Annotated in this window: 92 protein-coding genes, 1 pseudogene and 1 riboswitch; of the genes and pseudogenes, 54 read left to right on the top strand and 39 right to left on the bottom strand. The window is 62.8% G+C overall.

The annotated features are described in order from the left end of the window. The coding region (locus ACH2CW_RS18225; protein WP_395060758.1) for an NAD(P)-dependent oxidoreductase at positions 1-559 on the top strand (559 nt) is incomplete at its 5' end. A 166-nt stretch (positions 560-725) separates the two neighbouring features. Continuing rightward, complete coding sequence (locus ACH2CW_RS18220; RefSeq protein WP_395060756.1) at positions 726-1,382, top strand: DUF1345 domain-containing protein; 657 nt, start codon at positions 726-728, stop codon at positions 1,380-1,382. A gap of 192 nt (positions 1,383-1,574) precedes the next feature. Here ACH2CW_RS18220 and ACH2CW_RS18215 read toward each other — a convergent pair whose 3' ends face one another. The 9 genes from ACH2CW_RS18215 to ACH2CW_RS18175 form a co-directional block, all read right to left on the bottom strand. Then, positions 1,575-2,459, bottom strand: coding sequence for a LysR family transcriptional regulator (locus ACH2CW_RS18215; protein ID WP_395060754.1), 885 nt, complete (start codon positions 2,457-2,459; stop codon positions 1,575-1,577). 48 nt (positions 2,460-2,507) lie between these two features. Beyond that, positions 2,508-3,671, bottom strand: a complete 1,164-nt coding sequence (locus ACH2CW_RS18210; RefSeq protein ID WP_395060752.1) for an acyl-CoA dehydrogenase family protein — start codon at positions 3,669-3,671, stop codon at positions 2,508-2,510. Further along, complete coding sequence (locus ACH2CW_RS18205) at positions 3,668-4,066, bottom strand: cupin domain-containing protein (protein WP_395060750.1); 399 nt, start codon at positions 4,064-4,066, stop codon at positions 3,668-3,670. The genes ACH2CW_RS18210 and ACH2CW_RS18205 overlap by 4 nt, the downstream gene beginning before the upstream one ends. Continuing rightward, positions 4,063-5,319 (bottom strand): CaiB/BaiF CoA transferase family protein, encoded by a 1,257-nt coding sequence (locus ACH2CW_RS18200; RefSeq protein ID WP_395060748.1) that lies wholly within the window; start codon positions 5,317-5,319, stop codon positions 4,063-4,065. The genes ACH2CW_RS18205 and ACH2CW_RS18200 overlap by 4 nt, the downstream gene beginning before the upstream one ends. Before the next feature lie 4 nt (positions 5,320-5,323). After that, the gene (locus ACH2CW_RS18195; RefSeq protein WP_395060746.1) at positions 5,324-6,283 is read right to left on the bottom strand and encodes a Bug family tripartite tricarboxylate transporter substrate binding protein; all 960 of its coding nucleotides are present in this window, start codon (positions 6,281-6,283) and stop codon (positions 5,324-5,326) included. A gap of 220 nt (positions 6,284-6,503) precedes the next feature. After that, positions 6,504-6,668, bottom strand: a complete 165-nt coding sequence (locus ACH2CW_RS18190) for a hypothetical protein (protein ID WP_395060744.1) — start codon at positions 6,666-6,668, stop codon at positions 6,504-6,506. Then, entirely contained in the window at positions 6,665-7,567 is a 903-nt protein-coding gene (locus tag ACH2CW_RS18185; protein WP_395060742.1) for a DMT family transporter, read from the bottom strand. Before ACH2CW_RS18185 ends, ACH2CW_RS18190 begins: the two co-directional genes overlap by 4 nt. Further along, entirely contained in the window at positions 7,564-8,070 is a 507-nt protein-coding gene (locus ACH2CW_RS18180) for a methylated-DNA--[protein]-cysteine S-methyltransferase (RefSeq protein ID WP_395060740.1), read from the bottom strand. The genes ACH2CW_RS18185 and ACH2CW_RS18180 overlap by 4 nt, the downstream gene beginning before the upstream one ends. A gap of 62 nt (positions 8,071-8,132) precedes the next feature. Next, a complete protein-coding gene (locus ACH2CW_RS18175; protein ID WP_395060738.1) occupies positions 8,133-9,713 on the bottom strand; it encodes a DNA-3-methyladenine glycosylase 2 family protein in 1,581 nt (526 codons plus the stop codon). Positions 9,714-9,824: 111 nt separating this feature from the next. Here ACH2CW_RS18175 and ACH2CW_RS18170 point away from each other — a divergent pair, with 111 nt between their 5' ends. The 4 genes from ACH2CW_RS18170 to ACH2CW_RS18155 all read left to right on the top strand — a co-directional run bounded on the left by ACH2CW_RS18170 (position 9,825) and on the right by ACH2CW_RS18155 (position 14,766). Next, entirely contained in the window at positions 9,825-11,219 is a 1,395-nt protein-coding gene (locus ACH2CW_RS18170; RefSeq protein ID WP_395060736.1) for a phosphomannomutase/phosphoglucomutase, read from the top strand. 97 nt (positions 11,220-11,316) lie between these two features. Continuing rightward, the gene (gene waaC, locus ACH2CW_RS18165) at positions 11,317-12,345 is read left to right on the top strand and encodes a lipopolysaccharide heptosyltransferase I (RefSeq protein WP_395060734.1); all 1,029 of its coding nucleotides are present in this window, start codon (positions 11,317-11,319) and stop codon (positions 12,343-12,345) included. Continuing rightward, positions 12,345-13,649, top strand: coding sequence for a 3-deoxy-D-manno-octulosonic acid transferase (locus tag ACH2CW_RS18160; RefSeq protein ID WP_395060765.1), 1,305 nt, complete (start codon positions 12,345-12,347; stop codon positions 13,647-13,649). The genes waaC and ACH2CW_RS18160 overlap by 1 nt, the downstream gene beginning before the upstream one ends. Beyond that, positions 13,642-14,766, top strand: coding sequence for a DNA alkylation repair protein (locus ACH2CW_RS18155; RefSeq protein WP_395060732.1), 1,125 nt, complete (start codon positions 13,642-13,644; stop codon positions 14,764-14,766). The genes ACH2CW_RS18160 and ACH2CW_RS18155 overlap by 8 nt, the downstream gene beginning before the upstream one ends. A 204-nt stretch (positions 14,767-14,970) precedes the next feature. Here the strand turns inward: ACH2CW_RS18155 and ACH2CW_RS18150 are convergent, their stop codons facing one another. Continuing rightward, positions 14,971-15,870: a LysR family transcriptional regulator gene (locus ACH2CW_RS18150; protein WP_395060730.1), complete on the bottom strand. Its 900-nt coding sequence runs from the start codon at positions 15,868-15,870 to the stop codon at positions 14,971-14,973. 150 nt (positions 15,871-16,020) lie between these two features. Between ACH2CW_RS18150 and ACH2CW_RS18145 the strand changes: the two genes are divergently transcribed. From ACH2CW_RS18145 to ACH2CW_RS18130, 4 genes are all read left to right on the top strand, one after another. Continuing rightward, positions 16,021-17,010: a tripartite tricarboxylate transporter substrate binding protein gene (locus tag ACH2CW_RS18145; protein ID WP_395060729.1), complete on the top strand. Its 990-nt coding sequence runs from the start codon at positions 16,021-16,023 to the stop codon at positions 17,008-17,010. A gap of 65 nt (positions 17,011-17,075) precedes the next feature. Further along, positions 17,076-18,257 (top strand): M20 aminoacylase family protein, encoded by a 1,182-nt coding sequence (locus ACH2CW_RS18140; RefSeq protein ID WP_395060727.1) that lies wholly within the window; start codon positions 17,076-17,078, stop codon positions 18,255-18,257. 12 nt (positions 18,258-18,269) lie between these two features. Next, positions 18,270-18,359, top strand: a riboswitch (glycine riboswitch). A gap of 181 nt (positions 18,360-18,540) precedes the next feature. Then, positions 18,541-19,833, top strand: a complete 1,293-nt coding sequence (locus ACH2CW_RS18135) for a D-amino acid dehydrogenase (RefSeq protein WP_395060725.1) — start codon at positions 18,541-18,543, stop codon at positions 19,831-19,833. A 163-nt stretch (positions 19,834-19,996) separates the two neighbouring features. Further along, positions 19,997-20,188, top strand: coding sequence for a hypothetical protein (locus ACH2CW_RS18130; protein ID WP_395060723.1), 192 nt, complete (start codon positions 19,997-19,999; stop codon positions 20,186-20,188). Positions 20,189-20,314: 126 nt separating this feature from the next. Here the strand turns inward: ACH2CW_RS18130 and ACH2CW_RS18125 are convergent, their stop codons facing one another. Further along, positions 20,315-21,241 (bottom strand): LysR substrate-binding domain-containing protein, encoded by a 927-nt coding sequence (locus ACH2CW_RS18125; RefSeq protein WP_395060721.1) that lies wholly within the window; start codon positions 21,239-21,241, stop codon positions 20,315-20,317. A 137-nt stretch (positions 21,242-21,378) separates the two neighbouring features. Between ACH2CW_RS18125 and ACH2CW_RS18120 the strand changes: the two genes are divergently transcribed. Then, positions 21,379-21,783, top strand: coding sequence for a RidA family protein (locus ACH2CW_RS18120; protein WP_395060719.1), 405 nt, complete (start codon positions 21,379-21,381; stop codon positions 21,781-21,783). Between the two features lie 38 nt (positions 21,784-21,821). On the opposite strand, the gene ACH2CW_RS18115 is transcribed toward ACH2CW_RS18120, so the two are convergent. The 5 genes from ACH2CW_RS18115 to ppc all read right to left on the bottom strand — a co-directional run bounded on the left by ACH2CW_RS18115 (position 21,822) and on the right by ppc (position 42,569). Next, positions 21,822-23,531, bottom strand: a complete 1,710-nt coding sequence (locus ACH2CW_RS18115) for a response regulator (RefSeq protein ID WP_395060717.1) — start codon at positions 23,529-23,531, stop codon at positions 21,822-21,824. Positions 23,532-23,559: 28 nt separating this feature from the next. Next, positions 23,560-30,618, bottom strand: a complete 7,059-nt coding sequence (locus ACH2CW_RS18110; RefSeq protein WP_395060715.1) for a HAMP domain-containing protein — start codon at positions 30,616-30,618, stop codon at positions 23,560-23,562. A gap of 408 nt (positions 30,619-31,026) precedes the next feature. Next, entirely contained in the window at positions 31,027-39,186 is an 8,160-nt protein-coding gene (locus ACH2CW_RS18105) for a GH36-type glycosyl hydrolase domain-containing protein (RefSeq protein ID WP_395060713.1), read from the bottom strand. A 4-nt stretch (positions 39,187-39,190) separates the two neighbouring features. After that, on the bottom strand, positions 39,191-39,421 hold the full coding sequence (locus ACH2CW_RS18100) for a hypothetical protein (protein WP_395060711.1): 231 nt from the start codon (positions 39,419-39,421) through the stop codon (positions 39,191-39,193). 196 nt (positions 39,422-39,617) lie between these two features. After that, a complete protein-coding gene (gene ppc / locus ACH2CW_RS18095; protein ID WP_395060709.1) occupies positions 39,618-42,569 on the bottom strand; it encodes a phosphoenolpyruvate carboxylase in 2,952 nt (983 codons plus the stop codon). Between the two features lie 81 nt (positions 42,570-42,650). Here ppc and hemC point away from each other — a divergent pair, with 81 nt between their 5' ends. From hemC to ACH2CW_RS18075, 4 genes are read left to right on the top strand one after another with little or no spacing between them, the layout of a single operon-like run. Continuing rightward, positions 42,651-43,613 carry a hydroxymethylbilane synthase gene (gene hemC / locus ACH2CW_RS18090; protein ID WP_395060707.1) on the top strand — a complete coding sequence of 321 codons (963 nt, stop codon included), beginning with the start codon at positions 42,651-42,653 and terminating at the stop codon, positions 43,611-43,613. A gap of 7 nt (positions 43,614-43,620) precedes the next feature. Continuing rightward, positions 43,621-44,430: a uroporphyrinogen-III synthase gene (locus tag ACH2CW_RS18085; protein ID WP_395060705.1), complete on the top strand. Its 810-nt coding sequence runs from the start codon at positions 43,621-43,623 to the stop codon at positions 44,428-44,430. After that, entirely contained in the window at positions 44,427-45,542 is a 1,116-nt protein-coding gene (locus ACH2CW_RS18080) for a uroporphyrinogen-III C-methyltransferase (RefSeq protein ID WP_395060703.1), read from the top strand. Before ACH2CW_RS18085 ends, ACH2CW_RS18080 begins: the two co-directional genes overlap by 4 nt. A 14-nt stretch (positions 45,543-45,556) precedes the next feature. Then, positions 45,557-46,846 (top strand): heme biosynthesis HemY N-terminal domain-containing protein, encoded by a 1,290-nt coding sequence (locus ACH2CW_RS18075; protein ID WP_395060701.1) that lies wholly within the window; start codon positions 45,557-45,559, stop codon positions 46,844-46,846. A gap of 350 nt (positions 46,847-47,196) precedes the next feature. Here ACH2CW_RS18075 and ACH2CW_RS18070 read toward each other — a convergent pair whose 3' ends face one another. Continuing rightward, entirely contained in the window at positions 47,197-50,436 is a 3,240-nt protein-coding gene (locus tag ACH2CW_RS18070) for a ribonuclease E/G (RefSeq protein WP_395060699.1), read from the bottom strand. A gap of 575 nt (positions 50,437-51,011) precedes the next feature. On the opposite strand from ACH2CW_RS18070, the gene ACH2CW_RS18065 reads away from it, so the two are divergent. Genes ACH2CW_RS18065 through ACH2CW_RS18050 form a run of 4 tightly spaced genes read left to right on the top strand, consistent with a single transcriptional unit; the run spans position 51,012 to position 54,239 of the window. Beyond that, positions 51,012-52,163: an RluA family pseudouridine synthase gene (locus tag ACH2CW_RS18065; protein WP_395060697.1), complete on the top strand. Its 1,152-nt coding sequence runs from the start codon at positions 51,012-51,014 to the stop codon at positions 52,161-52,163. Continuing rightward, complete coding sequence (locus ACH2CW_RS18060; RefSeq protein WP_395060695.1) at positions 52,132-52,803, top strand: HAD family hydrolase; 672 nt, start codon at positions 52,132-52,134, stop codon at positions 52,801-52,803. Before ACH2CW_RS18065 ends, ACH2CW_RS18060 begins: the two co-directional genes overlap by 32 nt. Further along, entirely contained in the window at positions 52,796-53,173 is a 378-nt protein-coding gene (locus tag ACH2CW_RS18055; RefSeq protein WP_395060694.1) for a Rieske (2Fe-2S) protein, read from the top strand. Before ACH2CW_RS18060 ends, ACH2CW_RS18055 begins: the two co-directional genes overlap by 8 nt. Positions 53,174-53,183: 10 nt before the next feature. Next, positions 53,184-54,239, top strand: coding sequence for a S49 family peptidase (locus tag ACH2CW_RS18050; RefSeq protein WP_395060692.1), 1,056 nt, complete (start codon positions 53,184-53,186; stop codon positions 54,237-54,239). A 79-nt stretch (positions 54,240-54,318) separates the two neighbouring features. Here the strand turns inward: ACH2CW_RS18050 and ACH2CW_RS18045 are convergent, their stop codons facing one another. From ACH2CW_RS18045 to ACH2CW_RS18035, 3 genes are all read right to left on the bottom strand, one after another. Next, positions 54,319-55,476, bottom strand: coding sequence for an AAA family ATPase (locus tag ACH2CW_RS18045; RefSeq protein WP_395060690.1), 1,158 nt, complete (start codon positions 55,474-55,476; stop codon positions 54,319-54,321). 156 nt (positions 55,477-55,632) lie between these two features. Beyond that, the gene (locus ACH2CW_RS18040) at positions 55,633-56,400 is read right to left on the bottom strand and encodes an SAM-dependent methyltransferase (RefSeq protein WP_395060688.1); all 768 of its coding nucleotides are present in this window, start codon (positions 56,398-56,400) and stop codon (positions 55,633-55,635) included. Further along, complete coding sequence (locus tag ACH2CW_RS18035) at positions 56,397-57,047, bottom strand: Maf family nucleotide pyrophosphatase (RefSeq protein ID WP_395060686.1); 651 nt, start codon at positions 57,045-57,047, stop codon at positions 56,397-56,399. The genes ACH2CW_RS18040 and ACH2CW_RS18035 overlap by 4 nt, the downstream gene beginning before the upstream one ends. A 26-nt stretch (positions 57,048-57,073) precedes the next feature. Here ACH2CW_RS18035 and ACH2CW_RS18030 point away from each other — a divergent pair, with 26 nt between their 5' ends. The 22 genes from ACH2CW_RS18030 to nagZ all read left to right on the top strand — a co-directional run bounded on the left by ACH2CW_RS18030 (position 57,074) and on the right by nagZ (position 77,015). Then, positions 57,074-57,625, top strand: a complete 552-nt coding sequence (locus ACH2CW_RS18030; RefSeq protein WP_395060684.1) for a YceD family protein — start codon at positions 57,074-57,076, stop codon at positions 57,623-57,625. Between the two features lie 159 nt (positions 57,626-57,784). Beyond that, entirely contained in the window at positions 57,785-57,967 is a 183-nt protein-coding gene (gene rpmF, locus ACH2CW_RS18025; RefSeq protein ID WP_188705822.1) for a 50S ribosomal protein L32, read from the top strand. A gap of 85 nt (positions 57,968-58,052) precedes the next feature. Further along, complete coding sequence (gene plsX / locus ACH2CW_RS18020) at positions 58,053-59,156, top strand: phosphate acyltransferase PlsX (protein ID WP_395060681.1); 1,104 nt, start codon at positions 58,053-58,055, stop codon at positions 59,154-59,156. 4 nt (positions 59,157-59,160) lie between these two features. Beyond that, the gene (locus ACH2CW_RS18015; protein WP_395060679.1) at positions 59,161-60,138 is read left to right on the top strand and encodes a beta-ketoacyl-ACP synthase III; all 978 of its coding nucleotides are present in this window, start codon (positions 59,161-59,163) and stop codon (positions 60,136-60,138) included. Between the two features lie 52 nt (positions 60,139-60,190). Further along, a complete protein-coding gene (fabD, locus tag ACH2CW_RS18010) occupies positions 60,191-61,141 on the top strand; it encodes an ACP S-malonyltransferase (protein WP_395060677.1) in 951 nt (316 codons plus the stop codon). 78 nt (positions 61,142-61,219) lie between these two features. Beyond that, the gene (gene fabG, locus ACH2CW_RS18005) at positions 61,220-61,966 is read left to right on the top strand and encodes a 3-oxoacyl-ACP reductase FabG (protein WP_395060675.1); all 747 of its coding nucleotides are present in this window, start codon (positions 61,220-61,222) and stop codon (positions 61,964-61,966) included. A 178-nt stretch (positions 61,967-62,144) separates the two neighbouring features. Further along, positions 62,145-62,384: an acyl carrier protein gene (acpP, locus tag ACH2CW_RS18000; RefSeq protein WP_188705832.1), complete on the top strand. Its 240-nt coding sequence runs from the start codon at positions 62,145-62,147 to the stop codon at positions 62,382-62,384. Positions 62,385-62,468: 84 nt separating this feature from the next. Then, positions 62,469-63,713 (top strand): beta-ketoacyl-ACP synthase II, encoded by a 1,245-nt coding sequence (gene fabF / locus ACH2CW_RS17995; RefSeq protein ID WP_395060673.1) that lies wholly within the window; start codon positions 62,469-62,471, stop codon positions 63,711-63,713. Positions 63,714-63,767: 54 nt separating this feature from the next. Beyond that, entirely contained in the window at positions 63,768-64,286 is a 519-nt protein-coding gene (locus tag ACH2CW_RS17990; protein ID WP_395060671.1) for a hypothetical protein, read from the top strand. Beyond that, the gene (gene rpoE, locus ACH2CW_RS17985; RefSeq protein ID WP_395060669.1) at positions 64,283-64,918 is read left to right on the top strand and encodes an RNA polymerase sigma factor RpoE; all 636 of its coding nucleotides are present in this window, start codon (positions 64,283-64,285) and stop codon (positions 64,916-64,918) included. The genes ACH2CW_RS17990 and rpoE overlap by 4 nt, the downstream gene beginning before the upstream one ends. Positions 64,919-65,016: 98 nt before the next feature. Continuing rightward, a complete protein-coding gene (locus ACH2CW_RS17980) occupies positions 65,017-65,625 on the top strand; it encodes a sigma-E factor negative regulatory protein (RefSeq protein WP_395060667.1) in 609 nt (202 codons plus the stop codon). 51 nt (positions 65,626-65,676) lie between these two features. Further along, positions 65,677-66,693 carry a MucB/RseB C-terminal domain-containing protein gene (locus tag ACH2CW_RS17975; RefSeq protein ID WP_395060665.1) on the top strand — a complete coding sequence of 339 codons (1,017 nt, stop codon included), beginning with the start codon at positions 65,677-65,679 and terminating at the stop codon, positions 66,691-66,693. A gap of 87 nt (positions 66,694-66,780) precedes the next feature. Next, a complete protein-coding gene (locus tag ACH2CW_RS17970; protein ID WP_395060663.1) occupies positions 66,781-68,238 on the top strand; it encodes a DegQ family serine endoprotease in 1,458 nt (485 codons plus the stop codon). A gap of 540 nt (positions 68,239-68,778) precedes the next feature. After that, a complete protein-coding gene (gene lepA / locus ACH2CW_RS17965; RefSeq protein WP_395060661.1) occupies positions 68,779-70,590 on the top strand; it encodes a translation elongation factor 4 in 1,812 nt (603 codons plus the stop codon). A gap of 11 nt (positions 70,591-70,601) precedes the next feature. After that, entirely contained in the window at positions 70,602-71,567 is a 966-nt protein-coding gene (gene lepB, locus ACH2CW_RS17960; RefSeq protein ID WP_395060659.1) for a signal peptidase I, read from the top strand. Positions 71,568-71,649: 82 nt separating this feature from the next. Then, positions 71,650-71,991, top strand: coding sequence for a DUF4845 domain-containing protein (locus ACH2CW_RS17955; protein ID WP_395060657.1), 342 nt, complete (start codon positions 71,650-71,652; stop codon positions 71,989-71,991). A gap of 18 nt (positions 71,992-72,009) precedes the next feature. Beyond that, on the top strand, positions 72,010-72,690 hold the full coding sequence (gene rnc, locus ACH2CW_RS17950; protein ID WP_395060655.1) for a ribonuclease III: 681 nt from the start codon (positions 72,010-72,012) through the stop codon (positions 72,688-72,690). A 161-nt stretch (positions 72,691-72,851) separates the two neighbouring features. Continuing rightward, the gene (gene era / locus ACH2CW_RS17945; RefSeq protein ID WP_395060764.1) at positions 72,852-73,781 is read left to right on the top strand and encodes a GTPase Era; all 930 of its coding nucleotides are present in this window, start codon (positions 72,852-72,854) and stop codon (positions 73,779-73,781) included. 20 nt (positions 73,782-73,801) lie between these two features. Then, entirely contained in the window at positions 73,802-74,551 is a 750-nt protein-coding gene (gene recO / locus ACH2CW_RS17940; protein WP_395060653.1) for a DNA repair protein RecO, read from the top strand. Between the two features lie 24 nt (positions 74,552-74,575). Further along, a complete protein-coding gene (locus tag ACH2CW_RS17935) occupies positions 74,576-75,370 on the top strand; it encodes a pyridoxine 5'-phosphate synthase (RefSeq protein WP_395060651.1) in 795 nt (264 codons plus the stop codon). After that, entirely contained in the window at positions 75,367-75,768 is a 402-nt protein-coding gene (gene acpS / locus ACH2CW_RS17930; RefSeq protein ID WP_395060649.1) for a holo-ACP synthase, read from the top strand. Before ACH2CW_RS17935 ends, acpS begins: the two co-directional genes overlap by 4 nt. A gap of 188 nt (positions 75,769-75,956) precedes the next feature. Beyond that, positions 75,957-77,015, top strand: coding sequence for a beta-N-acetylhexosaminidase (nagZ, locus tag ACH2CW_RS17925; RefSeq protein ID WP_395060647.1), 1,059 nt, complete (start codon positions 75,957-75,959; stop codon positions 77,013-77,015). 67 nt (positions 77,016-77,082) lie between these two features. Here the strand turns inward: nagZ and ACH2CW_RS17920 are convergent, their stop codons facing one another. Beyond that, a complete protein-coding gene (locus ACH2CW_RS17920; protein WP_395060645.1) occupies positions 77,083-77,601 on the bottom strand; it encodes a YgjP-like metallopeptidase domain-containing protein in 519 nt (172 codons plus the stop codon). A 67-nt stretch (positions 77,602-77,668) separates the two neighbouring features. Between ACH2CW_RS17920 and ACH2CW_RS17915 the strand changes: the two genes are divergently transcribed. From ACH2CW_RS17915 to ACH2CW_RS17900, 4 genes are all read left to right on the top strand, one after another. Next, the gene (locus tag ACH2CW_RS17915; protein ID WP_395060643.1) at positions 77,669-78,898 is read left to right on the top strand and encodes a patatin-like phospholipase family protein; all 1,230 of its coding nucleotides are present in this window, start codon (positions 77,669-77,671) and stop codon (positions 78,896-78,898) included. 350 nt (positions 78,899-79,248) lie between these two features. After that, positions 79,249-79,503, top strand: coding sequence for a type II toxin-antitoxin system HicA family toxin (locus ACH2CW_RS17910; protein WP_395060641.1), 255 nt, complete (start codon positions 79,249-79,251; stop codon positions 79,501-79,503). Beyond that, complete coding sequence (locus ACH2CW_RS17905; RefSeq protein ID WP_395060639.1) at positions 79,500-79,829, top strand: type II toxin-antitoxin system HicB family antitoxin; 330 nt, start codon at positions 79,500-79,502, stop codon at positions 79,827-79,829. Before ACH2CW_RS17910 ends, ACH2CW_RS17905 begins: the two co-directional genes overlap by 4 nt. Positions 79,830-79,871: 42 nt before the next feature. Continuing rightward, entirely contained in the window at positions 79,872-80,240 is a 369-nt protein-coding gene (locus tag ACH2CW_RS17900) for a hypothetical protein (RefSeq protein ID WP_395060637.1), read from the top strand. 69 nt (positions 80,241-80,309) lie between these two features. On the opposite strand, the gene lysS is transcribed toward ACH2CW_RS17900, so the two are convergent. The 9 genes from lysS to ACH2CW_RS17855 all read right to left on the bottom strand — a co-directional run bounded on the left by lysS (position 80,310) and on the right by ACH2CW_RS17855 (position 91,362). Beyond that, positions 80,310-81,863, bottom strand: coding sequence for a lysine--tRNA ligase (gene lysS, locus ACH2CW_RS17895; RefSeq protein ID WP_395060635.1), 1,554 nt, complete (start codon positions 81,861-81,863; stop codon positions 80,310-80,312). Positions 81,864-81,965: 102 nt separating this feature from the next. Further along, complete coding sequence (locus ACH2CW_RS17890) at positions 81,966-82,622, bottom strand: LON peptidase substrate-binding domain-containing protein (RefSeq protein WP_395060633.1); 657 nt, start codon at positions 82,620-82,622, stop codon at positions 81,966-81,968. A gap of 275 nt (positions 82,623-82,897) precedes the next feature. Next, complete coding sequence (locus tag ACH2CW_RS17885; RefSeq protein WP_395060631.1) at positions 82,898-84,247, bottom strand: TolC family outer membrane protein; 1,350 nt, start codon at positions 84,245-84,247, stop codon at positions 82,898-82,900. Positions 84,248-84,292: 45 nt separating this feature from the next. Further along, entirely contained in the window at positions 84,293-84,649 is a 357-nt protein-coding gene (locus ACH2CW_RS17880) for a rhodanese-like domain-containing protein (RefSeq protein ID WP_395060629.1), read from the bottom strand. A gap of 17 nt (positions 84,650-84,666) precedes the next feature. After that, positions 84,667-85,350, bottom strand: a complete 684-nt coding sequence (locus tag ACH2CW_RS17875; RefSeq protein WP_395060627.1) for a protein-L-isoaspartate O-methyltransferase — start codon at positions 85,348-85,350, stop codon at positions 84,667-84,669. Positions 85,351-85,401: 51 nt separating this feature from the next. Next, on the bottom strand, positions 85,402-88,602 hold the full coding sequence (locus ACH2CW_RS17870) for an efflux RND transporter permease subunit (RefSeq protein ID WP_395060762.1): 3,201 nt from the start codon (positions 88,600-88,602) through the stop codon (positions 85,402-85,404). Positions 88,603-88,604: 2 nt separating this feature from the next. Beyond that, positions 88,605-89,795, bottom strand: a complete 1,191-nt coding sequence (locus tag ACH2CW_RS17865) for an efflux RND transporter periplasmic adaptor subunit (protein ID WP_395060625.1) — start codon at positions 89,793-89,795, stop codon at positions 88,605-88,607. Next, the gene (locus tag ACH2CW_RS17860; protein ID WP_395060623.1) at positions 89,792-90,484 is read right to left on the bottom strand and encodes a TetR/AcrR family transcriptional regulator; all 693 of its coding nucleotides are present in this window, start codon (positions 90,482-90,484) and stop codon (positions 89,792-89,794) included. Before ACH2CW_RS17860 ends, ACH2CW_RS17865 begins: the two co-directional genes overlap by 4 nt. Positions 90,485-90,588: 104 nt before the next feature. Beyond that, positions 90,589-91,362 carry a YdcF family protein gene (locus ACH2CW_RS17855; protein WP_395060621.1) on the bottom strand — a complete coding sequence of 258 codons (774 nt, stop codon included), beginning with the start codon at positions 91,360-91,362 and terminating at the stop codon, positions 90,589-90,591. Positions 91,363-91,538: 176 nt separating this feature from the next. Between ACH2CW_RS17855 and msrA the strand changes: the two genes are divergently transcribed. Next, the gene (gene msrA, locus ACH2CW_RS17850; RefSeq protein WP_395060619.1) at positions 91,539-92,108 is read left to right on the top strand and encodes a peptide-methionine (S)-S-oxide reductase MsrA; all 570 of its coding nucleotides are present in this window, start codon (positions 91,539-91,541) and stop codon (positions 92,106-92,108) included. Positions 92,109-92,162: 54 nt separating this feature from the next. Here the strand turns inward: msrA and ACH2CW_RS17845 are convergent, their stop codons facing one another. The 3 genes from ACH2CW_RS17845 to ACH2CW_RS17835 all read right to left on the bottom strand — a co-directional run bounded on the left by ACH2CW_RS17845 (position 92,163) and on the right by ACH2CW_RS17835 (position 95,408). Beyond that, positions 92,163-93,167 (bottom strand): succinylglutamate desuccinylase/aspartoacylase family protein, encoded by a 1,005-nt coding sequence (locus ACH2CW_RS17845; RefSeq protein ID WP_395060617.1) that lies wholly within the window; start codon positions 93,165-93,167, stop codon positions 92,163-92,165. Between the two features lie 88 nt (positions 93,168-93,255). After that, positions 93,256-94,188, bottom strand: coding sequence for an ornithine carbamoyltransferase (argF, locus tag ACH2CW_RS17840; RefSeq protein WP_395060615.1), 933 nt, complete (start codon positions 94,186-94,188; stop codon positions 93,256-93,258). Continuing rightward, on the bottom strand, positions 94,185-95,408 hold the full coding sequence (locus tag ACH2CW_RS17835) for an aspartate aminotransferase family protein (protein ID WP_395060613.1): 1,224 nt from the start codon (positions 95,406-95,408) through the stop codon (positions 94,185-94,187). The genes argF and ACH2CW_RS17835 overlap by 4 nt, the downstream gene beginning before the upstream one ends. 228 nt (positions 95,409-95,636) lie before the next feature. Between ACH2CW_RS17835 and ACH2CW_RS17830 the strand changes: the two genes are divergently transcribed. Beyond that, the gene (locus ACH2CW_RS17830) at positions 95,637-95,954 is read left to right on the top strand and encodes a DUF3579 domain-containing protein (protein WP_188705967.1); all 318 of its coding nucleotides are present in this window, start codon (positions 95,637-95,639) and stop codon (positions 95,952-95,954) included. Between the two features lie 120 nt (positions 95,955-96,074). Here ACH2CW_RS17830 and rpsT read toward each other — a convergent pair whose 3' ends face one another. Further along, complete coding sequence (gene rpsT, locus ACH2CW_RS17825) at positions 96,075-96,386, bottom strand: 30S ribosomal protein S20 (RefSeq protein WP_395060611.1); 312 nt, start codon at positions 96,384-96,386, stop codon at positions 96,075-96,077. Between the two features lie 312 nt (positions 96,387-96,698). Here rpsT and murJ point away from each other — a divergent pair, with 312 nt between their 5' ends. Both murJ and ACH2CW_RS17815 read left to right on the top strand, forming a co-directional pair. Beyond that, positions 96,699-98,264 carry a murein biosynthesis integral membrane protein MurJ gene (gene murJ, locus ACH2CW_RS17820; protein ID WP_395060609.1) on the top strand — a complete coding sequence of 522 codons (1,566 nt, stop codon included), beginning with the start codon at positions 96,699-96,701 and terminating at the stop codon, positions 98,262-98,264. Between the two features lie 67 nt (positions 98,265-98,331). Further along, positions 98,332-99,183, top strand: a complete 852-nt coding sequence (locus ACH2CW_RS17815) for a SirB1 family protein (RefSeq protein WP_395060607.1) — start codon at positions 98,332-98,334, stop codon at positions 99,181-99,183. Positions 99,184-99,248: 65 nt separating this feature from the next. Here ACH2CW_RS17815 and ACH2CW_RS17810 read toward each other — a convergent pair whose 3' ends face one another. Together ACH2CW_RS17810 and purM are read right to left on the bottom strand one after the other, a co-directional pair. Next, positions 99,249-100,178: a division plane positioning ATPase MipZ gene (locus ACH2CW_RS17810; RefSeq protein ID WP_395060605.1), complete on the bottom strand. Its 930-nt coding sequence runs from the start codon at positions 100,176-100,178 to the stop codon at positions 99,249-99,251. Between the two features lie 143 nt (positions 100,179-100,321). Further along, positions 100,322-101,362, bottom strand: a complete 1,041-nt coding sequence (gene purM / locus ACH2CW_RS17805) for a phosphoribosylformylglycinamidine cyclo-ligase (RefSeq protein WP_395060603.1) — start codon at positions 101,360-101,362, stop codon at positions 100,322-100,324. 165 nt (positions 101,363-101,527) lie between these two features. On the opposite strand from purM, the gene hda reads away from it, so the two are divergent. The 4 genes from hda to folK all read left to right on the top strand — a co-directional run bounded on the left by hda (position 101,528) and on the right by folK (position 105,167). After that, positions 101,528-102,214 (top strand): DnaA regulatory inactivator Hda, encoded by a 687-nt coding sequence (hda, locus tag ACH2CW_RS17800; RefSeq protein WP_395060601.1) that lies wholly within the window; start codon positions 101,528-101,530, stop codon positions 102,212-102,214. A 104-nt stretch (positions 102,215-102,318) separates the two neighbouring features. After that, positions 102,319-102,990 (top strand): HAD family hydrolase, encoded by a 672-nt coding sequence (locus ACH2CW_RS17795; RefSeq protein WP_395060760.1) that lies wholly within the window; start codon positions 102,319-102,321, stop codon positions 102,988-102,990. Positions 102,991-103,048: 58 nt separating this feature from the next. After that, a complete protein-coding gene (pcnB, locus tag ACH2CW_RS17790) occupies positions 103,049-104,650 on the top strand; it encodes a polynucleotide adenylyltransferase PcnB (RefSeq protein ID WP_395060599.1) in 1,602 nt (533 codons plus the stop codon). Between the two features lies 1 nt (position 104,651). Beyond that, positions 104,652-105,167 (top strand): 2-amino-4-hydroxy-6-hydroxymethyldihydropteridine diphosphokinase, encoded by a 516-nt coding sequence (gene folK, locus ACH2CW_RS17785; protein ID WP_395060597.1) that lies wholly within the window; start codon positions 104,652-104,654, stop codon positions 105,165-105,167. 19 nt (positions 105,168-105,186) lie between these two features. On the opposite strand, the gene pdxH is transcribed toward folK, so the two are convergent. Beyond that, a complete protein-coding gene (pdxH, locus tag ACH2CW_RS17780) occupies positions 105,187-105,837 on the bottom strand; it encodes a pyridoxamine 5'-phosphate oxidase (RefSeq protein ID WP_395060595.1) in 651 nt (216 codons plus the stop codon). A 29-nt stretch (positions 105,838-105,866) separates the two neighbouring features. Here pdxH and ACH2CW_RS17775 point away from each other — a divergent pair, with 29 nt between their 5' ends. Further along, positions 105,867-106,436, top strand: a complete 570-nt coding sequence (locus ACH2CW_RS17775; RefSeq protein ID WP_395060593.1) for an NTP transferase domain-containing protein — start codon at positions 105,867-105,869, stop codon at positions 106,434-106,436. Positions 106,437-106,442: 6 nt separating this feature from the next. Here the strand turns inward: ACH2CW_RS17775 and ACH2CW_RS17770 are convergent, their stop codons facing one another. Beyond that, positions 106,443-106,958: a superoxide dismutase family protein gene (locus ACH2CW_RS17770; protein WP_395060591.1), complete on the bottom strand. Its 516-nt coding sequence runs from the start codon at positions 106,956-106,958 to the stop codon at positions 106,443-106,445. Between the two features lie 40 nt (positions 106,959-106,998). After that, positions 106,999-107,230 (bottom strand): annotated as a pseudogene (locus ACH2CW_RS17765) (calcium transporter ChaC); the annotation flags it as partial.

Raw genomic sequence — 107,230 nt, 5'->3', positions numbered from 1 at the left:
CATGCACGCCGGCTACTGGGACAAAGCCACGCACAAAAGTGTGGAGTTGCATGGTCGAACCATTGGCCTTGTCGGCCTCGGCGCCATTGGCCAGCGTTTCGCGTGCATGTGCGGCGCCATGGGTATGCGGATACTGGGGTACGACCCATACGCCAGCAATCTGCCGCCTCACATCGAGATCGCTGATCTCGAGACGATCTGGCGCGAATCAGACGCCATCTCGCTGCATTGCCCGCTGACCCCGGAAAACCGCAATCTGCTGAACGCGCGTACGTTCTCCGCCTGCAAGCGCGGCGTGATGCTGGTGAACACGGCGCGCGGCGGTCTGATTGACGAGTTAGCGTTACTTGATGCTGTGCATTCCGGCCAGGTAGCTGCAGCAGGGCTCGACAGCTTCGCGGTCGAACCCATGGTGACACCGCACCCTTTCCATAACGAGCCCAACATTGTCCTCAGTCCACACATCGGAGGGGTGACGGGAGATGCGTACATCAACATGGGTGTCGGTGCCGCGAGCAACGTGCTCGACGTGCTGATGCCCGCGCAAGCCCTCGCCTGAGGCGCAGGCCATGCCGACGATGCCGTCAAATCTGGACTGCCTTCGCGCACGCCTCGTACAGTGTTCCTAACGAAGGTGGGCGTAAAAAATTGTACAGGCACGCCAAGACCCGGCCTGCGCCATGCAAGGCTTCGCAAGCCTCGTGGCTTTGCCCCACAATCGCCTCATGCGCAAACACTTGTCCGAAACCACCGGCCCGCAGCGCCTGATCTACGGCCTGGCCGCCGGCGTGGGTGTGGCGTTGTTGCCGGTGCCGACCACCTTGCCGTTTCGCGCCCTGCTGGGTTGGTGTGTGGGCGCGGCGGTGTACCTCGTGCTGGCCTGGTGGCTGGCTGAGGTGTTTGACGCCAACAACACACGCAAGCGCGCCCAGGCGCAGGACGAGCCCAGTGTGGTGATCTTTGGGGTGATGGTGCTTGCGGTACTGGCTTGTGTGGCCAGCATCACGCTGATGTTGCAGCAGGTCAAGGAAATGGACGGCGCCGGGCGGGTGCTGCACATGGCGCTCGCGATGCTGGCGCTCGCGTTGTCGTGGCTGTTTATCCAGACGATTTTTGCGTTTCGTTATGCCCACCGCTATTACCAGGAAGAAAAACGCAGGGAGCCCGATGGCGCGGGACTGGTGTTTCCGAACCAGCCCGACCCCGACTATTTTGACTTTCTGTACTACGCGTTTGTCATCGGCATGACCTCGCAGGTGTCGGACGTAAAGGTCAGCTCGCGCGAGATGCGCAGGCTGACCCTGGGCCACAGCATCTTGTCGTTTGCTTTCAACGTGTTGATTGTGGCGCTGACGATCAACGTCATCGCCGGTTCAGTCTAGCCAGGACACAGTTGGTTCAGTACAAGCTTTACGACGGCGGCGGCCATAAAGCAATCGTTTGAAGACCGCGACGGCATCTACGGCAGTCCTGGTATCGGCCTCACTCCATCCAGCGTCAAATGCCGACGCCTGGGGGTGTAGAACCGCTCGAGATCGTCAAGGATATCTGCACGGGCTTCGTCTGATCAAGAATTACAGCTTCAGCGTTGTCGCCACCGTCTTGATAAATATGTCAAGTCCCGGTGCGATGCGTTCAGGGTTCCACAGGAAAAACGCACTGGAACGCGCATTCTTGTCGCCAATCGGGACGAACCGCGCACCCGCTATTTGCGTGCGTGCAATCGATGCGGGTACGAGCGAAACGCCCAGTCCATTGGCCACCAGCGCGGCAACCGTCAGCCACTGGCGCGCGGCAAAACGCGTTTTCGGATGAAAGCCTGCGTGGGCGCAAATCGCGATGACGTTGTCGTAATTGGCCGGCGCCACCTCGCGTGTAAACATGACGAAGGGCTCATCGGCAAGGCGCTTCAGGTCAATCACTTTGCGCTTTGCCAGCGGGTGACTGGCCGGCAGACAGCAGACAAAATCGTCTTCGGGCAGCGCCTGCCCGCCCAGGTCTTCCGGCACGTCGCGCGCATTGACAAATGCGGCATGCAGCTGACCGTTCTTCAGGGCATTGACCTGTTCGGTGGACGACATTTCGCGCAGGCTCACCTCAATGCCTGGATGCTGCAGCGAAAAAGCTGACACGATTTGCGGCACACCGCGGTAAATCATGGAGCCGGTGAAGCCGACCGCCAGGTGGCCCCGCAGGCCCGCGCCGACAGCCCGCGTGACATCGCAGGCCAGCCGGACCTGGTCCAGCATGGGGCGTACCTCACCAAGAAACGCATCGCCGGCCGGTGTCAGCGTGACCTGCTTGCTGTTGCGGTCAAACAGCCGCACGCCGAGCTCGTCTTCCAGGCTGCGAATCGTGAAACTCAGCGGCGGCTGGGTGATGGACAGGCGCCCGGCTGCCCGCCCGAAGTGCAACTCTTCAGCCAGCACAAGGAAGTACCGAAGATGTCGCAGCTCCATGATGGCGTTCAGGATAGCACGTGGTTTTCAGGGTGATGGAAGAAAGGCTCAATAGGATTTGGGCAGGCCCAGTACTTTTTCCGCGATGAAACACAGGATCAGTTGCGGGCTCACCGGTGCCAGGCGTGGAATCCACGCCTCGCGCAGGTAGCGCTCCACGTGGTATTCCTTCGCGTAGCCCATGCCGCCGTGCGTCAGGATGGCGTTTTCGCAGGTGCTGAAGCAGGCTTCGGCCGCCAGGTATTTCGCGGCGTTCGCTTCGGCGGCGCAGGGCTGGCCGGCGTCATACAGACTGGCGGCCTTGAAAACCATCAGGCTGGCGGCTTCCAGCTCCATCCATGACTTGGCCAGGGGGTGCTGAATGCCCTGGTTCTGGCCGATGGGGCGGTCAAAGACAATGCGTTCTTTTGCATACTGGGCGCCGCGTTTCAGGGCTGCCTGACCCAGGCCGACGGCCTCTGCGGCGATCAAAATTCGCTCCGGGTTCAGGCCATGAAGAATGTATTTGAACCCTTTGCCTTCTTCGCCAATGCGGTCTTCCACCGGGATGCGCAAGCCGTCAATAAACACCTGGTTGGAGTCCACAGCCTTGCGCCCCATTTTTTCTATTTCACGCACTTCGATGTGCGCGCGGTCCAGGTCGGTGTAGAACAGCGACAGGCCGTCGGTGCCGCTGGCCTCTTCAATCGGCGTGGTGCGTGCCAGTAGCAGGATTTTGGTGGCCACCTGCGCGGTGGAAATCCACACCTTTTGTCCGGACACCACGTAGTGGTCGCCGTCGCGGACTGCTTTGGTCTTGAGCTTGAGGGTATTCAGGCCGGTGTTCGGTTCGGTCACGCCGAAGCAGGCTTTGTCCCGGCCTTCAATCAGCGGCGGCAGCCAGCGTTTTTTTTGCGCGTCAGTGCCAAATACCACGACCGGGTGCAGGCCGAAAATATTCATGTGAACGGCAGAGGCGCCAGACAGCCCGGCGCCGGTGGCTGCAATGGTCTGCATCATGACGGCCGCTTCGGTAATGCCGAGTCCCGCGCCGCCATAGGCTTCGGGCATGGCGATGCCGAGCCAGCCGGCGTCGGCTAGGGCCCGGTGAAAATCTTCCGGGAAACCGCCTTCGCGGTCCTTGCGCAGCCAATAGTCGGCATCAAAAGGAACGCACAGGCGGTTGATGGCTTCGCGGATCTGTTCCTGCTCTTGTGTCAAAAGGAAGTTCACCGGGCCGCTCCTGCGGTGGCGCGCACCACGTTTTCAGGCCGTTCGCCGTAGGGCGGGGTGTAAATCACCAGAACGCGCGCCGGGGTGTCGCTGGTCACGGTAAAAACATGCATGGAATCGGGCGGAAAATAGCAGGCATCGCCCGGCAGCAAATCGCAGCTTTCTCCGTTGACTTCAGCCCTCGCCGCGCCCTCCAGCAAATAGCAGACCTGCTCAATCCCTGGGTGGGCATGGGGAAGGGCGCCGCCATTTTTTTCAATCACGCCGAGCAGCACCTCCACGCCGCGCGCACCCACGGTGTCCGCGCTGATCAGTCGCTGGTTGCGGGTGCCCAGATGGTTGGCGGGATGGTAGCCGGGCACGTCTGCGCCGCGTACAAAAAAAGGTTTCTTCATGGTTTATGGCCCTGTGATGGTGTTGCTTTGCGGCTGGCCATGCCTTGTGCCAGCAGCGCCTGGATCGCGCTTTCGGAATAGCCGGCCTCACGCAGGACCTGCGCCGTGTGCTGCCCCAGTTGCGGTGCCGGTGCCGGTTCGGTGCACGGGGTGTGCGACCAGCGGGACGGGTTGCCTGGTGTGCGCAGCCTGCCTTCGGTGGGGTGCTCGGTGTCCCGGATAAAACCGGTTGCCTGCAAATGCGGATCGTCCAGCAGGTCTTGCGGTGAGTTCATTGGCATGTTTGGAATGTCTGCCGCATCCAGCAGGGCCTGCCAATCGGCCGTGCTGCGGGTGCGCATGATGTCGGCGACATGCGAATACACCGCATCAATGTGCGTGGCACGCTGGGTGTGCGTGGAAAAGCGTTCGTCCTGGGTGAAGCGCTGCAGGTCGCCAATGGCGGTGAAGAAGCTTTTCCAGTGCTTGTCGTTGTAGATCAGCACGCACAGGTAGCCGTCGAGCGTCTGGTAGGGACGGCGGTGCGATGTCAGCAGCCTGGCGTAGCCCGGCTCGCCCCGGGGCGGCACGAAGCTCAGGCCCGCCAGATGGTCGCCCAGCACGAATTGCGTCATGGCCTCGAACATCGGCACTTCCACCGCCTGGCCCACGCCGCTTTTTTCGCGGGCGTACAGGGCGGCGGTCACCGCATACACCGCATGCAGCCCGGTGACACGATCGGCCAGCGTGACCGGCGCATAGCAGGGCGCCTCGGCGCCATAACGTTGCATCAACCACGGCAGGCCGGTGGCGCCCTGGATCAAGTCGTCATAAGCCGGCTTGTCGGCATAAGGCCCGTCCTGGCCAAAACCGCAGCAGGTGACATGAATGATGCGTGCGTTACGCTCGCGCACCGACGCGTAGTCAAGCCTCAGTCGCGCCAGGGCCTGTGGTCGCACATTGGAAATCAACACGTCCGACTGCTCTGCCAGGCATAGCAGCGCTTCGCGGGCATCGGGCTGCTTGAGGTCCAGCACCACACTGCGCTTGCCCTGGTTGGCATGCAGAAAAATATGGCCCATGCCGGGGTTGCGCATGGGCCCCACGTGGCGCATGTTGTCGCCTTCAGGAGCCTCCACCTTGACGACCGCGGCACCCAATGAAGCGAGAATTTGCGTGGCAAACGGCCCCATCACCACAGAGGTCAGATCGAGAATTTTGATGCCCGCCAGGGGACCGCCGGCAGCCTCTGCCGGGCTTGGGGTGGTGCTCACGCGCTTACTCGGGCTTGATGCCGGCCTGCTTGATCAGGCGGGTCCACAGGGTCAGTTGATCGGCGACATATTTTTCGAACACTTCCGGTGACGCCGAGGGCATCACCTCAAAACCGACCACGGCCAGCCTGTCCTGGACTTCTTTTTCCGCGAGGATGGCGATGACTTCCGTGCTGATGCGATCGACGATGGGCTTGGGCAAACCTGCCGGGCCGAAGATGCCGTTCCAGGAGGTCAGGTCAAAGCCGGGCAGCGTTTGCGCCACTGCTGGTATGTTCGGAAGAATTTTCGAACCATTGGCGGGCGTGACCGCGAGCGCGCGCACCTTGTCAGCCTTGATCATGGCCAAACCCGAGCCGAAGTCGGTCACGTACAGCTCAATTTGTCCCCCGACCACGTCCGTCATCGCCTGCGGGCTTGACTTGTAAGGCACACCAACCATATTGACTGCGGCCATGCGCTTGAGGGTTTCAGAAGCGACCAGCGAGGTGCTGTTGGGCGTGGCATAAGACAGCTTGCCCGGGTTGGCTTTGGCGTAGTCGATCAGCTCCTTCATCGACTTGATAGGCAGGTGATTGGCCACCACCAGCGCAAAAGGCAATTCGCCGGTTCGCACAATCGGTGTGAAATCCTTGATCGGGTCGTACTTCAGATTCTGAAAAAGGCTGGGATTGGCCGAGTGCGAGGTATTGGTCGTCATGAACAGGGTGTAGCCATCGGGCTTGGCACGCGCTACAAACACGGCGCCAATCTGCGCACTGGCGCCCGGTTTGTTGTCAACCACGACTTGCTGGCGCAGGCGGTCCGACAGCTTTTGGGCAATGACCCGGGCGACGGCATCCGTGCCGCTGCCGGCCGCGAACGGCACCACCAGGGTGATGGGGCTGGACGGGTAAGTCTGCGCCAGCGTCTGGCTGCCGATGGCCAGGCCCAGCAGGGCGAGGACGGTCGTCAAAAGTTTCATGGTGTCTCCTTTGGAATGGGTGGTCCGGCGCAAAACTGCACCTGTTCTGGCGACCTCATTTTTGGGTAGGGCCGGTGACAAGTCCAATTGCAAATTCGATTACCACGATTCGTTTTTTGTATTGATGAATTATTTGAAGTCTGTTGCCCGTATCAATTACCGGTCAACCAGCACCCGCATGTGTATGCGGTGGCGCTGCACGCAGCCGTGGGTCGGCCGCTCAGTCTTCGCGCAGTTGCTTATCGATGGTTCTTTTGTCCGCGCGCCGTGTGGCTGCCCGCGATTTGCGGTGCGACCCCGCCTTGCGCTGCAGGGCTGCCGCCACCAGCGGGTTGCGCGGCTTGGGCGCCGGCAGCTTGAGTTTGATCTTGCGGACAGAGGTCATCGCCCGAGCTTGAGCAATCCGGTGGACAGTGCCGTGCCGCAGATGATCACCACCGCGCACAACAGCATCCACAGCGTGACCATCTCGCCAAGAAAAACCATGCCGTAGAACACCGCGAACACCGGCACCACAAAGGTCACGGCCAGCGCACGTGCCGGGCCGGCGGTTTCGATCAACCTGAAATACAGGACGTAGGCAATGCCGGTGCACAACACGCCGACGGCGGCCACCGCCAGCCAGGCGCCGCCGCGCGGCATCTGCGCTGGCCACAGCCAGGCAGCCGGCAGGGCCAGGCCCACGGTCGCACCGATCTGGCTGCCCGCAGCGGTGACCAGCGGCGGCAATCCGGTCAGGTAACGCTTGGCGTAACTCGCCGACAGCGCATAACAAACGCAGGCGAACAGGCAGGCCAGCACGGCCCAACCGGGGGCGATGCCCGAGGCATCGGGCTTGAAAGTCGCTTTGTCCCAGGCCAGCATGGCCACACCGGCAAAACCGATCAGCAGGCCCAGCACGCGCGAGCCGGTGGGCCTGTCCTTGAGCCAGAACCAGGCGACCACGGCACCGAACATCGGCACGGTGGCGTTGAGGATGGCCGACAGCCCGGTGGTGATGGACAGCAGCGCAAATGCAAAACACGCAAAGGGAATACCGGAGTTGAACAGGCCGACCAGGAACACGCGGCGCCAGTTTTTTATCAGCGCCTCGCCGTGACCGCGAAGCAGCACCAGCGGCAGCAAGAAAGTCGCTGCAATGCCTACGCGCACGGCGGCCGTCGGCAGTGCGCCAAAGTCCACAACAGCAATCCGCATGAACAGGAAGGACGATCCCCAGATCGCCGCCAGCAAAACAAAATCAGTCAGCCAGGCCTTGCTTTTCAGCGCAGGTGCAAGCGTCACAGGGCGCCCTCCAGCTTGAGCAGCGCGCTTTTGCGTTCCAGACCTCCCGCATAACCGGTCAGTGCGCCGCCGGCGCCCATCACGCGGTGGCAGGGCACGATGATGCTGACCGGGTTGCGGCCGACTGCCGCGCCCACCGCGCGCACCGCAGCCGGCTTGCCGATGCGGGCGCTGACCTCGCTGTAGCTGGCGGTGCCGCCCTGGGGAATTTTCAGCAGCGCCTGCCAGACCGACTGCTGGAAAGCCGTGCCGCAGGCCAGGTCCAGCGGTACCTCAAATTCGGTGCGCTGGCCGGCGAAGTATTCACCGAGTTGACGGATGACTTCTTTCAGCACCGGGTGATCGGGCGCGCTGGGCCAGACCGCCGGTCCCACCAGTTCCGGGGGGAGGTGGCGTTGGCCGTCGAACCAGAGCCCGGCCAGGCCCTTGGCGGTGGCCGCGATGATGATGCTGCCCAGCGGGCTCGCGTAGCGGGTCTGGACGATGGGGTTGGCGAATTTCATGGTGCGCTCCTGGGAGTGTCTCTCATTGAGAGCTAGCGGGTTGTCGGCTGTGTGGGCAGTTGTCATGGTTTTACCGAAAGCTTTTGGGCTCTAGCCCTTTCCGGAAAAGCGCTGGCAGCTATCAATTCAGTAGCATTTGATGGCGCTGTCGCAGCCTCCATCGCACCGCTCCAGGCGCGGATCACGGCATAACTGCGCCAGGGTTTCCAGGCCAGCGAGGCTTGCTCGGCTTCTTTGGCCGGATTTTTTATGCCCTGTACACCGAGCGCTTTGTGCAGCGCCACGTCACCGGCCGGAAAGGCGTCAGGCCAGCGAAGCGCGCGCATGGCGATGTATTGCGCGGTCCAGTCGCCGATGCCTGGCAATTCTTTCAGCGCCGCAATGGTGGCGTTGACATCGGCGCCGCCGTGCAGTTGCACACGTTTTTCTGCGACGGCTTTGGCAATGCCGACAATCGCCGTCTGACGCTGCCGCACGATGCCGAGCTGCCCGAGCGTATCGCCGCTGGCCTGCGCCAGCACGGCGGCTGGGGGGAAGAGGCGCGTCAGGCCCGGCCACGGTGTCTCAATCGGCTCGCCGAGTTTGTCGACCAAACGCTGCGCCAGCGTGCGTGCCGCCGCCACCGTGATCTGCTGACCCAGCACGGCGCGCACCGCCAGCTCGTAGCCGTCCATGGCGCCGGGCACACGCAGGCCGTCGCCACCCGGAAAGCTGGCATGCAGCACGGCGTTGATGGCTTGCGGGTCGGCGTCCAGGTCCAGCATGGCGCGTACCCGGCGTATCACCAGCGGCAGCACCTCGCGCAGCGAGTCGCTGATACGCAGCGCCACATGGCTGCGGCTTTCGTCAAAGCTCGCCAGCAGCCAGCCGGCGTGGACCTTGCCGCCGGTTTCGATGCGAAAAGTGCGTCCAAGCCTTGTCCCGTATGGCTCGTCAGCTACAAATTCAATAGCGTTGATCCGGCGCTTGCGAAAAAACGCCGTCATCGCCGCAACGTCATAAGGCGGCCGGTAACCCAGCTTCACCGTGATGCCTTGTTCGGTCGGTACGCCGCCCTGGCGCCGCAACTGCGTCGGGTTCAGGCCGTAGTGCCCGACAAACGCGGCGTTGAAGCGGCGCACGCTCGCATACCCGCTGATCAGCGCAATCTGCGTGATCGGCAGGGCGGTGTCGGCCAGCAATTGTTTGGCGGTCAGCAGCCGGCGCGTCTGCAGGTACTGCATCGGCGACACGCCGAACTGCGTCTCGAAAATGCGCCGGACGTGGCGGTCGCTGACCCCGAGTTTTGCCGACAGCAATTCCACCGAAGGCGTTGCATCTCCCCACGCCTCGGGTTCGTCGAGCAGGCGCGCGGCTTGATGCGCCAGAATGTAGGAGGCATCCTGAATCGACCAGACCACCGAATGTGGCGCCAGCTCGGGGCGGCAGCGCAGACAGGGCCGAAAGCCGGCACCCTCTGCCTGCGCCGCATGGCCGAAGAAGCGGCAGTTTTCACGCTTCGGTGTTTTCACGCTGCAGACCGGCCGGCAGTAGATGCCGGTGGACGTCACACCGGTGAAAAAGCTGCCGTCAAAACGTGCGTCCCGCGTCTTCAGCGCGAGGTAGCAGGCGTCGTCAGCGAGCAGGATACTGTCTGTGGTCATGGCTGAATCATACGGCGCAGGCCGGTTCAGACTGGCCGTTTTCGGACATCTTCCCCGCCCACCCCGCGCCTACAATAAGCGCGCTACAGCAACCCAGGAAAGCCAGTACCCATGCAGGTGAACCCCTCGATTTTCAAGGCTTACGACATCCGCGGTGTCGTGCCTTCCACCATCAACGAAGCCGTGGCCGAAGCACTGGGCCGCGCTTTCGGCGCCAGTGCGCTGCTGCAGGGCGAGTTCGTGGTGGCTGTGGGCCGCGATGGCCGTGTCAGCGGGCCCGCACTGAGCGCGGCGCTGATCCGTGGCTTGGTCGCCAGCGGCGTCGATGTGATTGACGTCGGCATGGTCACCACACCCATGCTGTATTTCGCCGCCTGCACGCTCGCCAACTCCGGTATCCAGATCACCGGCAGCCACAACCCCAAGGACTACAACGGTTTCAAGATGGTGCTGGCCGGCCGCGCGATTTACGGCGACGAGATCCAGGGCCTGCGTACCCGCATGGAAGCCGACGATTCCGGCCATGCCACCGCGCCGGCTCGCAGCGGAAACATCACCCACATCAACGTGCTCGCGCCGTATCGCGACCGCATCGTGTCGGACATCAAGCTGGCACGGCCGATGAAAATCGTGATCGACTCCGGCAACGGCATCGCCGGTGCCTCGGCGCCCGGCATCTTCCGCGCGCTCGGTTGCGAGGTCACCGAGCTGTTCAGTGAGGTCGACGGCGACTTTCCCAACCACCATCCGGACCCGAGCAAACCGGAGAACCTCAAAGACCTGATCACTGCGTTGCAGGCCGGTGACGCCGAGCTGGGCCTGGCCTTTGACGGCGACGGTGACCGACTGGGCATCGTCACGCGTGACGGCCAGAACATTTACCCCGACCGCCAGATGATGCTGTTTGCGCGCGATGTGCTCTCACGCGTGCCGGGCGGCACCATCGTCTACGACGTGAAATGTTCGCAGCGACTGGCGCCCGAGATCACGGCAGCCGGCGGCGTGCCCCTGATGTACAAGACCGGCCACTCGCTGATCAAGGCGAAAATGAAGGAAGTCAACTCCCCGCTGGGCGGCGAGATGAGCGGTCACATCTTTTTCAAGGAGCGCTGGTTCGGCTTCGACGACGGCACCTATGCCGGCGCGCGCCTGCTGGAGATCCTGAGCAAGGTGGCCGACGTGGGCGCGTTGCTCAACGGCCTGCCGACCAGCTTCAGCACGCCGGAGCTCAATGTCGCCTGCCAGGAAGGCGAGCCGCACACGGTGGTGGCGCAACTGATCAAGAACGCATCGTTTCCCGCACCCGCCCAGATCAACACCATTGATGGCGTGCGTGTCGACTGGCCGGATGGCTTCGGCCTGATCCGCGCGTCCAACACCACGCCGGTGCTGGTGCTGCGCTTCGAAGGCCACACCGAGGCCGCGCTCAAACGCATCGAGGCCGACATGCTCAAGCTGTTACGCAGTGTCAAGCCGGATGCGAATTTTTCCGCTCCCGCACATTGAATCCGCTTGCTGTCATCCCGGGCTCGACCCGGGATCCTTATTTCGAACTCGCGGCTGCGCGACGATGGATTGCGGGTCAAGCCCGCAATGACATTCAGTGAAGATTCTTCTGGTCAAACTCTCGTCACTCGGCGACGTGGTGCACACGCTGCCCGTGGTGCAAGACATCCTGGCCGCACATCCCGGTGCGCAGATCGACTGGGTGGTGGAAAAAGCCTTTGCGCCGCTGCTGACCCCGCTGCTGGGCAGCGGCCTGCAGCGCGTCATCCCTTGCGAACTGCGGCGCTGGCGCACGGCACCTTTCAGTGCTGCCACGCGCAGCGCGTGGCACGCCTTCCGGCGTGAACTGCAGCGCAGCGAATACGACGCGGTGATCGACCTGCAGGGCCTTACCAAGTCAGCGCTGGTCGCCTGGCTGGCGCGGCTGGCGCCCGGCGGCAAGCGTTACGCCATGGCCAACCAGACGGAAGGCTCAGGCTACGAGGGGCCGACGCGCTGGGTGGCGGATGTGGCGATTGCGCTGGCGCCGCACAGCCACGCCGTGTTGCGCGGGCGCGCGTTGTGCGGGCGGGCGCTGGGCTACACCCCGGCCGTTCGCCCAAATTATGGGTTAAATCGGCCCCCAGCCCATGCCAGTCGTGCGCAGGCTGCTCCTGAAAAAGTAGCGTTTGTGCATGGCAGCTCACGCGCCGACAAGTTGTGGCCCGTCGAGCATTGGGTGGCGCTGGGCCGGCAGTTGGTTGCGCAGGGCTACCTGATTGCACTGCCGCACGGCAGCGACGCCGAGCTGGCAACGAGCCACGCGATTGCCGGCGGTTTGAACACCGGTGAAGAAAAAGCGATCGTCTTGCCGAGGCTTGCGTTGGACGAACTCACGCAGCAACTCGCGCAGTGCGCCGGCGTCATTGGCGTGGACAGCGGGCTGAGCCACATCGCGGTGGCGCTCGACCTGCCGCATGTGCAGATCTACAACTTCGACACCGCTTGGCGTACCGGGCCGCTGCCCGATTTCAGCGAGGCAGAGGGCGCTCGTCAGCGCAGTGTGTTTGCACTGCCGTGCCCGACGGTGGCGCATGTGTGGCAAGCCTGGCTGGCTTGCCGGCCCGCCCCTGGGGAGGCGCCGTGATGGAGGCCATCATCCGCAAGCTGTATTCGCTGCTGATGTGGGGTGCCCAGCCTTTTCTGCGGCGCAAGCTGTTGCGCCGGGGCCAGGCCGAGGCGGGGTACCTGGAAGCGGTGGACGAGCGCTTCGGCTGTTACACGCAGCCCGCTGAAGTTGCTTCGGAGCTGGTCTGGGTGCATGCGGTGTCACTCGGTGAAACGCGCACTGCCGGCATATTGATTGACGCGCTGCGCGGCCAGTGGCCAGGCCTGCGCGTGCTGCTGACCCATGGCACAGCCACTGGCCGCGCCGAGGGTACGGGGCTGCTGCGGGATGGCGATGTGCAGGTCTGGCAGCCGTGGGACAGCGAAGCGGCCGTGGCGCGTTTTTTCACGCATTTCAAACCGCGCCTCGGCCTGCTGCTGGAAACGGAAGTCTGGCCCAACACGGTGGCCTGCGCCCAGGCGCGCGGCGTGCCGATGGCGCTGGTCAACGCGCGCCTGTCTGACAAATCTTTTCAGCAGGCAATACGCATGGCGCCGCTGTCGCGCCCGGCCTATGCCGGCCTGGCGGCGGTCTACGCCCAGAGCGACAGCGACGCCCAGCGCCTGCGTGCGCTCGGTGCCACCGTACAGGACGTGTTCGGCAACCTCAAATTTGACGCCACGCCCGACCAGGCGCAGCAGGCGCAGGGCCGCGCCTGGCGCCAGGCGCTGGGCCAGCCGGTGCTGACGCTGGCCAGCTCGCGCGACGGCGAAGAAGACGAATTTCTCAAGCAAATTGTGGCGCTGGCCCTTTCCACACGTGCGCAACCAGCTATCAATACAGTAGCAGGTGCACATGTGCAGGTGCTCATCGTGCCGCGCCATCCACAGCGTTTTGCCGAGGTGCAGGCGCTGGTTGAAAAACACGGGCTCTCGGTTTCGCGCCGCTCCACCTGGAATGGCACGCCGCAGCCGGCCGATGTCTGGCTCGGTGATTCACTCGGCGAGATGGCGCTGTACTACGCCATGAGCGACGTGGCCCTGCTGGGCGGCAGCTTCGCTCCGCTGGGTGGGCAGAACCTGATCGAGGCCGCTGCCTGCGGCTGCCCTGTGATCATGGGTCCGCACACCTTCAACTTCGCCGAGGTGTCCGAACTCGCAGAAGCGGCCGGCGCCGCGCGCCGTGTGGTGGACATGGACGAAGCGGTGCGCAGCGCCCGCGCCCTGCTGGCCCGGCCTTCCGAGCAGCAGGCTGCGGCGCAAGCCGGTCTTGGCTTTGCCGCGCAGCACCGCGGCGCGGCTGCCAACACGGTGCAGGCGCTGGCGCATTTCCTCGATGGCTGAACCGCTGGTCAATCAGTACGGCGCCGATGTGCCCCAAGCCATCGCCCGCATGATCACAGCGGTGCATCCGAAGTTCGACGCCTGCAAGTTTGTCGCCGATGCACTCAACGGTTATGAAGCCCTGGCGCTGATGCCACGCGGCAAACACATCGCGCAGGCGCTGCAGCGCCACCTGCCGCCCGACTACCCGAAGGCCATCAACATCCTGCTCGCCTCGCTGGACCAGCCGCATGGCCGGGCTGAAGGCCTCAGCATGGCGTCGTTTCTCTACCTGCCGCACACCCTGTTCGTCGCGCAGTTCGGACTCGGTCATTTTGAAGGCTCGATGCGGGCCCAGCATGCGCTGACGCAGCGCTTCACGGCCGAATTCAGCATTCGCGCCTTTTTGCAAAAACACGAGGCCGCTACCCTGGCGCAATTCAGGCAATGGGCCAGCGACCCGAGTGAACATGTGCGTCGCCTGGTGTCCGAAGGCAGTCGCCCCCGCCTGCCCTGGGCCAGCCGACTGCCGGCGTTTCAAAAGAACCCCGCGCCCGTGCTCGCGCTGCTGGAACTGCTCAAGGACGACCCGGCCCTGTACGTGCGCCGCTCGGTTGCCAACAACCTCAACGACATAGGCAAAGACCACCCGGAGGTGCTGGCCGCCACGGCAAAGAAGTGGCTGAAGGGCGCGAGCGACGAGCGCCGCTGGATCGTCCGGCACGCGCTGCGCTCAGCTGTCAAGCGCGGCGAAGCTAGCGCGCTCGAGGTGCTGGGCTTCAGTAAAAGCGCAGAGGTCGAAGTGTCGAATGCACGCATCACACCCAAGCGGGTCGTGATGGGAGACAAAGTGAACAGCGCTTTTGATGTTTCCAGCACCAGTAGCAAAGCGCAGCAGGTGCTGGTGGACTTCTGCATCCACTACGTCAAGGCCAGCGGCAAGACAAGTGCGAAGGTGTTCAAGCTGAAGGTGCTAGACCTTGCTCCGAAAGAAACGGTGCAGTTGAGCAAGACGGTGTCCACTGCGGAGATGACCACGCGCAAGCACTATGCGGGGAAACATCGGGTGGATGTGCTGCTTAATGGACAGGCCAGTGCGCTGGGGGTGTTTGAGTTGGTGACTATCGCGTCGAAGTAAATGCTATCGAGGCATGCCATCACGTCTCCACCTCATGCGCGCTGAAGTGAATGACGTCTATAGCGATTGACATGACTATCGGCAATGTTCGATTATGGATAGGCAGCTGCTACGACTGCTTTGGGCCTTCAAGAGCCAACTGCGCAACGATGCAGTGCCATCTCCCGACGGCGATGACCACATCCAGACTGCTTAAGCCAGCGCTCAATCGTGCAAATGCTCGCGCACAAAACCACGAAACCAGCCCATCACCGGGGCTTCGGTTCGCCCTGCCAGCGTGACGTACGCAAATCGGGCTGCGGCCTTAAGCGTGGGCTTGATTGGCAATTCAACCAGTGCCCCGTCTTGCAAGCCGGCCCGGGCCGCGGCCACCACGCCCAAATAAATAGCCTGGGTCTGAGCAACCGTCGCCAGCATACTGGCGACGTCTTCACACATCAGCGTGACCATGGCCGACGGGTTGGCCCTCACACCGTATTGATCCACCAGCTGGCGTACCACTTCATCGGATAAGGGTGTCGATGCCACCGGGTACTGCGTGATGTCCTGAAAGCTGACAGAGCGTCTGGCTGCCAGTGGGTGGGTGGCATTGACAATAAAACCCGCGCGGATTTTCCCCAGTGATTCAATGTTTAAGTCAGTGGCGGGTGTGACGCGGCGTATGTCCACCACCATGGCATCAAGGTGGCGGCTTCTCAGTTGCTGGAGCTGAAGTTCGGTGGGCCCGCGTGTGATGGAAACCTTCATGCCAGGGTAGTGCCCGGCTGCGACGCACATCAGCGGTGTCATCAGCAGCGCGCCCGGTCCCGAACCCATGCCAACACTGACAGAGCCCTGGCCTTCTTGCTGCAGCAATTGCGCACTGTGGCGCAGCTCGGCAGCATCCCGCACGATATGGCGAGCACGGGTCACCACGTCCAGGCCCAGCGGAGTGAGCTCGTTGCGCTTGCCGATGCGGTCCAACACCTTTGCGCCCAAATCGCTTTCCAGGCTCTGGATGCTGCGGCTCAACGCCGATTGGGTGATGAACAGTTTCTCGGCCGCGCGGCTGAAGGAGCCGGTGTCGGCTAGGGCCAGCAGGTGCTCCAGATGTTTGATGTTCATGGCGGGCAGCCCTTCGAGTGAATGAAAAAATCAATCGAAAGCTACTTATGTTGAATGAGAAAAATGAATGTTAACAAGATAAATAAGTCATTGGACGCATTGTTTTCGACCGCCTAGCATTCGCCTCATCCTCATTTTTTGGAGTCTGCCATGCATCCCACCGCCCGCGCTTTGATTCGTCATTGCAGTTCACTGTTTGTCGGCCTTGCGTTGGCCGCTTCAGTGACCGCGCAGACTTACCCGTCCAAACCCGTGAGCATGATCGTGGCCTTCCCACCGGGTGGGGGCTCCGATGTGCTGGGCCGCGCAGTCGGCAAAGGCATGGCTGAAGTGTTTGGTCAGCCCGTCATCATCGAGAACGTGGTGGGCGTGGGTGGCTCTCTGGGGGTACTCAAAGCCGCCAATGCCCAACCGGATGGCTATACCCTGTTGGCGGGTTCCCCACTGGAGCTGATCTACACACCGCTGGGTGTGGCGGCCGCCAAAAACAGGCCGGAGGACATGCGCCTTGCCGCCTTGGTCGGGCACACCCCGATTGCCATTGCTGTGCGCAAAGATTTGCCTGTGAACACGCTGGAAGAGTTCGTCGCACTGGCAAAAAAGTCTGACAAGCCTCTCAGCTTTGGCTCTACGGGCATCGGTTCCCTGTATCACCTGATGGCCGAAAAAGCCTTGCAAACAGCGGGGGCCCGTGGCCTGCACGCGCCGTACAACGGCATGGCGCCTTACCTCAAGGATTTGATGGGTGGTGTGATTGACTTTGCGGTGGTCCCCTTGGTCGGCCCGGTGATGGGCGCCATTGAGAGTGGCCAAATCAAAGCGCTGGCCCTGGCGTCAAGCCAACCATTGGCAAGGCTGCCTAAGTTGTCCCTGGCCGTTGCCACTAAAGGTTTTGAAGACTACCAGTTCAGCATCTGGATTGGTGTTCAAGCCAGCGCCAAGACGCCTGCTGCCCAAGTGGCCGCCGTGCACAAAGCCGCCTACATCGCGCTGGCCAACCCTGACATTCGCAAAGTCATTGAGACCGCCGGCAGCACCGTGGCTGAACCTATGACCTTGGCACAGCTTGACACCTTCTACAAAGCGGAAGTGGTTAAGGCTGCGGCAATTGCCAAATCCATCAAGCTGGAACCGCAGTAAGCGGCGTGGCTGACAGTGGCAGTGGTATCCAAAGAAATAGCCTCAGTGGACGCGGTGAACTGACCATGCAGGACGGCAGCTACCTGGGTCACGCTATGGCCGAGCGGGTCGGCGAATTCATTCAGCTACGCCGTGACATTCATGCTCACCCTGAGTTGGCTTTTGAGGAGCACCGCACGGCCGCTCTGGTTTCGGCGAAGTTACGCGAGTGGGGTTATGAAGTCACCACGGGTCTTGGCCAAACCGGTGTGGTGGGGACATTGCGCCGTGGCAAAAGCACCCGTTCTCTGGGGTTGCGTGCTGACATGGATGCATTGCCGATTCTCGAAGCAGGCGCGCGCCCCTGGATCAGCACAACGCCGGGCAGGATGCATGGCTGCGGCCACGACGGACATACCGCTACGCTACTGGCTGCTGCCAAGTTGGTGGCGCAGCAGCCAAACTTCGACGGCACGCTGCACCTGATCTTCCAGCCTGCCGAAGAGGGCGCGGGGGGCGCGGTGCAAATGATGGCCGATGGCCTGTTTGAATGGTTCCCCTGCGACGCAGTGTTTGCCATGCACAACATGCCGGGTATCGAAGCCGGGCGCTTTGTGTTCCGAAGTGGCCCCACGATGGCATCCAGCGACAACGTGACCATCCACTTGAAGGGGCGTGGCGGCCATGGCGCTTTTCCGCACCAGTCGGTAGATACCGTGGTGGCCGCAGCTTCCATCGTGATGGCGTTGCAAACTGTCGTGTCGCGCAACGTTGATCCGCTTAAGACGGCTGTGATCACGGTGGGTTCCTTGCACGCGGGCGAGGCCAATAACGTGATCCCTGAAGATGCCCGGCTGGAGTTGAGCGTACGGGCCTTGGACACCGATGTGCGGGTCTTGCTGAAAGAGCGCATTCTGGCACTGGTTGAACAGCAAGCGGCGAGCTTCGGTGTGCAAGCGTCGATCGATTGGCGCGCTGGTTATGCCGTGCTCGTCAATACGCCGGAGGAAACAGCTTTGGCTGCGGATGTGGCGCTGAGACTGTTTGGCACTGAGCGCGTTGACCCCAGTGGCCCCATGTTCACCGCCAGCGAGGATTTTTCTTTCATGTTGCAGCGGGTGCCAGGCTGTTACTTTTTTGTGGGCAATGGCGGGCCTGGCACGCCGGGCGCTTGCAATGTGCACAATCCGGGCTACGACTTTAATGACGAGATCATCGCGCCGGGTGCTGCCTTCTGGGTGGCGTTGACGGCGCGCTTTCTGGCATAGTTCGTGTTTTTGAAATTCAGATCGGGAGAGATCGCGTTAAACCGCGACGCCGAAGGAGCAACCACCCCGGAAACTCTCAGGCAAAAGGACCGATCTGAATCGTTGATATCTCTGAAGAGTTGTTGGGCTTGGTCACCTGGCACACCGCAGGAGCAAGTGGCCACGTCACAAAGACAAGGCCATGAATCTCTCAGGTTCCAAACAGAGGGGGTGTATGCCGCGCATGGTGCGTGGTGTGCTTTTCGTCATCTTGACACCCCTGACTTGTTTGGAGATCTGAACCATGACATCGAGCTCAACATCCATCGCAGTGATAGGCGGCGGCATCACCGGCGTCACCACGGCGTATGCCTTGGCAAAGCGCGGCTTTGTCGTCACCCTGTTTGAGAAGAACCGTTACGCGGCGATGGAGACATCGTTTGCCAATGGCGGACAGTTGTCCGCGTCGAATGCCGAGGTGTGGAACCACTGGTCTACCATCGTCAAAGGCATGAAGTGGATGCTCAAAAGCGACGCACCCCTGCTGGTCAACCCCAAGCCTAGCTGGCACAAGCTGAGCTGGTTTGTGGAGTTCATCAGCAACATCCCGCACTATGAGCGCAACACGATCGAATCCACACGCCTGGCCATCGCGGCACGTGAACATTTGTTTACCTGGTCGCAAGCCGAAGGCGTGAATTTCGATTTGAAAAAAGAAGGCATCCTGCACATCTACCGCGATAAAAAAGGTTTTGACCACGCCGGGCAGGTCAGCAGGCTACTTGCCCAAGGCGGCTTGCCGCGCCGTGCAGTGACACCAGCCGAGATGAAAGCCATCGAGCCCACGCTGGCCGGTAATTACTACGGGGGTTACTTCACCGAGAGCGACTCAACTGGCGACATTCACAAGTTTACGAACGGCATGGCGCGAGCCGCTGAGCGCCTGGGTGTGCAGTGCCTGTACGGTCAAGACGTGTTGTCTCTGCACAGTGATGGCACCAAGGCCGAAGTGACCGTGGCTAATAGTGCGGCTGAAGGTGGCTGTCATGCCACGCACCAGTTTGATGGGCTGGTGGTGTGCGCTGGGGTCGAAAGCCGCACCTTTGCCGCTCAACTGGGGGACAGGGTCAACATCTATCCGGTGAAGGGCTATTCCATCACCGTTAACCTGCCCGATGCGCCAAGCCAGGCCGCAGCGCCGACCGTGAGCCTGCTGGACGACGAGACCAAGCTGGTCACCAGCCGTCTAGGCATTGACCGCTTCCGTGTCGCAGGCACGGCTGAATTCAACGGCTACAACAAAGACATTCGCGCTGACCGTATTCGGCCCCTGATCGCCTGGGTAAACCAGTGCTTCCCCGGCATCAACACCCGCCAGGTCGTGCCCTGGGCCGGCTTGCGCCCCATGATGCCCAGCATGATGCCGCGCGTGGGCCGGGGTAAATTAGCCAACGTGTTCTACAACACCGGGCATGGTCATTTGGGCTGGACGCTGTCTGCGGTGACGGCGGACATGGTGGGGGGTGTGGTTCATGGCGCCTTGAAGCCCGGCGTACTCGTGGCCGCAGGCAAGCCCCGACCGGGTTTGCAGGCCTGAGTCTGCGCGCTGCCGGCCCTGTAAGCACTATGCGGCCGCCGGTCTGAACTAAACGATTTCCCTGTACGGTTCGGGCTTCCTCACCGACGGCACGCTGGACGCACAAGGGGCCGATGCCGAGAGCATTTAAAGCCTAGACCTCCATCACAGACGATCAGGTCGCATGATTGAATTGGTCATACGCGCGGGTTCGATTGAACGAAATATTTACAACATAGGTGAACGTCGATACCGGCTCGTCAACGACAGCTTTGGAGCGGTCAGATCACAAATTTTCAAGACCGTAATCGCGGAGATCCGCACCGCCGCCCAGTTGGCAGCGCAGTTCAATCGGATGACTGCTTCGTGGCGATGAGTTCAAGAGTCTGAAATTCCGCTTTGTCGTCGAAAGCAGTCAGAAACTGACTAACGGCAATATTGCAGTGACAATAGCAACCCGAGAAGCGCTGGCAATTTTTCACCGGGAGCCCCACGAGCTTAACTAAGCAGCGTCGCGTGACCCGCGAGGCGCATGCTCCACCATCAACCCAGCCACCCACTCAATAAACACCCGCAGCTTCGCACTGACATGCCGATTCGGCGAAAACGCGATGTACAGCGGCATCGGGTCCAGGCGCCAGCTCTCAAACAACGGCACCAGCTCACCGCTGGCCAGGTGTGCCCTGGCCATGTAGGCCGGTAGCCAGAGAATGCCCAGGCCGGCCAGCCCGGCCGCAAGGTAGGCATTGCCGTCATCAACCGACAGTGCGTAACGCCCTTGTACTTTGATACTTTCGTCACCCAGGTGCATGGCGTACGGCGCTGCCTTGCCGGTGCGGGCCCATAAAAAGCCCACGATGCGGTGGTGCGTGTCCTCCAGCTCTCTGGGGTGCAAGGGTGTGCCGGCCAGCTTCAGGTAGCCAGGCGCAGCGTAGACCCCCAGCTGCAGATCGCCCACGTGGCGGGCCATCAGCGACAGGTCGGTAAGCGCCCCGCCGCGCACAACGCAATCCACCTTGTCGCTGATGATGTCCACCATGCGGTCGCTGACACCCATGTCGAGCTGGATGTCGGGGTACTGCGCAAAAAACGCCGGCAGGGCCGGCACCAGAATCATGCGGGCCAGGGGGCTGGGGACATCCACTCGCAAGCGGCCCCTGGGGGAAGTCGAGGCGCTGGACAGGCTGGTCTCGGCGTCATCCACGTCGGCCAGCATGCGCACCACGCGCTCGTAGTAAGCAGCGCCATCGGCCGTCACATTGACCTTGCGTGTGGTGCGGTTGAGCAGCCTGACGCGCAGCCTTGCTTCCAGTTGTTGCACCAGTTGGGTCACGCTGGTCTTGCTCATGTGGAGTGTTGCGGCCGCTTTGGTAAAGCTGCCGGTTTCCACCACGCGGGCGAAGGCCTGCATTGCATCAAAACGGTCCATCTGCGCTCCAAATACTTCAATGATTGTTTAGATTTTACAAACAGTGATGGACAAGGTTGCCTGTTTATCTGCTGAGTCAGGCGACCTAAAGTGCTTTCTTTATTAACCACGGGTCACATGGACCTTGAAAGCAAACTATGAACCAGCGTAACGCCGTTTTCCCCGCAGGTCGGCATGACCTCTACACGTCCCATGCCTACTCTGCAGCGATCAAATCAGATGATCTCTTGTTCGTGTCCGGTCATGTCGGCAGTCGCAGCGATGGCTCGCCCGAGCCCGACTTTGAAGCGCAGGTTCGTCTGGCATTCACCAATCTGGAGGCGACCCTGCAAGCGGGTGGATGCAAGCTTGACGATATCGTCGACGTAACGACCTTTCATACCGATCCCGAAAAACAGTTCGGCACAGTCATGACGGTTAAAAGCGAAGTCTTCCCCATAGCGCCTTATCCAAATTGGACGGCGGTTGGTGTCAATTGGCTCGCCGGGTTTGATTTCGAGATCAAAGTGATTGCGAGGCTACCCCAGGCAATCGAACGTTGAACTGGCAGCGGAGCGAACGTGAAGGCTTTATTGCGCTGCTAGGCGCTGGCACGGGCTGCGACCGTTGCCAACAGCTCGAAAAGTACGTCCGGATCCACCGGCTTCACCAGATGCTGGTCAAACCCGGCCTCGTCTGATCTGCGCCTGTCATCGGCCTGGCCCCAGCCGGTGCAGGCCACAATCGTTCTCGCGGCGCCGCCGGGCTGGTCGCGGATGTGCCGGCAGGCCTCGTAGCCGTTGAGTTTAGGCATGCCGATGTCAAGCAGCACCACTTGCGGATCGAAGTCGGCGGCCGCATCCACGGCAGCCTGGCCGTCATGCGCCTGTCGCACAAGGTAGCCCATCAGTTCGAGCAGGCTGGCCAGGGTAGCGCATGCGTCCTGGTTGTCGTCGGCGATCAGCACACGCAACTCCTGCGAAGGCATGAAGCGCTCGACCCCCAGGTCTTGAGAAGGCGGTGACGAAACTTCGGGAGACAGTTCCGGCGTCAGTGGCAGGCGCACCTCGAATTCGCTCCCGAGCCCGGAGCCCTCGCTGCGCGCCAGCACCGTACCGCCATGCATCTCGATCAGCCGCTGGGTCAGCGACAGGCCGATGCCCAGGCCGCCGCGCGACCGCGTGAGTGTGGTTTCCACCTGGGAAAACATCTCAAAAACACTTTGCAGCCTGTCACCAGGGATTCCTATGCCTTTGTCTTTCACCGTCACGACCACGTCATTTCCGGCATGTTGCGCAGTCACCTCGATACGCCCGCCGCGGTCCATGTATTTGGCAGCGTTGTTGAGCAGGTTCATGAATGCCTGTGTCAGGCGGGTGCGGTCTGCATACAAGGACAGCCGCTGATCGGGCAATGTCAGCACCAGTTCATGGCCACACTCGTCGATCAGGGGACGGCTGGACTCGACCGCATCGCGCAGAACATCTTCTGTGGTGACCCAGTCGTGACGCAGATCAATCTTGCCCTGGTTGATGCGGCTCACATCCATCAAGTCGTCAATGAGGCGGCTCATGGCCTTGATCTGACGGTCAATCACATCGGTGCCCCATTGCAGTTCCGGCATGGCCTGACCCTTCAGGCGCAGCAGCTGGACTGCATTGCGGACCGGTGCCAGCGGGTTCCGGAGTTCGTGGGCCAGCGTGGCCAAAAATTCGTCCTTGCGGCGATTGGCATCCCGAAGTTCAGCTTCACGCAGCTCCAGGGTGTTGGTGCGCTCGGTGACGCGCCGGTCCAGTGTTTCGTTCAGTTCACGCAGCCGCTCTTCGGCCTTGCGGCGTTCGCCAACTTCCGTCATCAGCGTGCGGTTCGCCGCTTCAAGAGCCCGACCCTTTGAAAAGAGTTCGGCAAACACCGCGACCTTGGACCGCAGCACCGCGGTGTTGACCGGTTTGTGCAGGTAGTCCACCGCACCGGTTCCGTAACCTTCGAGGATGTGCTGGTCTTCGTTGTAATAAGCGGTCAGGAAGATGATGGGCACGCGCGATGTTTTCTTGCGTTCCTTGATGATTTGCGCCAGCTCAAACCCGGTCATGCCCGGCATGCGTACATCCAGCACCAGCACCGCAAATTCTTCGGCCATCAGCGCCAGCAGGGCCTCCTGGCCTGAGTTGGCCCGCACCAGCCGGTAGCCTGGGTCGTCAAGGATGGATTCCAGCACGGTCAGGTTTTTCGGCTCGTCGTCGACGATCAGGATATTGACCTGATCGATCAGCGCCGGGGCCGGTGCAGGCGGGAAGGTAAGGCTTTTCACATCAGACCTGGGCAGGTTAAGGGGTAGATCAACGGAACAGCCAGACCCGCATCAGGGACAGCAATTGGTTGGTATTGACGGGCTTGGCAATGTAGTCGCTGGCACCCGCGTCCAGGCACTTCTCGCGGTCACCCTTCATGGCTTTTGCGGTCAGCGCCAGGATGGGCAAGGTGCGGAACTGCGGGTCCTTGCGGATCTCGCGCATGGTTTCATAGCCGTCCATCTCCGGCATCATGATATCCATCAGCACCATGACGATGTCGGGCGTGCTCTTGATGATGTCGATGGCTTGCCGGCCATTGGTGGCGCTGACCACGTCCACTTCGTGGTTTTCCAGCACCGAGGTCAGCGCAAAGATGTTGCGCGCATCGTCGTCGACCACCAGCACCTTGCGGCCGCGCAGGACCTCGGCCGAGTTGTGCAGCCGCTCCAGCATTTCCTGCTTTTGTTCCGGCAGGCCCGTCACCACACGGTGCAGGAACAGCGCGGTTTCGTCCAGCAGCCGTTCCGGCGAGCGCACATCCTTGAGGACAATGCTTTTGGCCATCGAATGCAGGCGCGCCTGCTCCTCCCGGCTCAGGTCCTTCCCGGTGAAAACAACCACCGGCACAGCTGCCAGGTCCGGGTCGGCATGAACTTTTTCAAGCAGTTCGAAACCGGTCATGTCAGGCAGGCGAAGGTCGAGCACGATGCAGTCGAAGGGCTCTTTTTTCATGGCTGTCAGCGCCTCATCGCCGCTGCCAGCAGCCACGATGTCGATATCGTCATGGCCAAGCAGCTCCAGTACGGCGTTGCGCTCGATGTCGTTGTCTTCGACCACCAGCAGGCGTTTGGTGCGCGGCGCGGTGAATTCCTTGATGCGGTCGAAGGCTGCCTCCAGGCTGGTCGTCGTCGGTTCCTTGACAAGGTAGGCAAACGCGCCGCGCGACAAGCCGTGCTGACGCTCTTCCTCCAGGGTCACAATCTGCACCGGAATATGCCGCGTTGCCGGGTCGAGCTTGAGCTGGTTGAGCACGGTCCAGCCCAGCATGTCGGGCAGGAAAATGTCCAGCGAAATCGCAGCCGGCCGGTACTGGCGTGCCAGCACCAGGCCGTGAGCGCCGCGGGTCGCGACGATGCCCTTGAAACCCTTGTCCCTGGCCAGGCCAAGCAGGATGCGGGCATAGTGCGGGTCATCTTCGATGATCAGCAGCGCCGGCTCGCCAGTAGCGATGCTGTCGCGGTCGTCGGCGATGGTTTCCTCGCGGGCCACCGGCAGCGCAACGACCGAACGCGTGGCGTCTGCCACCTGCTCCGTGGTCTGCAGTACCGCACCGTCCGAGCCCACGTAGTGCAGCGGCAGGTAAAGCGTGAAACAGCTGCCCTTGCCATGCACGCTGCTCAGACGGATCTCGCCGCCCAGCAGCGCGGCCAGTTCGCGGCTGATCGCCAGGCCCAGGCCGGTGCCGCCGTATTTGCGCGAGGTACCCGCATCTGCCTGCTGGAAAGCCTCGAAGATCAGGCGCTGCTTTTCAGGCGCGACACCAATGCCGGTGTCCTCGACGGCGAAAGCCACCACCTGCTGCGCCTGGCTCAGTACCGGGTGTTCGGCGCTCCAGCCTTCGGTGGCAATGCCGACGCGGACTTCCACCTGGCCCTGTGCCGTGAACTTGACGGCGTTGGACAGCAGATTCTTGAGCACCTGCTGCAGACGCTTCGGGTCGCTGTCCATGGACCGCGGCAAGTCGTCCGCAAAGCGGATGTGGAAGGGCAGGTTCTTTGCCTCGGCCACATGCCGGAAGTTGCGGTCGATGTTGTCGCGCAGGTCGGCGAACGGAATTTCCTCCACCTCCACCGTGACCGTACCCGACTCGATCTTGGAGAGGTCAAGAATGTCGTTGATCAGGTGCAGCAGGTCACTGCCGGATGAGTTGATATTGCGCGAAAACTCCACCTGTTTGGGCGACAAGGTACCGGGAGAATTTTCTGCCAGTTGCTGGCTCAGGATCAGGATGGAGTTAAGCGGCGTGCGCAGCTCATGCGACATGTTGGCCAGGAACTCCGATTTGTACTTGGAGGTCAGGGCCAGCTCCGATGCCTTTTCTTCAAGCGCTCCGCGGGCCTGCTCGACCTCGCGGTTCTTGCGCTCGACCTCTTCGTTCTGCTCGGCCAGCAGGCGCGCCTTGGTTCCCAGTTCTTCGTTGGTTTGCTGCAGTTCGCTTTGCCGGGACTGCAACTCGACAGTGAGCTGCTGCGACTGGGTCAGCAAGCCCTCGGTGCGCATGGTCGCCTCAATCGTGTTGAACACCGCGCCGATATTGAGCGCAAGCTGGTCCAGGAAGTTGAGGTTGACCGCCGTGAACGGGTCCAGCGAGGCCAACTCGATCACGGCCTTGGTCTCGTTTTCAAACAGCACGGGCAGCACCACCACACTGACCCGCCGGGCTTCGCCGAGACTGGAGCTGATGTTGACAAAGTCCGGAGGCGCGTTGGTCAGCAGAATTCGCCGTTTCTCAACCGCACATTGCCCCACCAGCCCTTCGCCCAGCTTGATGCTGGGGGCCAGCTTGACGTTGCCGGCCTGGGCGTAGCTGGACAGCAGGTTCATGTCGGCGTCTGCCTCGTCACCACTCCAGTGGTACACCGTGCCTTGGTGAGCGTTGACCAGCGGAGCCAGCTCGGACAGTAGCATCCGGCCGACGGTGTTGAGCTCGCGCTGGCCCTGCAGCATGCCGGTGAAACGCGCCAGGTTGGTCTTGAGCCAGTCCTGCTCGCGGTTACTTTCAGTGGTCTCGCGCAGGTTCGAGATCATGGTGTTGATGTTGTCCTTGAGCTCGGACACCTCGCCCTTGGCGTCAACCTGGATGGAGCGCGTCAGGTCGCCCTTGGTCACGGCTGTGGCCACCTCGGCAATCGCGCGCACCTGGGTGGTCAGGTTGGCGGCCAGCAGGTTGACGTTGCCGGTCAGGTCTTTCCAGGTTCCTGCTGCGCCGGGCACGTTGGCCTGGCCGCCGAGTCGGCCGTCGACGCCGACTTCACGCGCCACGTTGGTCACCTGGTCGGCGAAGATCGCCAGGGTGTCGGTCATGCCGTTGATGGTGTCGGCCAGCGCCGCCACCTCGCCCTTGGCCTGCACCGTCAGGCGCTGCGTCAGGTTGCCGTCGGCCACGGCCGTCACCACTTTCACGATACCGCGCACCTGTTCGGTCAGGTTCGAGGCCATGAAGTTGACGTTGTCGGTCAAGTCCTTCCAGGTGCCGCCCACGCCGCTGACCTGCGCCTGACCGCCGAGCTTGCCTTCGGTGCCGACCTCACGCGCCACCCGCGTGACCTCGCCGGCAAAGGAGTTGAGCTGGTCCACCATGGTGTTGATGGTGTTTTTGAGTTCCAGGATTTCGCCCTTGACGTCCACCGTGATCTTGCGGTTCAGGTCGCCCCGCGCCACCGCCGTGGTCACCTCGGCAATATTGCGTACCTGGGAAGTCAGGTTGGCGCCCATGGTGTTGACCGAGTCGGTCAGGTCTTTCCAGGTGCCGGCCACGCCGGGCACCACAGCCTGCACGCCAAGCCGGCCTTCGGTGCCGACCTCGCGCGCCACCCGTGTGACCTCAGAGGCGAAGGAGCGCAACTGCTCCACCATGGTGTTGATGGTTTCCTTGAGCTGCAGAATTTCACCACGCACGTCCACCGTGATCTTCTTGGACAGGTCGCCGTTGGCCACCGCAATCGTCACCTCGGCGATGTTGCGCACCTGGCCGGTCAGGTTGGACGCCATGGAGTTGACGGTGTCGGTCAAATCTTTCCAGGTGCCGGCCACACCGGGCACGGCGGCCTGGCCGCCGAGTTTGCCCTCGGTGCCGACCTCACGCGCCACGCGGGTCACTTCCGAGGCAAAGGCCGACAACTGGTCGACCATGGTGTTGATGGTTTCCTTGAGCTGCAGGATCTCGCCCTTCACGTCCACCGTGATCTTGCGGCCCAGGTCGCCGCGGGCAATCGCGGTCGCCACGTCGGCAATGTTGCGGACCTGGCCGGTCAGGTTGTCGGCCATGGAGTTGACGTTGTCGGTCAAGTCCTTCCAGGTGCCGGCGACGCCGGGCACCTGCGCCTGGCCGCCGAGTTTGCCGTCGGTGCCGACCTCACGCGCCACCCGGCTGACCTCGGCCGCGAAGGAGCGCAGCTGGTCCACCATGGTGTTGATGGTTTCCTTGAGTTCGAGGATCTCGCCCTGCACGTCCACCGTGATCTTTTTGGACAGGTCGCCATTGGCCACCGCAATCGTCACTTCGGCAATGTTGCGCACCTGACCGGTCAGGTTGGAGGCCATGGAGTTGACGTTGTCGGTCAAGTCCTTCCAGGTGCCGGCCACGCCTTCCACCGCCGCCTGGCCGCCGAGTTTGCCGTCGGTACCGACCTCGCGCGCCACCCGGCTGACCTCGCCGGCAAAGGCATTGAGCTGGTCCACCATGGTGTTCATGGTCTGCTTGAGCTGAAGAATTTCGCCTTTGACCTCCACCGTGATCTTGCGCGACAAATCGCCGCGCGCAATCGCGGTCGCCACGTCGGCGATGTTGCGGACCTGGCCGGTCAGATTCGATGCCATGAAGTTGACGTTGTCGGTCAAATCCTTCCAGGTACCGGCCACACCGGGCACCTCGGCCTGGCCGCCCAGACGACCTTCGGTACCGACCTCGCGCGCCACCCGCGTCACTTCTGACGCGAAGCCGTTGAGCTGGTCCACCATGGTGTTGATGGTGTTCTTCAGCTCCAGAATCTCGCCCTTGACCTCCACCGTGATCTTGCGCGACAAATCGCCGCGCGCCACGGCCGTGGTCACGTCGGCAATGTTGCGCACCTGGCCGGTCAGGTTGTTGGCCATGGAGTTGACGTTGTCGGTCAAATCCTTCCAGGTTCCTGCGACACCGCGCACCTGGGCCTGGCCGCCCAGTTTGCCGTCGGTGCCAACCTCGCGCGCGACGCGGGTTACCTCCGAGGCGAAGCCGTTGAGCTGGTCCACCATGGTGTTCAAGGTGTTCTTGAGTTCAAGGATTTCACCCTTGACGTCCACCGTGATTTTCTTGGACAGGTCACCGTTGGCCACGGCGGTCGCCACGTCGGCAATGTTGCGCACCTGGGCCGTCAGGTTGGACGCCATCGAGTTGACGTTGTCGGTCAAATCCTTCCAGGTGCCGGCCACGCCCAGCACCTGCGCCTGGCCGCCCAGCGCGCCTTCGGTACCGACCTCACGGGCCACCCGGCTGACCTCGCCGGCAAAACCGTTGAGCTGGTCCACCATGGTGTTGATGGTGTTCTTGAGTTCCAGAATTTCGCCGCGCACGTCGGCGGTGATTTTTTTGGAGAGGTCGCCGCGCGCTACGGCGGTGGTCACCTCGGCAATGTTGCGGACCTGACCGGTCAGGTTGGAGGCCATGAAGTTGACCGAGTCGGTCAAATCTTTCCAGGTGCCAGCGACGCCGGGCACCGCCGCCTGGCCGCCCAGCTTGCCTTCGGTGCCCACCTCCCGCGCCACCCGCGTGACCTCGGACGCGAAGCCGTTGAGCTGGTCCACCATGGTGTTGATGGTGTTTTTGAGTTCGAGAATCTCGCCCTTGACGTCCACCGTGATGGTCTTGGACAAGTCGCCGTTGGCCACAGCAGTGGTCACCTCGGCGATGTTGCGGACCTGACCGGTCAGGTTGGACGCCATGAAATTGACGTTGTCGGTCAAATCTTTCCAGGTGCCGGCGACGCCGGGCACCGCCGCCTGGCCGCCGAGTTTGCCTTCGGTGCCGACCTCGCGCGCGACGCGGGTCACCTCCGAGGCAAAACCATTGAGCTGGTCCACCATGGTGTTGATGGTTTCCTTGAGCGCCAGGATCTCGCCCTTGACCTCCACCGTGATCTTGGACGACAAGTCGCCCTTGGCAATGGCGGTTGCCACGCCCGCGATGTTGCGAACCTGCCCGGTCAGATTCGAGGCCATCGAGTTGACCGAGTCGGTCAGGTCTTTCCAGGTGCCGGCGATGCCGGGCACCTGGGCCTGGCCGCCCAGCTTGCCTTCGGTACCGACTTCCCGCGCCACCCGCGTCACTTCGGAGGAGAAGCCGTTGAGCTGGTCCACCATGGTGTTGATGGTTTCCTTGAGCTCGAGAATCTCGCCCTTGACGTCCACCGTGATCTTGCGGCTCAGGTCGCCGCGCGCCACGGCCGTGGTCACGGTGGCGATGTTGCGCACCTGCGATGTCAGGTTGTTGGCCATGGAGTTGACCGAATCGGTCAAATCCTTCCAGGTCCCGGCCACTCCGGGCACCACCGCCTGGCCGCCAAGCCGGCCGTCAGTGCCCACCTCGCGCGCCACCCGCGTGACCTCGGAGGCGAAGGAGCGCAGCTGGTCGACCATGGTGTTGGTCGCTTCTTTGAGTTGGAGGATCTCGCCGCGCACGTCCACCGTGATCTTTTTGGACAGGTCGCCGTTGGCCACGGCAATCGTCACATCGGCAATGTTGCGCACCTGCGCGGTCAGGTTGCCGGCCATCTGGTTGACCGAGTCGGTCAGGTCTTTCCAGACGCCAGACACACCCTTGACCTGGGCCTGCCCGCCCAGCTTGCCTTCGGTGCCGACTTCGCGGGCCACCCGTGTCACTTCGGAGGTGAACACCGACAACTGCTCGATCATCGAGTTGACCAGCTTGGCCGACCGCAGGAACTCGCCCTTGAGTGCGCGGCCATCAACCTGCAGGTCCATCGACTGGCCGAGATCGCCTTTGGCGACGGCACCAATGGTGCGGGCAATGTCGGTGGTCGGACGCACCAGATCGTCCATCAATGTATTGAGGGACTGGACCTGGTCGGCCCAGCCGCCAATCGCGCCCGGCGCGGACATGCGCTGCGACAACCGTCCTTCCTTGCCCACGGTGGTGCGTACGCGCTCTGCTTCCGAGGTGACGTGCCCGGCGTTTCGAATCGCCTGGTTGAAGGCTTCTGCAATCCGTCCGTCGGTACCCGACCAGTCGGAAGGTAGCCGGGCCTGGAAATCACCGTCGGAAAAAGCCATCATCGCGGCCAGAATCTGGCGCGACCGCGCTTCGGCCAGGATGGCGTCCGGCATCGGCAGGGCGGGTGATGATGCAGTTTCAGATGCAGCAGGGCTCTTTCTGGAAGGACGGGGAACCGTCTTGGCCTGGTTTTTTTTGCGGCTGCTTGTTTCTAAGGCCTGGTCCATGGTGCCTGTCACTCTCTACTAGGTTGGCAAGAAGGGCGGTGTGCGCTACCGCACATATTTTGTATCAGCCCCAGAGTGTCTCTGCCCCAGCCTGATTTGTTTGTAGGACGGGTCTGACATGGGGGCGCTCCCCGGTGTGCCTGGCAGATATTGAAAGTCGTCGGTGATCCACATGTGGCCCCTGCGCCACAGCCTGGCCACGGCCAGCCGTCGGTCGCCCCGCAGGTTTGAGGGTGAAATATGCTCTCAACCCTTGTCTGGTGTACGCGATCCGCTATTTAATTGATAGCGATTTCAAGCTGGCGGGCCGGGCGAGGCCTCGCGCACCAGCAACAGGGCTTGCGCCGGCAGTTCCGCAAGCCGCAGCACCTCGCCTGGCGCGATGACCCGATCTGGCTTGAAGCCTTCATCCGGCGCCAGCGCGGCGTGCTGCCAGCGCAATCTCACCACCTGCCCGCCGTCCAGTCTCAGAGTGACCTCGAACGCAGGCCAGTGCGCCGGCACACAGGGGGTGAGCGACAGCTTGCCCTGACGCACGGACAAGCCCAGCAGTGTTTCCAGCGACGCTCGGTGCAACCAGGCAGCCGATCCGGTGTACCAGCTCCAGCCGCCGCGACCCACATAAGGCGGCGAGCCGTAAATGTCGCCAGCCATCACATACGGTTCGAGCTGGTAGGCCGGGCCGCGTGTGGGATGCTGGCTGCGGTGGGCCGGGCTCAAGGCCTGGAAGCTTTCCCAGGCGGCTTCAGTGTCGCCGGTTTGCGCCTGCGCCATCAGGGCCCAGACCCCGGCATGGGCGTACTGGCCGCCGTTTTCCCGCACGCCGGGCGGGTAGGCCTGGATGTAGCCGGGGTTGTTGACCGAATTTTGTAGCGGCGGGGTCAGCAGGCGCAGCAGGCCGGCGTCGCTGTCCACCAGTTGGTCGTTCATGGCCTGCATGGCGGGCACGGTGAATGGGTCAGAGGATGCGCCGGAAAGCACCGCCCAGGCCTGCGCAATCAGGTCGATGCGGCATTCGTCGTTTTGCGACGAACCCAGCGGCGCGCCGTTGTCAAAAAAGGCGCGGCGGAACCAGGCGCCGTCCCAGCCGTGGCTGTGCAGCGCGCTGATCCAGCCCGCGCGTGCGTTCAGCCACTTCTGCGCGCGCGCGCTTTCGCCTCTGGCCTGGGCCAGTGGCGCAAATTTTTCCACCACGGCGCAGAGGAACCAGGCCAGCCAGACCGATTCGCCCTTGCCTTCGTGGCCCACGCGGTTCATGCCGTCGTTCCAGTCCCCGGTGCCCATCAGCGGCAGGCCGTGTGCGCCGGTGGGCAGGCTGCGGTCGATGGCGCGCGCGCCGTGTTCAAACACGGAGGCGGTCTGATCGCTGATCTGCGGTGCGTAGTAGGCGTCTTCAGCACCCTCCGGGATGGGCGCACCGTCGATAAAGGCCACCTCCTCGTCGAGCAGCGTGGCGTCGCCGGTGACGTCCAGGTAATGTGCGACGGCAAAAGGCAGCCACAACAGGTCGTCGGAAAAATGTGTGCGCACCCCTTCGCCGCCGGGCGCGTGCCACCAGTGCTGCACATCGCCTTCGGGGAACTGACGCGAGGCGTTGAGCACAATCTGGTCGCGCAGGCGGCGCGGGTCAACCAGCGCAAACGCCATCGTGTCCTGCAATTGGTCGCGAAAACCGAAGGCCCCGCCGGCCTGGTAGAAGCCGGCCTTGGACCACAGGCGTGAGCTCAGGGTCTGGTACAGCAACCAGCGGTTGACCAGCGCGTCGAACAGCGGGTCGGGCGTGTGCACCTCGATCTTGCCGAGCAGGCCGGACCAGTAGTGCTTGACGCCGTCCAGCGCTTGCGCGAGGTCGCGGCTCTGCCAGACGCGCGCCAGTTGTTCGGCCTGCGTGGCATCGGGCGCATGGCCCAGCAAAAAGGCGAAGTTCATCTGCTGGCCGGCTTGCAGCGTGAACGTTCCTGCCAGGGCAGCACAGGGGTCCGCCGCATGGCCGGCCTGCTGGCCCAGAACTTCAGGCAGCACCAGGCGCCCGGCCACGTCAAAAAATTCGCTGCGGTCGCAGGTCCACTGCAGCGGGTCGGGCAAACCGGACAGCGACAAAAACGCACTGCTGCCGCCGAACCCGGCGCGGCTTTCGCGCTGCTGCGCCAGCACCGTGGGTTGGTTCGGGGCTTTCCATCCGCGCACGGTGCGGCGCTCCTGGCGCGTGCCGCCCATCTGCCATTCCAGCATCGCCAGCGCGCGCAGATGGCGCGCCTCGCTGCCGTGGTTGTGCAGCCGGATGGCCACCACCTTGACCGCATCGCCGCGGTCCGCGAAAAACGTGGTTTCCAGCGCCAACTCCTCGTGCCGGCAGGTGAACACCGTGTAGCCCTGGCCGTGGCGAATCTCGCAAGGCGACGCCGAGCGGCTTTCAGTGGAAGGAGTCAGTGCCAGCAGTTTGAGCGTGTCGGCGTCCTGCAGCAGGTAGTGCTCGCCCGCGGGGTCCTGCAGCGGGTCGTTGGACCAGGGCGTGAGCTGTTGCATGCGGCTGTTGACGGCCCAGGTATAGCCGGCCCCGGCTTCGGACACCTGAAAGCCGAAGGACGGGTTGGCAATCACGTTGATCCAGGGCCGCGTTGGCCTGTGCCGGCTGTCCACGGTGAAGCGGAACTCGCCGCTGGCGGCATCGAATTGGCCGACGGGCGTCTGGGTGGCGGCAAGCGGCGCGGTCGACGGGTCGGCCAGTGCGGCACTCGGCGCCGGCAGGCTCGCCGGCACGGCACGGCGGCGCAGGCCGGTGGCGCCCTGCAGGGCCGCAAGCTGCTGCTCCAGCGGACGACCGTCGGCGACAAAAATGAAACGCGCCAGACCGGCGAGCACGGCTTTTTCCGAGGCAGCGATTTCGTGATCGCGCAGCAGGAAAAAGCCCCCGGCGTCGTTGCGCGGGAAGCTGTTTTCCGACTGCTGGTGCATGCGGTCGCGCAGGGCAAGAATGTCACGCTGCAAGGGCATCAGGTAGGAGTTGACCTCGCTGTTGACAATGACCACGTCCACCGCCAGCCCGCCGAAACTCCACAGCGGCTGGGCGCGCAGCAGCGCATCGACCAGCGCCAGGCCAATGCTCGAGTGGATGCGCACCAGCACGATGGGTTTGTCGCCAGACAGGCCGAAGCGCCAGAGCTGGCGCTGGTCCAGCAGGGCGCGTTCTGTCTGCGGCCGTGTGGCGGTGTACATCAGCGCGGTGTTGATGTCCTGCAGCGCTGCGTTGCGCTCGGGCGCGACGCCCAGATCGCGCAGTCGAACCTGTGCCAATGTGGCCGCCATGCGTGTGGCGCGCTCGACGTGCATGGGTTGCAGGTATTTGTCGATGCGGGCGATCAGCTCTTCGCTGCTTTCGGCGGCTGCGGTCGCAAAACTCAGGCGCGCCATGCCACCGGCGGCAATCCGAACACGCACGCGCAGGCCGGCGACCGGGTCCAGCCCGTTTGACGGTGTCTCATCCGACTGGGTGGACTGCGCCAGCAGCGCCGGCTGGGCCGCGAGCCGGTTGCGACCGAGGAAGGCGCGGCGATCCGTGATGCAGTGAACCGAGCGCACGTCGGCGTCCGCCGCTGCCAGAAAATGTGCAACGGCCATGGCCGGATCACCCTGCAGCCGCGGTTTGCGTGTCAGCAGCAGGGCGCGCCAGGGCGCGTGCCAGCGGGTGGCGATGAACAGGTTGGAGAAGGCCGGATGCGCCTCGTCGGCGCGCGGGTCAGCCAGCACCGCTTCAAAACAGGACACCACATCGAGCGTGAGCTCGCGCTCCGACGCATTGAGCAAGGTGACGGTGCGCAGCTCGGTGTCGTCTTCGGGGCTGACCAGCACGGTCGTGGTGGCTTCGAGCTCCGGTGACTTGGCCTGGAATTCGACCCGGTCGGCCAGAAAGGTGGCCTGGTAGCGCCAGTCGGGGTGCGGCGCCGGGTGCGAGGTCAGCGACACCACCCGGTCCTGGCCGACAGGGCGCAGGTAGATGAAACTGCCATAGGCATCGCGCAGCAGATCGTCGCGCCAGCGCGTGATGTTTTTACCGCGCCAGCGGCTGACCCCCGCGCCGTTGGCGCGCAGTGCCACGCTGTAGGCGCCGTTGGACAGCAGTTGCGTGGGCTGCCAGCCTGAGGCTGCGGGATCGAGCTCGCGCGCGTGGTACAGCGCATCTTCCCGCAGCTCTTCGGGCTCGGGCAGGCTGCGCGGGTCGGCGCTTTCGATGATCTGGCGTGGGGTTTTTTCATGCAGCAGCGCGTCATGGGCCTGGATCAACGGGGCCGAGGAAAACCAGCGGCGCGGCGCCTCTTTGCACAGCACATTGCACAGCGCCACCAGTGACATGCCCTGGTGGTGCGCCATGAAGGTGTTGACCAGGCTGAAGGCCTGCGCGCCAGGCTGCCGGGCGGTGGTGAAGTCGATGGCGTCCACAAAACCGTAAGCACCGCGTGCCCCCGCCATCTCAAGCTGGCGCAGATTGTCCACGGCTTCGCGCGGCGTGAACATGCAGGCCATCACGCTGGCGTAGGGTGCCACCACCCGGTCCCCAGGCGGGGTCCGGCGCAGCGCCAGGCGCGGCACACCGAACGGTGAGTACTGGTAGGCCAGCGTGTGGTCCTGCCCGAAATACGCCGACTCGGAAACGCCCCAGGGCAGTTGTTGTGCACGGCCAAAGGCCTGCTGCTCCATCACCGCCGCCAGCCCCGAGATATGCAGCAGGCCCTGGTCGGGCTCAGACATGACCAGCGAAGGCATCAGGTACTCAAACATGGAACCCGACCACGATTTGAGGCCGGGTGTGATGCCCACAGTGAGGAAGTTGCGGCCCAGCGCCTGCCAGTGGCGGCGCGGCACGTCGCCCTTGGCGATCGCCAGAAAGCTGGTCAGCCGGGACTCGGATGCCATCAGGTCGTAATAACTGGCATCGAGCGCCTGTTCATGCACACGCAGTCCGATGTGAAAAAGATGGCGCTTGGGGTTGTACAGGCCGCTGAAATCCATGGCCATGCACAGCTGGTCGCAGTACGTCGCCATATTTTCGAGGCGCAGCACATGGTCGGCCGGGGTGTTCTCGCGCGACCCCAGTTGCCTGACGGCCTGCGCCACCGCAAGCAGGTGACCGGCGAAGTTGCCGCTGTCCACGGTAGACACATAGGCCGGTGCCAACACCTCCAGCGTCCGGGTGTCATACCAGTTCAGCAGATGGCCCCGGTGTTTGGGCAGGCGGCGGACCGTGTCCAGCGTCGCTTCCAGGCGGGTGATCAGCTCGGCGGTGCAGATCCATTCGAATTCGCGCGCGCAGGCGACCGCCATCAGGTACATGCCGATGTTGGTCGGTGAAGTGCGGTGCGCAATCGTCGCTTCCGGCTCCATCTGCAGGTTGTCGGGCGGTAAATGATTGTCCGCGGCGGTCACGCAGCGTTCAAAAAACTGCCAGGTCTGACGCGCCAGCTGCTCCAGATAGTCGCGATCATCGTCAGCGAGCACGCTTGATGCGGCGGCGGGAACACTGGCCCACCAGGCCGGCAGGGGCGCTATCGCCCACAGCAGGAACAGCGCGGGCCCAGCCCAGGGGTAAGGGCTCCAGCAGGCGGCCAGTGCCAGCAGCAGGCACAGTGCCGAGCTGGCCGCGTGGTTGCGCAGGAAAGCCGGCAGGCTGTAACGTGCCGACGCCTGGGCCTGCGCAGCCGTGGTCCATTCAAGGAGCTTGCGCCGGCTCACCGCCATGCGCCAGAGCGCCCGCACGATGGCGTCCAGCATCATGGCTGCCTGCGCAAACAGCTGGCTGAACTGCCAGGCGGTGGCAGCCAGCCCGCGCAACACATCGCGCACGCCGACATCGAAAAAATGCAGCCACGCGATGCCGCGCCGTGTCGGCACCAGGCCAGCCAGCGCACCCATCAGCGGCCCGGCCAGCAGCGCCGCCAGTACAAACCCCAGCGCTGTCGCCAGAGGAAGCGCTTGCGTGGCGATGACCCATGCCAGCAGCAACACGCTTGCCGGTGCGATCAGTGATCGCCGCAGGTTGTCCGCCATGCGCCACAGGCCCAGCGCGTCGATGCCGAAGCGTCCAGGACGCAGCATCAGCGGCAGCAACTGCCAGTCGCCGCGTGTCCAGCGGTGCATGCGCGAGGCGGCAACCCCGGCGTGGTGCGGATGGTCTTCCATCAGCACCACGTCGCCGACGTAGCCACAGCGCGCAATGCTGCCTTCCAGCAGGTCGTGGCTCAGCACCGCGCCATCGGGCAGGCGGTTGCCGAGCACGGCGTGCACCGCCTGTACATTCAGCAGCCCCTTGCCGGTAAAACTGCCCATGCCGAACAGGTCCTGGTAGAGGTCGGAGACGCCGCTGCTGTAGGGGTCCAGCCCGCCCTGGCCGGCAAACAGGCTGTGAAAGGGAGAGCGCTCATAAAACGCCGGCAGCGGTGTCACCACGCGCGGCTGCAGGATGCCGTAACCGGCACTCACACTCCGACGCACCGGGTCGATCTGTGGTGTGTTGAGCGGATGTGCGGCAATGGACACCAGGTCGCGCAGCGAACCAGCCGGCAGGCCGGTGTCGCTGTCGAGCGTCAGCACATACCGTATGCCTTCGGCCAGTTGCATGTTCGGGTCCACCGGCGCAAACACCGGGGCGGAGCCTTCGGCGAGTTGCCGCAGCAGCATTTCGAGCTTGCCGCGCTTGCGCTCCCAGCCAATCCAGCGGCCTTCGGTGGCACACCAGGTGCGCGGGCGATGCAACAGCACAAAACGCGGGGGCCCGGACTCGCTGGCCGGGTAGCTGTGGTTCAGTACCCGGATTTTTTCCAGTACGTCGTCCAGCAGCGCCTGGTCGCCGGGCAGGTGTTCGGAGTCGGCATCGGTCCAGTCCGTCAGCAGCGCGAACTGCGCATGGATTTCCCGGCTGGCCAGCCAGTGCAGACTCAAGCGGTGCGCCAGTTCGCTGTTGGACGATGGCGAGGTGAGCATGCACGGAATGACCACCAGCACGCGGTGTTCAGCCGGAATGCCTGCCGTGAAGTCGAGTCGGGCAAGCGGCTGGATACGGGTCGACTCGGCCACCAGCCGGTGAATCAGCGCAGCGACGGCTTCGGAGGCCGGCAAGACCATCAACAGCACCGCCACCCAGGCGATCCAGTCCAGGCTGGACAAATGATGCACAGCGGTATACACGGCCAGTGCGGTCGCGCTGATCCAGACGGCGGCATAGACGGTCAGCCGCCAGGCGCGCCAGTGGCTGGTGACGCGGCGCGGTGTGCTTCCCGGGGTGGCTGGATGCAGTGCCAGCTCCAGTGCCGCACGTCCAGGGCCGATCAGGTGATAACCCGCCGTCTGCGCGACCGCGGGCAGTCCGGCTTGTGTGGCCGCTGTCAGCACAGCCTCGGCGACGGTGCGCTCGGACTGGCCGCTTTGCTGGGCCAGCCTTTCCATGGCCCGCGTGATCTGCTGGCGCGTCATCTCGCTTTCCATGGAGAAACTCGGCAGACGGCGGAGCACCTGCAGGCAGTGGCTGACCGGCTCGATCAATTCCGTCCACTCGACCTGGCCAATCAGCCGCAGCGTGGTGATGATGTTGCTGACCGTGAGGTTGGCCTCGACCTGGGAGGTTTGCGCCTCGCCGATCAGGCCCAGTCCGTCCGCGCAATGGGTTTCGGTCCAGGCGACCAGCGGGGGCTCGGCTTCCACCCGCTCGGCTGGCATGCGTTGCCAGAGCTGCGTCAGGTAGCTGCGCTCCAGGCCGCGGCATGCCATGTAGCTGTGCAACTCGTCGAGGTCCTGTGGGCTCAGGTCATCGGCCGCGTCCCACGCGGCGTGCGCTACTTCCCGCGCCACTTTGTTCCAGGCAATGCGATCGGCCATGCGGCGCAGGTTTTCCAGCAACACCACACGCAGCGTGGTGGGCAGGGCCCACAGCTCGCCCAGCGTCAGTTCGCTGACCTCCTGATAGGCGTTCAGAAAGGCCGTGAACAGTTCGGGGTCCAGCACGCTGTCGGTGTGGGCGACATAAGCCCAGGCGATGCCGTACACACGCGGCAGGCCTTCCAGCGGTTTGTCCGCGAGTTTGGGCAGATCCGCGTAGTAGCGGTGCGGCACGCCTTCCCGGATCTGCTGGAGCTGCGCTTCGATCAGGTGAAAGTTGTCGAGCAGCCATTCAGCGGCGGGGGTGACGTAGTGGCCGCGCCGCGAGGTGATGGCGATGTAGTCATAAGCTTCGCGCAGACCGGTGATGTTTTCCTGCACGCGCGGAAAAAAGGGCGGCCCGTGTGGTCTGCCTTCGCTGGAACGGATAGTCTGCGCTCTGGCCAGGCTGCGACCGTGTTGTTCAAAACGGCGGGCGCCGAACAGTTCGGCGCGTATCGGTTGTTGAATCTCGCCGTGTCGATCAAGAAGTATTTTCCTGGCGTAGGGGGTGAGTGTTTCCAGGCGGTTGATGACGACCGTTTTCACACCCTCATGCCAGCATGATCAGGGCAAGGGCCAGCCCCAGGGTGGCCAGCGCCGCCACCGTGACAATGCGCGGGCTGAGCGCGCCGTGTGCTGACTGCAGCGCTGAATGCACAAAGAAAAAACGGCTGTGCGAACTGGCGCAATGGTTCATGTGGGAAGCCAGTTCCGCAGCGTCTGTAGAAACGGAATCGGCATCGTCGGGTGAAGAATCGGCCCCGAACTTGAAGGTATTCATGATGTAGGCTCCGGCAAAGCCATGGCTAACGCCGCGCAGCGACATACCGGCGTGTTATTCCATGTTGATTTGATGCTAGGCCGCCGTGCCACGCGCCACCATCGGACGGCGCTGGTGTTGACCTAGGACTGGGCCTACAGGGGCCGCGTGAGCTGACTGCGCGGCATTTTTATCGCTGTTCAGGCGCGCGAGCGGTTCAACCGGTATTGCGCAGACCCGCCGCAATACCATTGATCGAGATGTGGATGCCGCGCTGCACGCGCTCGTCGGCCTTGCCCTCGCGGTAGCGCCGCACCAGTTCGACCTGCAGATGATGGAGCGGGTCGATATAGGGAAAGCGGTGCCGGATCGAGCGCTGCAGCGAGGCATTGCCCGCCAGCCGCTGCTTGTCCCCGGTGATCAGGCCCAGTGCGTCGGCGGTGCGATGCCATTCGGCCTCAATGGCGCTGAAGATTTTCTTGCGCAGGCGCGTATCACCGACCAGCTCGGCATACCGCGAGGCCAGCGCCAGGTCGCTTTTGGCCAGCACCATGTCCATGTTGCTGAGCAGGGTCCGGAAAAAAGGCCATTGCTTGTACATCTTCTGCAGCAGCGCGAGGGCTTCCTTGCGGCTGGCCGGTGTGCCGCCCGCATCCAGCATCTGCGCGATGGCCGAGCCGAAACCGTACCAACCCGGCAGCGTCAGGCGGCACTGGCCCCAGCTGAAACCCCAGGGAATGGCGCGCAAGTCCTCGATTTTTTGCGAAGCCTTGCGTGAGGCCGGGCGCGAGCCGATGTTGAGCTCGGCAATTTCACGGATTGGCGTCGCACTGAAAAAGTACTCGGTGAAGCCGGGGGTCTCGTAGACCAGCGCGCGGTAGGCCGCCATGCTGGTGTGCGACAGCTGGTCGGCAGCCTGTAGAAACGCACGGGTAGCGGGTTTGGTCGGCTGCAGCAGCGTGGCTTCCAGCGTGGCGGCCACCAGGGTTTCGAGGTTGCGCCGGCCGATTTCGGGGTTGGCGTATTTGGAGCCGATGACTTCACCCTGTTCGGTCAGGCGGATTTGCCCGCGCACCGTGCCTGGCGGCTGCGCCAGGATCGCCTGGTAGCTCGGGCCGCCACCGCGGCCCACGGTGCCGCCGCGGCCATGGAACATGCGCAGCTGGATGTCACTGGCGTTGGCGAGCTGGTCAAACAGTTCAACCAGCGCGATTTCAGCACGGTACAGCTCCCAGTTGCTGGTGAAGATGCCGCCGTCCTTGTTGCTGTCGGAGTAGCCCAGCATGATGTCCTGCTCGCCGCCGCTGCGCTTGACCTGCTGCGCGATGCCGGGCAGCGCGTAGTACTCGCGCATGATGGGTGCGGCGTTGCGCAGATCCTCAATTGTCTCGAACAGCGGCACCACGATCAGGTCATGGGTGGACTGGTTGTCCGCCGCGCCGCCGGGCCGCCCCAAGGCGCGGGCGCCCCCTCGGGGGGCAGCGACAGAGCCGAAGGGCTGAGCGTGGGGGTCGTTGAGAATGCCGCGCATCAGCCCGACCTCCTTTTGCAGCAGCAGCACTTCCAGCAGGTCGCTAACGGTTTCGGTGTGGCTGATGATGTAGTGGCGGATCGCCTGCGCGCCGAAGCGCTGACGCATGACCTTGGCCGACTCAAAAATCGCAATCTCGGCGCGCGCATGGTCCGAGTAGGCGGCGCCCACCACGCGCAGCGGGCGCGCATCGTTGAGCAGCGACATCAGCAACTCGCGTTTGGCTGCTTCGTCGAGGCTCGAGTACTTCTCTTCGATGCGGGCGACCGCCAGCAACTCGGCAATCACTTCCTCATGCTTGTCCGAACTTTGTCGCAGGTCCACCGTGGCCAGGTGAAAGCCGAACACCTCCACCGCGCGGATCAGCGGGTGCAGGCGCTGCGCCACCAGCGCGCCGCCGTGGTTGGCGCGCAGCGAGGCTTCAATGATGCGCAGGTCGGCCAGAAAATCCTCGGCGGCGACGTAGGCGTTCTGCGGGGCGACCGCGTGACGAGCGGCGTCGCGGCCTGTCAGGTCTTTCAGCGTGGCGGCGAGTCGCGCATAAACACCGGTCAGCGCGCGCCGGTAAGGCTCGTCAAGCCGGTGTTCATTGATGTCGGGCGAACGCTCGGCCAGGCCCCGCATCTCGGGCGTGAAGTCGACGAGCATGGCCGACAGCGAGAGTTCACCGCCGAGGTAGTGCACCTCGGTCAGGTAGTGGCGCAGCGCGACTTCAGACTGGCGCCGCAGCGCATATTCCAGCGTGTCGGCGCTGACATTCGGGTTGCCGTCGCGGTCGCCGCCTATCCACTGGCCCATGCGCAAAAAACTGTGCACCGGCTGGCTACCAAGCGCGCGCTCCAGCTCCGCATAGAGTTTGGGAATTTCCCGCAAAAAGGTCGACTCGTAGTAACTGAGCGCGTTTTCAATCTCGTCGGCGACCGTGAGCTTGGTAACACGCAGCAGCCGCGTCTGCCAGAGCTGCATCACCCGCGCGCGCAGCTGGGCTTCGTTGGCGGCGAGTTCGCGCGGGGTCAATGCATCGCGCGCCGCGTTGACGGCCAGCGCGTGGGCCTTGATTTCGTCGCGCGCTGTCAGCAGTTGCGCGATGTCGCGTTCCGCGTCGAGGATGCTCTTGCGCTGCACCTCGGTCGGGTGCGCGGTCAGCACTGGCGAGACATAGGCGTGTGCCAGTGTGGCCGAGATGGTTTTGGGCGAGATGCCGGCCCAGCGCAGGCGTGACAAAGCCACCTCAATGCTGCCCTCCTGGGTGTCGCCAGCGCGTTCATGGATGGCGCGGCGCCGGATGTGATGCCGGTCTTCGGCCAGATTGGCGAGATGACTGAAATAGGTGAAGGCCCGGATCACGCTGACGGTCTGGTCGCCCGACAGGCCCTTGAGCAGCTTCTTGAGCGACTTGTCAGCTTCTGCGTCGGCGTCGCGGCGGAAGGTCACCGACAGCTTGCGCACTTCCTCGATCAGCTCGTAGGCGGCCTCTCCCTCCTGCTCGCGGATCACATCACCCAGAATGCGGCCCAGCAGGCGGATGTCTTCGACCAGCGGCCGCTCATTGTCCTTGGCGCGGGCGCGCGGACGATCCTTGTTCTGATCCGCCGCAGGCAGACCGCGGGAAGGTTTAACACGCGCCGTCGTCACCATGGATTCCCCTTGTTGTTGGCTCTGTATTGCAGTGCAGCATGCTAGCATCCGGAACCTCTCCCAGATACGAACAGGTTACGAGTGCGCGCAGATTCTTCCAACTCCCTTCGCGTGGTGATTGCCACGCGTGAAAGCCGGCTCGCGCTGTGGCAGGCCGAACATGTCAAGGCGCTGCTGGAGGCACGTCTGGGCTGGCAGGTCGAGCTGCTGGGCATGACCACGCTGGGCGACCAGATCCTGGACCGCTCGCTCAGCAAGGTTGGCGGCAAGGGCCTGTTTGTCAAGGAGCTGGAAACCGCACTGCTTGATGGCCGCGCTGACATCGCCGTGCATTCGCTCAAGGACGTGCCGATGGACCTGCCCGAGGGTTTTGCGCTGGCCTGCGTGCTTGAGCGCGAGGACCCGCGCGACGCGCTGGTCTCCAATGATTTCGCCTCACTGGACGAACTGCCTCCCGGTGCGGTGGTCGGTACCTCCAGCCTGCGCCGCCTGGTGCTGCTCAAAAATCTGCGCCCTGATCTGCGCATCGAACCGCTGCGCGGCAACCTCGACACCCGCCTGCGCAAGCTCGACGAGGGCCACTACCAGGCGATTGTGCTGGCGGCGGCCGGGCTCAAGCGCCTCGGCCTGGCATCGCGCATTCGCCAGGCTTTTGAGCCGGAGCAGATGCTGCCGGCAGCCGGGCAGGGCGCGCTCGGCATCGAGGTGCGCGCCGACCGGCAGGACCTTTTGACGGCGCTGGCCGGCCTGGCGCACCAGCCGACCTGGCTGGCGGTGACCGCTGAACGCACCGTGTCACGCGCCATGGGCGGCAGTTGCTCCATGCCGCTGGCTGCGTTTATCCGCGCGCCGCATTCGGCGCAGATGCGGCTGGAAGCCGCCTGGGGTGAGCCTGGCGCCGACGGCCAGGGGGTAGCCGGTGCGCCGCTGGTGCGCGCCGAGCACAGCGCCCCGGTGACGACCTTTGACCAGGCCGAGGCACTGGGTGAGCAGGTGGCCGCCTCGCTTCGCGCCGGTGGCGCGGTGTGGGCCGCCAATTCCTGAGTTCCCCTTGAGCTGTCCCCGCGTCATCGTCACCCGGCCCGAGCGTGATGCCCAAGCCTGGGTGACCGCCCTGGCACAGCGCGGGCTGCCGGCCGAGGCGCTGCCGCTGATTCGCATTGAAAGGCTTCCGACATCGCCGGCGCTGCAGCAGGCCTGGCGCGACATCGCCAGCTACGCTGCGCTGATGTTTGTCAGTGGCAATGCAGTGGCGGCATTCTTTGCATCAAATCAGGCTCCAGCCCATATCGGAAAAGCGCGAACAGCTATTGATTTGATAGCAAATGAAGGCCTGCGCTACCTGGCGCCTGGCCCCGGCACAGTGGCCGCGTTGCGGGAGATGGGCCTCCCCGACGCACGCATCGACGCGCCTGCGCCGGATGCCGGCCAGTTTGATTCCGAGGCGCTCTGGGCGCTTGTCGCCGACCGTGACTGGCAGGGCAAACGCGTGCTGATCGTGCGCGGGCGCAGCGCCGGTGCGGAGCCGGCCGGTGGCGCTGGCCGCGACTGGCTGGCGCGGCAACTGTCGGCGGCGGGTGCCATGCCTGAGTTTCTCGCTGTCTACCAGCGCAGCGCGCCGCTGTTCACATCGCCGCAGCGTAAAACCATGGCTGAGGCTGCGGTGGACGGTTCGGTCTGGCTGTTCAGCAGCTCCGAGGCGGTCGGGCATCTGCCGCAGCAGGACTGGTCGCAGGCCCGCGCCGTGGCGACCCACCCGCGCATTGCCGAGGCCGTGCGCGCGGCGGGTTGGGGTGTTGTTGCAGAGTCACGCCCGGCGCTCGATGACATCGTGGCCTCGATAGAATCGATGCAACCATGAGCGACAGCCCATCCCTTCCTCCTTCCTTGCCCGCGCCGGCTGCGCCGGTGCCGGTTGTGGCCGGGCCCGCAGGCGCCGGTGTACCCAGGCGCTGGCTCCTTGTGACGGGGGTGGTGGCTATCGCGGGCGTGGTGATGAGCGCGCTGTTGTGGCAAAAGCTGGTCCATATTCAGGAAGAGCTGGCCCGGCGCAGCACCGATTCAACGGCGCAATCGATTGAAGCGCGCACACTGGCGCGCCAGGCGCAGGAGGGCACGCGTGAACTGACGGCGCGGCTGGCGCTGCTCGAAACACGGCTCAGCGAAGTCAGCCTGCAGCGCAGCCAGCTTGAAGAACTGATGCAAAGCCTGTCGCGCTCGCGCGATGAAAACCTGGTGGTCGATGTGGAGTCGGCGCTGCGGCTGGCCCAGCAGCAGGCGCAACTGACCGGCAGCGCCGAGCCCATGCTGGCCGCACTCAAATCGGCCGACCAGCGGCTGGCACGCGCCGCCCAGCCGCGCCTCAATCCGCTGCAGCGCGCGATCGCGCGAGACGTGGAGCGCATCAAGGCAAGCACCGTGACGGATGTGCCAGGCCTGCTGCTCAAGCTCGACGAGTTGACGCGCCTGGTGGACGATTTGCCGCTGGCCAATGCGATGCCGGTGGCCAGCAACACGCGCGTCCCGGTCGTGGCACCGGCCAGCGCTGCGTCTGCGGCCGCACCGGCCGCCAACCCGGCACGTTTGCTGCTCGACCGGCTGGCCTTGCAGGCCTGGTGGAACAACACCTGGCAGGGCGTGCGTGACGAGGCGCGCAATCTGCTGCGTGTCAGCCGCATTGACCAGCCCGACGCTGCCCTGCTGGCGCCCGAACAATCGTTTTTTCTGCGCGAGAACCTCAAACTCAAGCTGCTCAATGCGCGCCTGGGCTTGCTGTCGCGGCAGACCGCCAGCGCACGTGCCGACCTGGCCAGCGCGTCGGCCTTGCTGGGTAAATATTTCGACCCGGCGTCGCGCAGGACGCAGGCGGCCGGCCAGTTGTTGCAGCAGGTGTTAACCCAGATGAAGTCCAGCGAGCTGCCGCGCCTGGACGAAACCCTGGCCGCGCTGGCCACCGCAGCGGCGGGCCGCTAGAGCCCACTCAGCACATGCGCAGCGCACTCTGGCTCCTGGCCCTGTTCGGCATCGCGGTCGCGGTGGCACTGGTGGCCGGCAACAACCAGGCGGTGGTCACCTTGTTCTGGCCGCCGCACCGCATTGACGTTTCCTTCAACCTGCTGGTGCTGCTGCTGGCCGGCCTGTTCACGCTGCTGTATGTTTCGCTGCGCGCTTCGTCGGCGGTTTTTTCATTGCCGGCCGAAGCCCGGCGCTGGCGCGCGCAGCAAAAGGAGCGGGCGATGTACGCGGCCTTCATGGACGCGCTGTCGCATCTGATGGCTGGTCGCTTCATCCGCGCCGCCAAACTCGCGCAGAACGCGATCACGCAGGAAAAAAGCCTGAGCCAGCTGGCCCGCACTTCCAGTGACGTTGGCGCTTATAACGCCGCGCGGGCCACCCAGTTGCGGCTGCTGGCGCATCTGCTGGCTGCCGAAAGCGCGCAGTCTCTGCAGAACAAGGCCTTGCGAGAAGAACATTTGCAGCAGGCACTCGAAAGCAGCAACCATCGCATCGCGCAGGAAACCCGCGAAGGTGTGCAACTGCGTGCCGCCCGTTGGGCGCTGGACGATCGCGACCCGAACGGCGCGCTGGAGTTGCTGGGCCAGTTGCCACAGGGCGCGTCGCGCCGCACGCTGGCGCTGCGCACCCGGCTGCGCGCGACGCGGCAAGCGAAGCAGACAGCGCAGGCACTCGACACCGCGCGCCTGCTGGCCAAACACCGGGCATTTTCGCCAGGGGCGGCGCAAAGCATCGTGCGCGGCCTCGCGCTGGAGTTGCTGGGTGGCGCGCACGATCCGGCGCAACTGCAGGCCGCGTGGCAGTCGCTGGACGCCTCCGAACGCGCCATGCCCGAGCTGGTGATCCACGCTGCATCGCGCCTGATGGCGCTGCACGGCGACGCCAATCTGGCGCGTTCCTGGCTGCTGCAGGTCTGGGAGCCGGTGATGCAGCCGCGCTCGGACATCAGCGACAACCTGCGGGTCAAGCTGATCCAGGTGCTGGAGCAGGGTCTCGACTCCATCGACGCCGTCTGGCTGGCGCGCATTGAAACTGCACAGCAACAACGTCCGCGCGATGCCAACCTGCAGTACCTGGCCGGCATGGCCTGCCTGAAACGCCAGCTCTGGGGCAAGGCCCAGCAACTGCTGTCCCAGGCCGCGCTGGCGCTGCAGGACGCAGGCCTGCACCGCAACGCCTGGCGGGCGCTGGCGCTGCTGGCCGAGCAGCGCGAAGACCTGGTCGCGGCGGCGCAGGCTTACAAGCGGGCGGCGGAAGTCTAGTTTTCCCTGTTCCGGCTGCGGGGCCCGGATGGTCGCCTGCTGGGAAACTTCTTTCATCTGTCATCCCGGACTTGATCCGGGATCCATGTTGGATAACTCGTACAGCCTGGTGTGCCAGCAAGCCGGGTCTCGCCCCGGCGGGCGAGGCACTTTTCTTTGGCGAGACAAAGAAAAGTGAGTTGCCGCCGGGCAACCCCCGGCCTACAAGCGCAGGCACACCACGACACGTCGATGATGAAGGGACAGCAGACCCTTGCATCGGAGACGCAGCCTTCCTCGCAGGGGCGAAAAAAAGGCAGCCCAAGAGCTGCCTTTTTTGATCGGCGTATCCGAAGACACCAACGTGAGAACTACTCCGCGCGTTCACCGGTCGCCGGTGCGGCCGCAGCAGCGTTCTCAAACGGCAAGGTCGTGTCCCGCAGGTCGCGTTTTGTCTCGACCAGCACCAGCGGACCGCTGTCCAGCTGCGGTGCCGGTGGACGCTCGCGCGGCACGTGGATCGGTTTCGTCTCGGCGGCCATGGCGGCCTGGACCTCGGCGATCTTGCTGGCGTTCGAGTTGACCCACTGCAGGCCGGAAGACTGGGCCACCTGGGCCAGGTCCTGCAGCGGCAGGTCGTAGCCCTGCACTTTGGGCAGCGCGCGGCCGGCCGCCGCGGGGGCGGCGACGGGCGCTGCCACCACGATCGGGGCCGCAGCCCTGGGTGCCGCTTGCGGCGCCACCTGGGGGGTCCGCACCGGTTCCGCCTGTGCTACAAATTCAGGAGCGGCAGGCGCCCGTGTTTCATGGGCTTCAGGCTGATAGGGTTGCGAATTTTCGGCAAAACCCGGCGCTGCGCCAGCCTCGGCAGAGGCTTCCGCCGGGGCGTCACCACGCTCCGAACGCTCGCGGCGGTCGCGGCCATAACGGTCCCGACTGCGGCGTTCGCGTGGCTGTCGGTCGCCGCCTTCTCCGCCCTCGGATCGCGGCTGGACATCGGTCGAGGAAGCAGGGGCCACCGGGTTACCGGCTTCGTCCATGCTGGCCACGACAGCCGGGTGGGCGGCGTCGAAGCTGTCAGCCTGGGCGCCGGCGACCGGTGCGGCGCTTCCGTCGTTGCGGTCGTCACGGCGCTCGTTACGGCGGGCATTGCCACGTTCACCGCGTTCTCCGCCACGCTCACCGCGCTCACCACGTTCACGGCGGCCCTGGCCCTCGGGGCGGGCTTCGTTGTTGCGGTCCTGGCGGTCACCGTCGACACCGGTTTCGGCGGCGCGCTCCTGGCGCGGCGACACGTCGCCTGCCATCGCTGCGGCCATGGCCGCCTGGTTGGCCAAAGCCTGTTCCTGTTGCTCGGCATCACGTGGCGCACGGTCGCCGCGTTCGCCACGTTCACCGCGATCGCCACCGCGGCCACGGCGGCCACGGCCTTCGCGGCCCTCGGCGCCAGCGGGCTGTCCTTCCGGACGCTCGCCGCGCGGTTCACGGGGCTCACGGGCCTCGCGTGGTTCACGCGCTTGCTCGTTGCGTTCACCGGCCGGACGCTCGGGACGCTGGCCTTCTGGACGGCCTTCGGTGGCCGGACGGTCACCACGACCTTCGCCGCGTTCACGGCGTTCGCCGCCGCGGCCCTCGCCACGTTCACTGCGCTCGCCGCGGGCTTCGCGCGGCTGGTCCGAACGGCCCTCGCCGCGCGCTTCACCGGCGCGGCCTTCGCCGCGGCCGCCACGTCCGCCACGGCGTCCGTCACGTCCGCCGCGTTCACCGCCACGGTCGCCACGGTCGCTGCGTTCGCCGCGTCCGTCACGACGGGCTTCGCCGCTGCGTTCTTCTTTTTTCTCTTCGCGGACAGGATTGGCCACAGGGGCTGTCTCGGCGCCGACGAAAAATTCCTTGAGCTTGGCAAAAAAGCTTTTTTCGGCCGGGGCCGCAGCCACAACGCGCACCGGTGCTGGTGCCACCGGGGCCACTGCCACCGGAGCAGGTTTCGGAATCGCCTGCGGTGCCGGTGCATCGGGCAAGACGCCCTTGATGACGGGCTCCTGCTTGTTGTGTTTTTCCTGGCTGCGGCGCGTGACGGTGGTCGCGTCTTCCATCTCGTCGGCCATCTTGTAGCTGGCCTCGATGTTGTCCAGGCGCGGGTCGTCGTGTTTCAGGCGTTCGAGCTTGTAGTTCGGTGTTTCCAGCGTTTTGTTGGGCACCAGCAGCACGTTAATGCGCTGCTTCATTTCGATCTTGGCGATCTCGGAACGTTTTTCGTTGAGAAGGAAAGACGCGACATCAACCGGCACCTGGCACAAGACCGAGGCCGTGCTGTCCTTCATGGACTCTTCCTGGATGATGCGCAGGATTTGCAGCGCCGAGCTTTCGGTGTCGCGGATGTGGCCGGAACCACCGCAACGCGGGCAGGGGATGGACGCACCTTCGGACAGCGCCGGGCGCAGGCGCTGGCGGCTCATTTCCATCAGGCCGAATTTGCTGATGGTGCCGAACTGCACACGCGCGCGGTCCTGGCGCAGCGCATCACGCAGGCGGTTTTCAACATCGCGGCGGTTGCGCGACTCTTCCATGTCGATGAAGTCGATGACGATCAGGCCGCCCAGGTCGCGCAAACGCATCTGGCGCGCGACTTCGTCGGCGGCTTCGAGATTGGTGCGGGTGGCCGTCTCTTCGATGTCGCCGCCCTTGATGGCGCGGGCCGAGTTGACGTCCACGGAGACCAGCGCTTCGGTGTGGTCGATCACGATGGCGCCGCCGGAGGGCAACTGTACGGTGCGCGCGTAAGCCGACTCGATCTGGTGCTCGATCTGGAAGCGGCTGAACAGTGGCGCGTCATCGCGGTAACGCTTGACGCGGTGCTCATGCTCGGGCATCACGTGGGCCATGAACTGGCGCGCTTGTTCGTAAACGTCGTCGGTGTCGAACAGGATGTCGCCGATGTCGCTGTTGAAGTAGTCGCGGATGGCGCGGATCACCAGGCTGGATTCCTGGTAAATCAGGAAGGCGCCTTTGCCCTCCTTGCCGGCGCCGTCGATGGCGGTCCAGAGCTTGATCAGGTAGTTCAGGTCCCACTGCAGCTCGGCGGCGCTGCGGCCGATGCCGGCGGTGCGGGCGATGATGCTGGCGCCGGCCGGGTATTCCAGCTGGTCCATGTTTTCCTTGAGCTCGGCCCGGTCTTCACCCTCGATACGCCGGCTGACGCCACCACCGCGCAGGTTGTTGGGCATCAGCACCACGTAGCGGCCGGCCAGTGACACAAAGGTCGTCAGGGCCGCGCCCTTGTTGCCGCGTTCTTCTTTTTCGACCTGGACCAGGATTTCTTGGCCTTCGCGGATCACGTCCTGGATGCGCGCCTGGCTGACCGGCACGCCCTGGGCGAAGTACTGCTTGGAGATTTCCTTGAACGGCAGGAAGCCGTGGCGGTCTTCGCCGTAGTCGACAAAACAGGCTTCGAGCGAGGGCTCGACGCGGGTCACGACGGCCTTGTAGATGTTGCCCTTGCGCTGTTCGCGCCCTTCAATTTCAATCTCGTAGTCGAGGAGCTTTTGTCCGTCGACGATGGCCAGGCGGCGTTCTTCCGACTGGGTGGCATTGACCAGCATGCGTTTCATGGGATTTCCTTCGTTCTTCTCTGTCTCACACATCACTGCCCGAAAAACGGGCAAACGACGCCGGGAGCAGACGTTGTGCGAACGTGGGGAATTGCCGGAGAGCCTTTGACGGCGCAACAGCGAACCGGAGAAAACCGGTCAGCTGTGCAGTCTGGGCGTAGGCGCGTGGATGGGGCGAAGCGGGGACCGACGGGTGCGTGCTACAAAATCAGTAGCTGCTTGCGCCCGCAGGACATGGGCTGGCGGCTGATTCATGCCAAAATGCGGGGCTAAAAAGCGCCGCAGGCATAAATTCATCAGTACGACCAGTGGTGTCAAGAGGCTACCCATTAAAGACCAGATTTCGCTGCTATCCGTGTCCAGCCCGCGGGGCTGAACACATCGTATTCCGTAGTTGTGTTCGCAAAACGTCGACTCGTCTGCACAACATATTCCTGCCGCGGGGTGCCTGGCACCGTGCGCTTGCAGGCATTTGCTGTCAGTGGCGTCGACCTTCCAGCAAGGCTGTTGGCAGTGGCCTGATCGGTGTGTGGACTAAACTCCCAGACAAATCAACCACTTACAGCTTGTCGCTAGTGAAACACATTATAGGCGCAGGTTCAGCCAAAACAGCCCGCACGGGTAAACCCCCGGACGCCGCCCCAGCGGGGCGCGTCACGCCTGCTGCTGCGCAGCCAAGCCCCGCCATGGCGCCAGAAAAAGCAGCCCTGCAAGCCACATTTGTAACTGTTGACGAGGACTCGGCCGGCCAGCGCCTGGACAATTTTTTGATCCGTCAGCTCAAGGGCGTGCCCAAGACCCATGTCTACCGCATCATCCGCAGCGGCGAGGTGCGTATCAACAAGGGGCGGGTGCAGGCCGATACCCGCATCGAAGCCGGCGACCTGGTGCGCCTTCCGCCGGTGCGGACTTCGGAGCGCGCTGACCAGAAAGCTGAGGCCATGGCGGTCGAGATCGCTCGCCACGGTGCGGCGTCCAGCGCAGGCGGTTATGCGCCATCGCGGGAATTTCCCATCCTGTTCGAGGACGACCATGTGCTGGCTATCGACAAGCCGGCCGGCGTGGCCGTGCACGGCGGCAGCGGCGTGGCTTTCGGCGTGATCGAGCAGTTGCGCATGGCGCGGCCGGACTGGAACTTCCTCGAACTCGTGCACCGGCTGGACCGCGAAACCAGCGGCATCCTGCTGGTCGCCAAAAAAAGGGTGGCGCTGAAGAATCTGCAGGAGCAGTTCCGCGAGCGTGAAACCGACAAGATTTACCTGGCCATGGTCAAAGGGGCCTGGCCGGCCAATAAAAAGGTGCTGGACAAGCCGCTGCAAAAATACCTGCTGGCCGATGGCGAGCGCCGGGTCCAGGTGGTGGGCAAGGATCACCCCGACGGCATGCGCGCCGTGACCCTGGTCAAGGTGAAAGGCGTGGCAGCGGACGGCGGCTTCAGCCTGCTGGAAGTCACCATCAAGACCGGCCGTACCCACCAGATCCGCGTGCATCTGGCCAGCGAGGGCCACCCGATTGCCGGCGACGATAAATACGGCGACTTCGAGCTCAACAAGGCGCTGCAAAAAGAAGCACCGGGCGCTGCGCTCAAACGCATGTTTCTCCATGCCTGGCGGTTAAAGTTCACCCATCCGTCCAGCGGAAAACGCATTGAACTGCGGGCCGCGCTCCCCCCCGATCTCGAGAGTTTCACGAACCATGCCGTCTCCCTCCAAGCCACTGAACTTTGACCTGGTTGCCTTCGACTGGGACGGCACCTTGTTCGACTCGACCCAGATCATCGTGCGCTGCATCCAGGCGGCCGTGCGCGATGTCGGCGGTACGGTGCCGACCGACGAAGCCGCCGGCTACGTGATCGGCCTGGGCCTGATGCAGGCGCTGGCCCATGCCGCGCCCGACGTACCTGAGAGCAAATATCCTGAACTCGGCGCCCGTTACCGGCACCATTACATCGCGCACCAGAACGACATCAGCCTGTTCGACGGCGTGTTGCCGCTGCTGGCCGCGCTCAAGGCGCGTGGCCACAAGCTGGCCGTGGCCACCGGCAAGAGCCGGCACGGCCTGGACGAGGCGCTGCAGGCGGTCGAGCTCAAGGGCCGTTTTGATGCCTCGCGCACTGCCGATGAAACGGCAGGCAAGCCGCACCCGCGCATGCTGCACGAACTGATGGACCAGTTCGGCGTCACCCCGGCGCGCACGCTGATGATTGGCGACACCACGCACGACCTGCAGATGGCGGTGAATGCCGGTTGCGCCAGTGTCGGCGTCAGTTATGGCGCGCATGAATTCGCGGCCTTCGAGGTGCTGAACCCGCGTTTTATCGCGCATTCGGTGGCCGAGCTGAACGACTGGCTGGCTGTGTATGCCTGAAGCCGACCCCGCCCCGGTCGCCCTGTGCCGCGCCGGCGATCTCTCCGAGGGCGGGAACGCTGTGCCCTTCGACGTCAACTACGCCGGCCAGACCTGCCGGGCCTTCGCGGTCCGCTTCGAGGGCCAGCCGCACGCCTACCTGAACCGCTGCACCCATGTGGCGATGGAGCTGGACTGGCAGCCGAACCGGGTCTTTGACGACAGTGGCCAGTGGCTGCTGTGCGCCAGCCACGGCGCGGCCTATCGCCCCGACACCGGCGCCTGCAGCGGCGGCCCCTGCCAGGGTGGGCTGGTCAAAATTGACCTTAGCGAGCGTGATGGACTTGTTTTCTGGCATACCTCCTACAAACTGAAGGCAATCGAGTTCTAAACTACCTCTTATGAACGATTCAAACCGCAACGACCCCTACGACGACCCGGATTACGATCCAAATCGGCCTCCAGCCCATGTGGGGTCTGCGCCTGCAGCTCCTGAAAACATAGCGCAACGCAGTTCGTCCGATCCCGCGCTGCAACCGGGCTGGGAGCGCGCGACGCTGGAGAAGCTGGCGTTTGCAGCCCTGAACGAGCAAAAGGCCTCGCGCCGCTGGAAAACTTTTGTTCGCCTGTCCTGGCTGGCGTTTTTTGTGTTCCTGGTCTGGTTTGCAATGCATCGAAGCACCGCCACCAGCGTGAGTACCCCGCACACGGCGGTGGTCGAGATCAAGGGCGAAATTGCTGCAGGTGCCGATGCCAGCGCCGAATTCGTCAACGCCGCGCTGCGTGCCGCCTTTGAAGACGAAGGCGCCAAGGCGGTGGTGCTGCTGATCAACTCACCTGGCGGCAGCCCGGTGCAGGCCGGCATGATGAGTGATGAAATTGTCCGCCTGAAGGCCAAACACAAGAAGCCGGTCTACGCCGTGGTGGAAGAAACCTGCGCTTCCGCCGCCTACTACGTGGCCGCGTCGGCCGACCAGATATTTGTCGACAAGGCCAGCATCGTCGGCAGCATCGGCGTGCTGATGGACGGTTTTGGCTTCACCGGTCTGATGGACAAGGTCGGCGTCGAGCGGCGCCTTCTGACGGCGGGCGAAAACAAGGGTTTTCTCGACCCGTTCAGTCCGCAGACCGAAAAGCAGCGCGCCTATGCGCAGACCATGCTCGACCAGATTCACCAGCAGTTCATCACCGTCGTCAAGGCCGGCCGCGGCAAGCGCCTGAAGGAAACGCCGGACATGTTCAGCGGCCTGTTCTGGACCGGCCAGCAGGCGGTGGAACTGGGCCTGGCTGACAACGTGGGTTCGCTCGAATATGTGGCGCGCGAGATCGTCAAGACCGAGGAAATCATCGACTACACACGCCGTGAAAACGTGGCTGAAAAGCTGGCCAAACGGTTTGGCGCGGCGATTGGTGACGGTGCGATCCGCAGCCTCAAGGCGATTCCTTCAATTCGCTGAACTCGATGGATCCATGAAAAAGCCCGCTTGATGCGGGCTTTTTTGATGGTTTGCGAAGCGGTGCTCGTAGTGTGGTCGCTCAGGTTGAGGGGCCTGGGTCTGGCGAGGCATCAAGCTGCAAGAGCGGATCGGGCCGTAATCGTGTCATCCAGGCTTTTTCGACGAAGCTGTCGGTCACCCCGTAGTGCCCGTGTTTGACGCGCATGAGCAGGTTGGCAGAAGTCAGCAAGCCAATCACGCCCTGCACCTCTTGGGCTGTGACTTCCCGACCGATTTGAGTGGAGTACTCCTTGAGTGCGTCTGCCGTGAAGCCGCCTTTGACGTTGCCTCCGATACTGCAAATACGTGAAAAAATAGCCTCTGCAAGTGGGCCCAAGGCTTCTATTTTTTGAAGCTCGATGTCCGCTGCAGCGGCGCCGAGTGACTGGGCAATGGTTGGCAAATGCTCGTCAGGGTTGGCGCCTTGAGGTAAGCCACGCAAAACATTGAGTGCCTTCATCAATTCTTCGGGCCGGCTACCCATTCTCTGGAATGCCGCTTCAGTGACCTTTACCGAGGGTGCCATCGCGCCCAACTGGGGCTTGACCTGCTGAAGCACGTATTCAATGAAGTCTCGCCCCAACACCGGAAATTCATGAGTCACTGCGCCGTTGAACGCCTGGTTGCCTTTGATGGAGAGCTCCTGGACCCGTGCTCGATGCGACCCCGTCCCGAGGAAGAGAAAGTAGCCCGCGGTTCCAGGTCGGGTGTTGATGGCGTCGCGTGTTGCCTTTAGCGCATGGAGCATGTTGTCACCCTCCGTACTTCCCAGCGCATGTTGCACTTCGTCAATGATCAGTACCACATTGGTTTTGGCTTGGTCGATAAGCTCTTTGAACGCGTGGGCAAGACTGACGCCACCCTCCTTGCCCACGTCCGCAAGCGTAAATCCAAAAGTGAACCCTGCAGCGCCGGCTTCCAGGCTGGCAACCCGTTTTAATTTCTGCAAAATTCCTGAACCGGGGGTCTGCAACTCGCTCAGGGATTTTCGGATGGCGTCGTGAACCAAGTCCGCTGGGTTGGCTTGCGGCTGACTCCACAAATCGACATAGATGACGATGGCACCTAGATCCTCCAGCGCCGGAATGAGGTCAGTCGCCAGAAATGTGGTTTTACCCACCCGTCGCTGCCCCGAAAGAAAAAGTCCTGAGCGCAAGGAGGTGTCGAGAAATGACGGCTGCAGCAATTGCTTGGCCATGTCTTGGGCTAGGGCAGTGCGACGGAAAGTCATGATTTATGTATTTTGTGAAATTTCAATAATTATGGACTACGCATAATTTTTCGTAAATTCCTATATTTCCTTACCACCCTGTTTTTGCTGCGGTCGCTCGTTACCGGCTTGACCCTGAGTCTCTCAACGCCCGATGCAAAACACCGTCGGTAAGCCCAGCGGCGCCGCCGGCTTGTCGCGTTTCCAGGCGCTGACCAAGGCGCTGTGCGACCAGCCCGTCGGCAGGCTCAGGCCGCAGCTCAGCGCCAGCCGGGTGTTGGCCTGCAGCGTTTGCAGCAGCGCCTGCAGCAGCGCGGTGTTGCGGTAGGGCGTCTCGATGAAGATCTGGGTCTGGCCGGTTTTGAGCGCCAGTGATTCAAGCTCGCGGATCCGCTGGCTGCGCTCGCTACCGTCTTGCGGCAAGTAGCCGACAAACGCAAAATTCTGGCCGTTCAGGCCGCTCGCGGCGAGCGCCAGCATCAGCGACATCGGCCCGGTCAGCGGCAAAACCTGGATACCCAGCTCATGCGCTGCGCGCACCACCGAGGAGCCGGGGTCGGCAATCGCCGGCATGCCGGCTTCGCTGACCAGGCCGATGTTGTGGCCCTCCAGCGCGGCCTTGAGCAAGGGTTTGGCATCGAAACCGCCGCCGTGGTCGCCTTTTTTATGCACCTCGCGCGGCAACTCCGTGATCTGCAGCGCCTGCACCGGCTGCAGCAGCGGTTGCACCTCACCGACCCGTTTCAGGTAGGCGCGTGTGCTTTTGGCGTTTTCGCAAATCCAGCAGGGCAGGGTTGCTGCGATCTGCAGGGTGCCCAGCGGGATCACGTCCTGCAGCGGCGCCTGCACATCGCAGCCGAAGTCCAGCGGCGCTGGCACCAGGTAAAGCTTGCCTTTGGGCGCCGCGCTCATGATGTCTCTTCGGGGGTGGCCAATAGCGCGATGCCGGCGGCACGGATCATGCGGCAGGTGCGTATCAGCGGCAGGCCGACCAGCGCGGTCGGATCGTCGCTTTCTATGGAATCGAGCAGGGCGATCCCCAGACCTTCGCTTTTGGCGCTGCCGGCGCAGTCATAGGGTCGCTCGGTGCGCAAGTAATTCTCGATCTCGTCATCGCCGAGTTCGCGAAATTTGACACTGACCGCCGCCAGTTCGACCTGCTCGAAGCCGCTTTCGGCGCAGACCACGGCCACGGCGGTCTGAAATACCACAGTTTGCCCGCGCATCTGGCGCAACTGGGCCACCGCGCGTTCATGGCTGCCAGGTTTGCCCAGCGACAGGCCGTTCAGATCGGCGACCTGGTCGGAGCCAATCACCACGGCCTGGGGGAAGTTGGCGGCCACTGCGCGGGCCTTGCCCAAAGCCAGCCTAAGCGCCAGCTCGGCGGGGGCTTCGCCCGGCTGTGGGGTTTCGTCCACGTCCGGTGACGCCACCTCAAAAGAGATGGCCAGGCGGGCCAGCAATTCACGGCGATAGCGCGAGGTGGAACCCAGGATCAGCGTGCGGCTCGGGCTACCGCGCAGGGCAGTGCGGTCATGGTTGGTGGGAGAAGGGCTCATGGGCTGATTCTCTTACACTGCTTGCCATGTCGAAAAATCTCAACGCCCGGCGCCTCAACATGCCGGCTTTTGCCCAGGCGGGCGAGCCGCTGGTGGAACTGACGCCGCTACAAAAGATGGAGCGCCTGGCCCAGGAAATACATGGGCCGGCGCCCGATTTGGGCATCAACTGGCGGGCCACTGGCGAGTTGCGCGCGCGCAGTGGCGCCGAGGCCGATGTGTGGGTGCGCCTGGAGGCCAAAACCAGCCTGCCACTGACCTGCCAGCGCTGCATGGGGCCGGTAGCGACGCCGCTGGAAATCGACCAGTGGTACCGCTTTGTGGACGATGAAGACATCGCCATGGCCGAAGATGACGAATCCGAGGAGGACTTGCTGGTGATGGAGCCGCAGTTTGACCTGCTGGCGGTGGTCGAAGATGAATTGCTGATGGCCCTGCCGCTGGTGCCGATGCACGAGACCTGCCCGGTCAGCCCGGTATTCAGCGCCGGTGAGGCGGAACTGGCGCTGCCGGAAGGCGAGGCGGAGGTCAAACCGCACCCCTTTGCGGCGCTGGCCCAGCTCAAAAAGTCAAAATAAGAGCAGGTCGACAGGGATTTTCAGAGCGGCTGCCGCCCGACTGCGTCGGGGGAGTGGAACAGCCGGCCGTAACGCGCTATAATCAAAGGCTTCGCGCCAGGATCAGCTCACGGATTCAGAGCGCAATTTACCAACCCTATACCCCCTCAGGAGCGGATCATGGCCGTCCAGCAGAACAAAAAATCACCTTCCAAGCGCGGCATGCACCGTGCCCACAACGCCCTGACCGTTCCAGGCCTGGCTGTTGAGTCGACCACTGGCGAGATTCACCTGCGCCATCACATCAGCCCCACCGGTTTTTACCGTGGCCGCAAGGTGTTGAAAACCAAATCCGAAGCGTAATTCCGCGCTTTAAGAACTGGCCCGCACTCATCCTGCGGGCCTTTGTTTTGTTGAATTCCCATTTCCTGACTGCACCGGTCCTGCCATGATCAGGATAGCTGTCGATGCCATGGGCGGCGATTTCGGCCCGTCCGTCACCTTGTCGGCCTGTCTGTCTTTTCTGGACAGTCACCCTGACGCCGGCATTGTGCTGGTGGGCCAGCCTGATGTGCTCGCAGCTCAGGCGTCATTTTCCCGCATCCAGCTTCATCCCCGTTGTCAGGTGCTGGCCGCCACGGAGGTGGTGACCATGGACGACCCGATTGAAGTCGCCCTGCGCCGCAAAAAAGACTCGTCAATGCGGGTCGCCATCACGCAGGTCAAGGAGGGGGCAGCCCAGGCGGCTGTTTCGGCCGGCAATACCGGCGCATTGATGGCAATTGCGCGTTATGTGCTCAAGACGCTGGAGGGCATCGACCGCCCGGCGATCGCTACACAGTTGCCCAACGCCGCCGGCGGTGCCACCACCGTGCTGGATCTGGGCGCCAACATCGACTGCACCGAAGACCATCTGTTCCAGTTTGCGGTGATGGGTTCGGCTCTGGTTTCGGCCATCGCCGACAAGCCCAGTCCCACGGTTGGTCTGCTGAATATTGGTGAAGAGGCCATAAAAGGCAGCGAAGTCATAAAAAAAGCCGGCGAACTACTCCGATCTGCTGCTAAAAGTGGTGATTTGAACTTTTATGGCAATGTTGAGGGCAACGACATCTTCAAAGGCGTTGTGGATATCGTGGTCTGTGATGGTTTTGTGGGCAATGTGGCTTTGAAGGCCAGCGAGGGCCTCGCAAGCATGATTGGTGGTTTCATCAAGGCTGAATTTTCCAGAAATATCTTCACCAAAACTGCTGCGATCGTCGCCTATCCGGTCTTATCTGCGTTTAAAAATCGTGTAGACCACAGGCGATACAACGGAGCAGCCTTGTTGGGGCTGCGGGGCCTGGTGTTCAAGAGCCATGGTTCAGCCGATGCCTTTGCTTTCGAGCGGGCCCTGAATCGCGCTTATGATGCAGCTCGCAACAACTTGCTGGAGAGGGTGCAGGAACGCATCGCCCACGCCGCCCCCCTGTTGGCCAAAGCGGCCATGGGATCGGTGGATGCGACAGCCGCCGAGGCGCTTGCCGCACAAGCCGATCCAGCGCCAGCGCACTAAATTCATGAGCCCTTATTCACGTATCACTGGAACCGGCAGCTACCTGCCGCCGCGCCGTTTAAGCAATGCCGACCTGGCGGCCGAGCTGGCGGCCAAAGGCATAGAAACCTCGGATGAATGGATTGTCGAGCGCACCGGCATCCGGGCACGCCATTTCGCGGCGCCTGAAGTCTGCAGCAGCGACCTGGGCCTGGAAGCGGCCAAAAATGCCTTACAGGCCGCCGGCCTGCAAGCCAGTGACATCGATCTGATCATTGTGGCCACCTCGACACCGGACATGGTGTTTCCGTCGGCCGCCTGTATCTTGCAGAACAAGCTTGGCATCGCCGGCTGCCCGGCCTTCGACGTGCAGGCGGTCTGCAGCGGCTTTGTGTATGCGCTGACCGTGGCCGACGCCATGATCAAAACAGGGTCGGCGACCAAGGCGCTGGTGATTGGTGCCGAGGTGTTTTCGCGCATTCTCGATTTTTCGGACCGTACCACCTGCGTGTTGTTTGGTGACGGCGCTGGCGCTGTGGTGCTGGAAGCCTCCGACACCCCCGGCATTCTGGCGACCGATCTGCATGCCGACGGCAAATACGTCGGCATCCTCTGTGTGCCGGGCACGGTCGCAGGTGGCCAGGTGCTCGGTGACCCGCTGCTCAAGATGGATGGCCAGGCCGTGTTCAAGCTGGCGGTCGGTGTGCTGGAGGAGGCGGCCCGCGCCACCCTGGCCAAAGCCGGCCTGCAGGACAGCGACATTGACTGGCTGATTCCCCACCAGGCCAATATCCGCATCATGCACAGCACGGCAAAGAAGCTGAAGATGCCGCTGGACAAGCTGATCGTCACGGTGGACCAGCACGGCAACACCTCGGCGGCGTCAATTCCGCTGGCGCTGGACGTTGCGGTGCGCAGCGGCAAGATCCAAAAAGGCGACACCTTGATGCTTGAAGGTGTGGGCGGCGGCTTCACCTGGGGCGCGGTGCTCCTGAATCTATAGCTGGTGACGCCTGTCCCTCATGGGCTGGCGGCCGATTTGATTAATAATTTCTATGAAACCTTTTGCTTTTGTTTTTCCGGGGCAGGGCTCGCAGACTGTCGGCATGCTGGACGCCTGGGGTGACCATCCCGCCGTGCGTGAGACGCTGCGTGAAGCCTCGGACGCACTCGGCGAAGATCTCGGCAAGCTGATCAACGAAGGCCCGAGGGAAGCGCTGGGTTTGACCACCAACACCCAGCCGGTGATGTTGGTGGCCGGTGTGGCCGCCTATCGGGCCTGGATGGCCGAGACCGGCGTGGCGCCGGCGGTGGTGGCCGGACATTCGCTTGGCGAATACTCCGCGCTGGTGGCGTCCGGCGTGCTGAGCCTGGCGCAGGCTGCGCCGCTGGTGCGTTTTCGCGCGCAAGCCATGCAGGATGCGGTGCCGGTGGGTGTGGGCGCGATGGCCGCCATCCTCGGCATGGAGGCTTCCCGTGTCATCGAAGGTTGTGCCGAGACGCTGCGCAGCTTCGGTCCGGGCACAGCCGAAGTGGTGGAAGCCGTCAATTTCAACGACCCGATGCAGACGGTGATTGCCGGCAGCAAGGCTGCGGTGGAAAAAGCCTGCGAAGTGCTCAAGGCCAACGGTGCCAAACGCGCCTTGCCGCTGCCGGTGTCAGCGCCGTTTCATTCGAGCCTGATGAAGCCCGCCGCCGACAAACTGCGCGAAAAACTCGCGGCAACCGTGTTTGCCGCGCCCATGATCCCGGTGATAAACAACATTGAAGTCGCGGTTGAAGCCGATCCCGACCGCATTCGCGCGGCCTTGTACGCGCAGGCCTTCGGGCCGGTGCGCTGGGTCGAATGTGTGTTGGCCATCAAGGCGCGCGGCATCACCACCGTGGTCGAATGTGGGCCCGGCAAGGTGCTGGCCGGCATGGTCAAACGTATTGATGCGGAGATGACGGGCGTGGCCTTGTTTGATCCGGAGAGTCTGAAGCAGGCGAAGGAGGCATTGGCATGAACGGCACCGGGCCGACCCAAGCCGTGAGCGCCCCCTTGGGGGCAGTGCGGCGGCATAGCTGCAAACGTGGGGGAAGTTATGTCTGATATCAGCTTTGAAGGCCAGGTGGCGCTGGTCACCGGCGCCTCGCGCGGCATTGGTGCGGCGATCGCGCTGGAACTCGCGCGACGCGGCCTGAAGGTGATCGGCACGGCCACCTCCGATGAGGGCGCGGCGAAGATCAGCCAGGCGCTCGCAGCGTTTCCTGGCTGTGCCGGCAAAAACCTCAATGTCAACGACGCAGCGGCCGCCGAAGCGCTGATCGACGCGATCGTGAAAGAGCACGGCGGGCTGCAAGTGCTGGTCAACAATGCCGGCATCACGCGCGACATGCTGGCCATGCGCCTGAAAGATGACGACTGGGACGCGGTGCTGGACACCAATCTCAAAGCCGTTTTCCGCATGAGCCGCGCCGTGATGCGCACCATGATGAAGCAGCGTTACGGCCGCATCGTCAGCATCACCTCGGTGGTCGGTGCGTCCGGCAATGCCGGCCAGGCCAACTACGCGGCCGCCAAGGCCGGGGTGGCCGGCATGACCCGCGCGCTCGCGCGTGAACTCGGCAGCCGCAACATCACCGTCAACTGTGTGGCGCCCGGATTTATCGAAACCGACATGACGGCCGGCCTGCCAGAAGAGCAACAAAAAGCCCTGTTGGGACAGATTCCGCTGGGCCACCTGGGTAAGCCGCAGGACATTGCGCATGCGGTGGCATTTGTTGCCAGTCCGCAAGCCGGCTACATCACCGGGCAGGAACTCCACGTCAACGGCGGTATGTATATGTGAAATCGACCAGCCGTTGCCGGCTGGCCCGGCGTCACCAGGATCATGAATAATGGGTGACGCAGAGCCGCTGGCAACTGCCGGAGTACAAGCCGGGTTTTTTCCGTCCGGCTGGCGGGTTGGGGAATCACCCCTAACAACGCTAAAATCACGGATTAATTTACAACCCTCAGAGGGACTTATGAGCGATATCGAATCACGTGTTAAGAAAATCATTGCCGAACAACTTGGCGTGGAAGAAGGCCAGGTCACCAATGAAAAAGCCTTTGTGGCCGATCTGGGCGCCGACTCGCTTGACACTGTCGAATTGGTGATGGCTCTGGAAGATGAATTTGGTATCGAGATCCCGGACGAAGACGCCGAGAAGATCACGACCGTCCAGAACGCGATCGACTACGCAAACACCCATCAAAAAGCCTAAAGACCCCGGTTTTTACCCCGGTCTTTTTTCATCCCGCCTGGAAAGCCGTATCCGGCTTTCCAGGAATTTCTTCAGGATTTGCGCATGAGCCGTCGTCGCGTTGTTGTGACAGGTCTGGGATGTGTCAGCCCGGTGGGTAACACCGTGGCCGACTCCTGGGCCAACCTGCTGGCAGGCAAACCGGGCATCGACTTCATCACGCAGTTTGACGCCAGCAATTTCGCCTGCAAGTTTGCGGGCGAGGTCAAAAGTTTCAACATCACGGATTACATCCCTGAAAAAGAAGCGCGGCACATGGACCGCTTCATACATCTGGGCCTGGCGGCGGCCTTCCAGGCCGTGGCCGACAGCGGTCTGCCCACCGGGGACGCCCTGGGTGATGAGGAGGCGACACGCATCGGCTGCAACATCGGCTCGGGCATCGGCGGTTTGCCGATGATCGAGCAGACCCACACTGAACTGATGAATCGCGGCCCGCGCCGTATTTCACCGTTTTTTGTGCCGGCCTCCATCATCAACATGATCTCCGGCCATGTGTCCATCCAATTCGGCTTCAAGGGCCCCAACATCGGCGTTGTGACGGCATGTACCACGGGCCTTCACGCGATTGGCCTGTCGGCGCGCATGATCGAGTACGGTGACTGCGACGTCATGGTGGCTGGCGGCGCGGAAGCGACCGTGTCCCCGCTGGGCATGGGTGGTTTCGCTGCAGCACGTGCCCTGTCGACCCGCAACGATGACCCGAAAACCGCTTCCCGTCCGTGGGACAAGGACCGCGACGGCTTTGTGCTCGGCGAGGGCAGTGGTGTGCTGGTGCTCGAAGAGTATGAACATGCCAAGGCGCGTGGCGCGAAGATTTATGCGGAGCTCACCGGCTTTGGCATGAGCGCTGACGCGTACCACATGACGGCACCCGATGTGGACGGCCCGCGCCGCTCCATGGTCATGGCCCTGAAAAACGCCGGCATCAATGTCGACGCCGTGGGCTACCTCAATGCGCATGGCACGTCCACGCCGCTGGGCGACCTCAACGAGACCAACGCCATCAAGGCGGCGTTTGGTGACCATGCCAAAAAGCTGGTGGTCAGCTCGACCAAGTCCATGACCGGGCATCTGCTGGGCGGCGCTGGCGGCATCGAGTCGGTGTTCACCGTGTTGGCGCTGCACCACCAGAAAATTCCGCCGACCATCAACATCTTCAACCAGGACCCCGAGTGCGACCTGGACTACTGCGCGAACACCGCGCGTGATGCCAGCATCGATGTGGCGGTCAAGAACAATTTTGGTTTCGGTGGCACCAATGGCACACTGGTGTTCAAGCGGGTTTGAAGCCCTTTTTTTCTTACACCTCAGCATCCAGCGCCATCACTTCCCGTTCCGCCCATGCATAACGCCCCGCCGGTTGCCTATCCGCTGGGGCGTTCGCATTTTCAGGGTATGGTCCTGGCCGCCGTCTGGCTGGCTGGCTTGCTGGTGACCGCTGGCTGGTGGTTGATCGCCCCCGGCTTTGACTGGCGCATCGGCCTGGGCGTGGTTGCGGTGGCGGCAACCGGCGCAGTCGCCTGGCTGTGCTGGCGCAGTGCACCGGTCGGCCAGTTGCATTGGGACGGCCAGGTGTGGCGATGGGAAAGCCCCAGCTATCAGGCTGGGACACCGGTGCTGGACCTGTCGGTGGCGTTGGATCTGCAGCGCACCCTGCTGATCCGGCTGGACAACCACGATCACGCCACCTTGTGGCTGTGGGCCCACCGCGGGGCTCTTCCCGAACGCTGGCTGGATTTGCGACGTGCTGTATATTCGCGGCGCAAGGCACGGCCTGGTGGCCTGCTACCTGACAAGTCCATCCCTTTAGCCGCAGCGGACTTTTCCGTCGAAGCCGACCCGCCACGTCCTTATCCATGAGCGCAGAAATTCCACCTTCCGAGCCAGCCACAGCCGGCGACAGCGACGCCGTGTTGGTCGAGCGCACGGTGGCGGGCGACCAGAAGGCGTTTGAACTGCTGGTCATCAAATACCAGCGCCGCATCCAGCGCCTGATCGGTCGCATGGTGCGTGATGTCGACCTGGTGGAAGACATTGCCCAGGAAACCTTTATCCGCGCTTACCGCGCGCTGGCCCAGTTCCGCGGCGAGGCGCAGTTCTACACCTGGCTCTACCGGATTGCCGTCAACACCGCCAAAAAAGCCTTGATGGACCTCAAGCGCAATCCCACGGTCTCGGAAAATTCGTTCAAATCCGGCGACGATGATGAAACTTCCCCGCTGGAAAACGAACTAACAAGTTCAGAAACCCCCGAAGCCGTGCTGGCCAGCAAGGAAATTGCCCAGATGGTCAATGCGGCGATGGACGCCTTGCCTGAGGAGTTGCGCCAGGCCATCAGCCTGCGGGAAATCGAAGGTTTGAGTTATGAAGAGATCGCGGAGGCGATGAATTGCCCTATTGGCACTGTGCGGTCCCGGATTTTCAGGGCACGGGAAGCGATCTCGGACAAGATCAAGCCCTTGCTGGAGAACCAGTCGGGCAAGCGTTGGTAGGAAGCGGACCCGTGACGCGACAGGTGTTGATATCAGCGACTTTTATTGGAAATCAGAGCAAGTAATCAAATTGGCACAGACAGTTGCCCACGAACACCATGAAACCGACAACGCAAAACCCTGAATTGATTTCTGCTCTGGCCGACGGCCAACTGGCAGGCGAGGACCTTGCGGCTGCGTTGGCGCTTTGTGAAACCGACGGACAGGCACGGACGAGCTGGGGAGCCTACCACCTGATCGGCGACGTGTTGCGTTCGCCCGGCTTGGTACCACAGGCTTCGGATGATGCGTTTGTGATGCGTCTGCGCGCGCGCCTTGTACTTGAGCCGGTGTTGGCCGCTGTCCCTGGTTCGACGGTGTTGGCTCAGGGCTCTGTGGTGACCGTGCCTGAACGTCAGGCCGCCAACGATGCGCGGTTTAGCTGGAAACTCGTCGCTGGTTTTGCTTCGCTGGTGGCAGTGGTTGCGGTGGGCTGGAATGCAGGCTCCGGTTTGTTGTCGCCGTCTGCTGCGCCGCAACTGGCTCGCTCAGAGCCTTCGCCGCAGCAGGTACTGGTCATGTCCGCGCAGGGCCCTGTGGTGCGTGATGCGAGGCTGCAGGAGTTGCTGGCGGAACACAAGCAGTTTGGCGGCCTTTCTGCCTTGCAAATGCCATCGGGGTTTCTGCGAAATGCCACGTTTGATGCTACCCAGGGCGAGCGGCGCTAGCGCCAGGGCGCCTGCAAGCTGCATCACCGGCTCCAACCTGCTCTTCAAGTCATGAATTCCAAGCTTTTTCGCCTGCTAGCCCTGATGGGGTGTGCGCTGTCTGCTACTGCTTACGTAGCGGCGCAGACCCAGCCACCAACGCCGGTTCCCCCGGTGCAGGCAGCGCAGACCAAAGACATCAACGAATGGTTGATGCGGATGCACGAGGCGTCCAGAAACCGGTCCTATGTGGGCACCTTCGTTGTGTCTTCCGGTAATGCCTTGTCCAGCGCCAAAATCTGGCATGTCTGTGACGGCACACAACAAATGGAACGGGTGGAGTCACTGACCGGCCCGCCGCGCTCGACCTTCCGCCACAACGACCAGGTCGTGACTTTCATGCCGGAGCAAAAGCTGATACGCGCCGAAAAGCGCGAATCGCTGGGGCTCTTTCCTGCCTTGCTCAAGTCTACCGGCAGCCAGATTGGTGATTTTTACCAGGCCCGGCAGGAAGGCCGTGAGCGGGTCGCGGGTGTGGATGCCGATGTGATTGCGCTTGTTCCCAAAGACGCCATGCGGTTTGGTTACCGTGTCTGGGCCGAGCAAAAGAAGGGGTTGGTCGTCAAACTGCAGACCCTGGATACCGATGGCAAGGTGCTGGAGCAGGCGGCCTTTTCTGAGTTGCAGTTCGACGCACCCGTCAAGATTGAAAAACTCGCCCAGATGATGAACAAGGTCGACGGCTACAAAGTCGAGCGGCTTGGCCTGGTCAAAACCACTGCCAGCGCGGAAGGTTGGGCTCTGAAGAAACCAGTGGCCGGCTTCACACCCATGAGTTGTCACAAGCGCCCGCGCGGCGCGCAGGCTGGCGAAGCGCCAATGCAGTGGGTTTTTTCCGACGGGTTGGCATCGGTTTCGATTTTTGTTGAACCGTTTGACGGCCAGCGCCACACCAAGGAGTCCCGGATGTCGCTCGGTGCGACCCAGTCCCTGACCCGGCGGGTCGAGGCCCACTGGCTCACCGTGATGGGCGAAGTTCCGATGGCCACGCTGGGCTTGTTTGCCGATGGTCTTGAACGCAAGAAATAGCGCCCCATTTTTCTATTGGTCTCCCGTCTGGTGGCGGGAGACCTGGCATCCGTGTTTGCTGTTCTGACAATTTTTCAAAGGCTGATGATGCATCAATCGATCTGGAAACAATGCCGCTCCCATCTCGCTGCCGTGGCGCTGGCGCTGGGCGCCACCTTAAGTCTGATGCCTGGTCAATCTGTGATGGCGCAAGTACGCGGCTTGCCCGACTTCACCGACCTGGTGGAGGCGGTTGGCCCGTCTGTCGTCAATATCAGGACGCTGGAAAAAGTCAAAGCCGGCGCGGCTGGTGGCGCTGACGAGCAGATGCTTGAGTTCTTCAAGCGTTTTGGCATTCCGGTTCCGCCGAACATGCCGCGTGCGCCGCGTCCGGATCGCTCGCAGCCTGACGAGGACCAACCGCGCGGTGTCGGTTCGGGCTTCATTCTGAGCTCGGACGGGCTGGTCATGACCAATGCCCACGTCGTTGACGGCGCCGATGAGGTGCTGGTGACGCTGACCGACAAGCGCGAATTCAAAGCCAGGATTATTGGCACCGACAAACGCACCGACGTGGCGGTGGTCAAGATCGAGGCGACCGGTTTGCCGGCCGTCAAGATTGGGGATATGAACCGGCTCAAAGTCGGTGAGTGGGTGATGGCCATCGGCTCGCCTTTTGGTCTGGAAAACACGGTGACCGCCGGCATTGTCAGCGCCAAACAGCGTGACACCGGCGACTACCTGCCCTTCATTCAGACCGATGTGGCCATCAATCCCGGTAATTCGGGTGGCCCGTTGATCAACATGCGTGGCGAGGTGGTTGGCATCAACAGCCAGATTTATTCGCGCTCCGGTGGATTCCAGGGCATCTCGTTTGCCATCCCGATTGACGAAGCCACACGGGTGGCGGACCAGTTGCGCAGCACCGGGCGGGTTACGCGCGGGCGCATCGGTGTACAGATTGATCAGGTCAGCAAGGATGTGGCTGAGTCCATCGGCCTGGGCAAGGCCCAGGGCGCGCTGGTGCGTGGCGTTGAGGCTGCCTCACCGGCGGAGAAGGCGGGTATCGAGGCGGGCGACATTATCACCAAATTCGAAGGCAAGGTGATCGAGAAAGCCACGGATCTGCCGAGGATGGTCGGTAACGTGAAGCCGGGCACCAAATCTACCGTGACTGTTTTCAGGCGCGGGGCAACACGGGACGTGAGTGTGATCATCGGCGAAGTTGAAGCGGAGAAACCCGTGCGCAAGGCGCAGGCGCCCGAAGTCAAGCCGCCAGTGGCCGGTCCTGCGCAAGCCATGGGTTTGATGGTCAGTGAGTTGCCCGAGGCGCTCAAGAAAGAGCTCAAGCTCAAGGGCGGCGTCAAGGTGGATGCCAGCGAAGGTGCTTCCGCCCGCGCTGGGTTGCGCGAAGGCGACGTGATCCTTGCCATCGCCAATACCGAAGTCAGTGGCGTGAAAGACTTTGAAGCAGCACTCGCCAAAATTGACAAGGGCAAACCCATCAATGTGTTGTTCAGGCGCAGCGAGTGGACCCAGTACGCCTTGATTCGTCCAGCCCGATAAGCACTGTGGGCAGAGGCGTCGCTGGCGCCCTTTAATCCGGCCCCATTCCCTACCGGGTTTGGGGTTTTGGTTTTGAAGTGAAATTTTTCTTCCAAGAAATAAATATTCGCTGCATTCAACATCAAATAGATGTTTGCGTTCACTAACATTTATATGCATCTAAGGACCTATTTTGGTAGAATGAGGCCTTGGTTTGGGTTGATTCAAATATATCGACCCTCAAAAAATTTCTGTTCTGGCATGAATTAACTCCATTCACTGCTGATCCACAGATCACCCACAAGTTGTCCAGAGCCTTCCTGTTAAAATTGTGAACAAGCTGTGTGTAAGTTTCATGTTGCTGCCTTGCAACGGGAAAAATTTGGCAATTTTGAGGCTATGCGTCGCTGGCTTTTTGCCTACAATGAAGTTTCCAGCTATCGCAGTTGCCATAGATTGTTGGTTCAGGGCGCGTCACCAGTGACGCGCCCTTTTTTATGTCTTTCGCGAATGCGCACCGCGCTCTTCGCAATACTTTCAAGCACTTAGGCGTTCCCGTTGATGAATCACATCAGAAACTTTTCGATCATTGCGCACATTGATCATGGCAAATCCACACTTGCTGATCGCATCATCCAGCGTTGCGGTGGTTTGCAGGATCGCGAGATGAGCGCGCAAGTGCTTGACTCCATGGATCTGGAAAAGGAACGTGGGATAACCATCAAGGCACAGACCGCCGCGCTCAAATACAAGGCACTCGATGGCCAGGTTTACAACCTCAACCTGATCGATACCCCCGGCCATGTGGACTTCTCTTATGAGGTGAGCCGATCACTCTCGGCGTGCGAAGGTGCGCTGCTTGTTGTCGATGCAAGCCAGGGCGTGGAAGCGCAGACCGTCGCCAATTGCTACACCGCGCTCGAGCTCGGCGTCACGGTGGTGCCGGTGCTCAACAAGATGGATTTGCCGAATGCGGACCCCGAAAACGCCAAGCAGGAAATCGAGGATGTGATCGGCATCGACGCGACCGATGCGATTCCGTGCTCGGCCAAAACCGGCATGGGCATCGACGAAATTCTGGAAGCCGTCATTGCCCGCATGCCGCCGCCGCAAGGCAACCCGGACGGACCGCTGCGCGCGATGATTGTGGATAGCTGGTACGACGCTTACGTCGGCGTGGTCATGCTGGTGCGCGTGGTCGATGGCCGGCTGGCCAGAGGAGAACGTATCAAGCTGATGGCCAGCGAAGCCACCTACAACGCCGAGCAGCTCGGGGTATTCACCCCGCATACCGAACAGCGCCCCGCGCTGGAGGCCGGCGAGGTCGGGTTCATCATCGCCGGCATCAAGGAATTGCAGGCGGCGCGCGTCGGCGACACCGTGACCCTGATCAAGACCGGTACTGGCGGCGCGGCAGCCACGGCCACCCAGGCCTTGCCGGGCTTCAAGGAAATCCAGCCGCAGGTGTTTGCCGGCCTCTACCCGACCGAAGCCAGCGAGTACGACTCGCTGCGTGATGCGCTGGAAAAGCTCAAGCTCAACGATGCGTCATTGCATTACGAGCCGGAAGTCAGCCAGGCGCTGGGCTTTGGCTTTCGCTGTGGGTTTCTGGGCCTGCTGCACATGGAGATCGTCCAGCAGCGGCTCGAGCGCGAGTTCGACCAGGACCTGATCACCACCGCGCCCAGCGTGGTGTATGAGGTGCTGCAGACCGACGGCAGCGTCATGATGGTCGAGAACCCGTCCAAAATTCCCGATGGCGGCAAGGTCAACGAGATCCGCGAGCCCATCGTGACGGTGCACCTGTACATGCCGCAGGACTATGTGGGCGCCGTCATGACCCTGGCCAATGTCAAGCGCGGGGTTCAGCTCAACATGGCCTACCACGGCAAGCAGGTCATGCTGACTTACGAAATGCCGTTGGGCGAGATCGTGCTGGACTTCTTCGACAAGCTCAAGTCGGTCTCGCGCGGTTATGCCTCCATGGACTATGAGTTCAAGGAGTTCCGTGCCTCCGACGTGGTCAAGGTCGATATTTTGCTCAACGGCGAGAAGGTCGATGCGCTGTCCATCATTGTTCACCGCAGCCAGTCGGCCTACCGCGGCCGCGCGGTGGTGGCCAAGATGCGAGAGATCATTTCACGCCAGCAGTTCGACGTGGCGATCCAGGCCGCCATCGGGGCCAACATCATTGCGCGTGAGACAATCAAGGCGCTTCGCAAAAACGTGATTGCCAAGTGTTACGGTGGCGACATTTCACGCAAGAAAAAGCTTCTTGAAAAACAAAAAGCGGGCAAAAAACGCATGAAACAAATCGGTTCTGTTGAAGTGCCCCAAGAAGCCTTCCTGGCCATCTTGCAGGTAGAAGAATAATGCTGGGCTTTATGAGTACGCTGACCGCGCTGGTGCTGGCCGTGTTTGTCGGTTACGGCGGCGCCTGGTATTTCGGCATGGTGGAAGGCAATTTTTCCCTGTTGCTGTTCCTGGCCACTGCGGTCACCGGTCTGTACTGGCTTGCCGAGAAGTTTTATTTCTGGCCGCAGCGCCGCAAGGCCGCCATGGCCGTGGACGCACAAGCCACGCAGCGGCGCGCAGAACTTGCTACGCAGGGCATCCATCAGGTCGACAACCACACTGGCGAAGCCCAGGCGCGTCTGCTGGCGCAGCCCTGGTGGCTGGACTGGACCGCCGGCCTGTTTCCGGTCATCGTGGTGGTTTTTTTGCTGCGCTCATTTCTGTTCGAGCCCTTCAAAATTCCGTCGGGCTCGATGATTCCCACGCTGCTGGTGGGTGACCTGATTCTGGTCAATAAATTTCACTACGGCGTGCGCTTGCCCGTCATCAACACCAAGATACTGGACAACAACAGTCCCCAGCGTGGTGATGTGATGGTGTTTCGTTATCCGCCCAAACCCAGCCTGGATTACATCAAGCGGGTCGTGGCCTTGCCTGGTGACGAGGTGGCCTACCTGAACAAGAAGCTGACCGTCAACGGCAAGCCTTTACCCAAAGTGGCACTGGCGGATTTTTTTGATGAAGACGCCTTGCGTTATGCCAAGCAGTTCCAGGAAACCAGCGGCGGCAAGAGCTACCGCTTGCTCAATGACATGGACCGGCCCGCCTTCATTGCTGGCGCGGACGACTTCCCTTACCGGCAGAATTGCCGTTACAGTAGCGAAGGTGTCGTTTGCAAGGTGCCCGAAGGGCAGTACTTCATGATGGGTGACAACCGCGACAATTCGCTGGACTCCCGCTACTGGGGGTTCGTCCCCGAGAAGAACATCGTTGGCAAGGCCTTTTTTGTCTGGATGAATTTTGGTAGTCTCAAGCGGATTGGAAAAATTGACTGAGCACACACGGCCAGCCGTGCTGCAACCTGCAGATCAATCAGATCAGGGGATACAACTTGACGTTACTGGAGTGGAGAAACACATGAACAATCGACAACGTGGTATTTCCTTCATTGGAGTTCTGTTTGTGGTCGGCGTGCTGGCTTTTGCCGGCATCATTGCCGCTCAGGCCTTCCCCACGGTGCTTGAGTTCCAGGCCATCACCAAAGCCGCCACCAAGGCCAAAGACGGCGCTTCAGTGGCAGAAGTCCGGACCATTTTTGACAAGGCCGCCCAGATCGATGACATCAAGTCCATCACTGGAAAAGACCTCGAAGTTGGCAAGGAAGGCGACAAGACCGTTGTCAGCTTTGCCTACAACAAGGAAATCCATATTGCCGGGCCGGCTTTCCTGCTGATCAAGTACGCAGGCCGATCCAAGTAAGTGCGTGCCAATGCCCCCTTGAGTCCCGATCTCCAGTCGCTGCAGAAGCGCCTGGAGCATGAGTTTTCCAATCCCCGCCTGTTGCAGCAGGCCCTGACCCACCGCAGTTTTTCGGCGGATCACAACGAGCGCGTCGAATTCCTGGGCGACTCCGTGCTCAATCTCGCCGTCGCCGGCCTTTTGTATGAACGCCTCAGCGAGTTGCCCGAAGGCGATTTGTCCCGTGTGCGCGCCAACCTCGTCAAGCAGGACACCCTGCACCAACTGGCGGTCCAGCTCGGCCTGCCAGCCCTGCTGCGCCTCGGTGAGGGCGAAGCCAAGTCGGGCGGGCACAAACGTCCGTCCATCCTGGCCGACGCGCTGGAGGCGGTAATTGGCGCGGTTTATCTCGACGCGGGTTTTGACAAGGCCTCGCAACTGGTACGCAGCCTGTTCAGCGCGGTCGAGATCAACCCCCACATGCAGGCCATCGGCAAGGACCCCAAGACCGAGTTGCAGGAATGGCTGCAGGGCCGCAAAATGAACCTGCCGATCTACCGCGTGGTCGGCACCCTGGGCGCAGCCCACAAGCAGACCTTCGATGTGGAATGCGAGATCAGCGAATACGGGCGGGCCGAACGTGGCATAGGCGGTTCACGCCGCGCCGGTGAACAGGCGGCTGCAGCCGCCATGCTGGCCTATGTGAAGACGCTCGACTGAAGAACCCCGGCGCCTGCAGATGCAGCCGCCAACAGGCACCCGACATGACCCCAGGCAAAAAAACCTCCAAAAAACCGGTGCGCCCCGCGAAGCCGGCCGACAGCCTTCCGGCTGAAGCCCTGGGCGCGGACCTGCCCGCGCAAGACGCGGAACTCGAAGCCATGCTGGCCCGCGCCATGACTTCGCGGGCCAACAATGCGCCGCCGGTCGAAGGCCAGCGCTGCGGGCTGATCGCGATTGTCGGCAAGCCCAATGTGGGCAAGTCGACCCTGCTCAACGCGCTGGTCGGGCAAAAAATCAGCATCACCTCGCGCAAGGCCCAGACCACGCGCCACCGCATCACCGGCATGCGCACCGTGGGACCCACGCAGTTTGTGTTTGTCGATACACCCGGCTTCCAGACCCGGCACGGCAATGCACTGAACCGCTCGCTCAACAAGACGGTGGTTGGCGCGGTCAATGATGTGGACCTGATCGTGTTTGTGGTTGAGGCCGGCCAGTTCAATCAGGCCGATGCCAAGGTGCTGTCGCTGCTGCCGGCCGGCACGCCGGCCATCCTGCTGGCCAACAAGTTTGACCTGATCCACCGCCGTGCAGAGATTGCGCCCTGGCTCAAGGAAATGCAGGAGCGCCACAACTTCGCCGAGTTCGTGCCGATGTCAGCCAACAGCGCGAAGGATGTGGAGCGGCTGTTCGGCATCTGCGAAAAATACCTGCCGCCCCAGCCCTGGATGTATGGCGCCGACGAGCTGACCGACCGCAGCGAGCGTTTCATGGCGGCCGAGATCATCCGCGAAAAGCTGTTTCGCCTGACCGGCGATGAGCTGCCCTACACCTCCACCGTGATCATCGACAAGTTCGAGCAGGAAGGCGAGCTGCGCCGCATCGCCGCCACCATCGTGGTCGAGCGCGACGGCCACAAGGGCATGATCATTGGCGAGAAGGGCGAAAAGCTCAAACGCATAGGCACTGAGGCGCGCCACGAGATGGAAGCGCTGACCGGTGGCAAGGTGTTTCTCGAAATCTGGGTCAAGGTGCGCTCGGGCTGGGCCGACGACGAGGCCAGGGTGAAGACCTTTGGTTACGAATAAGTGGAGTTGCGGTACCGGGCGTGGCAACAAAAAGAATCTCTGACGAGCCCGCCTACGTCCTGCACCGCTACGACTGGAGCGAGTCCAGCCTGATCCTGGAAGTGTTCAGCCGCAGCTACGGCCGCATTGCGCTGGTGGCGCGTGGCGCCAAAAAGCCGAGCTCCAATTTCCGGCCCATCCTGCTGCCGCTGCAGCCGCTGCATGTGGCTTTTGGGGGTGATGCCGAGATCCGCATGTTGCGCAGCGCCGAATGGCAGGGCGGTCATGTGATGCCGACCGGTGATGCGCTGCTGTCGGGTTATTACCTCAATGAACTGCTGATGCGCCTGCTGGCGCGCGACGACCCGCACCCGGTACTGTTCGACGCCTATGCCGCGACGGTGCAACTGCTGGCCAGCCAGAGTGCCGACACCTTGCAGGTGGCGCTGCGCGCTTTTGAGCTGCGCCTGCTGCGCGACATCGGTCTGCTGCCGACGCTGGACGCCCAGACCGCGACGCTGGCGCCGCTGGAACTGCAGACGCCTTATGTGCTGGTGGCCGAATTCGGCCTGCGCGAGGCGCATGACGACGACCGGGCCAGCCTGCGCGGCGAACAGTGGCTGGAACTGCAGGACTCGCTGGCCGACGACGCGCCGTTCACCGACACGGTGCGCGCCTGTGTGGAGCACTTGCCGCAGCTCAAGACCCAGTTGCGCGCGCTGCTGCACTACCATTGCGATGTGAAGGTTCTCAAAACCCGGCAGATGATGATTGACCTGCAGGCCTTTTAGGTTTGCGTTATCAAGGCAAGTTTTATGTCCCCCGTACACGCTCCCGCTCCACGCCACCGGACCGCCCTGTCGGTCAATATCAACAAGGTGGCCCTGCTGCGCAACACGCGCCATCTCGGGATTCCGGATGTGCTGCGCGCTGCCGAGTTGTGCCTGGAAGCCGGCGCGCAGGGCATCACCGTGCACCCGCGCCCCGATGAACGCCACATCCGCAAGGACGATGTTTACGAGCTGGCTGCGCTGATGAAGGACTGGCCGGACCGCGAGTTCAATGTCGAGGGCAACCCGCTGCAGAACCTGATGGAGTTTGTGCGCAACCTGTCGGCGCGCGGCCTGCCGCTGCACCAGTGCACCTTTGTGCCCGACGGCGAAAGCCAGTTCACCAGCGACCATGGCTGGAGCTTTCCCGACGATGCTGCGCGCCTGAAACCGCTGGTCGCCGAGGTTCACCAGCGCGGCGCACGTGTCAGCCTGTTCATGGATCCGTTGCCCGAGGCCATGGCCGCCGCCAAAGAAGTGGGCGCGGATCGGGTGGAGCTGTACACCGAGACCTACGCACGGGCCTGGGGCACGGCGGAAAAAGACAAGGTTCTTGAGCAGTTTGCCCACACTGGACGGGCGGCAGCGGCTATCAATTTAGGAGTGAATGCCGGCCACGATCTGAACCAGGGCAACCTCGCCGAGTTTCTGTATGCGGTGCCCGGCGTGCTCGAAGTGTCGATTGGCCACGCGCTGATCGCCGACGCGCTGGAACTTGGCTACAGCGCCACCGTTGCCGCTTACCTGCGCTGCATCGACGCTGGCTTTGCTCCAGAATGATTTACGGCATCGGCACCGACATCTGCGACGTGCGCCGCGTGCGCGCCAGCTTCGAGCGGCATGGCGAGCGTTTTGCGCAGAAGATACTCAGCGACGCTGAATTCAACACCTGGCAAGCCCGCAGCGCGCGCTGGCCCGAGCGCGGCTTGCGTTACCTGGCCACACGTTTTTCTGCCAAGGAAGCTTTCAGCAAGGCCATTGGCCTGGGCATGCGCATGCCCATGACCTGGCGCAACTGTGAAATCGCCAAGGCGGCCAGCGGCAAACCCGAAATCGTTTTGCACGGTGTGCTCAAGGAGTGGTTTGATGCCAAAAACCTGACTGCCCACGTCACCGTGACCGACGAAACCGACTACGCCGCCAGCTTTGTGGTGGTGGAGCAGAACACCAAGCGCTAAACCATGCCGCTTGCCCAAGGCCTTCGCCCCGATTCGCCATGACAAAATCTCCGCTTGTCATTGCGGGCCTGGCCCGCAATCCATGCCGCGCCGACCGATCCATCGGGGTTCAGCCGGCGTGGATCCCGGATCGAGTCCGGGATGACAGGCTCCGATCCACACAGAACCGCTTTTAACCCTGAGTCCCCATGACCCCACACGCCCCCCTGATCATCGACATCGCCGGCCTGAGCCTGAGCAAGGCCGACAAACAACGCCTCAAACACCCCCTGACCGGCGGCATCATCCTGTTTGCCCGCAACTGGGAAAACCGCGCGCAGCTCATCGCCCTGTGCAGCGAGATCAAGAAGCTGCGCAAGGACTTGCTGATTTGCGTGGACCATGAAGGTGGCCGGGTCCAGCGCTTCCGCACTGACGGCTTCACCCATCTGCCGCCCATGCGCGCGCTCGGTGAGTTGTGGCTCAAGGACGCGCTCGCTGCGACCAACGCCGCCACCGCCTGCGGTTATGTGCTGGGCGCCGAGCTGCGCTCTTGCGGCGTCGATTTCAGCTTCACGCCGGTGCTGGACCTCGATTTTGGGGAAAGCAGCGTCATCGGCGATCGCGCCTTCGCGCGCGACCCACGGGTTGTGGCCCTGCTCGCCAAAAGCCTGATGCACGGCCTGCTGCAAAGCGGCATGGCCAATTGCGGCAAACACTTCCCCGGCCACGGTTTCGTCAAGGCCGATTCACACACCGACATTCCGGTGGACAGGCGCAGCCTGAAAGCCATTCTGGCCGATGACGCCGCGCCCTACGACTGGCTCAACACCACCCTGACCAGCGTGATGCCGGCGCATGTGATCTACCCCAAGGTTGATGCACGGCCAGCCGGTTTCTCGGAGAAATGGCTGACCTACATCCTGCGCGGCCAGCTCGGTTTTGGCGGTGCGATTTTCAGCGACGACCTCAGCATGGCCGGCGCGCGCCTGATCGACGGCAAGCAAGTCAGCTACACCGAAGCGGCCGTTACGGCGCTGAATGCCGGCTGCGACATGGTGCTGCTGTGCAACCAGTCGGTGGACGGTGGCGAGGCGGTGGACGAGTTGCTCAACGGCATGGCAGAAGCCCAGCTCAAGGGCCGCTGGGAGCCGCTGGAGTCCAGCGAGCTGCGCCGGCTCGACCTGCTGCCGGTCACACCGGCGCATGGCTGGGACGATCTGATGGTGCATCCGGCCTATATGCACGCCATGGGCCTGATCCCCTGATTTCCTGGGATTTACAAGCCTTTTTGGCCTCCAGCCCATGTCAAATGGGCCTGAGAAGCTCCTGAATTCATAGCGCCGCCTGGGCTGCAGGCCATGGCGTGGCGCCGCCCGCATCCACATGTGTCAGGTACAGGCGCAGGTCCAGCTCGAACTGGTGGTACTGCGGCTCCATATAGGTGCAGAGTTTGTAAAAGGCCTTGTCGTGCGCCTTTTCCTTGATGTGGGCGAGCTCATGCACCGTGATCATGCGCAGGAGTTCGAGTGGCACGTCCTTGAACAGGCTGGCCACGCGGATCTCGCGTTTTGATTTGAGTTTGCTGCCCTGCACCCGCGAGATGGTGGTGTGTGTGCCCAGCGCGTGGGCAATCACATGCAGCTTGCTGTCGAAAGCCACCTTGCTCAGTGGTTCGGCATTACGCAGAAAGCTGTTTTTCAGATCCATCACATAGTCGTACAGCGCCCGGTCGGTGCGTATGCCGTGGATGGCAGGGTATTTTTTCTGCAGCAAGGCACCCAGGCGATCTGTGGCGACCAGCTCCCGCACCTGGTTCTGCAGGGTTTCGGGGTAAGCCGTCAGGTAGTTCATGTTGTGTGGAGCGCGCGGGATGCAGGGCCAATTTTAGTGTGCGTCCGATTCTTGCTAAGCTCGTTGTATGGACCTGCCTGTTGTTCCGGACCCCGCCGCTGCCTCAGAACACGCCGCACCGCGCATCAACCTGGCGCTGCAGGGCGGCGGCTCGCACGGCGCCTTCACCTGGGGCGTGCTCGATGCCTTGCTGGAAGACGGCCGCCTTGATATTGAAGGTATCAGCGGCACCAGTGCCGGCGCCATGAATGCGGTCGCGCTGGCGCATGGTTTTGCCCGTTCCGAGGGAAAAACCAGACTCCAGAGGCATGATGCAGCACGCCAGGCGCTGGACAGTTTCTGGAACGGCATTGTCGACATGGGCGCTATCTCCTCATCGTTGTCCAAAATGCAGCGCGCACCTTTTGGCATCCTGTTCGGCCTCATGGGCACTGGCAACTCATCGACCAAGCTGTGGACGGACGCCATGACGCGTTACTGGTCCAGCTCCATGTCGCCTTACCAGAGCAACCCGTTTGACATCAACCCGCTGAAAGACTTTCTGGAAAAGCAGGTTGACTTTGACCGTCTGGCGGCAGCACGGCATCCGGAAACGCCCAAGGTGTTTGTCGTCGCCACGCGCGTTGCCAGCGGCAAGGCTGAAGTTTTCTCGGGCAGGCGTTTGACGGCCAGCGCGGTCATGGCATCGGCCTGCCTGCCCATGGTTTTTCAGGCGGTGGAGATAGACGGCGACCACTACTGGGACGGCGGCTACTCCGGCAACCCCGGCATTCACCCGCTGATTTACCGCTGCGACAGCCGCGACATCGTGCTGGTGCAGATCAACCCCATCCTGCGAAGCAAGCTGCCCACCACCTCTGCAGAAATCGCCAACCGGGTCAATGAGATCACCTTCAACGCCGCCCTGATGGCCGAGATGCGCGCCATCGACTTCGTCAAACGCCTGTTGGCAGAAGGCAAGCTGGAGGCCGCCCACTACAAGGACGTGCTGATGCACCGCATCGACGGCGGCGAGGCGCTGGACAAGTTTGAATCTGCCACGCGGGCGTCGACAGAAAAGGGCTTGATCCGTTCGCTGCGCGACCTCGGCGTGGTCTGCGGCAAGGAGTGGCTGGCCAAACGTTTTGACGCGCTGGGCGTCAAAAGTACCGTCAACATCGCGCGCGACTACCTCGACGATTTGCGCATGCCGGTCGAGAAGGCGGAACCTGCGCCGCCGGTGGTGGCCGTGGAGCCTGCTGCTCCTGATGTTCCGGAGCCACCGACAACGTTTTTGCCGGGGGCTGGGCTGCTTTAGTTCGGGTGGCAGATGTCCTGTTGGTCGTGACACGACACCGTTCGGGCTGAGCCTGTCGAAGCCATTCAACCGGCTTGGAACCGCTCAACACCGCTCCTTATTGGATAGCTGCTTGCGCCTGTCGGGGGTGGGCTGGAAGGCGATTTGATGCCTGGATGCCGGCCCGTCCTCGCAGGATCTTCACGACACCGCACGGTTCATGCCTGAAAACAGGCATCAGCCCTTTGGATACGAGCGTGAGCAGCTACTGAATTAATAGCAAATTAGTCGACCCATACATCCAACGGCTTGCTACAGGCCATCCGCAACCAAGGGTTGCGCTCGGTACCTGAAAATGGTACCATTTAACAATGAAACGGCGGCATCAGCGAATTGTTGAACTGATCTATTCGCGGCCGACGAGCGGCAATGTCCAGTGGCGCGATGTTGAGGGCCTCTTCATTGAGCTGGGCGCAGAAATTGAAGAACGAGCAGGCAGCCGGGTTTCTGTTTTTTTGTTTGATGAGGTGCGGGTATTTCACCGTCCACATCCATCACCCAACACGGACAAAGGCGCGGTGGCTGCGATTCGCAAATGGCTGGAGCAACACGGAGTCGAACCATGAACGTAATGACTGTTGACGAGTATCACGCAACGATTGAATTTGACCCTGATCTTGACTTGTTCAGGGGAGAGATTCTCGGCCTTAACGGGGGTGCGGACTTTTACGGGAAGAACCCGAAGGAACTGCGCGCGGAGTTCAAGCGCTCGCTTCAGGTGTTTCTTGAAGTTTGTGTGGAGAAAGGGATTGAGCCAAAGCGGCATTTTTCTGGCAAATTTAATTTGCGAATTTCACCGCAGTTGCACGAAAAACTCGCTATTGCGGCGCAGGCAAAAGGCAAAAGCATCAACACCCTGGCGCAAGAGGCTTTGCAGGAAAGTTTTGCGTGAATTGGAAACCCAGGTAACTGGTCCGATTGATTGGATTCCTCTGTGTTTGACTCCTTCAGCAACAAGCGTGAGCATTCTGCGCTCACCGCCGCATTCCAAGAAGCCGCAGCGATTTCGACTTCGACGTTGATCTCGATGCTAGAAGTCAACGAGCAATTCTTTCAACACCATCCCGAAGAGTGCGAGAAGGCCAACGTCTACTTGCAAGGCAGTCTTAGTGCTGCGGAGCAAGGCAATCATCGCTGGGCAAACAATCACTGCACGGCGTATTTGCGTAAGACGCTTCAAGAACGGCCCGAGCTCACCTCTGTTCACACCTCGCTTGTGGAAGCACTCGCGCGTGTGCAGAAGCTCGCCGAGGAAGTCATCGATCCTCTATGGGAGAAGCACCAAGACAGCTTCTCTTCTTAAGTCTAATGGCCGCCTAACGCCAAGGGTACATATTGCCTAAACGATGGTGCGTGGGTGAGGCCCCACGCCTCAAGCCTCGCGCCTGAGCGCCGGAAACAAAATCACATCCCGAATGCTCGCGCTGTCGGTCAGCAGCATCATGAAGCGGTCGATGCCGATGCCGCAGCCGCCGGTGGGCGGCATGCCGTACTCCAGCGCGCGCACGTAGTCGGCGTCGAAGTGCATGGCTTCCTCGTCGCCGCCATCCTTGGCGTCGGACTGGGCGAGAAAACGGGCGGCCTGGTCTTCGGCGTCGTTGAGCTCGCTGAAGCCGTTGCCGAACTCGCGGCCGGTGATGTAGAGCTCGAAGCGCTCGGTGACTTCCGGGCGCGCATCGTTGGCGCGGGCCAGCGGCGAGATCTCGGTCGGGTGCTCCATGATGAAGGTCGGCTGCCAAAGTTTTTCTTCGACCGTTTCCTCAAAATACATGACCTGCAGGCTGGGCAGTGAGCGGCTGTCGAGTTTGTCTTTGGCGCTGAACTTGCCCATTTTTTTCAGCGCGGCGACCAGCCAGGCGGCGTCGTCCACATTGGCGCCGGCATCGGTGTGTTTGATGATGGCTTCGCGTATCGTCAGGCGCTCGAAGGGCTGGCTCAGATCCACGGTTTTGCCCTGGTAACTGAGCACCGTGCCGCCGGCGACCTGCGTGGCCACATGACGGATCAGATCCTCGGTGTAGCTCATCAGGTCCTGGTAGTTCCACCATGCGGCGTAAAACTCCATCATCGTGAACTCGGGGTTGTGCCGCACGCTGATGCCTTCGTTGCGGAAGCTGCGGTTGATCTCGAACACGCGCTCGAAGCCGCCGACGATCAGGCGCTTGAGGTACAGCTCGGGCGCGATGCGCAGAAACATCTGCTGGTCCAGCGCCTTGTGGTGGGTGACAAAAGGCTTGGCATTGGCGCCGCCCGGAATCGGGTGCAGCATCGGCGTCTCAACTTCGAGAAACTGGTTGTCGACCATGAAGCTGCGCATGGTTGAGACTGCCTTGCTGCGCGCCGCAAAACGCTGGCGGGCGTCGGTGTCGGTGATCAGGTCCACATAACGCTGACGGTACTTGACCTCCTGGTCAGCGACGCCGTGAAACTTGTCAGGCAGCGGCCGCAGGCTTTTGGTGACCAGGCGGATGCCGGTGGCGTGAATCGACAGCTCACCGGTCTTGGTCTTGAACAGCGTGCCGGTGGCCGACACGATGTCGCCCAGGTCCCAGTGCTTGAAGGCGTTGTGCAGGTCCTCCCCGACCCCTTCGTTGTTGATGTAGACCTGGATGCGGCCGCCCGACGGGCCGAAGGACGCGTCCTGCAGCGTCGCAAAACTGGCCTTGCCCATCACGCGCTTGAGCATCATGCGGCCGGCCACGCTGACCGTGACGGCCAGCGGCTCCAGCTCTTCCTTGGTCTTGCCGTCGTACTGCGCAACCAGCGCCTCGGCCCGGTGCGCCGGCTTGATGTCGTTGGGAAAGGCCACGCCCTTGCCCTCGGCCTGGTGGGCGCGCATGAGGCGCAGCTTGTCGCGGCGCTCGGCGATGAGCTGGTTGTCGTCGTGCGCGGGAGCGGCCGCGGGGCTGGTGGGCGTGTTGGACATGAAAAGGTTCTCGGGGAAAAGGGCAGGCCGGCGGCACCGGGCCAAGTGCCAAACCCCTGATTTTAGGCTGCGTTGTCGCCCGCGTCGTGGCGGCGGGGAGCGCTAAAGCGCGATGCCGGTTTTTTCGAGGATGTCGCTGACCAGTTCAAGCCGGACCAGCGGGTTGTCAAGCTGCATCAGCCGCTGCTTGAGTTCAACCGGCATGGGCAGCAGTTCGCACCAGCGGTTGGCGACCCAGCCGCAGTCGTCGAGCCGGTAGGGCGGCTCCAGCGGCATCTGGTCAGCCGGAATGGCCCGCTCCTGCAGGCTTTTGATGAGCTTGCCGAGCGCATTGGCCGCGCCGCGCAGGTCGTCCGGCACCTGGACCACCTGGTCGTCGTCGAGGCGGGTCACGTCGGCAATCCACAGGCCATGCTTGAGCTTTTCATGGCTGGAAATCTCGAAGCGTTGTGCACCGCTGCAGCGAATCACCATCAGGCCCGGTTGCGGCACCGAATAACTGGTGATGGTGGCCAGCGTGCCCACGGTGTGAAAGGCCTCACTGGCAAACCCATCGCCGCTGGGGCCGTCCCCGGCCTTGCGCACTTCCGAGCCCTGGGACAGCGCCACCACGCCGAAAGGCGCGCCAGTCTTGTGGCATTTGCCGATCATGTCAAGGTAACGGACCTCAAAAATCCGCAAAGGGAGCAGGCCGCCGGGGTAGAGCACCGTTCCGAGGGGAAACAGCGGCAGCGAGAAAAGGGTGAGGGCTTCGGACATCGTTTCAGGGCGCGAATTCATGAAAAAATGGATGGCTACGCATATCTTCCCACGATACGGTTTGCCCTTGCTTGTGTTGTGGCTGACACGTGCCTGAAGACCGCTGGCCGGAACGCGCGCGGGGCGCTTGAGGACACCAACATGCTGGCGCAGGCGCTGAGCGCCACGCTGGATTGTTTGGGTCTTAACCTGGCCGGGGCCGCAGGCGCAGCGCCCCTTTTTCAGTGCAAGGGGCAGAGAGCTGCCGCAGGCTCGCAGTGAGCGAACGTGAGACTTTATTGAACCAGCAGCGAATTGATCAGCAGCAAGTCTTCCGGCGTCAACGTGCCATTGGCCTGGCGCAGGCGCAGGCCGCCCAGCAGCACGTTGTAGCGGGCCACGGCCAGGTCGCGTTTGGTCTGGAACAACTGGCTTTGCGCGTTCAGCACGTCGATGTTGATGCGCACGCCGACCTGGTAGCCGAGTTTGTTGGCGTCGAGTGCGCTCTGGCTGGATGCCTCGGCGGCTTCCAGCGCCTTGACCTGCCCCTGGCCGGACAACACACCGAAGAAGGCCGTACGGGTGTTGAGTGCGACGCCGCGTTTGGCGCCTTCAAGGTCGGTGCGGGCTTTTTCTTTGAGCGACAAGGTTTCGCGGATACGGTTCTGCGTGGCAAAGCCGGCGAACAGCGGCAGGTTCAGCGCCAGGCCGACCGTGGTGGTGTTGGTGCGCGAGTTGAGCGTGTTCAATGAACTGGCGCTGCCTTGCGGGTTGCGTTGCACGCCATAGCTGGCGGTCAGGTCCACCGTGGGTTTGTGACCGGCTTCCGCCTTGTTGATTTCGAGTTTGGCGGTTTCCAGGTTGGCCTGGGCCTGGCGGATGGTGGGATGCAGCGTTTCCGACTGCTGCACCCAGGTGTTCACGTCGGCTGGCACAAGCGGCGGCAGGCTGGTGGGAGCGACCAGTGGCCGGGGCTGGGCGTCGGTCCGGCCGACGAGTTGGTCGAGTGCGATCTTCTTGACGCGCAAATCGTTCTCAGCGGCGATTTCCTGGGCGAGCACCAGGTCGAAACGCGCCTGGGCCTCACGCGAGTCGGTGATGGTGGAGGTACCGACTTCGAAATTGCGCTTGGCTGACGCGAGCTGCTCGGCGACTGCCGCCTTTTGCGCACGCACAAAAGCCAGCGTGTCCTGTGCGGCCAGCACGTCAAAATAGCTCTGGCTGGTGCGCACGATCAAATCCTGCTCAGCCGCTTCAAGCTGGGCCTTTGACAGCTCGACCTGCTGCTTGCCCTGTTCGTAGGTGGCCCAGTTACCGGGCCGGTACAGCGGCTGAGACGCGTTGAGGGAGACGCTTTGCTGCGGAAAGTTGCGGTCCACCGCCGGGTTGTTGTTTTCAAAGTTGACGCGGTTGACGCCTGCCGACAGACCTGCCTGCGGCAGGATACCGGCCTTGGCCTGCTCAGCGCGATACAGGTTCGCGTCATAGAGCGAACGTGATGACTGGTAGGCCGCGTCGTAGTCACGCGCCGAGCGGTACAGCTCCACCAGGTTCTGGGCCTGAACTGAAGGCGCCAGCGTCGCCAGCACTGTGCCGAATACAAGGGCCAGCGGCAGCAAGGCCGGTTTTTTCAGTAGCGTCGTCATGGGTGTCCTGATGAAATGGAGGGGTGGTACGTGTGCAGCGGCAATTCAATACAGCGGCACAGCGGTGTCGCGTTGTCTGGACCAGGCATCGATGCCGCCGTGGATGTTCACCACGTCGGTGAAACCGCTTTGCGCCAGGAAGTTGGCGACTTGCAGGCTGCGCATGCCGTGGTGGCAGAGGCAGGCGATCGGCTGATCAACGCCCAATTGCTGCTTCAATTGTTCGACACGGGCCGGCACTTCGCGCATGGGAATACGCAGCAGCGAAAAGCCGTCTTCGATCACCGAAGCGGTTTGCAACTCCCAGGGTTCACGGACGTCCAGCACCACCGGCGTGGGCGCGTCCGCACCCAGACTGTCGCGCCAGGCGCTGAAGTCGGCGGGGGAGAGTGGGGCAATCATGGGTGTGGGCTCCGGAATCAGAAATTGAACTTTGAAGGCTCGGGGAAGTTGAGCAGGCGCGGGGCCACCGTGTCCCAGCCTTGGGTGGTGCGGAAGGCGGTTTCGCCGACGCGTGTCACCAGCGTGGCGCGCATCATGGGCTCAAAGCCGACGATGGCGCTGAGCCGGCCGCCGGTCTTGAGCATGGCCAGCAGGGCAGGCGGCACCTCGGCGACCGAGCCGCTGAGCACGATCACATCGAAGGGGCCGCTCAGCGGGTCGTTGCTGGAGACCACTTGGCCGAGTTTGGCCGCGCCGTCGCCGGTGCGCACTTCGGCGTTGTAGACGCCAGCCTTTTTCAGGTTGTCGCGTGCGAGCTGGGCCAGATCGGCGTCGATCTCCAGCGTGATGACCTGCTGCGCACGGTGCGCCAGCAAGGCGGCCATGTAGCCGGAGCCGGCGCCGATCTCGAGCACTTTTTCATGTTTTTGCACCGCCAGATCCTGCAGGATGCGCGCTTCGACCTTGGGCGCCAGCATGCATTGGCCGGGCTTGGCGGTCAGCGCAATTTCCATGTCCGCAAAACCCAGCGATTTTTTGGCAGGCGGCACAAAGTCTTCACGTTTGACCACCGCCAACAGGGAAAGGACCTGGCTGTCCAGCACTTCCCAGGGACGGATTTGTTGCTCGATCATGTTGAAGCGGGCTTGTTCGTAGTTCATGGTGGGGCCTGTGAATATCGGGGGTGGGGGAGTGCGGGTAAACCAGTGATTTTAACGGGGGGCCACTGCGGCTTCGGTCATGGCGCGCCGGCCGGTGAAGCGACGTTTGAACCATTGCGCCAGGTCATCGAGGTAGCAGTAGGTGACTGGCACCACCACCAGCGTCAGCAGCGACGAGGTGATGACGCCGCCGATCACGGCCTGGCCCATGGGAGCGCGCTGCTCCGACCCTTCGGTCAGCGCAAAGGCCAGCGGCACCATGCCAAAAATCATCGCCAGTGTGGTCATCAAAATGGGACGCAGCCGCACGCGGGCGGCCACCAGCAGAGCTTCGCTGCGCTCCATTCCTTCGTCGCGCATGCGGATCGCAAAGTCCACCAGCAAAATCGCGTTTTTGGTAACCAGCCCCATCAGCATGACGACGCCGATGATGGAGAACATCGAGAGTGTCGAACGAAACAGCAGCAGGGCCAGAACCACACCGATCAGCGTCAGTGGCAGCGAGGTCATCAGCGCCAGCGGTTGCAAAAAGCTCTTGAACTGGCTGGCCAGGATCATGTAGATGAACAGGATGGCCAGCACGAGCGCGGAGATGGCGTAGCCAAAAGACTCGGCCATGTTTTTGGTCGATCCGCCGAACTGGTAGCGGTAACCGGGCGGAAAGCTGATGCCATCCAGCGCCTTGCGGATGTCGCCGGACACCTCGCCCGCCGAGCGGTTGTAGACGTTGGCATTGATCGCCACTTCGCGCGTCAGGTCGCGCCGGTTGATCTGGTTGGGACCCGTTGCCTCCTTCACCGTGGCGAGCTGGCCCAGGCGCACGGTGCGCGCCGAGCCGTCGGCATTGCTGCCGATGGCGCTGCTCAAAAAGGGCAGACGTTCGAGGTCCTGCGGTGCGTTGCGGGCGTCGGGCGAGAGCCGTACATTCACGTCATACGTCTGATCGTCTGGTGCGCGCCAGTTGCCCACCGTTTGCCCGGCCACCAGGGTGCGCAGTGAAGCGGCGATTTGTGACACGCTCAGACCCAGGTCGGACGCGGCGTCGCGTTTGACATCGATTTCGATGGTCGGTTTGTCAGGCTTGAGGCTGGAGTCCAGGTCCACCAGGCCGGGGATGGCTGCGATGCGTTGGGTTGCCAGCCGGGTCAGCCGCTCCAGCTCCCTCAGGTCGGGGCCCTGGAGCGAAAATTCCACCTGCTTGTTGCCGCCGACGGAGTCCAGCAGACCGACGTGGGTGACGGTGATGCCTGCCACCTGTTTGAGCCGTTCGCGCAGCACACCTGACAGCTCGTCGACGTTGCGGATGCGCGCCTTGCGGTCTACCAGCCGCACGTAGATGCTGGCGTACATCTTGCCTTGGGCGTTGCCGGTGTTGATGGTGGCCACCGTGTAACTGACTTCGGGCAACTCGCGCAAAATGGATTCAACCTGGACGGCCTTGGCTTCGGTGGCTTCGAGTGACGAGCCGACCGGTGTGTAAAACGTCAGCGAGGTTTCGGAAAAATCAGCCTTGGGCACAAACTCCGTGCCCAGCAGCGGCACCATGAAAATGCTGGTGATGAAGATGAGCAGTGCCAGACCGAGGGTGGCCAGCTTGTGTAGCAACGACCAGCGCAGGATGCGCTGGTAGCTCTCGGCCAGCGAGTCGGTTGCACGTTCAAACCAGGCGGTCACGCGGCCTATGGTTTTGTCGTAAAAAGTCACCGGTGTGTGGTGCTTGCCATGCGCCTCAATGCTCGGGTCGTGCCAGATGCTCGACAGCATCGGGTCCAGCGTGAAGCTGACAAACATCGAGATCAGCACTGCGGCGACGATGGTGATTCCGAATTCATGGAAAAACTTGCCGATGATGCCGCCCATGAAACCAATGGGCAGAAACACTGCAACGATGGAGAACGTGGTGGCCAGCACGGCCAGGCCGATCTCCTGCGTGCCGTCGAGTGAGGCCTGGTAAGGCAATTTGCCCATCTGTACATGGCGCACAATGTTTTCGCGCACCACAATCGCGTCGTCGATCAGCAGGCCCACACACAGGCTCAGCGCCATCAGCGTGATCATGTTGATGGTGAAGCCGAACAGGTTCATGAACAAAAAAGTGCCGATGATGGAGATCGGCAGGGTCAGCCCGGTGATCACCGTCGAGCGCCACGAGTTCAGGAACAGGAAGACGATCAGCACGGTCAGCAGCGCGCCTTCGATCAATGTGCGGCGCACGTTTTCGACAGCGACGCGAATCGGGCGTGAGCCGTCGGACACCAGTGCCAGCCGCACCCCTGCTGGCAGTTGGGTCTGCATGTCCTTGAGCGTCTGGTTCAGGCCGTCGACCACCGCAATGGTGTTGTCGCCCTGGGCCTTTTGCACCGTCAGCAGCAAGGTGCGCTGGCCGTTGTACAGCGCCAGGTTGTCGATCTCCTGCGAGCCGTCGCGCACGCTGGCGACTTGCCCGACGGTGACCGCCGTGGCCGCGCCGGTGGCGGACGGCTTGCGTGCCACGATGATGTTGGCAAAATCTTCGGGCCGCTTCATGCGGGCGTCGATCTTGACCACCCGCTCCTGCGCGAGAGAGCGGATGGCACCGACCGGCAGGTCCTGGTTTTCGCTGCGCACCGCATTGGCGACCTGGTCGGCCGTGATGCCCAGCGCTTCCATGGCCTGCGGGTTCAGGTAGATGTTGATCTCGCGTTTGCTGCCGCCCACCAGATTGACCGCGCCCACGCCGCGCACGTTTTCCAGCCGCTTTTTCAGCACCTGGTCGGCCCAGTTGGTCAGCTCTACCGCAGTGGGAAGGGGGGCTGGACCTTTTTCCGTCGCGCCGACCGGCAACACCGCCACCGACCAGATGGGGCGGCTGGCCGGATCAAACCGCAGCACGCGTGGTTCTTTCACCTCATCGCGCAGCAGCGGACGCAGCGAGGCAATTTTTTCGCGCACGTCTTCGGCGGCCTTGCGCCCGTCGATGTGCAACTGGAATTCGACGATGACGATCGCCATGCCTTCGTAGCTGCGCGAGGTCAGGGCATTGATACCAGCAATCGAGTTGACGCCTTCCTCGATTTTTTTGGTGACTTCACTTTCGACAATTTCGGGGGAGGCGCCGGGGTATTCGGTGGTGACCACGACCACCGGAAAGTCAATGTTCGGGAACTGGTCGACCTGCAGCCGCTGATAGGAGAACAGGCCCAGCACCACAATGGCCAGCATGACCATGGTGGCAAACACCGGGTTTTGCAGGCTGACGCGGGTGAACCACATGTCTAGAGGGCTTTGGGCGAAGAAGCCGCTGGTGCGGCCGGCAAAGCCCATGCTGGTGCCTGCGTGAACTTCACAGCTGTGCCCTCACGCAGACTACCGACGGCGTTTTTGATAACAACCGCGTTTTCTGCCAGGCCCTGGACGGCGACCATGGGTTCACCGCTGGCAGAGTCGTTGCCGCGCACGCCCAGCTCCACCGGCTTGTGGGCGATCAGGTTGTTCTCAACCACCTGCACATAAGGTGCGGGCTTGTCGGTGCGCACCACGCTGACCGGCACCGCCAACAGCGAGCTGCGCGCCGTCCCCAGCGTGCCTCGTGCAAACAGCCCTTGCCGCAAACCCGAGGTCCCGGCGGTGTTGTCGATGGACAGGTAGACCAGCACGCTGCGGCTGCCAGCCTGCGCGCTCGGGTTGATGCGGGCGACGGTGGCATTGACAGTCTGCGCCGTACCTTCGATCTGCAGCGTGGCGTTCTGGCCAGCGCGTACCGTGAGGGCGTCTGCAGCGCTGAGGCTGGCTTCAAGCTCGATCCGGCTCAGGTCCACGATCTCCAGCACCCTGGCGTCGATACCCACACGTTCGCCCGGCTGAGCCAGCCGCTGCGCGATCTGGCCCGACAGGGGCGCGCGCAGCACCGTGTCATCCAGAGATTTTTTGGCCACCGCCACAGCAGCCAGCGCCGCATTGTGGTTGGCCTTGCCGGCGTTGAGGTTGGCCTGCGAGACATCCAGCGCGGTTTTGGAGATGAAGCCCTGGTTCACCAGCGCCTGGTTGTTGTCGAACTGGCGCTGCACGATGTCGATCTGCGCCTTGGCCGAATCGGCCTGCTGCTGCGCCTGCATCACGCGCGCCTGGTACTCGTTGGCGTCCACCCGCGCCACCACCTGACCGGCCTTGACAAAGTCGCCTTCGCGCACGCTCAGGCCCTGCAACTCGCCGGCGACGCGTGCCTTGACGAAGGCCGAATTGATGGCCTTGAGCGGGCCCGACAGCGCCAGGCCCTGGCTGAGCTCGCGGGTTTTTGCCTGCAGCACGTCGCTGCTGGCCAGCTCGACCACGGTCTGTGCCCTGGCTGCAGCCGCGGTGGCCAGCGCCTGTTGCTTCGCCCGACGTGCGGACAGTGCGCCGAGCACCGCCGCCGCCAGCAGCAACAGGACGAGGCCGGCGATGGCCCACTTGATCCAGCGTTTCATGCTTTGCCTTTAACGGGTTTGCCGGCGGGTTGCACCGACAGGCCATACAGGATGGTGTCGACCTGGGAGGTGATGTATTTTTCAGCGTTGCCCAGCAGTGCCGGGTCGCCACAGGTGCCGGCCGAATGTTTGCTGAGCACCAGAAAAATCATGGGTGCAATCACGCTGTAGATCGCGTAGTCGAGGTTCAGGGGTCGAAACTCCCCGCGGTCAATACCGCGCTGCAGGATTCGGCGTATCAGCGCCTGGCCAGGCTGAATCACTTCCTGCTGATAGAAGGCGGTGATGTCCGGGAAGTTGCCCGCCTCGCTCATCATGAGTTTGGTGATACCCGACGCGCGGGTGGCGCCGACGCGGTCCCACCATGAGGTCATGCAATAGGCCAGCATCTCGGCGGCGCTACCTTCGAAGGTTTCAAACTCCTCGTTCCACTCCTTGAAGCGGCCGGAGATGTTTTCGCGCACCACGGCCTTGAAGAGTTCTTCCTTGCTCTGGAAGTAGAGGAACAGGGTGCCCTTGGAGACGCCGGCGCGGGCCGCCACTTCTTCGGCGCGGGTGGCGGCAAAACCTTTTTCAACAAACAGGTCAAGCGCAGCGTCCAGCAGTTCGCCGGGGCGCGCGTCCTTGCGGCGCTCACGTTTAACGGCCAGGGCGCTGGTTTTTTCGCAGAGAAATTTGGAGATGGACATAAATTACTGACTGACTGGTTAGTAATGTAGCGATTCGCTCCATGCCCGTCAAGCCGACACTATGCAGCGCAGGGCTGACGACCGGCCCGCGCCTGGAGTAAAGCTCAAGTAAAGCGATGGACCAACAAGCCCAGCCATTCCTTGAGGACTGCGCGCGACGCCTCCAGCCCGTCACCGGTGGGCAACCATTGCAGCACGCTGTTGCGGCTGGGCAGGATAAAACCCATGGGTGCGGGCACCACGGTGAAGCCGGCCCGTTCGAAAGCGGCGGCAGCGCGCGGCATGTGCCAGGCATGGGTGACCAGCGCAATCCGCTGGACCTTGTCTTTGGCCAGCAGGGGCCTGAGGAAGCGGGCGTTTTCAGACGTGTCACGCGACTGGTTGTCGACCCAGCGCAGGGTCAGGCCATAGTCCTGCTGCGCCGCGCGCCGTGCCACCTCGCCTTCTGACACAACTTGTTCGCCGGCTGCGCCCCATCCCAGCCCACCCGCAAAAGCCACCGGCAAGCCGGTTTGCCGCGCCAGCCAGACGCCGTAGCGCAAACGCAGGGTCGCTGCGCCGGACGCTTGCGGTTCGCCATATTCGGGCGCCACCGGGTGCACGCCACTGCCCAACACCACGATGGCCTGCGCGCCGCTGCTTTTCAGCGCCGCGACCGACAAGGCCGTGTGTTGCGGCAGCAGATTTTGCGCCAGCCACACCGCCATCGCATGGCAGCTCAGCAGCCAAAGCAGGGTCGCCGCGACAAAAGCCAGCAACAGGCCGCCGGCTTTTCGGCGCGCCGCCAGCAGCAGCCCCAGCCCGGTCAGCAACAGCAGCGAAACGGGTGGCAGCAGCAGTGTGGTCAGGATGGGCTTGAGTTCACCGGGTGTCATCATTGCAACGCTCTCAAATTAATAGCTGATTGCGCCCGTTTGGTATGGGCTAGAGGCCGATTTGACCATTAAAAGCGCCGTGCGCAGTCGAGTCCGGGGTTTTTGAGTCGCCGGGCCCAGCGAGCGGCAGTTTTCCACGATGATGGTGCTTTGATTGCTGGTTGGAAAAAGGACGATGTATGGAACAAAACAACTTGGCTGGAACAGCCGCCGCAGCCTCGCAGACCATCACGCTGGGCGGCGGCTGTTTCTGGTGCACTGAAGCGGTGTTTGTGCAGGTGCGCGGCATTGTTGACGTGGAGTCGGGTTATAGCAACGGCCACGTCAACCGTCCGACCTATGAACAAGTGTGCACCGGCACCACCGGCCACAACGAGGTCGTCAAGCTGGTGTATGACCCGGCGCAAATCAGCCTGCGCGCCATTCTCGAAATTTTCTTTGTGGTCCACGACCCGACCACCTTGAATCGCCAGGGCAATGACAGCGGCACCCAATACCGCAGCGGCATCTACTACTCGACACCCGAGCAAAAGCAGATTGCCGAAGACATGGTCAGTGCGCTGAACCGCGACAAGCTGTTCGGCAAGCCGGTGGTGACAGAAGTGCTGCCGGTGGCCAATTACTCCGCCGCCGAGGACTACCACCAGGACTTCTTCGAGAAAAACCCGAACCAGGGGTATTGCATGGCAGTTGCCGGGCCCAAGGTGGCGAAGTTCCGCAAGACATTTTCGGAATACGCCAAGGGCTGAGTGGACGCAGGCTTTTCGTCATCCCGGACTTAATCCGGGATTCATGCCCCCGGTTCAGGCCCGGCGCCGCGCCATGTAAAACCACTCCTGGCCCGGCTCAGCGCGCGGGTTGGGGAACACCACAAAACCGTCGTGCGGCGCCTTCACCTCGGCGCCGCTGTGGCGGGTGCCTATCACCTCGCCGGCTTTCACCGCATCGAAACTGCGCCACGCGCGCGTGAAGCTGTCCCCTGCATGTTCGCGGTCGGTGACATCGACCAGGCGCAGGACCTCGCGCTCTGTGTCCGTCGACTTCAGCGGCAGTGAAACCATTTTCAGCAAGGCCAGCGTTTGCACAATCGCGCGGCGTGCCACCTCCACCGCCTGCGGGTCGTCGTGCTGACCGCATTCGAGCGTCACGCCGTAGCCACCACGTGATCGCATGTACTCGGTGGTGCCGACGCCGTAGTTCGGGTCGGTCACCAGCGTCTGCGCGCGGGCGCTGCCGGTGACGACCGGCGCCGCAGCGCGCCGCGACACACCGCGGGCATACGTGTCCAGCCAGCCTTCGACAATGCGCGGCGCGCCGGTGCACAGGGCGAGCTGCATTTCTGCCTCGGCCTGGCTGAAAGGCTCCAGCGTGCCGCTGTTGTTCTGCGGGCCGATCATCACAAAGGGCGCGCCGCCGGTGTGGAAGGAATGCAGGTCGAGCAGCATGTCATGGCTGTCCAGCAGCGGACACAACACGTTGGCAATGCGGTCCTCAAAATCCTGCGGGATCGCGCTTGGCGCCATGTTGCGGTTCAGGTTGCGGTCGCCGGTGCGCCGCTTGAGCTGGTAGGCCAGTGGGTTGGTGACTGGCACAAATGTGACCGTACCGCGTTCAATACAGAGCTGCCCGCTGGCCATGTCCTGCAGCAGTTGCTGGATGGCTTTGGTGCCGCAGACCTCGTTGCCGTGCACGGCACCGAGGACCAGCAGCTTCGGGCCAGGCGCCAGGCCGTGAAAGGTGTGGGTGCCGATGTGGGTGGGGCGGGGGTCGGACGCGAGGGGCACTACCCCTTGAAGCCTGTCTGTCATGGTGATTTCTTGATACGCCGGTCTGCCTGGTAATGCCGCCGATTGCGCCGGTTGCACCAGGGTCTATGCCAATATCCGAAAGAAGGTCTCAGGCCACCTGGCCAAGCAGCAAAAACTCCATCAAGGCTTTCTGCGCATGCAGACGGTTCTCGGCTTCGTCCCAGACGACCGATTGCGGCCCGTCGATCACATCGGCTTCGACTTCTTCCCCGCGGTGCGCTGGCAGGCAGTGCATGAAGAGTGCATCGGGTTTGGCAGCCTTCATCATCTCGCTGTCGACACACCAGTCGGCGAAGGCCTTTTTTCGCGCTTCGTTTTCGGCTTCGTAACCCATGCTGGTCCAGACATCGGTGGTCACCAGATCGGCGCCGGCGCAGGCCTGCATCGGGTCTTTGAAGACCTTGTAGCTGTCGGCGGAGCGAATGCCTGCCACCGACTGGTCTACTTCGTAGCCCGACGGCGTGCTCAGGTGCACCTTGAAGCCGAGAATTTCGCTGGCCTGCAGCCAGGTGTTGGCCATGTTGTTGCCGTCGCCGACCCAGGCCACAGTTTTGCCCTTGATGCTGCCGCGGTGCTCGATGTAGGTGAAGATGTCGGCCAGGATCTGGCAGGGGTGGAACTCGTTGGTCAGGCCGTTGATCACCGGCACGCGGGAGTGTTCGGCAAACAGTTCGATCTTGGTTTGTTCGTAGGTACGGATCATCACCAGATCGACCATGCGGCTGATGACCTTGGCGCTGTCCTCAATAGGCTCGGCGCGGCCGAGCTGGCTGTCGCCGGTGGTCAGGTGCACCACGCTGCCGCCGAGCTGGTACATGCCGGCTTCAAAACTCACGCGGGTGCGGGTCGAGGCTTTTTCAAAAATCATCGCCAGCGTGCGGTCCACCAGCGGCTGGTGTTTCTCGTAGGCCTTGAATTTTTTCTTGATCAGCGCGGCGCGTTCGAAGATGTAGACGTATTCGGCCGCGTTGAAGTCGCTGAACTGAAGGTAATGCCGGATGTCTTTTGGGGCGGTGCTCATGGCTTTTCCGCCAGTAACTGTTTGATCAGCGGACACAGGATGGCCACGATTTCGTCGGCCTCGGCTTCGCTGAGGATCAGCGGCGGCACCAGCCGGATCACACTGTCGGCGGTCACGCTGAGCAGCAGGCCGTTATCGGCGGCGCGCTGCAGGATTTCGCCGCAGGGCACCGCCAGGTCGATGCCCAGCATCAGGCCAAAGCCGCGAATTTCCTTGACTCGGCCTGTTTTTATTTCGGCAGCCAGTTCGCGGCCCAGCGCCGCTTTCAGGTGATCGCCGACCTTGGCGGCATGGGCCAACAGGCCGTCTTCTTCCATGATCTTCACCGTTTCAATGCCGGCGCGCATGGCCAGCGGGTTGCCGCCGAAGGTGGTGCCATGGTTACCGGGGCCAAAAATGTGGGCGGCTTTGGGGCCAGCCACCACGGCGCCAATCGGCACGCCCGAGCCCAGCCCCTTGGCCAGCGGCATCACGTCGGGTTGGATGCCGGCCCACTGATGCGCAAACCACTTGCCGGTGCGGCCCATGCCGCACTGCACCTCGTCGATCATCAGCAGCCAGTCATTCTGGTCGCAGAGCTTGCGTATCTCCTGCATGTAGCCGGCGTCCATCGGGTTGATGCCGCCTTCGCCCTGGATGGCCTCAAAAAACACCGCCACCACATTGGGGTTACCGGCCGTGGCGGCCTGCAGCGCCGCTACGTCGTTCAGCGGCACGCGGATAAAACCTTCGACCAGCGGGCCGAAGCCGGCCTGCACCTTGGGGTTGCCGGTGGCGCTCAGGGTCGCAATGCTGCGGCCGTGAAAAGCCTTTTCATAAACCACGATTTCCGGGCGCTCTATGCCCTTGTCATGGCCGAACTTGCGCGCCAGTTTTAACGCTGCTTCATTGGCTTCCAGGCCGGTCGAGCAGAAAAACACATTGGTCATGCCGGACAGCTCGACCAGTTTGGCGGCCAGCACTTCCTGGCCGGGCACATGGTAGTAATTGGAACTGTGGATGATTTTGGCAACCTGGTCCTGCAGCGCGGGCACCAGGCGCGGATGGTTGTGACCCAGGGTGTTGACGGCGATGCCGCCCAGGCCGTCCAGGTACGCCTTGCCGTTGATGTCCCAGACGCGGCAGCCCTGGCCGTGCGACAGGGCTATCGGCAGACGGCCGTAGGTGTTCATCACATGCGCGGAGGCGGCTTCGATGTGGGCGGGCAGGGCAGTGGTCATGGAGAAACTCCGGGGGCGTGGCAAAAAACAAGAGGCTGCAGGCGGCGCGGCAGGACTGACCTGATTTTAGGCGCAGGCCTTGCGGCCTTTTGTGACGATGCTGCATCACAGCGATGCGCCGGCCGGCGGTTTTTAGAATGGCCTCAAGTCTTATATAAGATAGAATCATTGTGCACTGCAGCATGAGGCCATACCCGCGCCTCTGGCAGGCGACACACCTTCCACCCGATGGTTTCCAACTCTGCCAAAGAAGTCTTTATCCAGGGCGTCACCCGTGATGGCAAGACCTTTCGCCCCAGTGACTGGGCCGACCGGCTGTGTGGTGTGATGAGCCAGTTCCGGCCCGGCGGACCGCAGCCGGGCAGCCACCTGACCTATTCCCCCTGGTGTGTGCCCACGGTGATCAACGGCGTCAAATGTGTGGTGGTCAACAGCGAACTGCGCGAGGCTGAACCCATGGCCTGGGATTTTGCGATCAACTTCGCCAAAGACAACGATCTGCAAGTCGCCGAGGCCTGCCTGCTTCCGGATCCACCCAAGCCCTGAGAGAAAAGCTGACGCTGGAAACAAAAAAGCCGTCTTGCGACGGCTTTTTTTGCTTTGCTGGCAGCGCACCCTGCGAAACGGCAGACTGATCAGATCAGTCCGGGCGAGGGACCTGAGTGATCAGGCCGCTTTGGGGGCGGCGAGGGCGAGGGCCTTCACCTTGGTGGACAGACGGCTCTTGTCGCGAGCAGCCTTGTTTTTGTGGAAGATGCCCTTGTCGGCAATCGTGTCCACAATGCTCTGCGCTTTGGCGAAGAGTTCAGTGGCTTTGGTCTTGTCGCCGGCGGCGACAGCTTTTTCGACGTTTTTCACGGCGGTGCGGTACTTCGAACGCAGCGAGGTGTTGGCGGCGTTGAGTTTGCTGTCCTGGCGGACGCGTTTGCGGCCTGAGGCCAGGCGGGGGTTCTTTTTCTTGGGTTTGGCGGTAGCCATAATTTATTCCTTTAATCCGGGGAGGAGTTCAGCGGATGATGCTTAGCAAAGCCCACCATTATATGCCAGACGGCCTGAAGCCTGGGTACCACTCTTCCCTGGGACAGATGCCAGGTAATTTTCAAGCAGGTGCCGCGGGTCTGGCTTTGCCAGCCCGCAGGCGCAGCGGCCCCCTCGGGGCTGGAGCCTGCGCCTCCAAAGCTGCTTGAGCAGCTTTGGACAGGCGACAGAAGCGAAGCCTCTTGCGAGCGGCGGCCTGCAAGGTGCAGGGAGTTACACGAAGTGAACGACCGTGGGGGCTAAACTCCCCCCGTGTCACTTTTCAAAGCCGCCTCCACCGTTTCCCTGCTGACCCTCGTGTCGCGGATCACCGGCCTGATGCGCGAGCTGCTGATGGCTTCCACCTTTGGCGCCAGTGCCATGACCGACGCCTTCAACGTCGCTTTTCGCATCCCCAATCTGTTCCGGCGCCTGTTTGCCGAAGGCGCGTTCAGCCAGGCGTTTGTGCCGGTGCTGGCGGCCAGCCGTGCCAAACATGGTGAAACCGATACCAAACTGCTGATTGACCGTGTTGCGACCCTGCTGGCCTGGGCGCTGCTGCTGACCTGTGTGATCGGCGTGGCGGCGGCGCCGGTGCTGGTCTGGATGATGGCCAGCGGCCTCAAGCAAGACCCGCGCGGTTTCGAGGCTGCCGTCTTCATGACGCGCTGGATGTTTCCCTACATCGGCTTCATGTCGCTGGTGGCCCTGTCGGCCGGCATCCTGAACACCTGGAAACGCTTCGCCGTGCCTGCCGCCACGCCGGTGTTGCTGAACCTGTCCATGATTGGTGCCGCCTGGCTGGGCGCGCCCTGGTTCAAAAACCAGGGCATAGAGCCGATTTATGCCATGGGTGCCGGCGTGATGCTGGGCGGCCTGCTGCAATTGTCGGTGCAGATCCCGGCGCTGCTCAAAATGGGTTTGCTGCCGAAAATCGGTTTGAGCCTGACGGCGATCCGCCTGGCCTGGGCCGATTCCGGCACCCGCAACATTGCCCGCCTGATGGTGCCGGCCCTGCTGGGTGTGAGCGTCGCGCAGGTCTCGCTGCTGATCAACACCCAGATCGCTTCGCATCTGACGCCAGGAAGCGTGAGCTGGCTGACCTATGCGGACCGGCTGATGGAGTTCCCGACCGCCATGCTGGGCGTCGCGATCGGCGTGGTGCTGATGCCGCAACTGGCTGCGGCCAAAGCCGCCGACGACGCTGAAAAGTATTCCGCCATGCTGGACTGGGGCCTGCGCATCGTGGTGTTGCTGGCGGTGCCCAGCGCTGTAGCGCTGCTGACCTTCGCCCAGCCGCTGGTGGCCACGCTCTACCACTACGGCGCCTTCACCGACCGCGACGTCCAGCAGACCACCACGGCGCTGATGGGCTACGGCGCCGGCCTGGTCGGGCTGGTGGCCATCAAGGTGCTGGCGCCGGGCTTCTACGCCAGCCAGGACATCCGCACGCCGGTGAAGATCGCGGTGGTGGTGCTGGTGCTCACGCAATTGATGAATCTGGCGCTGGTGCCCTTTTTTCAACATGCCGGGCTGGCGCTGGCCATCGGCATTGGTGCGTTGATCAATGCCTTGTGGCTGCTGCTGGGCCTGCGCAAGCGTGGCAGCTACCGCCCGGAACCCGGCTGGGGTGTGTTTGCGCTTCAGGTTGTGGCGGCCAGTGCCCTGCTGGCAGTGTTTCTGCTGTGGTCGGCGCAGGCCGTTAGCTGGACCGCTCTGCGTGCCGAAGCTTTCAAGAGAATTGGGCTGTTGGCCCTTGTCCTGCTTGCTTCGGCTGCTATTTATTTTGGAGCGCTTTGGGCTGCGGGCCTGAAAGTCCGCAAGCTGATGCGCCGCTGAAGCCACGGTAACGACTGGTAAATATCTGGCACTCGCCTCGCCCGCCGGTTTGTGAGAAAGTAGCGTCATGTCTCTCAATCTCGATGTTCCGTCGCCGCTGCAGTACTTTGCCAGCCTGGTTCAGAGTGACGAGCATTTTCCGCTGATGGAAGCAGCCATCAGTCTGGCCCAGGACGAGTATCCCGACCTGGACGTGCAGCAGGTGCTGGGCGATGTGGACCAGTTGCTGGCCCGGCTCAAACGCCGCCTGCCGGCCGACGCTTCTGCCTTGCAGCGCCTGCGGGCTCTCAACCAGTTCTTCTTTCGGGACCTGAACTTCGGCGGCAACATCAATGACTACTACGACCCCGACAACAGCTACCTGAATGCGGTGCTCCGCACCCGCCGGGGCATTCCGATCTCGCTGGCCGTGTTGTGGCTGGAACTGGCCGGCGGCATGGGTCTGAATGCCCGTGGCGTGGCGTTTCCCGGCCACTTCATGGTGAAGGTCAACCTGCCCAAGGGCCAGGTAGTGATCGACCCGTTCAGCGGTCACTCCCTGAGCCGCGAGGAGCTGTCCGAGCGGCTGGAGCCGTTCCGGCAGCGCAGCGGCTTGGTCGATGAATTTGAAGTCCCCGTCGGTTTGTACCTGCAGTCCGTGCCGGCGCGCGACATCATCGGGCGCATGCTGCGCAACCTCAAGGAAATCCACAAAACCCAGCAGGACTGGGTCCGGCTGATTGCGGTGCAGGACCGGCTGATTGTGCTGTTGCCCGAGGCCTGGTCCGAGTACCGTGACCGCGGCATGGCGCTGGCCGAGCAGGGCGAGGCTGGCCGTGCCGTGCCCGATCTGGAAACCTACCTGGACCACGCCGAAGACGCGCTGGACCTGGATGTGGTGGCGGATCGTCTGGCCCGCCTGCGGCGCCAGAAAAGCTGACCTGCAGGTCCAGCGCCTTCCAGGGGGGCGCAGAGAGCTACACGCAGTGAGCGAACGTGGAGGCTCTATCCTCTTTTCAAAAACTGCGGAATCTGCGGCCCATCGGTGGTCCGCGTGGCGCGCGTCAGCGTCGGTTTGTCGACCGGTTTTGCCGGCGCCGCCGCCGTGCGACCCGCGCTCAGCGTGGACAGGCGCCCGCCCTGCACCAGGGACTCCTGGGCCGGCATCAGGCTGTTGGGCAGCGCGCCACGATGCCGGGAGACCACTTCCCCGGAAGCGGACTTTGGCAGGACGGCGGTTTTGGGCGCCAGCGTGCGCGCCGGTGCCCGCAACGTGCTGCTGCCGTCATTGGCCGCTTGCGGCGGATAAAGCTGGGGCTTGAGCCATTGCAGAATCGGTGCCCATTGCGCCAGGTCCGCCGCTGCCAACTGGGGCTGCAGGTCAAAAATTGTCAGGCCACGCTCCAGGCTGCGCACATACAGCTGGGTTTCACGCAGCGCGCCGAGAAAGGGCACGCCCAGCGACTCCGACCACTGGTCAAGCGTCTGCGCGGCGTTGGTGCGCGCGTCGATGCGCATGCCGACCACGGCGAGACGGCAGCGCCCGCTGGCCACACGCGGCATGGTCATCAGTTCGGCATGGCAGGCCTCGGCCGACTCGCGGTCAAACATCGAGTTGCAGACCGGCATGACGATGGCGTCGGCAAACATCACCACCCGCGCCAACTCGAAGCCATGCATGCCACCGGGCGTGTCGAGCACGACATGGGTGATGCCGGTCGGCACGCGCAACATGTTTTTCTGGTCCACCGCCCAGGGGGCGATGGCCGGCAGGGCGGCGTCACGCCGCTTCAGCCAGGCACGCGCCGATTGTTGTCGGTCCACGTCACCCAGCATGACCGAACTGCCGTTGCGCGCGCACCAGGCCGCGATATGGGCGGCGAGCGTGCTTTTGCCACTGCCTCCCTTGCGGTTGACGACTGCGATGACCGGCATGACTGTTCCCCTTGCGAAAGAATGGAACAGTTTGATACAAATAACCTCAAAAGTCCAGAACGCCCAATGGCGACCTGCCTGGGCAGCTAGTGTTTTCGTAGCAAAAAGGCGACCCGCACTGCGCCGGGCGCGTGCGGCGGCTATCAGCTCACCGTGACTGCGGCGTCGGTGCCACGGGCGGCAATCACGCCGATCTCGTGGACCTGTTCACCGGCTTGGCTCAGGGTATTGGCCGTGGCCTGGGCGTGGGCCGCAGCGACGACCACCACCATACCGATGCCGTTGTTGAAGGTGCGGTTCATCTCGAAGTCGGAGATGGCGGCGGTTGCCTGCAACCAGGCAAACAGTTCGGTCTGCGGCCAACTGCCCTTTTTGAGGTGGGCTGCCGTTCCTTCTGGCAGCACGCGCGGAATGTTTTCCAGGAGGCCGCCGCCGGTGATGTGAGCGAGTGCCTTGATCGGGTGGGCTGCCAGGGCCGCCAGCACGTTCTTGACATACAGGCGGGTAGGCGCCATCAAGGCTTCCCGGAAGGGCTTGCCGTCCAGCACGGCAGGCAGGCTGCTGCCGGCGCGCTCAATACATTTACGGACCAGGCTGAAACCGTTGGAGTGCACACCGCTGCTGGCCAGGCCCAGCACCACGTCGCCGGGCGTCACGTCGCGGCCGGTCAGGATTTTTGATTTCTCAACAGCACCGACGGCAAAACCGGCCAGGTCGTATTCGCCCTCAGGGTACATGCCGGGCATTTCGGCGGTTTCGCCGCCTATCAGGGCGCAGCCGCTGAGTTCACAGCCTGTGGCGATGCCGCCGACCACGGCTGCTGCGGTGTCCACATCGAGCTTGCCGCAGGCAAAGTAGTCGAGGAAAAACAGCGGCTCAGCGCCCTGCACCAGCACGTCGTTGACACTCATGGCGACCAGGTCGATGCCAACGGTGTCGTGCATATTCCACTCAAAGGCCAGACGCAGCTTGGTGCCGACGCCATCGGTGCCGCTGACCAGCACCGGTTCCTTGTAACGCTTGGGCACCTCGAACAGCGCGCCGAAGCCGCCGATGCCGGCCAGCACCCCTTCACGCATGGTCTTTTTCGCCAGCGGCTTGATGCGTTCGACCAGGGCGTCACCGGCGTCAATGTCAACGCCGGCGTCTTTGTAGCTCAGGGGGGAGGAAGAGAGGGTGGTCATTACAGCTTGGTGGGTAGACGGCTTCGCACGGGCACCAAGCCCGATAGAATCTAAGCCAAGATTCTAAGGGTTCACCCCAGACGGCTGTATGCAATTTACTCCCCCTTCCCAACTTGCGGCCGCTTGTTGCCCGGTTCTGGCGCTGGCGGGCAGGACCGGGCATCCATGAAACAGATTGCGCTGGACATCGGGCTGGCCTCGCCGCCCTCGCTGGCCAACTTTTTTGCCGGTCCGAATGAGGCGGCGCTCAAGCACCTGGAACTGTGGGCCAGTAACAGCCTGCGCTCCCCGGTGCCGACCTACCTCTGGGGCGAGCCCGGCAGCGGCAAGACCCATCTGCTCAAGGCCGTCAGCGAGGCGCTGCGCGAGCAGGGTGCGGCCGTTGGCTGGATGGACGCGGCGGTGCTGGAACCGCCCGAATTCAACGAAAGCTGGGCCGCCGTCATCCTTGACGACTGCCACCTGTACACCGCCGTGCAGCAGCAGGCCGCTTTCAACTGGTTCGTCAACGCCCTCAATGCCCCCGACGGCCATCCGCGCTGGGTGCTGGCGGCCGGCGCCGCGCCGCCCGCCGACTTGTCGCTGCGCGAAGATTTGCGCACCCGCCTCGGCTGGGGCCATGTGTTCGCCCTGCAGGCCCTGACCGAGACGGACCAGCGGGCGGTGTTGCGCCAGGAGGCCGATGCCAGAGGCGTATTTTTGAGCGATGAAGCCATGGATTTCATTCTCAGCCGCTTCTCGCGCGACCTTGGCAACCTGATGCAACTGCTGGACCAGCTCGACGGCTATGCGCTGCAGACCCAGCGCGCCATCACCATCCCCCTGATCAAGTCCATGCTGGAGAACTCGTGACCTTTGCCCCAGATGCCGCCGCCAAGCCCGCCGTGCATGGCGAAGGGCCGCCCCGAGCGGGCACAGCCCCCTCGGGGGGCAGCGAAGTACGCGAAGCGACGAGCGTGGGGGTCAAGATTGCGCTTTTTGACCTCGACCATACGCTGATTCCCTTTGACTCGGACTACGAGTGGGGTGAATTCACGATCGCGCTGGGCTGGTGCGACGGGCAGGAGTTCAAGCGCCGCAACGCAGAATTTTTTGCCCAGTACCAGGCCGGTACGCTCGATATTCATGACTATGTGCGTTTTGCCACGCAGGCGATCCGGCAGCAGGGCGCTACAAATTCGATAGCTGCCCACGCCCGGTTCATGGGGGAAATCGTTCAAAAAGGCATCAAGGAGCAGGCCTTGTCGCTGGTGCGCGGACACCAGGCGGCCGGCGAGCAGGTCGTCATCGTGACCGCCACCAACGAATTCGTGACGCGCCCGATTGCGGCGGCATTTGGCGTGACGGAGCTGATCGCGGTGGAACTGGCCCGCGACGCCGACGGCCAGCTCACCGGCGCCATCCACGGCACGCCATCGTTCCGAGAGGGCAAGGTGACACGGGTGGAGCAGTGGCTGGCCGACCACGGCTGGAACTGGGATGCGGTCGAAACCACGTTTTATACCGACTCGCTCAACGATCTGGCTCTGCTCGAAAAAGTCACCCATCCCGTGGCCACCAACCCCGACGAGCGCCTGCGGGCCATCGCCGTGACGCGCGGATGGCGCATACTTGAGCTGTTCCAATGACCGGTGACGCTGCTCTGGCCCAGCCAGCACGGCCCCTCCGGCAAAATCTCCTGATTCAATGATCAAAAAATTTATCGACAAGCTGTTCGGCAAGACGAGCAGCCCCGCCGCCGGCGCCGGCCGCAGTAAAAAATCAGTTTTCGGCGAACGCCGCGAAGTCGGCCCCCAGGACCATGCAATTGATCCCAAGCTGGTCGATGACCGGGCCATGGACGTGGTGCGCACCCTGCAGCAGGCCGGCTATGAGGCCTACATCGTTGGCGGCGCCGTGCGTGACCTGCTGGTCGGCCTGCGTCCCAAAGACTTCGATGTGGCCACCGATGCGACGCCCGAGCAGGTCAAATCGCTGTTTCGCCGGGCCTTCATCATCGGCCGGCGTTTTCGCATCGTCCATGTGATCTACGGCCGTGGCCGCGAGCACGAGGTGATCGAGGTCTCGACCTTCCGCGCGCACCTCGACAGCAGCCTGGCCGAGCAGGTCGGCGGCAACGAACGCACCAGCAAAAGCGAACTGGCCGGCATGAAACACGCGGTGGACGCCTCTGGTCGTGTGCTGCGCGACAACGTCTGGGGCCCGATGGAGGAAGACGCTGCGCGCCGCGACTTCACCATCAATGCCATGTATTACGACCCGCAGACGCAGATCGTGGTCGATTACCACCACGGCATCCGCGACGCGAAGAAAAAAATCATCCGCATGATCGGCGACCCGGCCACACGTTACCGCGAAGACCCGGTGCGTATCATTCGTGCCGTGCGCTTTTCGGCCAAGCTCAGCGCGCTGGGTTTCAAGTTTGAAGACAAGACCATGGCGCCGCTGAAGTCCATGAAGGGCTTGCTGGCCGACGTGCCGCAGTCGCGGCTGTTCGACGAAATGCTCAAGCTGCTGCAGACCGGCCACTCGCTGGCCAGCATTGCACAGCTCAAGTTCCTGGGCCTGAACACCGGCATCTACCCGCTGCTCGACGTGGTGGTGGACACCGCCGAAGAACCGTTTCTGCAGCTCGCCCTGCTGGACACCGACCGCCGCGTCGGAGAAGGCAAACCGGTGGCGCCGAGCTTTTTGCTGTCGTGCGTGCTGTGGGCTGATGTGCGCCAGGGCTGGGAGCAGCGCCTCAAGCGCGGCGAGCACACCATGCCGGCGCTGCAGGACGCCATTGACGATGCCTTTAACGCCAAGATCGGCGATGTCTCGGGCCGTGGCAAGCTGGGCACCGACATGCGCGAGATCTGGACCATGCAGCCGCGTTTTGAAAAGCGCACCGGCAGTTCACCTTACTCGTTGCTGGACCAGCCGCGCTTTCGCGCCGGGTTCGACTTTTTGCGCCTGCGCGCGCAGACCGGCGAGATCGAGATGGAGTTGGCCGAGTGGTGGGAAAAGTTCAGTACCGCCTACGACGACGAACGCCACGAGATGATCGAGCAGGCCCGCCTGGCGCAATCGCAGAAACCGCAGGCGCCGCGCACCCGCGTCAAACGTGTGGAGTCCGAGGTGGCGCGCGGCGCCGACGGCAGCCCGTCCGCAGCGCCTTTCCCCGAGTTTGGCGAGTCGGGCGAACCGGCACCCGCCAAGAAACGCCGGCGCCGCCGCAAGCCGGCCAACCGCGAGGGCGGTGCACAGTCCGCCAGCCCGCCGTCCGGCGCATCGACCGATCAGTAGCGTGACACCGGCTGGCTCCCCCTCAAACGGGCCTGCGCCACAAGTCACTGCCTATGTGGCACTGGGCGCCAACCTCGGGGATGCGCAAGCCGCCGTGCGGCAGGCGATGGACGCGCTGGACCGCCTGCCTCAGTGCCGCGTGGCCCGCCGCTCCAGCCTGTACCGGACGGCGCCTGTCGCCCGGAATGCCTCCGGCCCGGCGGACGGGCCGGATTACATCAATGCGGTGGTGGCGCTGCACACCCGTTTGCCGGCGCTGGATTTGCTGGACCAGTTACAGGCGCTGGAGCAGGCGGCAGGCCGCGAGCGGTCTTACCCCGATGCCCCCCGCACCCTGGACCTTGACCTTCTGCTGTACGGCAATGCCCGTATCGATTCAGCCCGGCTGACGGTGCCACATCCGCGCATGATGCAACGCGCTTTTGTGCTGCTTCCGCTGGCGGAGATCGCGCCGGAACGGGTGTCCACCGCGCAACTGCATGCCGTGGCCGGTCAGCCCATCACGCGCCTGGGGTGATGCCCGGTCGTGAGGACGCTCAGGGCGCCAGCCGCTCGCGCAGCCATTCGCCATCGCCCTGCAGCGTATAACGCAGCCGGTCATGCAAGCGGCTTTTACGCCCCTGCCAGAACTGCCAGTTGTCGGGCTTGAGGCGGTAACCGCCCCAATGCGGCGGGCGCGGCGGTTGTAGCAAAAACTTCGCACCGTATTTCGCGGCATTGGTGACAAGCACGCTGCGGCCGGAGATCACTTCGCTTTGCGGACTGGCCCAGGCGCCAATGCGTGAATCGAGCGGACGGCTGTGGAAGTAGGCATCACTTTCTTCGGCGGATATTTTTTCAACCACCCCCTCGATGCGCACCACACGTTCGAGCTCGACCCAGTGAAACTGCAGGGCGGCAAAGGCGTTGCCTGCAAGTTCGCGGCCCTTGCGGCTGTCGTAGTTGGTGTACCAGACAATGCCGCGCGCGTCGTAGCCCTTGACCAGCACGACACGGGTAGACGGCCGTCCGTCGGCGGCGACGGTTGCCAGGGTCATCGCATTCGGCTCGGGAACCTGGCCCGCGATGGCTTCCTTGAGCCACTGGTCGAACTGCATCAGCGGGTCGGCCTGCGAGGCCTCCTCGTTGAGTTCGGCGCGTTCATAACTTTTGCGCAGGTCGGCGATGTGGGAGGAGGGCTCTGACATACTGGAAGTATAGGTACTCCTTGACGTCCATGTCTTTACCGATTCCCTCTTCCTCCTTGCCTGTGGTCATCGTGCTGGCTGCCGGTCGCGGCGAGCGTTTTGCCGCGTCTGGTGGCGCCACACACAAACTCGCGGCGCTGCTGGCTGGCCGGCCGGTAATGGAGCATGTGCTGGAAGCGGTGCGGGCCAGCGGCCTGCCGCACCATCTGGTGCAAGCCGATACCTCACGCCCTGGCATGGGCGACTCGATCGCCGCCGGCGTGCGGGCCACCGCTGACGCGCCGGGCTGGCTGATCCTGCCGGCCGACCTGCCGCTGGTGCGTAGCGAGAGTCTGCACGCCGTTGCCGGCGCGCTCGCGCAGCATGCGGTGGCGGTTCCGATGTATCAGGGCCAGCGCGGCCACCCGGTCGGCTTTTCTGCCGCCTGCCGCGAAGGCCTGCTCAATTTAAAGGGAAACCAGGGTGCAGCCCTCGTCCTGAAAGCGTATCAAGCTATGAATTCAATAGCATTTTTGGCGCTTGACGACGTGGGGATCGTCACCGATATCGATACCGTCGAGGACCTGTTGCGCGCCGAGCTATTGCTCGCCGCGCGTTAGCCGGCCTCAGCTTCTTGCAATGACCGCACACGCCAGGCGTGGGCCAGAATTGCCGGTCGGCTGGGTCTTGTAGTCGTCTGGGTCGCGGTGAACAATCAGGCCCTTGCCCACAATGTCGTTGGCACTGCTGCCCACGGCGATGGTGGAGGACTCAAAGCTGAAGCGGGCGACGCCGTTGGCGTCGGCTTTCAAACTGGGCAAATCGCCGGCGTGGTGGGTACCCACGCCATGGTTGCCGTGCGGTGCGCCGGCCGGGTTGAAGTGACCGCCGGTGCTCATGCCGTCGCCGCTGGAGCAGTCGCCCTTTTCGTGCACGTGAAAGCCGTGCTCCGCATTGGGCTTGAGGCCGCGTACCTCGCCGCTGACCAGCACCTTGCCGCCAGCCTGCACAAAGCTGGCGTTGCCGCTGGTGCTGTTGCCGGTCGTGGCCTGGAGTTGGGCAACCGCGCGTGGCCCGCTGGGGGCGCTGGCACAGGCGCCTAGCAGGGTAGCGGTAGCGATCAGGATCAAGGGATTTTTCATGGGTCTCTCCGGACGGGTTGGTTAAATACTGCCATGGACTTTAGGCTTCTGGATGATCGCTGGCAATCACTGTTTGCGTTTTTGACAACTTGAGCAGGCGCGCCAGGGTGGCGTCGGAGATGCCGTGGTGGCGCAGGCTCTCCAGTGTCTGGTGTGCGTAGTCATGGGTGGTGCCGTAGCGGCCGCAGGCGTCGGAAAATATTTGCCGGTAACGCGCCTCGCTGAGCTCGCCGGTGAAATTGGGGCTGCGCCGGGACAGCGTAAAGGCCAGT

Origin of the sequence: Polaromonas sp., assembly GCF_043778355.1 — a bacterium.
Classification (GTDB): Bacteria; Pseudomonadota; Gammaproteobacteria; order Burkholderiales; family Burkholderiaceae_C; genus Polaromonas.
The sequence above is the reverse complement of the archived record's forward strand: the minus strand, read 5'-3'. Positions and strand labels throughout refer to the sequence as shown.

Excerpts from the sequence above, each read along its gene's own strand:
- ACH2CW_RS18220 (WP_395060756.1), top strand. The coding sequence starts at position 726 with ATGCGCAAACACTTGTCCGAAACCACCGGCCCGCAGCGCCTGATCTAC.
- ACH2CW_RS18215 (WP_395060754.1), bottom strand. The coding sequence starts at position 2,459 with ATGGAGCTGCGACATCTTCGGTACTTCCTTGTGCTGGCTGAAGAGTTG.
- ACH2CW_RS18205 (WP_395060750.1), bottom strand. The coding sequence starts at position 4,066 with ATGAAGAAACCTTTTTTTGTACGCGGCGCAGACGTGCCCGGCTACCAT.
- ACH2CW_RS18195 (WP_395060746.1), bottom strand. The coding sequence starts at position 6,283 with ATGAAACTTTTGACGACCGTCCTCGCCCTGCTGGGCCTGGCCATCGGC.
- ACH2CW_RS18190 (WP_395060744.1), bottom strand. The coding sequence starts at position 6,668 with ATGACCTCTGTCCGCAAGATCAAACTCAAGCTGCCGGCGCCCAAGCCG.
- ACH2CW_RS18180 (WP_395060740.1), bottom strand. The coding sequence starts at position 8,070 with ATGAAATTCGCCAACCCCATCGTCCAGACCCGCTACGCGAGCCCGCTG.
- ACH2CW_RS18175 (WP_395060738.1), bottom strand. The coding sequence starts at position 9,713 with ATGACCACAGACAGTATCCTGCTCGCTGACGACGCCTGCTACCTCGCG.
- ACH2CW_RS18170 (WP_395060736.1), top strand. The coding sequence starts at position 9,825 with ATGCAGGTGAACCCCTCGATTTTCAAGGCTTACGACATCCGCGGTGTC.
- ACH2CW_RS18160 (WP_395060765.1), top strand. The coding sequence starts at position 12,345 with ATGGAGGCCATCATCCGCAAGCTGTATTCGCTGCTGATGTGGGGTGCC.
- ACH2CW_RS18155 (WP_395060732.1), top strand. The coding sequence starts at position 13,642 with ATGGCTGAACCGCTGGTCAATCAGTACGGCGCCGATGTGCCCCAAGCC.
- ACH2CW_RS18150 (WP_395060730.1), bottom strand. The coding sequence starts at position 15,870 with ATGAACATCAAACATCTGGAGCACCTGCTGGCCCTAGCCGACACCGGC.
- ACH2CW_RS18145 (WP_395060729.1), top strand. The coding sequence starts at position 16,021 with ATGCATCCCACCGCCCGCGCTTTGATTCGTCATTGCAGTTCACTGTTT.
- ACH2CW_RS18140 (WP_395060727.1), top strand. The coding sequence starts at position 17,076 with ATGCAGGACGGCAGCTACCTGGGTCACGCTATGGCCGAGCGGGTCGGC.
- ACH2CW_RS18135 (WP_395060725.1), top strand. The coding sequence starts at position 18,541 with ATGACATCGAGCTCAACATCCATCGCAGTGATAGGCGGCGGCATCACC.
- ACH2CW_RS18130 (WP_395060723.1), top strand. The coding sequence starts at position 19,997 with ATGATTGAATTGGTCATACGCGCGGGTTCGATTGAACGAAATATTTAC.
- ACH2CW_RS18125 (WP_395060721.1), bottom strand. The coding sequence starts at position 21,241 with ATGGACCGTTTTGATGCAATGCAGGCCTTCGCCCGCGTGGTGGAAACC.
- ACH2CW_RS18120 (WP_395060719.1), top strand. The coding sequence starts at position 21,379 with ATGAACCAGCGTAACGCCGTTTTCCCCGCAGGTCGGCATGACCTCTAC.
- ACH2CW_RS18110 (WP_395060715.1), bottom strand. The coding sequence starts at position 30,618 with ATGCCGGACGCCATCCTGGCCGAAGCGCGGTCGCGCCAGATTCTGGCC.
- ACH2CW_RS18100 (WP_395060711.1), bottom strand. The coding sequence starts at position 39,421 with ATGAATACCTTCAAGTTCGGGGCCGATTCTTCACCCGACGATGCCGAT.
- ppc (WP_395060709.1), bottom strand. The coding sequence starts at position 42,569 with ATGGTGACGACGGCGCGTGTTAAACCTTCCCGCGGTCTGCCTGCGGCG.
- ACH2CW_RS18080 (WP_395060703.1), top strand. The coding sequence starts at position 44,427 with ATGAGCGACAGCCCATCCCTTCCTCCTTCCTTGCCCGCGCCGGCTGCG.
- ACH2CW_RS18075 (WP_395060701.1), top strand. The coding sequence starts at position 45,557 with ATGCGCAGCGCACTCTGGCTCCTGGCCCTGTTCGGCATCGCGGTCGCG.
- ACH2CW_RS18070 (WP_395060699.1), bottom strand. The coding sequence starts at position 50,436 with ATGAAACGCATGCTGGTCAATGCCACCCAGTCGGAAGAACGCCGCCTG.
- ACH2CW_RS18060 (WP_395060695.1), top strand. The coding sequence starts at position 52,132 with ATGCCGTCTCCCTCCAAGCCACTGAACTTTGACCTGGTTGCCTTCGAC.
- ACH2CW_RS18055 (WP_395060694.1), top strand. The coding sequence starts at position 52,796 with ATGCCTGAAGCCGACCCCGCCCCGGTCGCCCTGTGCCGCGCCGGCGAT.
- ACH2CW_RS18050 (WP_395060692.1), top strand. The coding sequence starts at position 53,184 with ATGAACGATTCAAACCGCAACGACCCCTACGACGACCCGGATTACGAT.
- ACH2CW_RS18045 (WP_395060690.1), bottom strand. The coding sequence starts at position 55,476 with ATGGCCAAGCAATTGCTGCAGCCGTCATTTCTCGACACCTCCTTGCGC.
- ACH2CW_RS18040 (WP_395060688.1), bottom strand. The coding sequence starts at position 56,400 with ATGAGCGCGGCGCCCAAAGGCAAGCTTTACCTGGTGCCAGCGCCGCTG.
- ACH2CW_RS18035 (WP_395060686.1), bottom strand. The coding sequence starts at position 57,047 with ATGAGCCCTTCTCCCACCAACCATGACCGCACTGCCCTGCGCGGTAGC.
- ACH2CW_RS18030 (WP_395060684.1), top strand. The coding sequence starts at position 57,074 with ATGTCGAAAAATCTCAACGCCCGGCGCCTCAACATGCCGGCTTTTGCC.
- rpmF (WP_188705822.1), top strand. The coding sequence starts at position 57,785 with ATGGCCGTCCAGCAGAACAAAAAATCACCTTCCAAGCGCGGCATGCAC.
- plsX (WP_395060681.1), top strand. The coding sequence starts at position 58,053 with ATGATCAGGATAGCTGTCGATGCCATGGGCGGCGATTTCGGCCCGTCC.
- ACH2CW_RS18015 (WP_395060679.1), top strand. The coding sequence starts at position 59,161 with ATGAGCCCTTATTCACGTATCACTGGAACCGGCAGCTACCTGCCGCCG.
- fabD (WP_395060677.1), top strand. The coding sequence starts at position 60,191 with ATGAAACCTTTTGCTTTTGTTTTTCCGGGGCAGGGCTCGCAGACTGTC.
- fabG (WP_395060675.1), top strand. The coding sequence starts at position 61,220 with ATGTCTGATATCAGCTTTGAAGGCCAGGTGGCGCTGGTCACCGGCGCC.
- acpP (WP_188705832.1), top strand. The coding sequence starts at position 62,145 with ATGAGCGATATCGAATCACGTGTTAAGAAAATCATTGCCGAACAACTT.
- fabF (WP_395060673.1), top strand. The coding sequence starts at position 62,469 with ATGAGCCGTCGTCGCGTTGTTGTGACAGGTCTGGGATGTGTCAGCCCG.
- ACH2CW_RS17990 (WP_395060671.1), top strand. The coding sequence starts at position 63,768 with ATGCATAACGCCCCGCCGGTTGCCTATCCGCTGGGGCGTTCGCATTTT.
- rpoE (WP_395060669.1), top strand. The coding sequence starts at position 64,283 with ATGAGCGCAGAAATTCCACCTTCCGAGCCAGCCACAGCCGGCGACAGC.
- ACH2CW_RS17980 (WP_395060667.1), top strand. The coding sequence starts at position 65,017 with ATGAAACCGACAACGCAAAACCCTGAATTGATTTCTGCTCTGGCCGAC.
- ACH2CW_RS17975 (WP_395060665.1), top strand. The coding sequence starts at position 65,677 with ATGAATTCCAAGCTTTTTCGCCTGCTAGCCCTGATGGGGTGTGCGCTG.
- ACH2CW_RS17970 (WP_395060663.1), top strand. The coding sequence starts at position 66,781 with ATGCATCAATCGATCTGGAAACAATGCCGCTCCCATCTCGCTGCCGTG.
- lepA (WP_395060661.1), top strand. The coding sequence starts at position 68,779 with ATGAATCACATCAGAAACTTTTCGATCATTGCGCACATTGATCATGGC.
- lepB (WP_395060659.1), top strand. The coding sequence starts at position 70,602 with ATGAGTACGCTGACCGCGCTGGTGCTGGCCGTGTTTGTCGGTTACGGC.
- ACH2CW_RS17955 (WP_395060657.1), top strand. The coding sequence starts at position 71,650 with ATGAACAATCGACAACGTGGTATTTCCTTCATTGGAGTTCTGTTTGTG.
- era (WP_395060764.1), top strand. The coding sequence starts at position 72,852 with ATGCTGGCCCGCGCCATGACTTCGCGGGCCAACAATGCGCCGCCGGTC.
- ACH2CW_RS17935 (WP_395060651.1), top strand. The coding sequence starts at position 74,576 with ATGTCCCCCGTACACGCTCCCGCTCCACGCCACCGGACCGCCCTGTCG.
- acpS (WP_395060649.1), top strand. The coding sequence starts at position 75,367 with ATGATTTACGGCATCGGCACCGACATCTGCGACGTGCGCCGCGTGCGC.
- nagZ (WP_395060647.1), top strand. The coding sequence starts at position 75,957 with ATGACCCCACACGCCCCCCTGATCATCGACATCGCCGGCCTGAGCCTG.
- ACH2CW_RS17920 (WP_395060645.1), bottom strand. The coding sequence starts at position 77,601 with ATGAACTACCTGACGGCTTACCCCGAAACCCTGCAGAACCAGGTGCGG.
- ACH2CW_RS17915 (WP_395060643.1), top strand. The coding sequence starts at position 77,669 with ATGGACCTGCCTGTTGTTCCGGACCCCGCCGCTGCCTCAGAACACGCC.
- ACH2CW_RS17910 (WP_395060641.1), top strand. The coding sequence starts at position 79,249 with ATGAAACGGCGGCATCAGCGAATTGTTGAACTGATCTATTCGCGGCCG.
- ACH2CW_RS17905 (WP_395060639.1), top strand. The coding sequence starts at position 79,500 with ATGAACGTAATGACTGTTGACGAGTATCACGCAACGATTGAATTTGAC.
- lysS (WP_395060635.1), bottom strand. The coding sequence starts at position 81,863 with ATGTCCAACACGCCCACCAGCCCCGCGGCCGCTCCCGCGCACGACGAC.
- ACH2CW_RS17890 (WP_395060633.1), bottom strand. The coding sequence starts at position 82,622 with ATGTCCGAAGCCCTCACCCTTTTCTCGCTGCCGCTGTTTCCCCTCGGA.
- ACH2CW_RS17885 (WP_395060631.1), bottom strand. The coding sequence starts at position 84,247 with ATGACGACGCTACTGAAAAAACCGGCCTTGCTGCCGCTGGCCCTTGTA.
- ACH2CW_RS17880 (WP_395060629.1), bottom strand. The coding sequence starts at position 84,649 with ATGATTGCCCCACTCTCCCCCGCCGACTTCAGCGCCTGGCGCGACAGT.
- ACH2CW_RS17875 (WP_395060627.1), bottom strand. The coding sequence starts at position 85,350 with ATGAACTACGAACAAGCCCGCTTCAACATGATCGAGCAACAAATCCGT.
- ACH2CW_RS17870 (WP_395060762.1), bottom strand. The coding sequence starts at position 88,602 with ATGTGGTTCACCCGCGTCAGCCTGCAAAACCCGGTGTTTGCCACCATG.
- ACH2CW_RS17865 (WP_395060625.1), bottom strand. The coding sequence starts at position 89,795 with ATGAAACGCTGGATCAAGTGGGCCATCGCCGGCCTCGTCCTGTTGCTG.
- ACH2CW_RS17860 (WP_395060623.1), bottom strand. The coding sequence starts at position 90,484 with ATGTCCATCTCCAAATTTCTCTGCGAAAAAACCAGCGCCCTGGCCGTT.
- ACH2CW_RS17855 (WP_395060621.1), bottom strand. The coding sequence starts at position 91,362 with ATGATGACACCCGGTGAACTCAAGCCCATCCTGACCACACTGCTGCTG.
- msrA (WP_395060619.1), top strand. The coding sequence starts at position 91,539 with ATGGAACAAAACAACTTGGCTGGAACAGCCGCCGCAGCCTCGCAGACC.
- ACH2CW_RS17845 (WP_395060617.1), bottom strand. The coding sequence starts at position 93,167 with ATGACAGACAGGCTTCAAGGGGTAGTGCCCCTCGCGTCCGACCCCCGC.
- argF (WP_395060615.1), bottom strand. The coding sequence starts at position 94,188 with ATGAGCACCGCCCCAAAAGACATCCGGCATTACCTTCAGTTCAGCGAC.
- ACH2CW_RS17835 (WP_395060613.1), bottom strand. The coding sequence starts at position 95,408 with ATGACCACTGCCCTGCCCGCCCACATCGAAGCCGCCTCCGCGCATGTG.
- ACH2CW_RS17830 (WP_188705967.1), top strand. The coding sequence starts at position 95,637 with ATGGTTTCCAACTCTGCCAAAGAAGTCTTTATCCAGGGCGTCACCCGT.
- rpsT (WP_395060611.1), bottom strand. The coding sequence starts at position 96,386 with ATGGCTACCGCCAAACCCAAGAAAAAGAACCCCCGCCTGGCCTCAGGC.
- ACH2CW_RS17815 (WP_395060607.1), top strand. The coding sequence starts at position 98,332 with ATGTCTCTCAATCTCGATGTTCCGTCGCCGCTGCAGTACTTTGCCAGC.
- ACH2CW_RS17810 (WP_395060605.1), bottom strand. The coding sequence starts at position 100,178 with ATGCCGGTCATCGCAGTCGTCAACCGCAAGGGAGGCAGTGGCAAAAGC.
- purM (WP_395060603.1), bottom strand. The coding sequence starts at position 101,362 with ATGACCACCCTCTCTTCCTCCCCCCTGAGCTACAAAGACGCCGGCGTT.
- hda (WP_395060601.1), top strand. The coding sequence starts at position 101,528 with ATGAAACAGATTGCGCTGGACATCGGGCTGGCCTCGCCGCCCTCGCTG.
- pcnB (WP_395060599.1), top strand. The coding sequence starts at position 103,049 with ATGATCAAAAAATTTATCGACAAGCTGTTCGGCAAGACGAGCAGCCCC.
- pdxH (WP_395060595.1), bottom strand. The coding sequence starts at position 105,837 with ATGTCAGAGCCCTCCTCCCACATCGCCGACCTGCGCAAAAGTTATGAA.
- ACH2CW_RS17775 (WP_395060593.1), top strand. The coding sequence starts at position 105,867 with ATGTCTTTACCGATTCCCTCTTCCTCCTTGCCTGTGGTCATCGTGCTG.
- ACH2CW_RS17770 (WP_395060591.1), bottom strand. The coding sequence starts at position 106,958 with ATGAAAAATCCCTTGATCCTGATCGCTACCGCTACCCTGCTAGGCGCC.